A 115,343-nucleotide genomic window follows, 5' to 3' on the forward strand; every position below is an offset into this window, starting at 1 on the left:
TGCCGCTGAACACACCGCCCTGATATGCGCCTGCCAGATTGCTGGTGACCTTGTAGTCGAAAGCTTTACCGTCATTGGTCATGATCTCGGGATCAATCAGCCCTTCTTTGTACCACTTCGCCATGGTCTCCAAGAAATCACGGTAGCCCGGCTGAATCGGTCCAAACTCCACCTTGTCTCCATTCATCTGGAAGCCGCCAATTACGCCAAAGGCCGCGGCAAAATCATGGAGCTTGGTCAGGTTGCCCGGTCCCCAGTTTCCGGTGAATGGCAGCTCATCTGGCTTGCCGTTGCCGTTAGGGTCCTGTTCCTTGAATGCCTTAAGCACCGTATACCACTCATCGATGTTGGTAGGTACCTTAAGGTTCAATGCATCAAGCCAGTCCTGGCGCATAATTAAACCTGAAGTGGCATTCAGCTTCAATGCATCCAGCTTGAGCAGCGGGAACATATAGATCGTTCCATCGTCGAGTGCAATCTGTTTCTTCACATCCGGATCGGATTCAATAATCCGCTTTAAGTTCGGTGCATAACTGTCGATCAGTTCATTCAACCGGATGATGCGGCCGTCCTTGATCATTTTTTCCGGTCCGCCAACCGCATCCGCCCAGTTATAATAAATGACGTCTGGAAGCTCCTTCGTGGAGATCAACAGATTGAACTGGTCCCGCTGTTGTCCAAGCGGAGGATGAGTAAACTTCACTTGGATACCCGTCAGCTTCTCCTTTTCCTTATAAGCCGCCATATCGCCAAAATTGTTCAAGGAAGCCGTCAATTTGGCATCATTGGCGCGCCAGTAGTCAATGGTAAAAGGCTCACTTGTAATCGGTAGTGGAATCTCGGTCAACGCCTGAACCGCAGGTTCTTTTCCCTCTGCTGGCTCTGCGTTACCTGGTTCATTATCCCCCGTACAGCCCGCCAGTAAAGACATGGTAAGTAGCGATGACAACAGGATGGACCCCATTCTTTTTTTCACGTAATTCGCCTCCATAGGATACATTTTTTATTGTTTCACAGCACCAATTAGAGCGCCCTGAACAAAATAACGTTGGATGAACGGATATACCAGCATAATCGGCAGCGTGGAGATAATAATGGTCGCATATTTGATGTTCTCCCCAATGGCAAAGCCGGTATCAGCGCCAGCGCCCATGGCCTCCGTACTGCTGCTGATCAGAATATCACGCATAATAATCTGGATTGGATACAGTTCCTGACTACGCAGGTAGAGCATTGGTCCGACATAATCATTCCAATGGTCAACCGCATAATACAGCATCATGACCGCCAGGATTGGCTTTGACAAAGGCAATACAATTCGGAACAAAATCAGAAAGTCATTGGCGCCATCAAGCTTCGCCGATTCGATCAGACTGATCGGAATGCCCTCAAAGTTTGTTTTCATAATAAGGAAATAGAATGTGCTGATGGCACCCGGAATAATAAGCGAAAAACGGGTATCCACCATGCCCAGATTTTGAATCAGCAGAAACGTCGGAATCATACCCCCGCCGAAGAACATCGTGAACGTAATTAACTTCAGCAGCGTTTTTCTGCCCATCAGATCACCGCGTGACAGCCCATATGCGGCCAGCGAAGTCATGAGCAGATTGATGGCGGTACCCACCACAACATAGAACAAGGTGTTCATATATCCCGTATAGATGCGAGTATCCTGAAATACCGACTTGTACGCTCCCAGCTGAAAACCTTCAGGAATGAGCATCAGTGAACGGGAACGCAGCATCTGGTCCGGGTCGCTGATTGAAGAATTGAACACGTACAGCATCGGGTACAAGCATAAAACCATGATCAACAAGAGCAGCAATGTATTAAATACATCAAAAAGTCGTTCCCCTATAGACTGTTTCATCGCTTCACCTTCCGATTACCAGAGACTGGTTGAGTTAAGCTTTCTGCTGATCGCGTTTGCGATAATGAGCAGCGCGAAATTAATGACGCCGTTAAATAGTCCGATGGCGGTTGAATACGTATAGTTCCCCTCCAAAATACCGGATCGATAAACAAAGGTGGATATGACATCCGATGTCTCATAGGTCGGTGCCGTTTGCATCAGCAATATTTTCTGAAAATCCGCGTTCATGACCGCCCCCATACGCAGAATTAACATGATCACAATCGTGGGCATAATGCCCGGCAGTGTAATATGTAACAGCTGTCTCCAGCGGCCTGCGCCGTCAATTTTGGAAGCTTCATACAACTGAGGATCAATACCACTTAGTGCTGCCAAAAAGATAATCGAGGCCCAGCCTGCGCCCTGCCATATGTTGGACAGGATGTACATCGGACGGAACATATCTTTTTCCGCCAAAAACATGATCGGCTGCAGATCGAAAAAGTCACGAATGACGTTAAATAACCCACCGTCCAGAGATGAGAACGTTTTTAACATTCCAACCACAACGACAACCGAGATGAAATGCGGCATATAACTTATGGTCTGTACTGCACCTCTGAACCACTTCTTCCGGACTTCATTCAGTAGCAGTGCTAGTAGAATCGGAGCCGGGAAACCAAACACAATACTGTAAAAACTCAAAATCAGTGTGTTCTTAATCAGTCGCCAGAAATAATAACTTTCAAAAAACATGGTGAAGTTGTCAAATCCAACCCATTCGCCTGCCAAGATTCCTTTGATCGGGTTGTAGGATTCCTGAAATGCCATCAGTAGCCCGTACATTGGCCCATAGCTGAAAATCAGATAGTAGGCTACCACAGGAACGAGCATCAGATAAACGTATCTGTTGCGGACAAGTTCCTTTTTCACCGAACTCCATTTGCCAGCTGGCTTCAAACGCCCAGGTTCAATCCCCCGGCTTCGATTCAGCTCCATCCACTCAACCTCCACTCTCGATGTTCATTCACTAACATGACACTTCTAATGATAGAAGCGAGCGCCTTTTCTTCCCATGCTCATTTCCGATAAATGGATGTTCAAAACCGAGTTCCGTCCGACAAAAAAAGACCCTGCCGCCGATGAATGGCGTACAGGGCCCGATCACAGATTAGATGTAGATCGGATATAAAGATTAGCTATGTAGAAGCCGGTAGCAACGCTGTCTTAGGGTACTTTTCTATACTCGGAAGGGGAGAAACCCGTGTATTTCTTGAACATTTTGCTGAAATACGGCCAGTTGGCACCAAACCCTGTCTGTTCGGCGAGCGAGGATACGGTATAGTTCCCGCCCTGCTCCAGAAGCTCCAATGCTTTACGGAGGCGGTAGCTTAACACATAGTTCGTAAATTTCTCACCAGTTTCTTTTTTGAACATTTTGCCGATGTAGTCTGGATTCATGTATATTTCCCCAGCGATAGACTGGAGTGTTAATGTCTCGTCCCTGTAACGCTTCTCTACCAGCTGTTTCACACTCCCTACCATCTGCGATTGTCTGGAGCGATGTTGTTCATAGCGGCGCAGGGTGATTTCCTTGCCGACGGCAAGCAGAAACTGTTGAAAAGAATGCAGGGTGCTGGATTCAATCATACTTGGCAACTGGTCCATATACCTTTTCATCTCGGCAGAGCCGCTGAGTCGAATCATCTCCATAAACATCTGAATAAGATAGGACTTCGTTTGGGATATATCGTATCGCAAGCTGGCAAGCAGCTGAAACATCCGGTTCAGCTCTGATCCCACTTCCTGCCAGTGTCCCGCCTTGATTGCAGTAACCATCCGCTCTGGATCGTATTCGAATTCAGGAAGAATGCGTTCTCCGGGAGAGTAGACATCCCGCTCCATAATGAGACTGCCCTCACCGAGGTAAAAGCGGTAATTGAGATAAACCAGCGTCTGCATGTACAAATGGCGTGCCTGCGAAAGGTCTCCTGGCTCGCTCAGCGCAATCGTGAGATCATCATGGTAATATCGGGTAAATGTGGCGCGAATCTCATCGATATTATGGAACAACTGCGTTTCAGACAACTTGTCCTCCATAATTAGTAACACATGCCTTCCAACCGTGGCACTTAAGATGGGATTGTGAAAAATATCTTCGGCAATGTTCTTCACCGCGAACAAGTGCAAATACTCATGATCCCCCTCAATCTCTACCAGCAGCAACCGCACACGTTGGTCCTGAAACTGTACATCGAATAATTCCTCGAAATACTTCCATTCCTTGACCCCGTATGTTCTGTTCGTGACTAGCTCTTTCAGAAAATATTCCTTGGCATGTGGCAGTACACGCTCCAGATTATATTGGATCGACTGTACAAAGCGCTCTTGATCGGTTAACTCTCTCTTCTCACTGACCAATTCACTAATAGCCTCTACGAGATGTTCTTCACTGCAGGGTTTGAGCAAATAATGCTTCACCCCATACTGCATGGCAGTCTTCGCATATTCAAACTCCGTAAAACCTGTGAGCATGATAAACGAGATATGCTGATACTTCTCGGCCACTGCTTCAACCAGCTGTAACCCATCCATTCCCGGCATGCGAATGTCCGAGATGATAATATCCGGACGTTGCCGCTCAATTGAAGCGAGCGCTTCCAATCCATCTTGAGCAATGCCGATCAGTTCTGTTCCTAATCTGGACCAGTCCACCACACTGGAGATCCCGTCCGAGATCATAAATTCATCATCAACCAGCAAAACCTTGTACATCGTATGCATCCCCCTGCCTTTAACCAGATCCATTCTATTATATGAGCATTATGCACAAATAGAGGCAAGGACATTGAATGACATGGAATTGTACCCTAACAAGTCTGATTTCTGAACATTTGTATCACATGCGAAGTTATTGACAACTGAATCATGGTCTATGTTGATCCTTCGTTCAAACCAAACAACCCTCACCCTGCCACAGGGTGAAGGTTGGTCGTTGTTATGCAAATGCGGGCTATATAAGTGACCATACATGCCCGGATCGATTTATTTTTTTACCGCGTGAATAAAATGTATCGTTTCAAATGCCCTTAGATAATCGGTTCGATCCTGGAAAAACTGTTCCTGAATCGCCTCTGGAGTCAGATGCTCATAGATAAGCAACCCCGCTTTATCAAGCAAGGCCTCCATCTCCACATATGCATACCCGGATTTCATCGGCTCACCGCCAGCTGCTGCCATCTGGATCATATGGTCCACGGGATTAGATATGCCCTTCGTTTCAAAAAGATGTTCGTCAGCGTAGTCAAAAACAATTGAACTTCCGGAAGGCAGTTTCGTAAACAACATTTGCAACATCCGGGACAAATTTTCTTTGGTCAAGTAAAAAGAGACGCCAAGTAAACTCACAAAAGATTTCTCGCTGCTTAACTCTTCAGTCACGAGTGTTGAAAGGGAGTCCTTATCGGTCAAATCCATAGCCACAAAGTGCAGATTGGATGGAATAGGTAGTTTCGCGGACGACAGCCGACTGCGTTTGAATTGCTGTGTGGCCGGGATATCCACTTCAATGATGTTCAGTCTATCCTTTAATTCCGGATACCGAAACGCAAACGTATCCAGACCGGCTCCAAGTATTACATATTGCGTGCCTCCCAATGCCATTTCATGAAGCAGCACTCGTTCGCAATATGCGGCACGTGCCAAGGGGGTTGGAGCAATCTGGGTCTGTACAATCCACCTCAGTATATCATCCGGGTCGTCCTTGATCATATGAGCCATGTCCGGGTTGAAAAAATGGATACCTTGAATCATATTCTCACGGATATCCGAAAACTCTTGAGGAGTGATAAGCGCACTGGCTATATAATCATCCAAAATAAGAGGTGTATCGTATTGGCAGTGGTAAGATCGACCAAAAGCCGAAATCAAGGATGTAATGCTGGACTCATTTTGCTTCATATTTCATCCTCCCGTACAAACAAAAATAAGATTCCCCCTGGCCAGGAGAACCTTAGTATATACTGAATATTTCAATATGTAAATTATTGCATAAAAAGATTTTTTTGTCAATATAATTCTAAGGGATGAATCTGACAGGTAAAAGTAGCTTTCTTTTCTCCTCCACTCTAACCTGTCCTCTCCCTTCATCATACGACTCACCCCAAAAAGGCTAGGCGTCCATTCCATACTCCTTCACTTCACGGTTACGGTTCAACACCGCATGCAGCACAAAACCAAGTACCGCAATCGCTGCTGTGCCTGTTGCCAGCCACGCTACAGGAATAAGTCCCTGTTTGTCATACATGACCCCCATCGCATAGGGCCCGATAACCCGTCCAACCGCACCGATCCCACCCGATATCCCGATGTAAAAAGGTGCCGCCCTGCCAGCATGCTCCGAGATAAACGCAGGCGTTGCAGGGGAGATCAACATCTCCCCAAACGTGGCAAGTACCATTGCAAGCACCATGCCTGGATAGCTGTACATGGTAATCATGACAATGTAGGCCATACCATAGAATACCGCACTCGCCGTCATCTGGGCAGTGGAGGTACGGGCCATGGTCCGTTTCACCCAGCTGGTGAAGGGTTGGCCCACAAATATCAGCACCCCGTTGAGGGTCCAGAGCAGACCGTACATTCTTTTTTCCATACCCTCAGAGATGATATACGGGGACACACCTGTGTTCCAGATGGAGTTGCCGAATAACAGGAAGAGCACGCCCAAGCTCATAAACAGATATAATCGGGTATTACCCAGCAATGCCCAGACGCCCGGCCCATCGGGGACGGTTTTCCGTTTCGTCAGATGTACTTCCCCCTGATCCGGTTCAACCCGCGACAGATAATACCAGAAGAAAATTGCAAATCCGGCTGAGGTCACCCCGTTCAGTACAAAGCTGAGGTGATAGGAAAAGTCAGCCAGAAAACCGCTCAGCGCCGTACCAATCGCCACCCCGATATTGTTCGCCACATAGATAATATTGAATAATTCACCGCGTCGCTCCGCAAACCGGAAGCCAATAAAAGCCTGAATCGCTGGCAGCGACAATGAACTGAACAGGCCAATCCAGCCCATAGCACATATAAATATGACCCAATACGCGCTAATCCAGGGCAACGCAAACAAACCTAACGCATTAAGCGCCAGTGAGCCAATGATCAGCTTCTTCACGCCCACCCGGTGATACAACGAACCTCCGAGCAATTGTCCGAAGATGCCACCCAGGGACTGAATGAGGATCACAAAACCCGCGTTTGCCATCGTCCTCCCAAGCTCATCAAACACATACATGGTGGTCAGCGGCCACATCAAGGCACTGCCGGTTGCGTTAACCAGACTTGCCAGTAAAAATATTCTCACTTCTTTTGGATAGTTATCCAGCCATCTCATCATCGTTAATTCATTCTCCTTAGTACCTCTGCACAAACAAATAGCCATAAAAAATAGACCTTTGCCCTGACGGCATAACCATAACCAGCCAGAGCGAAGGTTTTATGAAGTGTTACATCTATTGCACTATAATCCTGCTCAAATTCTAGCCTTTGTTCATCTTACCTCAAAAAAATCATGCTGCAAGCACACTCATTGACGCTTCACTTCAACAGTGGCCGAGAAGAAGGTAGCCCCGTTGCCCATGTCCGACAACCGATTGGACGTCAGTGAATTCGCTCGCTGCTTCTTGCCATCACCATCCCACCATAAACCCTGGCTGATGACGGTTCCCGGCAACATGGCTTCACTCACCTTGGCAGTAAGTTCGATGCGCCCGCGTTCATTCCATACGACCACTGCATCGCCATCCTCCACGTTTCTACGGATGGCGTCCTCGGGGTGTATCTGCAATAAAGGCATCTTTTCCAAACGTTGATGTTTGGCTGAATTGCCAAAGGTGGAGTTCAGGAAATTATGGTTTGGCGGCGACAGGAACATCAATGGATACGTATCGGCAGGTCCAGCCGGATGCTCCCCATCGTATCCTTCAACCAGAGCACTATAGGTAGGGAGCGGCGGAAGCCCTCGCTGTTCCATCGTCTCGGAATACAATTCGATTTTGCCTGAAGGTGTGGGCAGCTGATCCAGATATGCAGCATGTGGCGTCATATCCAGCTTCACGAATCGATGTTCCTTCAGTCCTTCCAACGTGACTCCATTCATGTAGGGGTTGCCTGTGCCCTGAAGTGCGTCCTCAATCATCTGTTCCGGTGTTTCTCCAAAGATTGCAGGATCGTACCCCATAGCCTGCCCAAGCAGCGAGAACAGTTCCACATTGCTCTTGCTCTCTCCAATCGGTGCAATTACCGGCTCTTGCAGATGAACGTACTGATGCCAATAAGAGGTGTACAGGTCCGTCGCTTCAAATGAAGATGTGGCTGGCAATACGATATCTGCATACTTCGCCGTATCCGTCATGAACAGATCATGCACAACCGTGAACAGATCCTCCCGTGAAAAACCTCGCTCCACCCGCTCGGTATCCGGTGCCACCACCAGTGGATTGCTGCAGTAGACCATCATAGCCCGAATTGGCTGCTCTGCTTCCAGCAACGCTTCACCAATCCGGTTCATGTTCACCACTCGCGGCTCCGGATTCTGCCGCAGCTCCGGACGTTCCAGCGCGTCGCTATTTGTGCTCGCGTAGCTGTTGGTGCGAACGGCACCGCCGCCTTGCTTCAGCCATTGCCCTGTAATGGCAGGCAGACATGCAACGCTACGCACGTTCATCCCCCCATTATCATGGTGCTGGAGACCATTGCCGATGTGAATATGAGCTGCTTGTGCGTTGCCGTATAGTTCGGCCAGCTCCACAATGGTTTCCTCCGGCACGCCCGTAATACGTGCAACGCGGTCAGGGGTGTAACTGCGGACATGATCACGTAGTGCCTCATGACCTATCGTATACTTTTGCATAAACGCTTCATCCGTTAGTCCCCGTTCGAACAGCACATGCATCAATCCCAGCGCCAGTGCGCTGTCCGTGCCCGGATACAAAGGAATAAACCAGTCGCCCCATTGGGCGGTACGATTGCGATGAACGTCGATGACGACGATCTTGGCACCTTTCTTGCGGGCTTTCTCCGCCAAAACGACCTGGTGCATATTGGTACTGACGATATTGCCGCCCCACACCAGGATGAGATCCGCATGCTCCGTATCTTCCGGCACCGTTCCACGATTGGCACCCATCGTATATTTCCAGCCGGTATTTCCAGCAGAGTTACAGATCGTCTGCTCCAGTACACTCGCACCAAGCGCATTGAAGAAACGTCGATCCATGCCGTCTACGCCGAGAATGCCCATGTTACCGTAAAAGCTGTAGGGCAGGATGCTCTCCGGGCCGTAGGTTTCGGACAATGCAGTGAATTTGGTCGTAATCTCGCGAATCGCTTCATCCCAACTGATTCGTTCGAACTTGCCTTCACCTTTGGCTCCTACACGTTTCATCGGATATTGTAGACGTTCGGGGTGATACACCCGCTCAGTCATATTCCTAACTTTATTACAGATGGCACCCTTGGTTATGGGATGATCCGGATTGCCTGCCACCTTCACAATTTTGCCGTTCTCTTTATGTAATAACAGACCACAAGTGTCCGGACAGTCGAGCGGGCACACCGCCGCAAATATACCATTCTCCTGATCGATCATCGTAAGGCTCCCCTCTATAAAAGCTATCCCTATATCATATCTTCTTCGAGGTAATCGCGTAAAGAGAACAGTATGTTTTTGCTTCATATTCGCCGCTATGGCGGCTTTAAATTATTTTCAAAAAAATGTTTTTGAGTTGATTCAACTTCAGAATTCAGGGGTAAATTAAAAATAAGGCATTAGGCTAGTGTTTCCCCACTTCCTCCTCATGCCATATCATGGACCACTCCCGAAATTCGCCATGAACAGGTTTCGTTCCCCCGAACCTTGTCATGGCGAATTTATTTTGCGTTAAACTCCAACAAGGACCCCATACAAAAAAACGATCCCGCCCTGCTCCATCACAGCATATTCGCCATGAACCGAGCAAGATCAGAATCGTCTTCACTTCTGCTATAAGTGTATATATGCCCCGCTCTGTGCCCTCTATGCCTGCTTACTCAACATCACTCTAGCCTCTGTCTCCACAGGTTCGATCGACGTCGCCATCTCTGGCTTCACTTTTGGTTCAACTTGGCGCAGGTACACCACCCAATAGGCTGCAGCTACAAACAGAGCACCACCAGTCAGATTCCCGAGCCATACCGGAATGAAATTCATCACATATTGGCCCCACGAATAATGTCCTTCGAAGATTGCCGCCGGGATGAGGAACATATTGGCCACAACGTGCTGGAATCCAATCGCCACAAACGCCATCGTTGGAAACCAAATCCCTAGTACCTTGCCACTCATCGTATCCGAAGCATAAGATAGCCACACGGCCAGCGCGACCAGCCAGTTACAGCCGATGCCAGAGATGAAAGCTTGCAGGAAGCCGTCATGCAGCTTATGCCCAGCCATATCCACCACTTTTGCCAGATATACACCCTCTCCGGTCAGACCCAGCACATGTCCAAACGCGTACGCGACAAACAAAGCTCCAACAAAATTACCAATCGTCACTAAGGTTAGATTTTTCAACATGCTACCCACGGATAGTTTTCGTGCAATCGTTGCAAGTGGTACTGCCATCATGTTACCTGTCAGCAACTCGCCACCACCGATGAGCACCAAGATTAGTCCCACCGGGAACACTGCTGCACCAATCAGATTGACCAGACTCCCCCACTCTGCCGGCGCAGAAGCAATCACCCGAATATCCAGTAGAAAACCCAGCGCAATAAAAGCCCCTGCCAGAAAACTAAGCACCAGTACAGAAGACACCGGATACTGAGCCTTCTTCATTCCTGTTTGCGCCGTATATTGTGCAACCTCAAGAGGTGTTTTTGCAGCCATATCATTCATCCTCTCCTTCATTGTTCATCATTGGATAAAACATCTGAAATTCATTAGTTATGCGTTGAATACCACATCCTAATTGTATCTCGGTCCTAAACATAACTTTGTGCAAATTATCACAATGTTGTTTAAAAAGATACTTTAAAAGTGTCTTGGAATAGTTATGACAGCAAGAGTATAGTAAAGCCTTTTGAAGCTGTAAAATCACAAAAAAGACTGACGATATACTCGCCAGTCTTCTTTTTCCTTTATAAACGTCTATAATCCGTCCGCCTTGTTTCGTAATCCTGGCAGTTATTGTACACCTCTTATTTACGGACAAGCATGACTTATCTTCGTATCGCGTTTATCATGCAATCTGTTCAACCATCTATTCTCTTCCTTACACCATTGCTGGTGCTTTTACTTCTATTGGAGGCAGTGCTTGCAGACCCGCCGTGTTCAGGAAGTTCCACGGTTTGTTGTAATGTGGCTGGAAGAAGAAGTCGATGAAGGCCAGCTCATCTACGGTCATGTTGTTTTGGATGCAGACCGAGATCGTATTAATCGATTGGGTCAGATCAACCTGAGACATCACCTGTGCTCCGACGATCCGACGAGTTGCCTGCTCATATACCACTTTAAGCAACAGTTTCTCAGCCGTTGGCATAAACTCCGGACGGTAGCTGTCTTCCAGTACCACGGATTCAACAATCAGACCTTCGTCAGCAGCAGACGTTTCTGTCATCCCGGTACCTGCAATATTTTGCTCATAAATTTTGATACCCGATGTGCCTTGTGTACCCATATACGGTGTTGTAGGACGAACCAGGTTACGGGCTACAAGTGTACCCATCCGCACGGCGTTGGTTGCCAGTGGAATGTAAGCTGCTTTGCCTGTTGGGTTGTAATGAATAGCACAGCTGTCACCCGCAGCGAAGACGTCTTTTTGACTCGTTTGCATATATTTATCCACGATGATTGCGCCGTTTGGCAGCATATCCACTTGGCCTTTGAGCAGCTCGGTATTTGGACGGAAACCAATGCACAGAATAACCAGATCGGTTTCAAACTCTCCTTTGGACGTAATCACCTTAGTTACTTTGCCATTTTCACCAGTAAACTTCTGTACCGTTTGACCAAGAGCCAGCTTGATGCCGCGTCCAGTCAACGTATCTTCAATCGCATCCGTGAATTCAGGGTCCAGGTATTTGTTCAAAATACGGTCCACACTGTCGATCAGGGTAACTTCCTTGCCGTTCATCTGGAAAGCCTCAACCAGTTCTACGCCGATATATCCTGCACCTACAACAGTAACACGTTTGGCATCTTTGGCTTTTTCAATAATCGTGTTGGAATGATTGTAGTTTTTGCAAAGTAAAATGTTATCCATCTCGATGCCTTCAAGCTTTGGAACGACAGGCCATGAACCCGTTGTCACGATCAGTTTGTCAAACGTATCTTCAAATTCTTCCCCGGTTTGCAGGTTTTTAGCCCGAAGGGTATGACCCTTGGCATCAACTGCTGTAACTTCATGAAGCATCTTGGTCTCAACACCAAGCTCTGCCAATTGATTAGGCGAAGAATAGAACAAACCGTCAGGGTCTTTCACAACCCCACCTACGTAGAGCGCAATGCCACAAGATAGGAAGGAGATATTGTCATTGCGCTCATACACCGTGATGGTAGCATCCGGGTACAATTTGGCGGTATTTACGATGGCTGCGGTTCCTGCGTGTGTACATCCGATAACTGCGATTTTCATTAAAAGTTCCTCCTCGAAATATATAAATGAGTTTGAATATAAGGTTGTTATGGTTGTGAAACATTTCACTTCTTGTTCGAAACTGTGTATGTGATTTATTTCACTTTATACACTCATTATAATGTGATATTTTTCACATTGCAATAGGTTGAGCAAAAAAAGTTTGTCGAAGGAGGTCATTTCCCTGTATTTAAGCCTTTCTTCCCTTCATTGTGTTGATTTCATTGTCCCCGGATTCGAGCGGGTTTATGCTATGTAACGGCTTCCGTGATCCCTGTATGAACGCAGTGTGGACGTATAAAGTTAGAGGCGTCTCCTGCCTTCATGTTTGACTTATACAAAATTAAATACTTCAAATTTCAATACAGGGTTGATTTCATGGATCCAACTCCTACCTGTGAAGAGAAAAAGCAACGTATATAAAATAATCAAAGAAGCCTATCCTTGCATAAGCAAGGATAGGCTTCTCACACGTTCATGTATTAACCGAGCAATTTTTCGATATCTGCAATCATTGTCTCCGGAGATTCTTTTGGTTCAACACGACCTACCACTTCACCTTCACGGTTAACAAGGAACTTGGTGAAGTTCCATTGGATGTCGCTTGTTTCACCTACGCCAGGTTGTTGCTCCTTCAGGTATTGGAACAGGGGATGAGTGTCCTCACCATTCACATCTACCTTGGCAAACACCGGGAAATTCACACCATAGTTAATCTGGCAAAATGATTCCGCTTCCTCACTTGTACCTGGCTCCTGCCCTCCAAACTGGTTACAAGGGAAACCCAGTACAACCAAGCCTTGATCGCGATAACGATCATAGAGCTTTTGCAATTCACCGTATTGCGGGGTCAGCCCACACTTGCTGGCTGTATTGGCAATGACCAATACCTTACCTTGATACAGATCCAGTGAGACTTCTTGGTTAGCGGTGGTTACCGCCTGATATGAATATACGGACATGACTGATTCCTCCCATGACATATGTTGGTTTGGGCTGTTGCGAGCACGTTGGCATAACCAATGAACTCACAGCCTGTCCTATTATTATAGACCTGATCCGATACGATTACCAAATCCCGGGTCTACCCGTCCCCTTTGCTCCCATGAGTTGCAAATTCCCCATGAATGCAAAAGAGCCGCGTGCAATAGCGCACAGCGGCTTCATTCTATAATGTAAGGACCACATATGGCCCATTTCGTTAACTTCCTGTCGCTTGAACACGTGGTTCTGTCCGTCCTCCAGCATGAACCATCGCACTGTTCATGACCAGCTGCTCTGGCGTCTTCGATTGCTGGCGTTCGCCTGCAAGAGCGTAAGGCAAGCAGAGCGGTACACCGGAACGCGGATCAATCACGATATCTGCTTCAATGTTGAATACTTCACGAAGTACATCCGAATTCATAACTTCTACAGGTGAACCATGAGCAATGGCTTTACCTTTTTTGATACCAATCATGTGATGTGCGTAGCGGGAAGCATGATTCAAGTCATGCACAACCATAACAATGGTACGGTTGGCTGTGGCATTCAGTTGCTCCAGTAATTGCAATACTTCGAGCTGGTGAGCCATATCCAGGAACGTAGTCGGCTCGTCCAGGAAAAGGATATCTGTTTCTTGTGCAAGTGCCATGGCAATCCAGGCACGTTGACGCTGTCCACCGGACAGTTGATCAATCGGACGATCATGGAATTCAGTCATGGCTGTCACTTCGATAGCCCATTCAATCATACGTTTGTCTTCCGCACGCATGGAGCCAAATCCTTTTTGATAAGGAAAGCGACCATACGATACCAGTTCAGTAACGGTAAGACCTTCAGGGGCTGTTGGATTCTGTGGCAAAATCGCAAGTTGCTTGGCAACTTCACGCGTGGACTGTTTATGGATGGACTTCCCGTCGAGCAATACATTACCTGCTTTTGGAGCCATAATACGTGCCATCGTTTTCAGGATGGTTGACTTCCCTGAACCATTGGCTCCAACAAGTGCTGTAATTTTTCCTTGGGGAATCTGAATATTCAGATCCTCTACAATTAGTCTTTCCTCATAAGCGATATCCAGCTTGGTCGTCTCCAGACGAAACATGCGATCATCCCTCTCTCATTTATCCCGGTTATGTAATCCGGCTATGACAACAAAAACGAAATTGTAATTCTGTGTATTTCCGACGCAAATATCTTCTACACTAAAGATACTGATAATCATTATCATTTGTCAACATGAAAAACCAAATTTTCTTCTCTTTTCGTGCTTTATTTGGTCTTTCTGTAGCAGAAATCCCGCTCTTTTCCCAAGTACACATGAGATCTTTTCTCATTCATTCCGCGCACTTTATCACTTCTGACTGTTTTTCAAACTCTTGAATCGCAAATTTTGTGTCTGAATTGTGAATATATGATTTTTTTCATGTGATTGCTGCATCCGGGATGTGAATCAAAAAAAGATGACCTTGAAATCTAAAGTTCAAGGTCATCTCACATACGCTCGTTTAATAAGGTATGAAGTCAGCATTTCATTATTGGATCAAAAGACACTTAATGAATCTATGCAACATGTTCATATAAAATAACTTACAGCTTAGGCTGCGGCATCAATTGGATCACTGTCATATTGCCCTGCGTACTCTTCACACTGACAATGCTCTCCGCATCCATATTCGCTGGAAGATCGATCTGCAATCCATACGGATAGAGACGATCTACCTCTCCAATAGACATCTGTGCAGGAGTGTTCGCATCCGCATCCTGTTCATTGGATACAGATGTGTCAGGCGATGTGGAACCAGTAACTTGATCTGCATCCGTACCTTGATCCGTGTCTCCACTCGCAGCATTAGACGATGCATTCGTCCCTGTATCCGTTGTTGTATCGGTAGCAGGATCTGAAGTGGAATCACCAGATGTTGAAGGATCGTCCTGTTGATCGCCATCCTGCGTCTGCTCTGTGTTCCCCGCATTTCCCGCTGAAGAACCATGCGTGCTTCCTTCGGAAGTACTTCCTGAACTACTATCGGAAGGAACTTGGTTATCTGGCTCCTCATTCCGATTAAAACTCTCCCACTTACCTGTAGTGTCCAACTCCTGAGTACTGCCATCCTTCAACGTCAATTGAAGTTTGCCTTGCTCAAACTCAGTGCTTCCCGTATCGTTCCTGAAACGGATCACCAGTTGAGCAGGTGACTCCGTACCCTCCTGTTCACTCGCAGGAATCATATAAGCAATCTGCTCCGCGAGCTGCACCTCCGGTTCAGCCGGTATGACAGGCTCCTGGGTAGATGGAGGGGATGCCGCTGGCGGCTCTACAGAATCTTTCATCCATGCATATGTACCGCCAGCAATACCCAGAACCAGGATCAAGAGGATTAATCCGAACAGATTTTTCCTTTTACCCGTTAGCATCCGCACCAGTGGAGAGGACAATTCCGTCTTCGCACGGTCATAGACCGGCTTCATTGTCTTGCTGGCTCTCGCATAATACGGTTTGAAAGCCGACTTCGACTTGAAAGCTTCACGATCATGGGCCTTGAAATACGCCACGATCGCATCCGCATATCCTTTATGCGCATTGGAACCCCGGACAAACATTCGATGATCTCCTGACCATTCGAAGAATGGATACAGCCCTTCAGCACGACTTGCATTGGTGCGGATGAATTCAATCAGGCCAGGATAATCCAACCGATTGCTGCCGCTTCCCCCCCGATAAAAAGCCATCGGCAAAGCTTCATATGCTGCGATCCCCGGATGAGCCTGCAGCTCTGCGGCAAGCCAGCGACGCGTCCAGCGTTGAAGTTCATTGCGTTCTGCCAGGGAAAGTGCCTCCAATGCCTCTTCTTCATTCCCCTCGCCACTAAGCCACACTCTCGCAGCCAGCATCATGTTCGTTCGAGCAGATACATCAGAGCCCTGACGTGCCGCCCAATCCCGAACCTCATTACCATGCTGCAAAATATCAATGCTTAATAGCTGTTCACGGTTAACCCGTTCCAGATCCAGATCCTGAATCATAAACAGGTTAATGACATAAGCCAGCTTGTCTGCAAGGCGGGTTAACTCCTCCTGATATGCCGGATCTTGACTGGCAGACAGAGATCCCCCTTTGCGATTAGGGCGGGCTGTAGCTCCAGATTGACCAATTCGTGCCGTAATGCCTGTATCATAGGTGACATCAGCGGATACCCGATCCAGTATGCTAACTCGTTGTAGTGCTTCATTCGCAGATTGTACCGGATTAGGCGCAGAACATAACCGTTCACGCAACTCATTGGCTGTCCGCTCCTGCAAGAAGCTGTAGTGGATCGCAGATGGATGGGACGTAACCCATCTTCGGATCACTTCAACAACGTTCGCTGCCGATTCCGTGCGTTTCAGCTGATTGTCCAGATAAGGCTCGAACAACAGCTTAGTGAGCGATTCATTGGCCAGCACTTTATCAAAGAAAGCCCGATTCAGCTGCGGATCCCGATCCAGCACAGCATACAATTCCTGTACAGCACGCATACGCTTCTGGGCGCGGGCATTATTCACACCGTAGATAAAATAGTCCACAATCCGGGATTGCACCACGGGCGCGGCAACACTGAAATATTCTCCAATGCGAGCTGCGACGTCTTCTTCGGGTACGTTCTCACGCTTCACGCTGTCCAGTTCCCTGCTGAGCAAGGTCAGGAACAGCTCGTTCAGACGGGAACGTTGCTGCGATCCACCATCCGGCTTCAAATAGGTCAGCAAGCCACTCAGGACATGACTTTTGTTATCCAAATACAGGTCTTCCATGCCCTGTTCAAGACCATAGAACACCGCAAGTTCGCCATAGGCTTCAATGGAAAGTTCCCGCCCAGGCTCCATGCCGGACAGCATCTCATCCGCAAACGTATAGAACGCATCCGCCGCCGCAGGTTCCTGCAATAAGGCCCAAGCGAATTCCGCATAAGGTAACTTCGCCACAGATGCATCCGCATGTGTCACTCTGCCGGATACCAGATCAAAGGTGAAATCCTTCTCTGTATTCCGGTCTTTCGGACGTAACGTTCCTCGCTCTACAAACTGGACGTGAATGCCTTTCTTGGCCTGCGGCTCCTTGGCAAACGTCATGAATCCCAACTGCCGCCGGAATGCGTATGGTAAAGCCGTGTACAGCAAACGTAACAATCCTTTGGCCCCTGCGGTCACTTCCTCTGCGGGAAGGTCCAGCGCAATGTATACTTTTCTGCGTGTCGCTACAGACTGCATTACGGCGTAGAGCAAGCGCTTGAACAGCACTTCGTTCATTTTCAAGACACTCAGCACTTGGGTTGGTGATGAATCAGGACCACTTCCCGGTGAGATGGGCAATTCAGCAAGCGCCGGCAGAACTGTACCTTGTTCGATGTCATAGGACGTAGCGAACACGGCATCCAGCCAGCCGCCTTGTTTCATCTGCTCTTCCGAGCGCTCGGGAGACAAGACGTAATTATGTGCAAAAAAGGCACTGCGCAGCCCGGTGAAATCCGCAGACTGGTACACATTTTGCCCAAGGATTGTCTCCCCACTCTCCAGATGAAGCAGGTGAATGGCAGCTGGAAACTTCGTCTCGTCCTTCTCGCTACGGCCTGTTAGCTCCGCTGGAGCGTCATAGACACAGTAGGGGTGAAGCACTTTTTTGATAAAAGAAGGGTCCAGTCCCGGCGATGCCGCAACCGTATCAAACCCCTCTGTTGTGCGAAACACCCCGCGCCGCTCTCGGGTATACAACTGTTGTTCAATGGGCGGGGTTACGGAAGAACGCATCATCCCACTCTCCCCTCAATGTACTTCAGCTTGTACAATAGCCATAAGAAGGGTTCATCCACGCGAATCGGGCTAACCACACCCTGCAATTTCATATCCACCGGATTGCTGCCTAGCGCAGATACTGCGAAATAAGCTGTATCCTTGAAGTACACATCCATCGTGCCCTTGAACGGACGATCCACCTTCTCAATAAAACGCCGGATCTCCCCGTCGATATTTTCAAACTCAGTTAGGTCGAACCAATCGCGGTGCACCATGTTGCGGAACACGTTACTGTTCGATTTGATATAATCCCCCTCTTCATCCTTGAGGGAATGCAGCATGTCGCTTTTCGTGAGCACAACAGCCGTTGGAATATTGGTCTTGGCTTTGTCCTGATAGGCGATAAAATCTCCAAACATCGTCAGCACCACATCGCGCGGCTCATCGTATCGTGGTGTCCACTCTCCCGGCTCGTTGCCGAGGTTAATGCGGATTTTGTCCCGAATCGAACGAATCTGAAGCGGGTCCACCATAAACAGGATTCCTGCAGAGTTCTTAATGTGCTGCCCGTGAAGTCCGAGGTAATCCTGCTCCACCATACCTTCACCTGCAACGTCAAAGAAGACTAGAGTCAGCGGCGCTTTATCTTCGTCCTTGAACACAAACTGGAAGATAAACGGCTCCTGCAACTTCTCCTTCTGTGTAGAATCCAGAAGATCGCCTCGTTCGAACAACGGTTCTTCATAATCCGCGCGGAATCGGCGGCTGATCTCCGCATTCAGTGGCATGCAAGCCGCGTCAAAATGATCGGCCGTATAATGCTGCAATGTATGAATTAGTGAAGTCATGTAGACGGATTTTCCCACCTGGGATGCACCAATAATGGAAATGATGTTGCTCGGTGCTTTACCTGCTGTAACAGGCAGCTCGTTATGACACTGCGGGCATAACCGGCGACGTGTAACGACACCGTACCGATCGTTAAGACCCATCACGATGTTGTCGGAATAAATCCGATGTTCCTCCGGTACATCATGCGGAGCCAATACGGCCTCCATATCAAATACCGTATCAAGTCCGAACCTTTCGCGATACCGATTCAACTTTGCATCTTCCCCGAGTGCGTAGTCTTCATCATCATCGCGGTGATGGGCAGCTCGGAACACGACCTCTTCCGGTGAAAACTTGCTGAAACAATAAGGGCATACAATATCGTAAAACAGCGGACGTTCCTCCGGCTGTTGTCTCTTCAAAAACCGACTAAAAAAGCTCATAGCCACTCCCCTCCCCTGATCAGTCAGACTAAGGTGATTTACACTTGCACTACGATGACAGAGTAACCTTCCAATCGCTAGTCCAACTATCTAGTCTGATATAAGCCGATAGGCAGCTCCATACTTTGGTCCGTCCGTGAAGAATAATCGCACATAATCATCCTTAGCGACTTCAACGGGCGGCATCTCATTTCTTCCGGGAGCAAAATCACTCACAAAAGGATACACCGTACCATCTTCCTTATTCAGCGGAACCCCGCCCTGTTTGCGAACATAACAGAGGGCTTCCTTTGGAACAGGTACTTCCGCTGTGACGGTGATCAATACACTTTTTCGTTTCTGAAAAAAACCGCTCTTGTAGCGAATGGAAAAGCGGATATCCGCCTTCCCTGCGCTTGCAATCACCATGTTGTCCTCGTCTCGTTGACGGATCAGCACAGGTCCCTCTTCCTGCATCTGACACACATAAACCGTATACTTGATGGCACCAAAACCCGTGATCCGATCCGTGTATCCATTGCTCGCCTTATATTCCTCTCTCGTGTACAGCTTCAGCTTGCCCTGTGCAGGCTCTTCCCCGATATGATCATCGCTCATCATATCCAGCTCCAGCCGTTCCACATACACAGCTTCTACCCGTTCCGGCCAGAGCCAGCGAAGTGTACAACGTCCTTCGTCCACCGCAAGTGTCAGTTTTCGAATCAAGGGTGTCGAAGGGTCTGCATCCGTAAACCGCATTTCCATTGACCTCCCGACGTTAGAATCCTTTGCTGCGTGTATCTCTTGGTCTCTGACCAAACCCTTCGGCAGAAGAAGTTCCGCCGCCAGCTTCACGACGACCCCTGCTCTTCCGCGGCGTGTTCTCCTTAATCGGAACAATCCAGGAGAAGAGGGTCAGTACGCCAGACAAAATGAGCATCGCACCAAGTCGTACGAATGTATCACCCACGTTCGAACCGTCGAGGCCCCATTCCAGCAGAAGCCCTGCCAGTAGACCCGATACCGCACCACCAATACCGAAGCTGAGCGCGAGATGACGGTTATCAAACACAAGTCCGAGTGACACACCCAATGCTACTCCAATCAGTAACACGGCTGCTACACGGAAAATCGCCAGATAAACGCTATGTTCCATCATGCCTGTACGCTCCGTTACCAGCGTCCGTTCATCAATCGTATCGTAGATCTGCTGGAATGCCAGATTCAGACCACCGGAATCCGGTACATCATAGTACATGCCACCCGTTTGCTGAGCAATATTACGCAGCAGATCCGTACCTGATGGGTCCACCAGGCTTAGGCCAACTGTATTAATAGAAATCTGTTCACTGGTATATTGGGACAAAATATCTGCCGTATCCGCTTCACTGAAGCCATCAGATAACAAGATGACAACTGTACCGCGTTTCGGGTCCTGTTTGCCCTGAATCTGTTCCATGCCTTCCCGCAAAACGGCATCAAAATTGGTGCCGCCCGAAGTCGTGACAATGCCATCGATTTTGCTATAAACCTCATTCTTGGCCGCTTCACTATCCAGCGCAATAAACGGCTGTAACAACTGCGGTTGGTCATCAAATGTAATGACAGCTACCTGTTTGTCACTCTCCATTTGGCTGATCAGTGTCTTGGCGGCTTCAAAGCGTCCGTTATCCGGATCTGTATCATTCATGCTGCCCGAGTTGTCGATCATTAGTACGATATCTTTGACTTGCTTCGCACCGCCCGGATTGATCTGATACAACAATTGCAGGGCGAGTCCAACAACAAACAACAGAGCCAGTGTTGCCGGAACAAGCAATTTCCATGACAGTCCCAGATACCGGAGCTTCCATGAAGCACCATTCAGCTTGGGTGAGATCATTTCTGCGATCAAACAGAACAATCCAACGCTCAGCGCCAGTACGCCAAAGTATAATCCCATCAGCAACAGACGTGGCATCTCCCCAAGCCATTGACGCAACATGATTTCTCCTGCCGCAAAGCCGACTGCCCCGCCAATCAGGCTGAACAGGACCAGGAGAAGATTAATTTTTCGCTGCATGTGTGCATGCATCCTTTCCAAACCAGCCTTAAACAGGCTGAGTTAATACAAGATTGGTGCTGGGTGTCAGGACACCGCCGCCGGCGTCTTAACGAATGGGTGACAACTTTTCCACCAGACCAGCGGGGTGAAGTTCATAGCCATTTTCCGTATACGAGTCGTAATATACCTTACCGTTCCGATACACCATGAGATCCTCCAGATGGAAACCTCCCATCAGATTGAGCTTCTCCACACCACTGCTACGTTCTTCGTACACCACACCCAGCTTGTAGATGCGTGACGTCTCTTCGGCATGCGCCGCGTAGTCCATGAAAGCACTATGATGGTCACCAAAGAAATACTTCTCTTCATACCGATGTTCCTGCGTATAATCGAATACGCGTACCCGAACAACCGCCTGATCCTCCAGCGTGTGGTACAACCTGCGGAACAGATCATCGCGGGTTAATACATCTTTATCTCCGTAGGCAATCGTAACGTTAGCACGCTGCAACAGCTCTTCTTCAAATGGCAATCGTAGCGGCTCGGCCGTAAGCAGCAACGAGTGACATACCTCCATCAGACGTTTCAGCAGACGATCATCACCTTCTGTGGCGAGCCGGTTCATGTCTCCCATGTAACGGTCCTCAAACCATACATCCCGTCCGCGCTTGGCTTCCAGGTCGATGATTAGCTCTTCCGTCACTTTGCCGTAGTACTCCATCACGTTCTGGCCAATGTATTCATCCGCAGCGGCGATACTTTGGGTAGCTGTCTCGCGCAGTGTGCGCTCCAGCGCTTCAAGTGCTGCTGTGACGTGGCGACTAAAACGATGAAGCTCTTCCATCTCCGTATCGTAGATGCGCAGCAGATGTAATTCATTTTCCAGTCGCAGTAATTCTACCTTGGGTACATATACTCGCTCGAGCATGCAGTCAATCAGATTGCGTACATTCTGTTTATCACGGAACAACGCTCGTTTGAACGACTGATCTTCCACTCGCTCTTGCTGACGTTGCTCCAGCAGAGCACGTGCCGATTCAAGCTGCATCGATTTATCCCGAATCAATCCGAGCAGCGCTTCACGCACACTGCCAGGCTCACTGTCACTCCAGGCCGCCCACTGGAAGTAACCAACCTCTGGATGCTCCGCGCGGGAATGTTCAGCATGACGGCGCAGGGAACCGCTAGAGCTGCGCTCGCGCACACGCTCTTCGACAAGACGGACAACGTTATCGCGGAAGTACGCTTCAGCTCCTTGTCCAAACAACGCTCTCTCCGCTTCACGAAGTGAGAGCGGCTTCAGATCAGAGAAACTGACGTTATGCGTCATGATGCCGCTCATGCCACTAACCAGATCTTCATTGGGCAGAAGGCCTTCGACTTTGCGTTCCACCGAGGCCGCGTCCAGTCCAAAGAAAGCGAGTTTGTCCTTAATGCTCCAATCCGGCTCCTGCCGCATGCGTGCGAGCAGATACCGATACATGTGATATAACACCGCCAGTGCAATCGGCTTGTTTGGCCGCCTGATCTCGGCAAAACCCGCGCTGGCATAACCATGCTGATCAGAGGTGGTACGAATATTGTTTTTAAAGGATGTATTGTTGTACGTGTTCGCTCCCGTGCTTGAAACGCTACCCGAGTGATCCGTATCCTGCTTCCGGTTCTTTAGCAGGCAGATGCGGCAGATGATCTCGGCATTTTCGATCCAACCACCAGGGACACCGGTTCCACGCTCATTTTTGTCAGACAACAGATATACCAGATCAAACAACGGCGAAGCGGGATGTGTAACCGGAATGGAGATCCCATCCTCCGTCACCAGCAGATTACCGCTGAACGTGTAGTCCAGCGACTGCATATAATCCAGTTCCCGCAGAAAAGCGAGGCCTGCTGCGCTGGCATACCCAAAGGAATCCACCTGTTCCATCTCGCTGACTAATACATGCAGATCCGTCTGCACCGACTTGAAGGCTTGGGACAAAATGGTCTCCGTCAGCTTGGTGAGCTCCGGCAACAATACATTCAACGGATCATCCGCTCTGGTTACCACCGTAACGTAAATCCGATCAAATGACGAGTATAACCGTCCATATTCGGCAATTCGGTTACTGACCCGCCGAAGCGTACGATTCAGATCAAAGAGCGCCTGATCCGATTCGTGGAAACTGCGGTGTACATCCTTACGCCTTGTTTTGGATGGTCGCTCTGTCTGCCCAGCGGACAAAGGCAAGCGGTGACGAGTCACCTGACCATCATCGGACGAGCCACCATTCCTCGTTTCAACCGGACCCGCTTCCTGATCTTCTGTCCCAATTTGAACGTAGACCACACCGTCTCCGTTATCCCATTTCAGCCGATTGATCTCCTGCACGGCAGACACAGCAGGTGCAACCAGATCACCCACGAAAAGGAACAAAGCCGGGTAATGGATACTGCTGCGTCCATCACCCAGGCTGCCTTGACGCTCCTGCTCTATTGCATACTGTGCTGCATACTTCTCCAGATCACGCTTCAGGGTATTGTTCGAATTGAACTCCATCCCGGTCACCATCTTATTTCAGCCTTCTGCGAATGTCGTTCAGCTTGGACGACATCGTTCTGTAGAACTGATAGATGTCTTCTCCGTTAGCCAGTTCTACCCGCTCGTATTCGAGACGATCGCGCGATTCCATGAACAGCGCAGCCAGATCATCCAGCTTTGTCAGCAGTGGGGTGATATCCTCTGAAGCCGTGAGATCGTTATCGCGGCGGGAGGCTTTGCGTAGCAATGTACTGCGATCCTTCTCCGCCAGACCACGGAAGTTGCCAAACACTTCATACTCGGCAAAGTTACGGCTCTTCATCAGGTTCGCGAACGGCTCCCATGCGTCTTCTTCCGGATCACGGTCATAGACGTAAAGCGCACCTTTTTTGACGATGGTGTCGGTATATAACGCTTCAATGAAGCGATCATACCATTGCTCCTCGTCCTGGTACTGGGCAAGAATGCCTTCGAGTTCGGCGACTTTGGCCGAGATGGTATTCATCTTCGCCAGTTCCTCACGTACGCGCGCGATCAGCTGCGGGGAGCGTACCAGGTTTTCTTTGGCCATATCTTCATTAATACTGCCGAAAATATCCTTAACGCCTACACGCGGCAACCCTTCAGATTGCAGACGCTTCAGCTCGATCACGGCCCGCTTCACTTCACCGAGGTTCGGCGTGGTGGACGTCAGACGCATGTCGTAGGCCCCCAGTTTGGCGGACAAATCAAACGCTTCTGTTGTCACAATCGCATACCGGTTGCTTGTATTCTCATCAATCGATTTGGCTGTCACAATGTTGTATCCAAGCGCCTGCTCAAATTCGTTACGCACACGGGCGTTATACTGCTTCACGCGGGCGTTCTCGTACACATCTCCCCATGATTTCTCCGGAATCGGAGACGGCAGATAGGTCCAGTTGTTTTTCTCCGTTTGCACCAAGTGACGACCGATGCCTTCTTTGTCCAAAATGGTACGTTCATAACTTTCCTCATATACTTTGAGCGGTGTATACACAAAGAGTGGTACCCCGTTGCGGGTATTAAGCCAGAAAATCCGGTTACGCACTTCACTTTCCTTAACGGTAAAATGAGATTTGCCCACCGCATTGTTCTGATAATTGCGAATCCCTTTCAGAATGCCCGGCGCCTGTGCAGGTACCGATACAAATCCCCATGAAGGGAAATGCAGACTGCCTGTACTGTTGCTCAGATTGAACACCGGAACGGCTTCATCATCCAGCTTGCCAGCAATGAAACGTTCCACGAATTTCTCGACTGACTCATCCTGACCGTATTTGATTACCAGGAAATCTTCCATGGAACGCGTAATCAGATCACCGAATTTCTCACTCAGGAAGTCGGAGATGGAGCTGACGATATCAATCTCGTTTTCTTTCACCCACTGGCTGGAGTTTTCCAGCAATTCACGGGAGAAGTCACGGATCAGATCATCTGTATCACGCTTATCCAACAGCCCGTCCACCACACTGACGATATCCGGTACACTTACAACGTTCCAGTAATATGTTTTGTTGCCTTTGTGATCGGCTTGTTCTTCGCCGCGTGTCAGCAGGTCACCGTTCTTCGCGAATATCGAGCTAAGGGCATTCAGCGTTTCGGTAAATACGTTATAAATGCGGCTGTTCTCCTGGTTCAGCAACTCATACAGATCTTCATAGAACTCGATCATCTGATCGTTGCGTTCCACGTCGGCGTGCAGCCAGTACTCATGAATTTTTGCTTCAATATAAGCATTCTTTTTCTTCTCTTTGGAGACAAAAGCACTCTTCGCATCGCCCAGCTTCTCTTCGGACTGCTCCTGAGCTGCTTCAATATCACGCGGAATGCGGAAGGCATTCTCACGCAGCGTTTCGATGTACGATTGAATCATCTTCAGTACACAGAAACCTTTTTCCGTATAAATTAGACGAGAGACATAGAACGGACCTTGTTCGGGATGCAAAAACATACGCCGGATCTGTTCGGTGAACTGACCGGCAATCTCGCCTGGCAGTTGTTTCTTCGCCTTGATATATTCTTCACGGGCACGCGCCAGGAAGTTCTGTTCCAGTTCGGTGTCCATATTCACAACCTGTGATTTCACCACGTTGCCATAGGATAAACGCTCACTGTTCTGATAACCAGGCAGCGGCTCTGGCACGCGCGCTTCAAAGGATTTGACCACACTTTCGAGATCAATACCCAGCTTGCGGGCAAATTTCTCGGTATCCTCCTGGTTCGGTGCTTTGGAGAACATGGTGTTCATTTTGTCGAACATCCGATAAGCCAGATACGTGGTCATCTCTTCAATCGGCAGTACAGCCGAAGAGGCACCGATGATGTTGTAATCATAGTTAGCCGGGTACACCTTGTTCATCTGTGCAATGTTGGTGCGAATGTTGCTGATATAATCATGGATCGCGAACTCCTCGCCCGACTGCTTCTCCTCACTTGCCATGAAGTTGGTAATGTTCTCGGCCGTAACGTTCATGCAGTAATCGTAGGCGTTCTCCAGCAGTTTGCCTTCGGTATTCGTAGCAGAGATCAGATGACACAGGTTAAATGGTGGCAGTGGTGAGTTAACGGTTAAAATATTGCCGTACTTCTGTGTAAACCGCTCACCGCGGCTATCCACGTTCATCCAGTAATCCAGCTCTTTGAGCGCAGCATATCCGTTCTTGCGAATGTATTCGCGAGTGTGTTCGCTTAAGCTTTTGTTGGACAGGTTCACGTCTGGCGTGAACAGATATCCAAGCGTATTCACGCGGTCAATCCCGGCAGAGCCATGATCACGTTCAATAATGCCACGCACGATATAGGAAATATCGAGGAAACAGCCGCTTCCTGTACCGCCGGATAGACCTGTCAGCAGGAACACCATCAGTTTTTTGTTGGTGCCTACAGATAAGGTTTTGATCTTTTTGTCGATGGCCTGTACGACCTGATTAATCTTGGTGAACAGCAGCAGACGTCCAGCCTGACGCACACCTGCGGCACCGTTCATGCCATCCGTGATGCTCAGTTCGGGAGACAGCCAGTCCGTAATGTACGGTTCCAGCACGCTGCGGTTTTGAAGAAGTCCACCGATCTCGGCATTGGATAGCAGCACGAATTCATTGATCGGATCGAGTCCGATTCCTTTATACTTTTTGGCACGATCCTGTTCGTTTGTCTCAAAAGCCAGAAACTCCACATTGTCCGGCTTATCCATTTTTTTCTTGGATACCGGGTCCTGTGGCAACTTGAAACGACGGTTGATCTGATATTTAAGGCGCAGCAGCGCATCAATTCCCGTTCCTCCCAGACCAATAATCAGAATGGGATTATCAATCGTATCAACTCTGATCTTCTCACTGACAATACCTCCGCCAAGTGATACATCCAGTTGCTGAATATGTTCTCTAACAATCGGTTTCATTCCATGTCCTCCTTAGATTAACGCACGTATGCTTCAATCTATATAATTCAAACTAAAGAATATTTACACTTGCCACTCCGATGACAGAACAACCTTCCGATCGCTGTTATCCCCAGATTTTTTGATTCTCTTTTTCAACGGTGAAAATCTGGGGATAAAGGCGAACGCTTCCGCTTCTCCAGCTTTTTTCTGTCCTCTGCGGTCTCGTGTAAATGATTAGTTCAACTTATATAGCTTACGTTCACTTAGCTATAATCCTTCACACCAAGTACTCAATCAAAATCGTTTTGTCCGCCTGTTGCAGCGGGATGCTCAGTCGGTCACCGTTCTTCAGTTCAACGCCTGAGCTTGCATCAACTGCACGACCGGATTTCTCCAGCGTACCGCCTGCGGTGTTACGAACTATAATTCGATCCCCATTGCTGGGCGTAAATACATATTTTTCGGTTTCCTTCAGCTCAGGGTCCAGTTGCAACAACTGATGCAGATGGAATCTGCCCCGGAAGGATACCAGCTTTTTATATTGCGGATATGACTTGTCTCCCGTGTTCTCATCACGAATCTCCACGACCATCTGGCCTACAAATCCTCGATTTTTTCGTTTCAGCCAGCCCATCAGGAACCAGGCACCAACACCGACCACAATCAGGGCTATAACACCCAGAATGACAGGTAACCAAGGAAACGGCTTGTCCTGTTCACCACCTGACGTTGTCGGTTGAGTCCCACTTCCGGCTACTCCGCTCGCGTTGATCGTGATTGGCTCACTTTCACGGTAGAAGCTGTCTTCTTCCGCACGGATGACTAATTCATAGTTATGATTGTCTGGTACTTCAAACGTTCCGGCAAAACCAGAACCTGTGTTTTCCAGCGGTTGTTCCTCGCTTTTCCCTGTATCTACATCTTTCACAACCAACGTGGCCTTCATATCTGTATACAGATCATTATCCTGAAGTGGCTGACCGCCGTTCTCCAGTTTGGCTGCAAGATCAACCTTGTCCCCTTTGGTATAGGACTTGGTCTTAATTGGGTCCACAACGAGCTGAAGATCATAGTTGAACAACAGGTTGATATCGATGCTGTCTTTCGGAGCCCCTTTTACCCGAAGTTTCCAGTCTCCCTCTTGGGGTTTCAACAGCTTCACGAGTGAATAACTCTTCGAAGTCGAGAGCTTGGCTGCATCCGAATTCAGATCCACGGCTTGTCCGGAAGGGTCCGTCAATTGTACTTCCACCGGCTTAGAGGACATAATCGAAATGTTTGCTTCCAATACACTGTCGTTTGGCACGTTCACGGTAACTTCCTGATAACTGCCGTTTCCCGTTACAGAGGGCAGCTTCACGACGTTCAGTTTGGCATGATCGGCGAAGATCTCACTCAGAATCTGTGGCAGATCATCCGGTGTATCGGTAATGAATGACTTGCCTCCGGTCTGCTGGGCCAGGTCTGCGAGTGCATTCTTGTTCAGCTTGCCATCCGCGTTCAGTCCAATCGTATACACCGGAATGCCCTGATCCTGTGCTTCCTTCACGGCTTTTGCCAGATCAGCGTCGGATTGTGCCTGTGTACGGCCTTTGGTTTTGTTAAAGTCATTGTTACCATCCGCCAGCAGCACAATCATCGGCGAGTGGGATGGGTCTGCACCATGATTCAGTATGTTCACGGCTTCGGCGACACCAACAGAGACATCGGTATATGGCCCCCGGCCGAGCTGATCAATAAAATCTTTCAGGCTGCTCTTGTCCGCATCGGACTGAATCTCCAGCATAGCCTTTTCCCGCTCCACCTGATCGGTATAAGCGACAATCCCTACCTTGTCCCCCTGGACTGGCAGCATATCAATAAACATTTTCATGGCTTCATTACTGATCTTGTCACGGTCACTTGTATTCATTGAGTTACTTACATCGGCTACAAGTACCGCATCGATTCCGCTTGTCTGTGCCTGAGCCGCTGCAGCTTGTGGCAGCAACGCTTGAGGTAACAGTAGCGTTAGAATTGCCAGCAGAACCATCGTTCCGCTGAGCAAGCGTATTTTGCGTGTCCGCAGCATTAGGTGTACTCCTTCACGTTTGAGATTAAAATGGGAATAGTTTATTATAGGCGTCAAGCCTTAAGGAAATCTTAACAGTCTACTAATAAATTCTGAAAAGCACCCCTATCTTGAGTTACAGTTTTGTAATGACTGACAAAAATCGACGATTTCATGCCTGTAACTGGCACAAAAGTACCAACTATGGAAATATGATATAGTTATTGCCAGCAAACTGCAATATAACAGCGCTTGTTTACCAAGCCATAGAAGGGAACGAATTATGGTTACATACGGATGCCTCGCCATATTGTTTCTTTTTGTCATCATAAAGGTAATTGCACTCCAGCTTCATCGGCGGAAACCGGTCTCCCGCGAAGACACGGATCGTACCCTCTACACTATTCTGAATGGTGAGCGTGATTGAGCATGAGTACTAAACTAGTTGTATCCATACGACCATTTCAACGAACGACCTATGCCTATGAAAAGTTGCAAGTCTGCGCCCGTTGTGGACAGTATACCTGCCTGTGGGAAGAAGAGTGCACGGCCTGTGGCCGGGGTACCCTGAATTCCGTTCAAGCGAAGGCAACTTCCCGTGTGAAACGCCGCATTGCACGTGACCTGTTCATTACGATATTGTTCGGTGCAGCTGCCACCTATTTCGGTGAGACCATAGATCAAACCATGGCGGCAGCCAGCGTTTCCCTGCTGCTTCTGGCCTTACTGATCTTCATGCAGAAACGTTCGTTCGAGGTAGAGCAGCAGCGCGAGTTGAAGCGCACGTTGCAACAGGATGAGGAACTCATCCGCCAGGGCATCAACCGCAACTGGGCTCTGGTCGCCGAAGCTCGAAAGCAGGATGAAGCACTTGCCTATGAGATGCTCCGCGAGATCGGCTCCCTCGTCTACAATGACCGGATTCGACTGCAACAGGTTGCGCTGTTACAATCCTTTGTCCTGCGCAGTGATATGGACCTTCAGCTCAAGCCCTTACTGCTACACAGTTTCGAGCGGCTGCTCGCTGAATATATCGGTGAGATTGCACGGCTTAAGCCGGATCTGATCCGTGAAGATGCGATTCGTTATATCGCGACCTATGAAGTGAACATTTTACAGCTGCACAATGGAATTCAGATTCTTACAGCCGTAGCTGCTGCTGCCGTGCGCAAGAGCAAATATATTGAGTTATTCCCTAGTCTTATTACCCGCTACGCCCGCTTTATGCCCAAAGATCGCTTCATGAGACTTTATCACACGATTGAACGCTATCCGAGCAAGGCACGAGGGGGATTGGCAGAGTCGGTAGGTCGGGTGTATAACGAGAAATATCGGGATCAATACGCAGATGTTCAGCTGTAGGGATGATATATTGAGAAAGAAAAACGTAATTTAGTGCAAACTCATTCCCTGTATATAGACGAATGCAATTTCATCCACCCCTGCATGCAAGTCAGCACCACAAATTGAAGGTTATGATTCTAATGATATAAGAATTAATCCAAAAACACCCCATCCTTAGGTCTAGGATGAGGTGTTTTGAATTTTATGGCAGTCTGCCAAATGCTATGTGAAGTACACGAAAAGAAAAGAAAAACTAGATGGGGAATACCTAAATGGCATCTTCCACGGAACCAAGCAGACGCGCAAACAGGCACTTGCAGATGACAAAAACAATAAGCGGAAATGATCATCTGTCCTGTTGAAAAAGGGCCGCGACGTGGTTCCGTCGCGACCCTTGATCTGAGGGTTCGGTACATCTGAACCCGAACCCTCTCATATGTGCCATGCCAAACCCTGTGGCATGGCATGGTGCCTGCGCAATTGCCGCTACATTGCCGCTTGCGCCAAGGTTTTACCGTCCGCGACGAGAATCGCGACGGTCACCCTTCGCCGGTCCGCGTCCTGCGGATTCCGGACGGCGAGAGCCTTCGCTGCTGCGCCCGGAGGTGCGCTTGTCGGCACTACGGCCAGCCCAGCCGCTGCTAGCTGCACCGCGTCCGCCTTGGCCCGCTGCTCCGCGACTACTGTCGCTGCTGCGCGCGGAACCACGACCTGCGCTGCGCTCGTCGCCACTGCGACCCGCACCGCGTCCACCTTGACCCGCTGCACCACGACTGCTGTCGCTGCTGCGGCCACCGCTACGACCCCCACTGCGTCCGCCTTCACTGCGGCCACCTTCGCCACCGCGGGAACCACGCCCCCCACGTCCGCCATCTCTGCGATCGTTACGGCCTGCACCGCGACGGGCACTGCCTGTTCCGGAAGAGCGTCCGCCTGAACGTTCGTCATCCCCTTGACTGTTGATGGAACGTCTAGCTGCTCCAGTTGAAGCAATTGGACCTTCGCTTGTCCACTGGATACGGGACAGCTTCTGGTCGATCCCTTGCTCAATACGTGCAAGTTCCGGTCTGTCGTGCTCTGTTGCAAACGTTACAGCAAGACCTGTACCGCCTGCACGGCCCGTACGACCAATCCGGTGGATATAACTTTCCGCATCATGCGGCATATCGTAGTTAAATACATGCGTTACGCCTTCAACATCAAGTCCACGTGCAGCTACATCTGTAGCAACGAGCAATTGCAGTTTGGCATCGCGGAACGCTTTCATTACGTTCTCACGCTTGGATTGGGACAGATCTCCATGAAGTTCATCACTTGCATAACCTGCTTCACGCAGATCTTGGTTCAGCTTGGATGCACGACGCTTGGTCCGGCAGAAAATAATCGCCAAGTATGGGCGATACGTATCAATCATGCCGCGAAGTGCTTCTAATTTACCACGATCCGTACATTCCAGTACTTGCTGGCGAATTTGTTTGATCGGAATAACGGATTGGGAAGATACTTTTACATCTTCCGGATCTTTCATGTAGGTCTTCGCCAGGTTGCGAATGCCTTTAGGCATCGTTGCTGAGAACAGCATTGTCTGACGTTTATGTGGAAGCTCGCTAAGAATCGTCTCCACATCATCCAGGAAGCCCATGTGCAACATTTGGTCGGCTTCATCCAGCACCAGTTTTTTCACATTATCCAGCTTCAACGTGCCACGGCGCAGGTGATCCAGAAGACGCCCTGGTGTACCAATAACGATCTGGGTACCGTTCTGCAATTTACGCAGTTGTTTGTCCACATCCTGCCCGCCGTATACGGCAAGCACGTGCAGTTTATCGTCATTTGCCGTGAGCTTCTTCGCTTCTTCCGTAATTTGCAGCGCAAGCTCACGCGTAGGCGCAATAATCAGCGCTTGTGGCGAACGGTCGGATACGTTAATTTTCTGAATAATCGGCAGCAAAAATGCCAGCGTTTTCCCTGTTCCTGTCTGTGCCTCAGCGATAATATCGCGTCCACCCAGCAGTACCGGAATCGAACGCTCCTGTACCGGAGTCGGCACGGCGATGCCCTGATGTTTCAGGATCTCGCACCATTCCGGGCGAATGCCCAGTTGTTCAAAGTTTGCCAATCGTTACACCTCTGTATATTCATTTAGATAAGTCCATTTCATAATGACCTTAGTATCAGTATCTGCCATCAAGACTAGTTTTCCTTATATCAATCATGATTATGAAATGAATTTTTTAAAAAGCAATCCACTCGTTGCTCTTCTTCTCCATACCCTGTAGTTTACACGTTAGTCAAGCAAAACAAAAGGGGATACAGCGTTACACCCTTAACTTGTAGCACAAAATTCCAAGATCAGCGTAACTTGTATCGACCAAGTGAGTTTGAGGTTGGTTTTGAGAGAGAGTAACTACAGAAGCCCCTCTGAGAATGATGATGAGTGGAGTAAGCTAAAGCGCTAGCTCGAAGTATGACCCTGACTCTGTAGAATGGGGTTCAGAATAGTACTGCACGTGGCCAGGCGGAGGGTATAGCAGTGTACACTATCTAATGGTACTTTTGAGAAGGATGTAATGGATCGTTATGTTCATAATCCCAGGATAGTTGAGAGATATCGTTGAGATAGAGATAGAGATAGCTGCTATGATTCTATAAATTGTTGTGAAGGTCATCCTGAAAAATGATCAAATGGAAGCTATTTTGCAAAAGTTTCAGGAATTGAAAGGTATCTTACATAACTCTGTACATTGAGATCAGGATTCAAGATTTCTCGCGGTTCGAAAATAGCTCTCACGATGAAACTCCCACGTACCACTAATTCTAACGAATCCAGGACACCCTATTACGACAATTAGAGCCGTTTGGATTTTCTAACGAACTCCAGTCACCTTATTACTCGGAAATACCGGGGAAACGGCATCAGTATAGGTGGAATCAGCAAAATAAGATGTCTAAGATTCGTTAAAATAACGAAAACATGCAATACCCCCACATAAGACGTGCCAGGTTCGTTAGAGTTTACACACACTGAAGGACACAAGCTTGAGCACAATAACATCAGCTAGGGAAATAACAACATTTACTAGAACCAGAACACCAACTACAAAAACTAGAAACCAGGAACAACAACAACAACAACAACAACAACCAAAAACAATCAACACTACCTATACTTTTGCTTTTGCTTTTGCTTTTACTCCAACTACAACTACAACTTCTACTAGAACACCACTACCACCATTAGAACTACTACTACTACTACTTCTTCTTCTTCGTTCTTTTTCTTTTCTCTTCTTCACTGTACACACCACACACTCTAATAATAAAAAAACAACGACGCCCTCCCCCCGAACTTACATTGGGAAAAAGTGCGCCGCTGATAAAAAGTTTCTTTTTATGTTATCTACTACATAGGGCTGTCGCATGTCTGCTCAACACTACTTTAGGACAGTAGCCTTCATAACTTTATACTTGTTTAAATTCTTAATTCCAGATTTACTAAGCCGTTCATTTTTCACCTTGTCTGCGTAACTACGTTTCGACATTGCACCTTTGTACAACAACCTTCGTCCAACCAAGTTACGAACCGTGCCCTCCAGCTGTAGCAAATCCACTCCGCTCAAGAATACGGGAGCTTTCCTCGTTTAACCCGCGCAGGTGCACAGTTTTGCCCAGCTTGGCGTATTTGAACTTCACTTTTCCAATAGCCACAACCGCAGTGTTATCCCAGATATGTGACCCTCCGAAATCAATCGTGATCTCCTTCGGATCGGCCTCTGCATCGAACTCATCCACGAATCGGGACGAAGAACCAAAGAAGAATGGTCCGTGAACCCGGTATACCTTCTGCCCTTGCTCTTGGCTCGCCTGTACACGAATCTTGGTCTGTTTCCACCCAAAATGCAGCACACTGAGCACAACGCCGACCATAACCCCGATCGACAGATCGTGGGTATAGACCACAATTGCCACCGTCACGATCATGACAAATGCCTCCGCCCGCGGCACGCGAGTTATATTTTTGATGGAACTCCAGTCGAATGTCCCGATACACACCATAAACATTACACCGACGAGTGCACCCATCGGTACCTGTTTCACCACACCACTAAACAGCAGCAACAGGATCGCGAGAAACGCACCCGCAGTAAACGTAGATAATCTTCCACGTCCGCCAGACTTCACATTAATGACCGACTGCCCAATCATCGCACAGCCGCCCATGCCGCCAAACAAACCGTTCACAAAATTCGCGATACCCTGACCACGCACTTCACGGTTCTTGCTGCTCTTGGTCTCGGTCATCTCATCCACGATGGTTGCGGTCAGCAGGGATTCCAGCAAACCAACCAGTGCCATGGTGAATGAATAAGGCAGCAGAATCATCAGCGTGTCCCAAGTCCATGCAATATTCGGCAAGTGGAACATCGGCAGAGTGCTCGTTATATTTCCCATGTCACCAACTGTTCTTACGTCCAGATGGAACACCACGGTAATAATCGTCATCACGACGATTGCAATCAGTGGAGCTGGAACGCCTTTGAAAAACCGTGGCAAAATATAAACGATCGCCAGCGTGCCCGCTACCATTGCATACATGATCCAGTTCGCTCCAGTGAAGTGGGTTAACTGCGCCATAAAGATCAGTATAGCCAGTGCATTCACGAATCCGGTCAGTACCGAATGAGGCACAAACGAAATAAACCGTCCAACCTTAAATATGCCCAGTAGAAACTGGATAATGCCCGTCAATATCGTCGCTGCAAAAAGATATTCCACGCCATAATCCTTGACGAGTCCAACCATCAGTACCGCCATGGCACCGGTTGCCGCCGAGATCATGCCTGGTCTTCCACCAGCAATCGAGATCACAATCGCAATCGTAATCGAAGCGTACAATCCGACCATCGGATCAACACCGGCAATGATGGAGAAAGCAATGGCTTCCGGAATTAACGCCAGCGCTACCGTAATGCCTGCCAGCACGTCTCCGCGAATGTTGCCAAACCATTGTTGTTTTAAAGTATTCATATGTTCTTTGCCGTTCCTCCTACGTGTATTCCTTATAATGGACAATCCTACTGAAGAGTAACGGAAGCCGTTCACACTAACCAACTACCCAGGACAGCACAAAACAACGGATTCCTCTCCGCATCATTCGCCTATGCTGTGTTGCCTGAATTGCATCATTCTTCACCATCCGTATAACCTTGACGGGTTAATGAGCGCTCACGTCGTTTCCGTTCCAGTGTGTACCGCTGGTGTTCCATTACTGCATCAGTTAACTTACTCGTGCGACATCAGGAGCTGATCCTGATGCCAATAGGTTTTCCCCTCTCAGAAAAACCGGGTCCGTTAATGTACTGACCTATTATTATAGTCACAGGACTGGATATGTACTAATACAGTTATGGCGAAAAAACAGAACCTTTTCTTCTATTATCTTAATCTTTCTATAATTTACTCACCAATTCTCTATTCACAAAAAATAACCCGCAAAGATCCTTTGAAGAAAGTCTCTTTACGGGTATTCTTGTGATGTAATGCTGTTGCTAGAATCTTCCTGATTTGAATATCGAATAGAGCAGGAAAGCCACCATCAGAATCGCCACCAGGAAACCAATCTCAATGACCGGAATATCCCACAGCATCGTGGATTGATGACTGATCGAAGATCCGATAATCAAGCCCACCATGATGATACAAAAAGCGAGTAACACGATACTGAAAGACAGCCGATTACTAATCTGGTCCATTCTGCGCATGAGTGCGTCCAGTTCAGGGACACTAATCTCCAGCCTCAGCTTGCCTTTGCTAATGATGGATGATAACTGCCTTAACTGCCCTGGCAACCCAATGACACTCTCGGCCATATCGGCCGCACTGCGGAACAACCGATTCTTGATTCTTCCGGCGCTAAAACGTTCCTTGATCAGCTTACGGCCAAAGGGCTCGGCCATATCTACAATGCTCAGGGAAGGATCGAGATGCTCGATCACACCTTCCATCGTTAGCAACGACTTACCGAGCAACAGAATATCCGCAGGCATGACAACCCTGTGCCTCTGAGCTACGCCGAACAAGTCATTTAACGCCTGACCCACACTAATCTTGGAAAAGGGAATATCGTAATATTTGGTACGCAACTTTTCCAAATCCACATGAAGCCCACGCAGATCCATGTCATCAGGCATCATACCAAGTTTCTCAATTGCCCGGATCATACTGTCCGTATCTTTGCGCATTAACCCAATAATAAGCGAAGCGAGTTGCTGTTTCATCTCATCACTCAGACTGCCCACCATACCGAAGTCTATAAAAGCAAGGCGTCCATCCTTCAATACCATTAGATTGCCCGGATGTGGGTCAGCGTGAAAGAAACCCTGAATAAAGATCTGATTCAATAATGAATCCACCAACCGCTCTGCAATATTGTTCAGATCATGGCCGCGTTTGACCAGTTCTTCACGATCATTGAGCTTGATACCTTCGATATACTCCATAGTGAGCACACGTGAAGAAGTCTGATCCCAGTAAATTGTCGGGATTTTCACCTTTTTGTCCTGTTGGTATTGCTGTGCAATCTTTTCCGTATTCCGGCCTTCGACCGTATAATCCAGCTCGGCCATCAATGCCTGAGCGTATTCTTCTACCATTTGCGGAATCTGATATTGCTTCACCCAATCCCAGCGCTTCTCAGCCATGGCTGTCAGCTCACGCAAAATATCGAGGTCACGCTGCACAATACGCGATATACCCGGCCGCTGAATCTTGATGGCTACCGATTCACCGCTTCGAAGTTTGCCCAGATGCACCTGTCCAATGCTGGCAGCAGCTACAGGGGTATCCTCGAACCGGGAAAAGATCTCCTCCAGCGGTGTATCCAATTCCTGTTCCAAAATACCCCGTGCCGTCTCGGAAGAGAACGGCGGGACCTGATCCTGCAACTTCACCAGCTCGCGAATGACAGACTCAGGCAATAGATCTGCCCTTGTGCTTGCGAGTTGCCCCAGCTTGACGAAAGCTGGCCCCAGCTCCTGCAGCACAAGCCTGATGCGTTCACTCAGCGTTTTGGTGGTGTGTGCTTCACGCGACATCCACCGTCTGGGCAGAGCAAGCAGCTGGAACAAGCCCAGCTCCTCGACCATATAACCGAAGCCATGACGCACTAGCGCCATGGCAATTTCACGGTATCTGCCGACATGTTTGATTCGCACTGCCATCTACTCGATCTCGTTTCCTTTGAGAGGAGGAGGAACTTCAAGTGGAGCTGGGGATTCATCAGGTTGAAGCTGTGGTGAGTGGCCCAGTTCGGCAAGTTTTTTCTCCAGAACGGCAACGCGCTGTTCCAGACTGGTTACATCACTTTCGGATGCCACACCAGCTTCCTGAAGCACACGCTTGACCTGTTCCTGAATCACTCTCTTGAACTGGCCTTGCTCTTCATCGCCCCGTTCCAGCAGACGTTCAACCAAAGCTTTGGATTCACCGGGTGCAAGTTCCCCGCGCTTGACCAAATCATCCACGGTTTTCTCAATTTTTTCTTTGCTTACGACAGTAAGACCAAGCCCTAACGAGATCGCCTTTTTGAACAAATCGCTCATTTTTGTCATCCTCCTCTTCGTTGATCTCTATATTATACCCCTTACACTCCGCATGCAAAAATGTCAGTCCGATCAGACGTAACGTGCAGCCCATTTGCCTGCTTGCAGCAGTAACTTGCGGTACGTTTCGTGTGCAAAAGACGGTACATGGTGACCCGGCATCAGATAAACAATACGCCCAACACCATATCGATGAGCCCAAACCGCAGGCTTTGGTCCATCTTCGGATTGATATTCCAGCAAGATCTTCGTTTCGGCAAAAGAACCAAATTCGAACTGATACGGCTCTTCTTCCATTGTGAAATTCGAAATGCCCTCCGTTACTGGATGGCTTTCCGCCGTTACAGTGAATTCAAGCGGTGCATACGCGGGATGATGCAGGAACTTGGCACCGATCATCTGTTTGAGCTCATAACGATTTTGGAGCGAAATGCCGTTATGTATAATGACCAGTCCACCCCCATTACTTACATAGGACAACAAACCTGCTGTCTGCTGTGGAGAGACTTTCCCCTTCCAATCGTCCATGTATGAGATACATACATCAAACCCGGTTATATTTTCTTGCAGCAACATATTCCGATTCTCACTGCACTGCACAGTCATAGTATCATGGAAAATTCGGCTAATCTCCGCATCCACCCCTTGAAGCGGGTGCCAATCCGGATGTGTATAATCGCCAAGTAGTAATGCTTTTTTACGATGATCCATTCAATTAATCTCCTTTCTTGTTCACCTCACTGTATAAAACCAACTACCAGGGGAGCTTCTCTCCCTTGTAGTCCACATATGCGGGCTGATCTCCTTTAAACTGTTCATGGCGGTCGATAAGTACAGCAATATGCTGTGCAGATTGCTCGGGCGTGAGATCCGCAGCAACATCCAATTCGCCCCTCATATAACTCTGTACCCAACCGGGATGCACAAGCATCACTTGTCCGCCTTCATCCTTCAGACCATTGTGCACAAGACGGGCCTGCATGTTCAAAGCAGCTTTGGACATACAATAGGCATACCACCCATCCCGACTGCATTGTTCTATACTTCCAGCCTCGGAAGAGATATCAACAATCAGCTTGACCTGTCCTTGAAGAAGGAGGGGTAACAGGGAATGAGTCACACGCAGTGTACCTAAGGTGTTCACATTAAATACTTCAGCCATCTCCGCCATATTCAACGGCCCGCGGATATGATCCGTAATACTTCCTAGTATAGCCGCATTATTGATCAGCATATCCAAATGATTCGTATCCAGCTTCAATGTCTCCGTGAACAGAGCTACCGACAGGTCGTCCGCGATATCCAGTTCGATGGCGCGCAGATGGTCAGGATATCCTTCTGCAAGCATACGAATTCCCTCGGAATCTTCCACGTCCAGACCGGCCGCATACACAAGGTACCCTCTCTTCAGCATCTGTGCCGTCAAAGCCAATCCCAATCCCCGCGCAGCTCCCGTTACACATACGGTTCTCATCATGATGTCCCTCCCTCGCATAATGATTCTGTCTTTTATTCATTCCACATATTCATCTGAAAACCTTTAATTCAGAATGGGATCGCCAACTTCACGACCAAAGACTCAGGAGGTAAAAGTGAGATTAGAGCCATTTTGCTTATTGAATTCAGCTATCTATTCAAGCTATAAATAGCTGTTATTATCTCTGTATATATCGCTCCTGCCGATAGGCTGAACAATGTTCCACCCATCTTCGAGCGGCTGCCGGATAAGAGCCCAGATGAACGTGCGTATACCCCGCCACGATGTTGCCTGCGGCATACCCTTCTTGCTTCAAGCCACGTAACCCCTTGGTCTCATACGCATAAGGGATCGTTTCTTCATCACGATAGGTCATTGTCGAATAATGAAATTCATGACCCCTAAGTACTTCACCCTTTTTCAGCAAAAAGGAATCCTGAACGCTACTCGCTTCACGATAGCCAAGCGCAGCGCGCTTCTTCTGCATCTGCACCTGTGCGGGGATAATACCCGCCATGTCGAAAGTGACTCCCTCTCGGTCGGTCAACGTTTCTCCAAGCACCATGTAACCACCACACTCGGCAAATAAAGGCATGTTGGATTGTGCTGCCCGTCGAAGTCCTTCCAAGAACTTTTGGTTACCGGCAATCTCTGCTGCAAACTCCTCTGGAAACCCGCCGCCCAAATAGACGCTATCTACATCTGTTGGAATACCCTCACCAGCGAGCGGACTGAAGTATTGTAATCGAGCCCCGGCTGCTTCGAGCAATTCCAGATTATCAGGATAATAGAAATTAAATGCCGCATCGCGCGCAACGGCAATGACAGGCTGCATCGCATATGATACATGTCGATTATTAACGTGGATCACTGAATCGAATTGTGAATCGTAATTGGAGCCGGATTCAGCATTAGCCGAATCCGTGTGGGCAGTCGTGGCAGGACTCACTTCTTCTGCATTTAACGGCGTGGCGCTTGCCGCCAGTTCCAGTAGAAGATCCAGATCGGTACCTTCCATTAACACATCGGCAGCCCGCTGAAATAATGGCTCCAGTTCACCGCGCTCAATGGCAGGCACCAGTCCCAGATGTCTCTCAGGGATGGACATGCCCTCGTCCCGCTTCAGCCAGCCAACCACCGGAATGCCGCACATCTGCTCAATGGCTTTTTTCACAATGGAATAATGACCCGCACTTCCACACCGGTTGACGATCACTCCGGCAATATGTAATTCAGGCTCCAACTGTTGAAAACCCAGGACAATCGCGGCCGCACTGCGAGCCATGCTGCGTACGTCCACAACCAGGATCACAGGAGTCTGGGTCACTAGAGCAATCTCTGCAGTTGAGCCTGTATTGCTGAGCGGATCTTTGCCATCGTAGAGGCCCATAACGCCTTCTATAATAGAAATATCATGCCCGGCCGATGCCTTATCGAACGTATCTCTCACATACTCAGGCGATGTCATCCATGCATCCAGATTGCGTGACGGTCTGCCCGTAACAGCGGTATGGTAGGTCGGATCAATATAGTCTGGGCCGCATTTGAACCCTTGTACACTCAAACCACGCTGAGCGAGTGCTCTCATCAGCCCCAAGGTTACTGTCGTTTTCCCTGCACCACTTCCGGTGCCTGCAATGATCAGTCGGGGTCTGGCGTTACGATCTGCAATGGTCATCGTCATATCCACCTTTTCTTCGAAATAAGAAAAGCTTCTGATCGAAGCACTATCAAGGATGTACATTCGTGTTTTAGTTGTAACGTATAAATTCTATAATCTAAACAAAACCGCATCATATAGCGATGCGGTTAAGATTAATGCACACTCTTTATTCATGAAGCGACGCCAAAAGCTTTTTGTCGAACTGATCTAAAAGCAGGCCACTAATCTCTAATCTTGGCCGCACGCCCTGCTGCAAAGTAACGTCCAAGCTCAACGATGAGTGCTCCCATCTTCTCTTCCTCCGGAATGACCAGTGCCTCAATGCCTTCTTCACGCATGGAGTTTGCTGTAACTTTACCTACAGACGCAGGAATTACACCTTGTCTGAAGGCTGCAAGCATCGGCTCAAGCTTGTCCTGGGAGGCCGCATATTGCGTCAGAAATCTGACCTGTGGTCCACTTGTGAACGCAACAGCATCTACTTCGAAATTTAGAATCTCATTCAATAACTGTTCCAACTCTGCCTCTTCTGGCGGTACATGGCGATAAGGAAGCACTTGTCTGACGATGGCACCTTGTTCTTCCAACCATGCAACGAGTTTGGGAGCTGTCTCCCCATGAAGCTGCAACATAACCTTTTTCCCTGCGAGATCATGTGGGGCGAATTCTCGGATGAGACCGTCCGTGCTACCGTCATCATCTCGTACCAGCGGTGTTAACTTGCGCTTTTTGAGCGCATTCACCGTCTTGTATCCCCTTGCCGCAATTGAGGATTCCGATAACACATCCAACAATTGGCCTGCCACTTCCATATCCTCAGCCATTTCAAACAATGCATCCAATCCCATACCCGTAGTTAACACCGCCCAGTCTGGCGGGTCTGAGATCCAGGATACCAGCCCATCTCTGATACTCCGATCATCCAGGAATACGGTCCCCTGTGCCGGTCGCACAAGCGGGATTCCACCCATTTTTTCAACCAGTATAGACATTTCTTTCGATTTTCGTGGTCCTGTCAATGCTACACGCACACCTGCCAAATGTTGAGCCATTCATGTTCCCCCCGTTAGTTCAGCCGAATGTTCATCAGTCTGACTACAGTATACAGGGTACTTCTGTGAAGGGAAACTGCGCTTTCCCTCTTTTTGCCCGTTCATCTATAAGGATTTTTGATGGAATGCATCAGGAAGGCTGGAGTTCCCCACCATGAGAATCCTGCCTTCTTTTCTCTCCGTTCTTCTCCGAATCAGAGGATTCTTGTCCCTGTTCATGCTTCTCTTTCTTTGACTGGTCTCCCGATCTCTGTTGGGTAGATTCTTTTTTATCCTTTTTGCGAGGGCGAAGGAAAAGAAACAGCACAATGGGGAACAACACTTCAAAAATAATGGCAATCCATGTCCATTCCCGAGTAAATCGATTGAGCTGAATAGCATTTCGGAAGAACCAGAACGCACAGACAAATCCGACCAGTGCAACCGGGCCTGTCAATACCTTTCCCGATACGTTCGGAATCATTCGCTTCATTCCCCAGCAGACAAAGTACAGGTCAAATGCAATCTTCGTGATCATGGTAGGCAAGGTTGCCGCAGCCAGCGCAAGGTCAAACCGATCCAAGAAATCACTGATTTGCAGCTGCCTTGCCAGCTCATAGGATGGGTATACCAGTCTGGAAGCAATAGGAACTCCGATCGCAGTTATCGTCTCCACAAGGATTAGCATCATCAGGATTGCGGAGAGGATAATACCTGACACAACCGATTTAAATCGAAAATCACTGCCCTTGATAACAAAAGGCAATGCAATCATCTCTCCGTAAAACGAAAATATGTACCAACTCCCCTTGCCCACTCCCGTAACATCAACGTGAAAATACGGCATCAAATTATCCATATTGATCTGTTGAATGAGCATGAAAGGCACAATCACGGAGTTTAAGAGAAACAATGTCACATACAACTCCGACATACCGATTAAGGAGCCGAGCCCACCTCTGACGATAAAAACTCCCATAACGATCAGTGATAACACAATGATGGAGATGGGCGTGGTCTCTAACAAAGTTATGCTGATATAATCCCCCGTTAACCGGATATCCCTCGCAAACACAAAGAAAAAAAACAAAATGTACATCAATCCTGCGAGCCTTCCCAAAAAGGGGAATCGCCCAGCAAGGGCTTGAAATAGATCCTGATCCGGAAATCTCCGCTGGACCCGACTTAACATCCACATGGATGCAAGCATCACTACGACTACAGGTATATACGAGAGATAAGCGTGTTGTTCCGCATAGTAGATAGCTTGCGCGTGAGGCTGAATTAACGTTCCTGAAATACTGAGCAGCAGCACGAGCAGGATCATCTGACGGTGTGTCACTCTCTGATTCATGATATACCTCCTTTCCCTCTCGCGATCTCGCAAACTTAATGCATCCTGTCCACAACCTAGGGCAGTGGCAGTAAGCGCTGGATAACGTGGCTTATCCATACCGACACAAATAAGGTTTTGCTTAGATTAGTCACATAGAACCAAATGCCTGTAGCCACTGCTATCAAACTATAGGATAGCCAGCGATTAATGGCAGCTGCCTGTTTCAAATGTCTGAAATCCATCAAAATGACCACGATTACCATGGCCAGGAAGGTAAATAAGAGTGGTTTAATCATGTACAACTTCATCCTCTCCGACGCCAATTGGTTTATTGCTCACCCCAACGTTTTCAATAAGGACATGGGGGGTAACCGTCACCTCAACTTCAGGGTATATGTCATCCCAACGATCCTTCATCGTGTCCCACTTGGCCGGCAGATGTTGATGAATGGATCGACCGATTCCAAGGATGTCCGCATGGTATTTTCCCTGAACCAACCGGACACCTTCCTCGATATCCAATTTTATTTTCTCGTGAATGGCTTCATGTAACTTCAGAATCTCATTCTCACGCCGGTCGCCATAATTGGATTCGTTATCTACGAGAACTCCCTTGGCATATAATTCAATATTCACGGTGACCTTGTCAGCCTTGATACTGGGATGTAGTGAAGCGTTGTTCTCGTTCAACTTGATGAACATATTTCCATCTCCGCCAGGAGCTTTAACCATAATCTCCGGTGCATTGGCCTCGCCCATAGCAAGAATGAGCGCATCGGCTGGAGCTTTGTCAATCATGCCAACCAGCTTATCTTTCTTGAAAATGGCCAACCCATCCAGCTTGATGTTTGTTTTGGCGTCCTTCCACCCTTTTGGAACATTGGTCACTTTCGAAGCGACCGGCAGGAATGGATCCACACCTTCACTAAGAATGGCATCGATAAACGTTTTAAGTGAACGTGGATTACGCATATTGAGGAAGCACAGTTCCCGCACCATCTCGGATGGAAACTTCTCTATAGGTGCATCCGTATCCATGACCTCATATGCTGCACCTTTTGTGACCACTGGCAATGCAGAGAGTCGGTTCAGCGGATACCGTGTAAACAGATCGAGCATGGGGGCCACGCCATCCCGGGCAAGCTCCTCACCAATAAGCATCGTACGGCGATGCGCGTAATAGATTGTTCGTGAGAGTTCCTTTTGACCTTCAATAGACGTACCATGCACAGATTTGGCTGTATTGGATAACATGAACCAGGATTTATCCCCACTCGTGCCGCCTCCGCCTCCTTCACTACCGGAAGAACCGGATTGTCCCGGCAGAGCAATCTGAAGACTGGATCTGTAATTGTCCCCCTCCTTATCGACAGCAATACCAATCACAAAGGCAACATCGTTAATCTCCTTACGATCCCAGCAACCTGAAATAAAAGTGGTACATAACAACAACGCTATTACTGCCCGGTACTTATATATGAACTGCATGGGTTCACCACCCTTCCTCAGCTTCAGGGGAACCGTTGATCTTTTCGGTCATCCGTTTCTGATCCCGATGTACCGTAGAAGGACGATTGATCATTTTCCACCACGGCACACGAATGAGAATGTCTTTGGTATCTGTTTTACTGTACGGGCTAAGACCAGAGAGATATGGGACACCGAACGAAGTCATCTGTGTCAGATGCACCGAGATCAGGACCAAGCCGATGACGATGCCGTATAGTCCAAGCATACCTGCCAGTAACATGATCGGAAATCGGAGCAGACGCACCGTAATCGCAAAGTTAAATCGCGGGATCGTGAAGGAAGCTATGCCTGTCATGGATACGATAATAACCATCGGGGCGGACACAATCCCGGCCTGAACCGCAGCCTGCCCAATCACAAGTGCACCAAGGATACTGACAGCCTGACCCACGGTCTTGGGTAACCTGACCCCCGCTTCCCGGAGAGCTTCGAACGACAGCTCCATGATGAGGGCTTCGACCAGTGCCGGAAAAGGTATAGCCTCCCGTGCACCCGCAATACTCAGAATCAGCGTAGTTGGCAGCATGTCCTGATGAAATGTTGTAATAGAGATATACAGGGCTGGCAGGAACAGAGCGATGGCTACGAACAGGAAGCGAATCCACCGCACCAGATTACTGATGAAGAATCGCTCGTAATAATCCTCGCTGGCTTGCAGCATCTGCCACATCGTGACTGGAGCAATCAGCGCAAAGGGGGTGCCATCTACCATAATGGCAAAGCGTCCCTCCAACAGATTGCCTGCAACCGTATCCGGCCGCTCTGAGTAGTGCATCTGAGGGAAAGGGGAATACGGATGATCTTCAATTAATTCCTCGATATAACCTGTCTCCAGGATGCCATCAATATTGATTTTTTCCAGACGTTTCTTGACATCTTGAATCGTTTTTGGATCAGCAACACCTTCCAGGTAGGTCAGCACAATATCTGTCTTGGTGTCTGTGCCAAGGGTCATACTCACCATCTTGAGAGAAGGTGTTTTCAGCTTGAACCGCAATAAGGCCGTATTCACACGGAGCGTTTCGGTAAACCCCTCCCGCGGTCCCCGAATCACGGATTCTGTCTGCGGTTCCTCCACACCACGTCTGACGCCGCCTTTGACATTGAACATCCAGGCTTTGTTACTTCCATCGACCACCAGAAGGGCAGAGGATGCCAGCACCCCTTCTGTCGCAGCAGCCCAGGTATCCACTCGCTTCACCTGTGTTAGCTCAACGGTTGTATCATCCAGTGGAACATCAGGTTCATCTGTACGCTGCTGTACCAGCCCTCGAATAATCGGACGCAGCATGTGTTCCTGGATATCAGCCGAATTAACAATGCCTTCGATATAGACCAGAAGTCCTTTCACTTCAGGCGTAATCATGACGTTGCGAAAAACCACATCAGAACAATCGGAGAAGATTTCCTTTACCGCCTTAATCTGAGTTTCATGTACTGCACTAATCGGCTGCCGAAGAAAAGGCGGGGACGGCAGTCCCAAAGGAATATGTTTTTTTTCTTCTGAAGCTCGTCCCGGTTGCCGGGACTTGTCTTTCCCAGATGTTTTGTCCGCCATATGCCGCCCCTCCGTTCTTGTTTTTATACAAGGTAGCTTGTGCCAGACAGCAGGGAATTATGTGGTCTTTTTTGCAAAATTACGATTAAATCCTCTGCGTTTTCAGACAGCAAAAAGGCCTCTGTATTTAACAGAGACCTCTGGGATGTTCCAAGTTCTATAGGTACTTATAAGTTAATCCGCAAAATAATCTTCAGGCACATAACGAATCTCCGACTTCGCATAGATGCTTAGCGTGTGACTCTCCCTGTCGTACACTACCCGTTCACCATCTACGTAGTACCAGTGTTTCAAAAGGGGCTGATCCTTGCGTTGGACGAAGCGAAATACGTTCAGTTCCTGTCTAAGCTCCATAATCTGTTCCACAATCTGCTCGTCCAGACCCGTAACGGTAAATATGAAACCTGTACCCTCCTGTTGGAACCGATAGGACAGCGAATCTGTTTTGCTATTAGCTAATCCTCGCCCGGTCACCGCATGTTTAACCATAAACCATTCCTGTTGCGCCATACGTGTATATCCTCCTTCATCTTGGAGTTCATTTCATCAGCCATCTACGGCAAATCAATAATCATATAGAACGTATCTTCGTTTGCTTGCAGTTCGATTGAATCCCGCTGTTCCACACGAGCCGTGTCGCCTTCGTTCAACAGGTACTCTCCGTCCAATCCCAGCTTGCCTTCGATGGAGAAAATATACATTCGACGGCCTGCATCCTGATTAAAGGTTAACGTTTCGTCTTTGGCTAATCGGCCAAGGTAGATCGTCATATCCTGATGAATGGTCGCAACTCTTGGTCCCCCATCTGGGGATACAATCGGCACGAGTGCTCCTGCCAATGCCGCTGGATCAAATGATGTCGTCTCATAGGAGGGCTCCAACCCTTTTGTCTGTGGCATGAACCAGAGCTGAAGCAAACGTACTTCTTCGGTATCGGATGCATTATGTTCGGTATGAATCATGCCACTGCCTGCTGACATCCGCTGGATACCACCAAAGCCTGTAACGGCTACATTCCCCAGGTTATCTTCATGTCGCAACTTGCCGTTCAGTACGATGGATACAATCTCCATGTCACTATGCGGGTGAGCCCCAAAACCGCGACCAGGCGCGATCACATCGTCGTTCGCTACCCGCATCGGTCCAAACGCCGTATTCTCCGGGTCTTGGTATTCTCCGAAAGAAAAGCTGTGACTGCCACGGAGCCAGCCTCGATCGAAGCTGGAGCGGGCATCGGATGGAATGACGTTAATCATAAAATGCATCCTCCTTATTTTTTCTTAGTAGCATACTTATTCTCATTGTAACAAACCTTAGGCATGTCGTCCAAACGAAAAAAGTTCTCTACTGATCAGCCCGGTTCGCAAATCAATTCCCGAACCGGCCTGGCCAATAAAGAACCTCATTACAGGAATAATCCTGCACTTCATTATTTTTTAGCAATCGTTAGTCAATTCAAGCACTCACATTCTGGCGAGCGTTCCCCTGTCTGGAGAACAGATAATCCACGGCCAGGAAGCGGCTTCCTGTGAAGAGCAGTGTCAGGGAACCCGCCAGCAGCAGGTAATCTAACTCGGTACCACTCAGGAACGGCTCACCCATTTTGGCTGTAAACAGAACGCCAACCATCACGATGGCAAACAGGGCAGCAAACACACGAGTTCCCAGACCCAGAATCATCGCTGCACCACCCACCAACTCAATAATGGCTACAACGGATGCAAGAAATCCGGGAATACCGATACTTTCGAAAAAACCTACTGTACCGCTGATTCCACCTTCGAATTTACTCCAGCCGTGCAATACAAAGATCAATCCGATCATAATCCTTGAGAAAAATAATCCAATCTCTACACTTTTATTATTCATGTTCATCATCCTTCCTAGTGTTATACTCGACTTCACATTTAGCCAATTAATTTATCCGATGGACCAAACAAACAAGATAGACAGCAACAGGAAAACAGTAGCCGACATCAGAACGGCGTAGCGTGGTAGCCTCAGCGTGACGTCCTGTTCCGGGTCCAGCAGACGTGAAATTCGGACATTCACCGACGTATCCGCAAATGAGGATTGAACGGTCAGTTCTTTAGCACCCCAAGGTTCAGGACAAGCACGGAGCAGCTTAAGCAAAGCACTGCCAATGCCCGCCACATTGCCTGTACGCTCAATGGCCTCATTGTCTGCCAGAATTTCTCTAACAATATTGTAATGTTTCGAAGTATGCTTCAATACGGGAATATACGGCATCATGATTGCAAATACCGATAACAGTGTTGTCTTCAGTGGGTCACGGTGCCACAGATGATGGACTTCGTGATACACAACTGCAGTCTCCTCTTCTGCATCCAGCATCGTCAGAAGCCCCGTGGAGAGTACGATGCAAGGCCTCCATAAACCAATTGTGAATGCAACCGGAGAATGCTTGTCCACCACAATGAATCCTGGCTGTCCGAGATGGTGATACTTGGACTCCAGTTCGCGAGACAAGGCACGCACCTCCATGGAGCGAAGCTTACGTACGGCTGCTCTGGTTTTCATCATACGCACCATTAACAACCAGCCTGTTCCCGCAAATGTCAGCAATACCAGTGCCAGCAGGAAATGTCCCACGGATAACCATCCCAGTCGACTCATCCAATGATTGCAGAGCCAGAGCAGGTTAAACGGGATATCCCAGCCAAAAATTTTGTACATCGCGTACATGAACATCTGCATGAACACGAGTAACGGAATGCCAAACCCGACGGTAAACAAAAGTTTCGAGCGGGTCTTCCACATCTTAATCGCTATCCTTTTTCCATTGTTTGATCTTCTGTTCCAAGCGTTCAATCAGACCCGCATCTGCTTCGTCCAGCGCATCCAGCATATGATTCAATGCCAAAGCTCCGAATTCATCCACCAACTCATGTGACAGTTCCTTGGATTGGTCGTTCATAAACTCCTCCTTGCTCTGTACCGGTTGGTACAAAGATGTTCTGCCTTTTTGTGACTTTCCGAGAAGTCCCTTGTCTACGAGCCGGTTCATCACGGTCATAACTGTATTAAAATTGACGTCTTTGTCTTGTTCAAGTGCGGTCTGCACTTCACGGATGCTGCTGCCAGGATGAGCCCATAAAATGTCCATAATCTTGGCTTCCAGCGGACCGAAAAATCGGTTGAGCCCACGCTCACCCACTTTGAAATTGTGTATTCTCATTTTCTGACACCCCTCACACTACCCATTGTAGTGCCATCAAATGAGAAGTCAACCTCTATGTCAGCTATTTTATGTAAATGATTTGTAAATTTGTTTTCCATTTCAGTAAAAAAGGCCAAAGACCGGGAGTTCCGCACGTTCGCGGTTTTCCCGGTCTTCAACGAATATCAGTCCGTATGATGTTGTAGAACATGGTCAAACTGTACTTTATTTTCCATCCTGTGACGGCATATGTGCAGAAATATCCACGCCGAGTCCATGAGCCAAACGTCCGCCAAGCTGTCCATCCGCCCGGAAGAAGTGGCACAAGGCACGCATTTGAATATCAACAGATACGCCCTTGAGGTCATTAATCAGATTATCAAGCAAATGCTGCTGCTCTACAGGAGTAAATGAACGGAAAAGCTCACCTGACTGCGTATAATCATCCGTCTTCTCGATTTTCTCTCTTGTAACATGCCCTTGCAACGGAACCTGACTGTCCCGGTATGCCGGATCTTCTTGCGGGCTGTTTCCTGAACTGTTGGGCTCATAGTTCACCGGAGATGGGTCCTGATTCACATTCATGAGTCCATCACGCTGATGATTACGAACGGGTGCGTACGGGCAATTCACCGGGATTTGCAAATAGTTCGGTCCAAGCCGGTGACGCTGTGTATCTGGATAGGAGAATAGGCGTCCTTGCAACAATTTGTCTTCAGAAGGCTCAATTCCGGGTACAAGCGCACTAGGAGAAAAGGCCGCCTGCTCCACTTCAGCAAAGAAGTTTTGCGGATTCCGATTCAGGGTCATGGTCCCTACCGTATGGAACGGTAATACATCTTCAGGCCATGTTTTGGTTGGATCGAGCGGATCAAAAGCAAAATCATCCATTTGCTCCGGCTTCAAGAGCTGTACCTGAAGCTTCCACTGCGGGTATTGCCCGTTCTTGATATGTTCATGCAGGTCCCGGGTAGCATGATTAAAGTCTTGCCCCTGTACTTCGGCAGCTTCCTGACGAGAGAAGCCTCGCACGCCTTGTGCAGACTCCCATTTGTATTTCACATAGTGTACCTGTCCCTGTGCATTAATCCATTTGAAAGCATGTACGCTGAAACCATCCATCTCCCGATAACTTGCTGGTGTGCCCAGATCAGAGAACAACCAGGTCATCATATGTGTTGATTCCGGTGAGAGGGTCATAAAGTCCCAATATCGAGCAGGTTCCTGAATATTTGTATCCGGAGCCGGCTTCAAAGAATGCACCATATCAGGGAACTTCATCGCATCACGAATGAAGAAAACAGGCAGATGATTACCGACAATATCATAGTTGCCTTCCCGTGTGTAAAATTTGACGGAAAATCCACGTGGATCTCGTGCAGTCTCTGGTGATCCCGTACCATGGATAACGGTTGAAAAACGAACCAGCACATCCGTCTCCGTACCTGGATCTTGCAGGAAGTCAGCTGTTGTATAAGCCTTCATACTCTGCTCCAGCGTGAATACACCATGAGCTCCGGCACCTCTCGCATGTACGACTCTTTCGGGAATACGTTCACGGTCAAAGTGGGCTATTTTCTCAATGAGATGGTAGTCTTCAAGCAGTGTCGGCCCTCTTTTGCCTGCTGTGCGGGAATTCTGGTTATCACCTACAGGTGCGCCCTGATTTGTAGTCATACGTTCTGTCATCATGTCGTCCTCCTCTAATGGGTCTCACGGCTGTTATATATCTACTATTAAAATCATATTCGGCTTCGGTTTAAATATACATTTAGACTTGATCTAACTGTTAAATTGATTCTAACATGTCCCACTCTGCTCTTGCATGAGGTTCACATGAGATTAAGATGAGGTTCTTCAACACTTCATGAATGAACTATGAACATGTTTTAGGGAATGATTCTGATCTGCCTATCTATTAGGTAGTACCCGAAAAAGCATGAAGTGAAAGATAAAATTTGGGCAAAAAAAAAGCGGACTAATCCGCCAGGCGGTAGCCCACTCCTCTTACTGTTACAATATATTGCGGCGAAGACGCATTATCGCCCAATTTTTTGCGCAAGCTTTTGATATGAACATCGACCACATTACTTCCACCTGTAAAGTCCGTCTCCCAGATATCGCTGAGCATTTCCTCACGGGAAATGACTGCACCTTTGGCATCAATCAGCTTGAGTAACAGATCATATTCGGTCTTGGTTAGATGAATCCGTTTATTATCGCGCTGTACACTCATCCGTTCACGATCAAGCCACAGATCTTTAAATCCGATACGGTGCCCTTCCTCAGGCAAAAAACCACGGTTGGGCAAAGCAGGACTGTTTCCAATCATGCGCTGCACCCGGTAAAGTGCTTCCTGCGGGCGTGCAGGCCACACCAGCAACTCCTCCTGAAGCATCGGTCCACTTGCGCTGCCAATCATCTTCTCACCGACCAGATACAGACAAGGGGTTGTATGCTCAGCCTCACGATTCAATCGGCTGCTAATGCCGGCAAATGCATCGATAGTTCCGGCCACAGACAGATCATAGATCAACAGATCAAAGACAAGACGCTCATGCAGATCCGGTTCCCAGCGATGGAAGACCAGTACATCAAAGCAGCTATCCGTTAAGGCCTTTACCAGTTCATGAACCTGTCCCGGCATCGGGCTGATCAGAATAACACGCCGTGTAACAGGACAATTGTCCACAAGGGGTGTTGAGTCAGACAAGGCTGGTTTAACCCTTAGGGGTAAACGGCGGCCAGGCAGTTTTATTTTTACTTGATCCGTTTGTTTCTGCATTCCCCGCAGACACCTCCAAAGACCACATGAGCATGATCGATTGCATATCCGGTTTCTTCAGCTACCTGTTTCATCCATTGTGGAGGAACCTCTGTCATCACCTCGTCCACTTTGCCGCACACTTCACACATAATGTGCTGATGATCATCCATACGGGCATCGTACCGGCTTGCTGTCTCTCCGAGTTTAAGTTCCCGTATCAATTCTTTGTCCGTCAGATAGCGAAGAGAATTATACACTGTACCATAAGCAAGATTATATCCTTGTTCCACGAGTCGATTCATGACATCAGCAGCTGTCGGGTGATCCTCTGAATGGCGCACCACATCATATACTGCTTGCCGTTGTATCGTCAGATTTAAAGTTCTCACAACCATTTCTCCTTTATTATTGATCCATTTTATATGAAATCAGACACTGATCTTCTACTTATGATGGTCTTCCCAAAAAGAAGGAATACATTTTGATTTAGATTAAGTATAAATCTCATTGTATATTGAAGTCAATATCACTCTAACATCCTGTATATGCAAATAAAACATCTTTCCCAGCAATCCCCTCATAAATTTGGGATAATATGGTTCGCTACAGCACCGCTTTTCAGATAAAATGTAGGGATGTGCGTAAAAAGGGGGAATGTCGGTTGTTTAGCACTTTTTTCATTAATATCTGTGTCATGATTACGTTTATGTATGTGTCCGGGATCATCGCAAAGTTCTATAGTATCCGATTGCCATTTCCCTCGTTACGTGTTCAGTTGATCGGCGGCTTATTGTTCGGTATATATGGCACAGTACTCATGAACTATTCTTTCCCTCTGAACGAAACTACAATTGTAGATCTACGTCATCTGGCCATCGTTACCGCAGCGGTATATATGGGAGGATTGGCTTCGGTCGTTACGGGACTTATGATCTCGGTCCTTCGTATTCTGATGTTCGGCTTATCATCCTCTGCCATAGATGCAGGATTTGTCATGACTCTGATCGGACTGTCCGGTGTATACTTCGCCTATGCTCCCTGGTCCAGACTGACCAAAATAATTACAATGAATCTGCTTGGCATGACATTAATCTTTATCATCCTTATGTTGAATACAGACAGCATGAATTCATTAATGAAGATATATCCGTTACAAATGACCATTTCCTTTGCCGGTGGAATATTTATCTATTTCATCGCAGAATTCATTAATAAATCCAATGAAATGTTATTTCTATTGGAAAAAAGAGCTTCTACCGATCATCTTACCAACCTGAGCAATCGACGACAGTTCGAAAAATCACTTCAACTGGAACTCCAGCGTGCGAGGGATTACCAACAGAAACTTTCCTTGCTTGCCATTGATATTGACCGATTCAAAAAGGTAAACGACACCTATGGTCATTCCGCTGGCGATGCGGTCCTGAAGCAACTAGGACAACTGCTCGTTGAGCATGCACGTTCTGCTGATATCGTGTCACGAAACGGTGGGGAAGAATTTGCCATTCTCTTGCTAGACTGTGGACACCATCAGGCCGTGGCTACCGCCGAATCTATACGACAGGCTGTAGAGAAATACCATTTTGCTCTGCCCGACGGGCACACGACACGTCTAACCATCTCCATTGGTGTAGCCGTGTATCCCGATCATTGTGATGATCATGACGATGACGACTTCTTCGAACAGGCCGATCGTGCTTTATATGAAGCCAAGAATACAGGGCGTAACCGTGTGTGTGCCTTATCTTTTCGTTCCTTGCCTCTTACACTTTAAAGTAAGATCTAACCTTTCAATAAACTAACATTTCAACGTTCTCCAAAAAAAGGGATGTCTCGTTCGCCCATTCAGGCGCACAGGACATCCCTTTTTTTATAGATCATTGCATATCATCTCAGCTTGTGTACTGACAGGAGATCAAGCAAGGATGCTCTCAATCTCCTCCACAATGGCAGCATCCAGCTTCACGCCAGATGCAGCCGCGTTCTCTTTTACCTGCTCGGGACGACTCGCCCCTACAAGTGCACTGGATACATTGTTTTGGCGCAGAATCCAGGCCAGGGCCAGTTGCCCAACCTTCAGATCCAGCTTGTCCGCCACTTCAATCAGTTGACGAACTTTCCCGATACGATCCGCATTGATCTTACCTTCGTCCCATCCTAGCTTGGCAGCACGGCTATTCTCTGGGATATCGGAAACGGACGTATATTTCCCAGTCAATAGACCTTGAGCAAGCGGGGAATATACGACTTGTCCGATGCCTTTACGCTCGCCGAGCGGGATAATTTCATTTTCGATATAACGGTCAAACATGTTGTACACCGGCTGATTGACCACGATACGATCCAGAAGCAGACGATCTGCTGTACCCAACGCAGCTTCCATCTGAGCCGCTGTCCACTGGCTGACACCTACATATAACACCTTGCCTTGGCGTACCAGATCATCGAGCGCGCGGAGTGTTTCTTCAATTGGTGTTTCGGTATGATAACGATGGCAGTAATAGATATCCACATATTCAACGCCCAGGCGCTTCAAGCTGGCTTCACATTGCTCCTTGATATGTTTGCGAGACAACCCCTGATCATTCGGACCATCACCCATTTTGCCAAATACTTTGGTTGCAAGTACATAAGAGTCACGGGAATATGCTTTGAGCGTCTGCCCCAGCAATTCTTCTGCTGCACCCCGTTCGTATACATTGGCAGTATCAAAAAAGTTAATGCCTTCATCAAATGCAGTTTCAATTGATTTCACCGCATTCTCACGTTCCACATACCCTCCGTACGTCAGCCAGCTTCCCAGGCTGATCTCGCTCACTTTCAGTCCGCTTCCACCTAATCTGCGATAATCCATTGATTGCATATCCTCCTCTGTTGGTTATAAAGATGAAGTTCACTTACTATTGTAACGTAACCAGCTCGGAATAAAAGGGCTTTGGCTCAGAAAATGGAAAATGAAAAGAAGCGCACCTATAACCGGTGCGCCGAATAAAGATTTATCTATGATCATGATTTAAGGCAAAGTAATACTCAATGCATTCAACAGATCAGCCTGTCTGACCGGCTTGGTCAGAACAGCATCAAATGCTTCTGCTTCATGCAATTCAATGTGCATCCCATAAGGAACAAGAACAATGACGGGCAGATTCTCCAGGCGCTGTTTCAGTTCATGTACAAAATCAACTGCGCCGCCTTCCAGTAATCCCATATCCACAACGGCTACATCCGGCATAAATCCTTCCTTGATCCAATCATGCGCTAATGTCAAACCCGAGGTCATGTGTACATCCATCTCCCACCTACGCATCAGGGAAGAGACACCTTGCAAAATGTCAGGGTCCTTGGCAAGCAACACCTTTTTCCCTTTTAACCGCTGCTGAACACTTGCGAGTTGAGGTAACTCCCAGTATCTGCGCAACGGAAGGGAGATGTTGAATTCCGTCTCATTTTCCTTCACACTGCTCACCTGAATACGGCCATGCATGAGAATGGCAAGATTCTGGCTTACAGCTAAACCCAGATTGCTTCCAATCAGTTTTTGGATATTCAAATTTTCATCTTGGCTGTTAAAGGTTTGTGTCTTCTTGTCCGATAACATCTGACCCGTGTACTTCACCTTGAGCTGAAGTGTACCGGTCTCCTCCAATTCTTCTCCGTTCACCACTGCTGTGATCAGAACGGAACCTTCACGCGTTGAATCGAGAGCATATTGAATGACGTGTGCAAGCAACTGTCCAATCTTGACTTCATCCCCAACAAACACTTGAGATACATTCAGTTCAAGATTTAATCCCAGCTCAATGTTCTTGCCCGTCGCAATCCCGGCATAGAGATACACGGTATTCTCAATGGTGCCTACCAGATCAAACGGATCATCATGTATAACCGTTTTACCTGCTTCATTAATGTTGAAATTCATCATATTATTCAGCAAGGAAAGTAGAATATTGCCGCTTGTCTCAATCATGTTCACATATTCGGACTGCTCCTTGGGCATATCTGGTGTGCGTATCAGATCTGTCAGTCCCAAAATACCGTTCAAGGGATTGCGAATCTCGTGACTCATTAGCTTCAACATCTGTGTTTTGGTCATGGCCTCAGATTCGGCACGTTCTTTCTCTGCCTGGAGTTGTTCTTGCATTTGTTCCGAATCACTCAATTTCAGCTCCTGAACATGCAATGTGCTTTCCAGATCGACAACATAGCCCAGAAATACAGCCATCGCCTTCAGTGTCTTCATATCGGTTTCGCTGATCACATAACCAGGATCATCCATCAGACAGATGGTGCCAAATGTTTCGCCCGATCTTCTCATAATAGGCACGCCCACGAAGAAGCGATTGCCAAGTCCGCTCGTAACGCCCATGGATCGTGTCATCGGATGTTCACATGTATCCGGGATCGTAAGCACGTTACCGTTGTCTCTTAATACCAGGCTGCAATATGAATCCGTAAATGGAAGTGCACTGCCTTTAACAACTAACTCTTCCGTACGATTAAAGGCCTCCAAAATGACATTGGTCACCCCGTCATTCGTGGCAACAAAGATGGTATTGACCTTCAATATACCGCTTAATACGTCTACGATATGGGCCGCAGCTTCCTTTATATCTTCATAGAAGCCTCTTGTAATGCCTTCTGCCGTCCCCATGATTCACCCCTCTTATCTTAGCTGCACTTTCAAATCTGTATTTCAGAATGTTTAATCACGTACAGGGGTCATCAAAAATCCGAATAGCTGTCACAATCTATACTTATATGATTAACACCGTAGAAGTATAAGAGAATCATACTCCCTGCCTATTGCCCATTTGCGGACAAAAGCAGGTCTTAAACGGATGGTTTAACGATCGCGAATTCATTGCAACTCGCCTTTTCAGCTTGATTAAAGTCCATCTTGTCCGACTTCGGATATTATACTTGCAGAATAACTAGAAATTATACGCTTCCGCTCAGACTTTGGGAACCTTTATCCGCAGCAATTAAAGGAAAGTCCATTTTGTTCAGTAAGCTGTGTGATCATTATCACACCCAAAAAACCACATATAGTTTATAAATGGATAAGACGAATCTACATATAGTATCTAACGTGAATTGAATGATAACCAAAATCAATTTAGGAGGAACCTTACATGAACATGCTTGAGTATGCCACCCCACCGGGATCCGATCTATTATCCGACCTGGGAAGACGAATTATTGGCGCAGAAGACGCCGATACGCTGAGGGAAAATGCGAATCTGAACGGGGATTCCTTCAGTGGTAAGATGAGCAGGCTCGGTTCGGAGACCGCCAAGTGGCATGCTCTGCGTCATGTGTTGCCGGAAGAGCTTGCCCAAGCTGTGGAGAATGGGGATCTGTATGTACACGATCTGGATCAGTATGCACTTGGAACGACCAACTGTATCTTTATCCCGTTTGACCGTCTCCTTGCTGCGGGTTTCAATACGGGCAACGGATCAGTTCGCACACCTCAGACGATCATGTCTGCCATGGCTCTGGTTGCGATCATCTTCCAATCCCAGCAGAACAGTCAATATGGCGGTGTATCGGCCAATAAGATTGACTGGGATTTGGCCCCTTATGTACAGAGATCGTTCCGCAAACATTACCGCAAAGGGCAACGCCTCTTTGGTGAGCATGCCCTGCTCGAGGATGAACAACTTCATTTGGACAGCATTGAAGCGAAGAATCAGTGCCCGCGCGCATATGCTTTCGCCTATGAAGAGACTGAATTGGAGACAGGACAAGCTGCTGAATCACTGATTCATAACCTGAATACAATGAGCAGCCGGGCAGGTGGTCAGATTCCATTCACTTCACTGAACTATGGATTATGTACTTCTGCGGAAGGACGGTTGGTATCACGCTCGTTGCTGGAAGCAACCATTCGTGGTCTGGGAAACGGTGAGACTCCCGTGTTCCCTCAACATATTTTCCAGTGCAAACAAGGGGTCAATCAGGCTCAAGAAGAGCCGAACTATGATTTGTTCCGGCTTGCAGTCACCTGTTCATCCCGGCGGATGTATCCTAACTTTGTCAATGTGGATGCCTCTTTCAATCTGCCTTACTATCATCCGGAAGATCCGGATACGATCATTGCAACTATGGGATGCCGCACACGTACACTGGCTGACCGGTTTGGTCGCAATCGTCAAAGTGGTAAAGGTAATCTATCCTTCAACACCATTAACCTCGTGAAGCTCGGCATCCGGTTTGGCATCTGCCAAGGTGCCAGAGCTGTCGCTGACCGGGCCGGATTCTATACTGCTTTGGAGTCGGTTATGCATAATGCCGCTTCCGGCCTGCTGCACCGCTACCGAATTCAGACAGCACAGCCTGCCAAGGCATCGGATTTCATGATGCGGGAGGGTGTATGGGAAGGTGGAGAACAGCTTGGCCCGAACGAGCCGGTTGCCGATCTATTAAAGCATGGAACCTTATCTCTTGGTTTTATCGGTCTCGCGGAATGTATGACAGCTCTCTATGGGCGCCATCATGGGCAGGACCCTCATGTACACCGGGAAGCGCTCAACATTATTCGGACCATGAGAGAGTTCTGTGATCGGATGAGCGAGCAGCATAACTTGAATATCACCCTGTTTGCCACACCTGCTGAAGGGTTGTCCGGCAAATTCACGAAGATCGACAGAGAGCGATACGGCATCATTGCCGGGGTTAATGATCGTGAGTATTATACGAACTCATTCCACATCCCGGTATACCACACTCTTCCAGCTTATCAGAAGATTGAACTGGAGGCCCCGTTCCATACGTTATGTAATGCAGGTGCAATCTCCTATGTGGAGCTTGACGGGAACGTTCGAGCCAACACCACAGCTTTCCTGCGAATCGTGCAATATGCACTAGCACAGGATATCGGTTATTTCTCCATTAATCATCCGATTGATCGCTGCCCTGCATGTGGTTATGAGGGGGTCATTGGGGATGTATGTCCAGGCTGTGAAGCCCACGAGAACCATGTACACTTCCAGCGGTTACGCCGCGTAACCGGTTATCTGACTGGAGATTACAAAGTACGCTTCAATGCTGCGAAGCAGGCCGAAGTGCGGGATCGGGTGAAACACCGGTGAATCTATATGGTTACATTCCGGAATCGGTAAATGAAGGGACAGGCCTGCGGGCCGTGTTGTTCATCAGCGGATGTCGACACGCCTGTCCGGGCTGCTTCAGTCCGGATTCATGGAGCTTTCGAGCGGGTGAGCCTTTTACAGAGGAGCGGCAGCAGCAGATTCTGCATGAAGTGACGACTCATCCGTTGCTGGATGGCGTTACGTTATGTGGTGGTGATCCCTTTTTCTCGGCAGCAGGATGTACGTCCTGGGTTCAGCAGCTCCGCGCTGCACGTCCTGATCTGACGGTATGGGCATACACGGGATTCGAATATGAGGAACTGGTCACCGACCCTGCAAGAGCGGAGCTTGCCCGGTTGTGTGATGTGATTATTGACGGTCGATACGTTGAAGCGGAGCGTGATGTTTCCCTTCCCTTCCGCGGCAGCCGGAATCAGCGTTTGATTGATGTGCCTGTCACGATGGCAAGTCACACCATTGTGACGCACAAACTCATATGAGGCAGTATATTACCCAAACATTATCCAAACCATGGCGAAGCGAGTACAATCGCTGTAATGAACAACAATTGAAGCACCAGACGTGGGAAAACAGGCCACACAGCTTTGCCACCTATTGTTAACTTCTCACGGGCCGCATGGACATTAGCCGGGAACATGACAATCAGCATGAGCAGCAACCCTGCTGCGGCAATCCATGCAACACCAGGAATAAGCAAACCAACTGCGCCTGCGATCTCCAGGATTCCAGTCCACGTGACGATTTTCTCCTTGTGAACTAATCCACGAGGAACCATCTGAACCAAATCAGCTCTGCGTTTGCCCCAGTGTGCGGATGCGGTCAACAAAAACATGACAACAACCGCACCTTGCAAAGCAGGATGCCAATGATTAAACATTGGAACCCCAAGCCAGCCAATCCCCCGAAGTATCATAAAAGTTGTGCATAATGCAATAAGTGGTGCCATTTCTTATCCTCCTTCATCATCTTTACTATAAAAAGATCCATATCAGTCTTGTTGCTTAAGCATGGTAGACATGAGATTAGCTATATCTGTAGAGTTCAAGTGTGACCGTCCGCTTGTATGCATTGAGGTGCGTACCCGCAGTCCCATGGAGAGCAGTACAAAAAGTTCCCCCATCTGCTCAGCATTAATCGAGCTATCTATCACACCATGTTTTATTCCCAACTCAATCCACTGCATCGAATAGCTGACCGACCTATCGTGAAATTGCTGAAGTGCTTCGGACACCTGAGGTTCGTCCTCTTTGCCCAGCAAATAAAGCAAGACCTTATTGGTTATTGACCCCTGCTCCTCCAGACCGACTAAATTCGCAGCGATAATCTGCATTGGACCTTCAAACGTCTTGATATCTGCTTCGGCAATGGTAGCCAGAACGGCAGAGTGCACCGTCTCTAGATGCTCCATCAGAACCCAGATAAATATTTCGTCCTTGCTTCTTACGTAATGAAAAATCGCCCCTTTGGACAAGCCCGAGCGTTCCATAATCTCTTTTAAGGTAATCGCATGGCAAGCTTTCTCCTGTAACAGTTCCTTGGTAGCTCCCAATAACTGAGCTGTTGTATGTTTCCGTCTGTCTTCATTCTTCAAGTACGTTTCCTCCCTTGTTTATTCCGCTACTCTTAATAGAGATTATACAAACCGACTATCGGTTTGTAAATAAGAATAGTTAGTAAACAATCTTTAACTGGTTCTCGGACCATTTCCCGCATAATTGAAGCATTCGTAGAGACCTGCCTTAAAGAAATAGGTTTTATCCATTCTCTCTATTTTCTTCTCTATTGCATGACGATATATAATATAGGTAGTTATTAAGTTAGCATTTAAAATTTAACCGTTTACATAAGGTAACCAGGGAGGAATCATCTTTTATATGGATATTGTTCAAGCATTAATTACATGTATGCCTTTCTTTCGAGATACGATTCGTCAGGATGTAACCCTCTCCGTTATTGATCATGAAAAATTCTTATATTTCTCAGCAGGGGAATCGTTAAAGCAACTGAATTATCAACCCGGCGACCCTCTATTGGATGGAAATCGAAATTTTGCTGATCTCAACGGCGGTACAGTCAAACGATTCGATCACTATCCTAAAGATTTATTCGGTGTTCCGTTTGACGTGGCTTTCATCCCCATTAAAAATGAGAAAGGTGAAGTCATCGCCCTGTTTAATCTACTCTACAGTATGGATGACCAAGACCAGTTGCAACAGCTCATGGATGCTACCGAAAATCTGACCAACCAGTTAATTGACAGTGTACAGCATGTAGCTGCACACTCCGAGGAACTCAGTGCCACAACCGAAGAAATTCGGAATAACTCCAAACAAGCCGTACAGAAATCAGGAAATGTCACTCAGGTCGCCAGCTTCATTCGTGAAATCTCCGAACAGACGAATCTGCTCGGCTTGAATGCAGCCATTGAAGCTGCTCGTGTAGGTGAAGCTGGTGCAGGTTTTGGCGTTGTTGCCAAAGAAATTCGCAAACTGTCTGTGGATACCAAAGAAGCAACGGCCCGTATTGAAGATTCTCTTCTCTCGGTTCGGCAATCCATTCAAGGCATGGAGAATGAACTTGGTGAGATCACTGCAAGCTCCCAAGAGCAGGCTGAACTCGTAAACAATTTCATGAGCACAATTGAGCAACTGAATGAAACCAACAAACAGTTGAAGCAATTTGTGCAAAAAATGATTACGTTTGACGGTAAATAAAAATACGTTTAATGAAACAAACGCGGTCCATATCATAGAAATTTGCATAATTCGATTCCTACCGCTCAGGGGATTTATGCAAAATGGTCATTAAACAACAAACTAAGCCTCCGAATGTATTCGGAGGCTTTTTCATTAGCTATTTGACTTAACGAATCTCGAAGTGACTGATGCGCACACCTGCAGACAACACAATGTATACATCCTGCGCACCTGATGCACCTGTGAGTTCCGCCTTCACGGTAGACCACTGCTGGGCTTCACCTTGCGCCAGTTCCACACGTCCTGCGAGCGTACCGTCCGGTGAACCGAGTCGAACTTCTAACACAGCGCCTGCTTGTTCTGCGGATACACGCGCTTCAATTGCCGTTGCCCCACTACCCAGATCAGCATCTTTGAAGACAATCCATCCTTGCTCCCCAATTACGCGGACAGCACTTCCGCCCTCTTTGCTCTCATCCAGGTCAACGCCCAGGTAAGCATCATAATTCTCGGCACGAGTAGCCACAGCCAGATTACGAGCAGGGATTGTCTCTCCTTCTACCGTCAGGTCTGCAACCAGCTGAACATCAGAGGATGACTTGGCAACCATAATGGAGTAAGTTCCACTTTCCACGACATAGCGATCACGTGTTACATCCCAGATTGCCAGTTCCTGAACAGGCAAGGTGAAGCTGACTTTCGCTGTAGATCCCGCTTCGATATGAAGACGACGGAATCCTTTTAACGTTTTGAGTGGACGTTTTACCCGGGATTTGCCTGCACGAACGTACAACTGTACAACCTCGTCGCTGGGAATTGAACCCGTATTGGTTACATCTACAGTTACCGTAACGTTGCCCTCTGTACCCACTTGAGCTGGGCTAAGTTCCAAATTGCTGTATTTAAACGTTGCATACGTCAGACCATGTCCAAACGGATACAATACATTACCTTCAAAATATTGATACGTACGACCAGATTGAATAATATCGTAATCTTTGATGTCGGTCAGTTGATATGCCGATTGTACCCATGTCATATTCAGACGGCCTGCTGGCGCATAGTCTCCATACAATACGTCAGCCACTGCGTTACCCAGTTCCTGTCCTGCGTGCGAAGTATACAATACCGCCGGGATGTTCTCCTGGACCCAATTCGATGTAAATGGATAACTACCCACGATAACAACTACCGTGTTCGGGTTCGCGGCATAGACCGCCTCAACCAGACGTTGCTGAGATTCGGCCAGATCCAGACTTGGACGGTCAATTTCCTCTTTACCATTTACAAGCGGATTATTACCAACAAAGACAATCGCCGTTTCCGCAGCCTTGGCAGCTGCTACCGCTTCCTCAAGTCCATTCACAATCACATCCTGCTTGAATGTCTCTGTAGCACCGAAAGACTTCAGTTCTTCGGACACCACAAATGCATCGTTTCCACCATTAGGGGCAGTCACCGTTTTGCCATTCCAAGTGGTCAGACCTACACTTCCGTCCTGTTGTGGCAACAGGTGGAATACTTCCTTCACAAACCAGCCGTACACTTCATCTGCGGAAGCCGTTACGGTCTCTTCATCTGTGGTCAGATATTTGCCGTTGCTTTCGGCCTGCAAGGTATAACTTCCGAAGCCCCAGTCGGACACCATAAATGTCTCCGCTTCTCCTGAAGCAATGACAGGTGATTTCTCACCATCCGCCAGTCCAATCTTCTTCCCATTGGCTACGGAAGTTAACGTAATGCGATCATTTCCATCCTTGAACGCCACTTGGTCGCTGCCTACTTTGCCACGGATCGCCTCAAGCGGGGATACGTTATACGGCATGGTGCCTGCATACCAGTCACGGTAGACGGTTCCGCCCAATTGACCAATTACAGCCACTTTACCAGCCTTAGTTTTGTCCAGCGGCAGTGTGCCTTTGTCGTTCTTGAGCAATACCACTTGTTCTCTCGCGGCTCTGAGCGACAGTTCTTTTGCTTTCTCCGTCATCATGGACTCTTCACCGATCGCAGCGTACGGGTTGCCTTCTTCCGGATCGAACTCACCCAGACGGAAACGCACACGGAACGTATTAAACAACGCCTTGTCGATGTCATCCATCGTGAGTGTACCTTGTTCCAATCCTTCACGCAGTGCCTGTTTGGACAGCTCAGCATCATCAGTGATGCTATCAATGCCTGCCTTCACGGACTCTACCGTACCTGGTGTGTGTGAATCATAGTATTTATGATCATTCTTGATGCCCATTACATCACCTGCATCACTGACAACGAAACCATCCATGCCCCATTCGCCTTTGACAATCTCGTTCACAAAAGGATGCAACAACGCTGGCGTACCATTAATGGAGTTGTACGCCGTCATCATCGACTGTGCGCCGCCTTCTTTGAACGGCTTCTCGAACGCTTTCAGATAATATTCACGCATATTGCGCGGATCAATGCTGGACGAACCACTTCCGCGATCCACTTCGTTATTATTCGCAAGAAAATGCTTCAAGGTAGCGACCGCTTTGTAATACTTTGGATGGTCGCCCTGAATTCCTTTGACCAATGCTGTTGTCAGCTCGGCTGTCAGTTCCGGATCTTCACCATATGCCTCTTCATTCCGTCCCCAGCGCGGGTCACGTTCCATATCCACTGTAGGTGCCCACAGCGTAAGACCGTTCACTGCCGGATTTCGTTTATAAAATACACGCGCCTCGTCTCCGAGCACGGAGCCAATCTCTTTCATCAAATCCGCATCCCACGTGCATGCCAGCCCCACCGGTTGTGGGAAGGATGTTGCTTCTCCAAGCCAGGCCAGACCGTGTGCCGCTTCTGTTCCATGTTTGTATGCAGGCACACCCAAGCGGTCTACTGCTGGCTGATATTGCAGCATGGATTCAATTTTTTCATCTTCCGTTAAGCGGGATACAAGGTCCTTCACACGAGTGTCTAACTCTAGTGCTGTATCTTGAAACGGATATTTCGTTTGGTTGGTCGTCATATAGAATCTCCTTTGGTTATCGGTAGTTAATTAAAATGATAGCGAATACATATATCAAGAAAAAACGGGGGTTAATTCGGATAAAATCTTTCTTCCGGTGGATCAATTAACCCTTTTATAATCAACGTTTAAAGGTGTGAAGTTTTATCTCCTTTTCAAAACCTAAAACGATTTCGGTAATCTTATCATAAAGCATGTTTAACAAAAAAAACAGAGGTTCTGCGCAGGAAATTGTGAACATCCCTTCTGCAAAATCTGAACAACACCGTTTTTTCCTGGCATAGTCTGGCAATCATGAATAAGAGTACAACGATGTGCGCTGAACGACAATCGCATCAACCGAATGAAGATGATTAAGGAGGAAGACAAATGAGCGACAATCAGCAGACCAAGACGGGTCTGCCCCCGGTCCCCGAATCACTGTGGCGTGCTACGCATGAATTCGATAGCTATCCGAAACTGACAGAAGATATTACCGCTGATGTAGCGATTATTGGTGCCGGTATTGCCGGGATCACTACAGCCTATCTGCTCGCGCAGACGGGTATGCGTGTAGTCGTGCTGGAAGCTGGAAAAGTATTGGATGGCACGACCGGTCATACCACTGCCAAGGTATCTGCACAGCACGGCGTCATATTTGATGAAATTATGCATCACTTCGGACAGGAACAGGCTCGGATGTACTATGAAGGCAATGCCGATGCCGCCAAGTGGATGCGCAATCTGGTGAAGGAAAAACAGATTGATTGCCAGTGGGCAGAGGAAGATGCCTACGTCTACATCCAATCAGAGGAAAACATTAAAAAACTGGAGATCGAGCTAACCGCTTATGGCAAACTCAATATCCCTGGCGAGTGGGTAGATCCACTCCCTATTCGAGTTCCCGCAAGGGCAGGTATTCGCATGCCGGGTCAGGCACGTTTTGATCCGCTGGCCTATCTTCACTACTTGCTCGATTCAGCCGTAAAACAAGGGGTACAGATCTACGAGCATACGACAGTTATCGATGTAGAGGAAGACGCTTCACTGCATGTACGAACCTATGGAGATGGCCCATCCGTAACAGCGGAACATATTGTCGTGGCCTCTCATTTTCCCGTCTATGATCCCGGATTTTATTTCACACGATTACACGCCGAACGATCCTACGCTGTATTAGTCGAACCGGAGAAACCCTATGCGGGCGGCATGTACATCTCGGACGATACACCGTACCGCTCCTTGCGTACCGTCTTACATGACGGCAAGGAACTTATCCTCTTTGGCGGCGAAAATCACAAAACCGGACAAGGCATCTGCACCTTCGGTCATTATGAACGCCTGGAGCAGTTCGCAGCGGAGACATTTGGCATCCGCAACATCCCTTTTCGTTGGTCAGCCCAGGATCTGATCTCCATTGACAAGGTGCCTTACATTGGACCGATTACCGGAAGACATGAACGTGTATATGTGGCGACCGGATTTGCCAAATGGGGAATGACAACGGGTACCATGGCCGGTCATATTCTCGCAGATCGCATCACCGGACGTGACAACCCTCATGCTGCCATATTCGATCCAGCAAGATTCAAAGCCGATCCTGGCATGAAGCATTTTATTGTGGAAAATGTGAATGTAGCCAAGGAATTAATCTCCGGTAAAGTAGGCATTGTGCACAAAAACGTTAGTGATATTGGCGAAGATGAAGGTGCTGTCGTTCGTCATAACGGCAAACGGGCTGGCGCCTACAAGGACACCAGTGGCAAGCTGTTTCTGGTGGATACCACCTGCACCCATCTGGGGTGCGAAGTGGAGTGGAATGAGGGGGAGCGTTCGTGGGATTGCCCATGCCATGGTTCCCGCTTCGATTATGCAGGCCATGTCATTGAGGGCCCTGCTGTGGAAGACCTTAAAGTTCTGGATGCACAAGAATAACCGACATTTAACGATTAACCTGTAAACCAAAGAAACAAAAGTTCATCTCACAGACCGGATCGGAATCCGCCTCCAGACGGAAGTAACCGATCCGGTTTTTGCGTATGCTGAATTATAGCTAAACAGACAGCTTCAGCTAAGCATCAGTATTAAACGAACTTATTATCGATCAATCGTGATACGGAACTATTTTAAAGTCACTACCTTGCATTAAACAGTACTGGATGCTATGATAAATTCACCACTACTGAACAATATACACTAGCGATAAATGAAGCTACTAAGGAGGAACCTGTGTGAATGTGAACATCCAGTTCAAAAAAGGAGTATTGGAGCTGTGCGTCCTGGTATTAATTAACCGCCAGGATCGGTATGGCTACGAACTGGCTCAGGCGGTCTCCAAACATATCGAAGTTGCTGAAGGTGCACTGTATCCCTTGCTTCGCCGGCTTGTGAATGACGGTTACTGCACCACCTATCTGCAAGAATCAACTGAAGGCCCGCCGCGCAAGTATTACCGACTATCCGATACAGGTCGCGACTACATGACGGCACTGACGACAGAATGGAATGAATTTGTGCGCAATGTCGCAAATCTGATTGAGGAAGGAACTCATAATGAATAGACAACAATTTATGCAGGCCATGGAAATTCATCTACGGCCGATGGAACCGCAGGAACGGGCCGAATTGCTCGCAGACTATGATCAACATTTCGAGCTTGGACTACGAGAAGGCAGGCTGGAAGAAGAGATCGCTCGGGAACTGGGGCACCCGGAAGAGATCGCCAAGGAAGCACTTGGTGATCGTTATGACATTCATACACCGGGTTCAGATGCGTTCTATGCACCGACGTATCGCGAAATGCGGTCACCTAGAAACAGCACCAGAGCCACTCGCAACTTTTTCACAGCCATCGGCCTGTTATTCCTGAATCTGATTCTTGGCATTCCTCTTGGTCTCATGATGTGGTCGGTATGGCTTGTTATTGCCAGCCTTTCCTTGCTGGTATTGGCTCCTGTGGCAGCGGTTGTGGATTTCGTATTCCTAAGCCAACTCGATAAAGCAGAGACCTTCGTTGCGATTGGCGCTTTCGGTGTCGGCATTTTGTTTGCCATCACATCGAAGTATGTCTTTAGAGCCTTCAAACTCGTCACTCTTCAATATATTAGATGGAATAAAAACACGATGAAAGGAGATGTTTCCGCATGAGCACCAAAAAATGGCTTGCGCTTGCCGTGATATGTATCGGAATAGGTTTACTTGGGACATCCATCTATGGCGTTCAGTTCGGGGATGAACGGGAGCATTATTCTAAACGATGGGATTTCAAAGAAGATGAATTACAGAACATTATCATGAATGCTAATTTCAGTGCAGATATTGAATTTGTTGTAAGCCCGGATTCGAATGGTTATATCGAAGTGGATGGAAAATGGGACCCTGCCGTAGTCAAAAGCTTCGAACAAGCCACTTTATCTAACGGCACATTCCAACTGGCGCAGACAGAACGTGAACGATTGCAATTTTTCACCTTGTACTGGAATGATCAAGACTCCACAATAACAGTTGCCCTGCCTGAAGGACACCAATTAAATGAGGTTAAGCTGGACTCCTCTTCAAGTGAATGGGATCTAACGGATCTGAGTGCCAATCAGCTTGAGCTGAATAACACCTCAGGTTCCATACGTCTGGCAAACATCAAGGTACCCAATATTGAGTTGGCTCTGACTTCGGGGGACATTACCGCTTCCATGATTAATGGAGACATGACCGTGAAACAGACATCCGGAAGCTTCACTGCTGATCAGGTAGTTGGTCAAGTAAACAGTAAGATTAAATCAGGAGATATTGAGATCACTGAATTAAACGGCGCAGCCGATGTTCAATTCACTTCGGGTAGCATTCATATTGAACAGTCCCATTCCGCCCCGATTAATGCGTCTGGAACATCAGGAGATATTTTCATTCAAGCTGCACCTGATTTTGACGGAATCTACGACGCTAAGGCTACTTCCGGAAGTGTAGATGTACCTGAATCGCCAATGGTGAGCCGGGAAGTGATCAAGGCCCGTACTTCTTCTGGCAGCATCGAGATTACCAAATAGTGATGAAGCCAATTTCCGAACTGTGGGTAATAATAGTATAATTGAATGCTAGTCCATTTCTAAGGAGGAATTACCCACATGGAACTTAAAAATAAAACAGCTATCATTACAGGTGCCGGAAAAGGTATCGGCCGTGCCATCGCTGAAGCACTTGCCAAAGAAGGTGTGCACATTGGACTTATTGCACGTACCGCTTCGGATCTTCAGGCTCTTCAACAATCACTCAGTCAAGAATACGGTGTGAAAGTAACCAGTGCTGTAGCAGACATCTCGGATCGCACACAGGCGGAAGCCGCTGTAGCCGCCATTGAGATGGAACTCGGCGCAGTGGATATCCTGATCAACAATGCAGGTATCGCAAGCTTCGGAACATTGCTGGATATGGACCCAGAAGAGTGGGAACGCATCCTGCATGTCAACGTTATGGGTACATATTACGTGACACGTGCTGTCCTTCCAAGCATGATCAAGGAAAGTAGCGGCAGCATTATCAATATTGCTTCCACTGCAGGTGAGCGCGGATTTGCTACAGGTTCGGCATACTGTGCATCCAAGTTTGCGCTACTCGGTATGACCGAATCTCTGATGCAGGAAGTGCGCAAATCCAACATTCGTGTGACCGCACTGACACCAAGCACCGTTAATACGGAGCTTGCGACTAATGCCGGACTGAAAATTGGCGACGAAGATCGCATGATGCAAGCGGAAGATGTAGCAGAACTTGCACTCGCAACACTCAAGCTGTCCGACCGTGTCTTTGTCAAAGCAGCAGGCATCTGGACGACTAATCCGCAATAGGCAGAGTCTCCCTCTGTCTTTTCTAACGAACTCCTCGCACCCTATCGTTGTCATATGCAGGAAATGAGAAACGTAACGAATCTCAGCAACGTTATTTCGCTAAAAGTCTGTGAACTGTAGCCAAAATACACACACAGCAGTGAAATAAAGCGTATGAGGTTCGTTACATCTCTGCACCTGCTTAAAATCACCTAATAGAGCTCGCTCAGTTCGTTAGAAATATAAAAGGACGTTTCCCATTTTACATGTATGCAGGTTCGCATGTTCATGACTTGGGAGCCGTCCTTTTTTTATTCTACAAATGATCCAGACCCAATTCTTTGGACACTGCAATGAGCACCACCGCAGGCTCCTCACCGATATTGGTCACTTCATGGGGCACGATTGCATTCCAAGTAAACGAATCACCCGCTTCCAGAATTTCCACATCTTCACCTTGTTGCGCACGAATCATGCCCTGCAATAAAAGATGACTCTCTTCTCCCGCATGTTTGCTTACCCCGGTCGATGCACCTGGCGGCAACTCCACAATGGACATACGCATCGCACCTTTGGCTGTAAGATGCTGCACTTTGATCTGTCCGCTTCCGGCCGTTGTTTCCTTGCGCTCGTTCTTACGTACCACATTCATCCGTTGCTCCGGTGTCAGCAGCAAATAGGGAAGTGGCACTTCCAGATAATCCGCAATACTTTCCAGCGTAGCAATGGAAGGTGACGTTTTGTTATTTTCTACGTTGCTGATAAAACCTTTGGACAACCCCGTTCCCTCACACATCTGCATGATCGTAATCTGTTTCTGTTTGCGGATCGTACGAATAGTCAAGCCAATATCCATATCGCGTCCCTCCCTTCTATTGATTTTTAAACACTAGACGTCCGCTTCGCTTCTTCAGGTTATCTATTCGGCGCTTGCCTCAACAAATATAATCCGATTACCAAACGGATCTGTCACGGTCATTTCTCTTGATTGCCAAGGGGTCTCCTCTATACCGGGTCTCACATTTTTGTACTCTTTCTGACGAAGTGCACCATGGAATGTATCCAAGTTATCTGTTTCCACGCGCAAGGCAGCTCCAGGTGTACAATCTCCATGATGTTCGGACAGATGAATCACGATGGAATCGAGTGAAATCTGCATATATAAGGGCATATCTTGCTCAAATCGATGTTCCCAATCCAATTGGAAACCGAGGTATTCAAGGTAGAACTCTCTAGCTTTATTTTCATCAAATATTCTCAAAATAGGCACGATACTCTTTAACATCCTGATCACGTCCTCGGAATAAGATATAAACCATGCGCAGCGGCATATATGTAGATACATTCAAGATTTTTTATAAACAACATATATTCATCATACAAAAAAAGTATTGACCCTACAATGAAACCATGATAAATTTTGTTCATAAATAAGAATATTTATTTCATATTGGTGAACTTTATTGTCAGAACGATATATTTAATTCATTCCTCTTCAGGTGGTGTTTTCAATGAATTCTCCTTATATACATGAAGTCCGATTACCGTCTCATTACAATCCAGATCAACGTTATCCTGTCATTTTCGCCTTACATGGCATGGGATCAGATGAGCAAGATATGCTTCGTTTAATGGAGCCTATGCAGTCTGATTTTATTATTGTTGCCATCCGTGGGCCTATCGTTCAGGGTAGTGGTTATGCTTATTTTCAGATCAAAAGCATCGGCAACCCCATCCGTGAATTGTATGATGCCTCCGTGTTGGGGCTGCAACAGTTGATTGTTGATCTGTCCGCCAAATATGCTATTGATCCCAAGCGGCGTTATATCACCGGATTCAGCCAGGGCGCAATTATGGCCATGACCCTATCGCTGATTATGGGAGATGCAATTAAAGGCATTGTAGCGATGAGTGGGTACATCCCGCAATTTGTGAAAGACGAGTACAAGCTGCAACCCGATTCGGAGCTGTCTGTGTTCATCTCGCATGGGGATCAGGATCATCTATTCCCGCTGCAACTGGGCGAAGATAACGCCAATTTCTTCCGTCAACATACCGATCACGTCACATATTTACCTTACAACGGTGGGCATCAGGTGACCCCCGATCTATATCAACAATTCCAACACTGGCTTCGGACGGATGCAAATCTGACTACCGAAGACCCGAAAGGACTGAATTCATAATGATGCCATCTCTGTTTATTGCTCACGGTGCCCCATCACTGGCACTGGAGGAGAATGTGTACACTGAATTTTTGCAGAAACTTGGACAGGAACTGCCGAAACCTAAAGCAATCGTATTGTTCTCTGCTCACTGGGAATCCACAACTCAGCTTGTATCCTCGGTAGCCAACTATGAGACCATTTATGATTTCGGAGGTTTCCAGCCCGAGCTGTATCAGATCAAGTACCCGGCTCAAGGACAGGCAGAAACCACTGCGGAAGTGGAGCGCCTATTCGCAGAAGCAGGGATTCCAGTACAGACCGATGACGTCCGTGGCCTGGATCACGGCGCTTGGGTTGTTCTGCGCCTGCTCTACCCGGATGCGGATATTCCCGTAGTTGCCTTGTCCGTGAATCGATATCTGACAGGTGAGCAGCAATATCAGGTCGGACAGGCGCTCGCTTCCTTGCGTGAGCAAGACATACTCGTCATTGGCAGCGGCGGGACCGTTCACAATCTGCGTCGATTGAACTGGGAAAGTAACGGCGTTGACCCGTGGGCATCAGAGTTCGACAACTGGCTGCATGACAAGCTGGTGAGTTGGGATACGGAGTCTCTCTTCTCCTATGATAAACTGGCACCTTCAGCTCAAGCCGCCGTGCCTACACCGGAGCATTTTGTACCGCTGTTGCTCGCCATGGGTGCGGGAGATCAGAACAAACAGGCATCGCTCCTGTTCAAAGCCTATCAATATGGTAACCTGAGCTTGTCCTGCTGGAAGTTTGAATAAAGAGGATTATGTAAAAGGTTGGTTTTATTTATAAAGTAGATAAAAAATGTAGCGTGGGTTACAGGGATCATTCCTGTTGCCCACGCTTTATTTGTTGTTACCTCCCTTGAATAATGAGACCATTGTAGTATGTAAGCAAGGACTCCGGTTTCTTGTGTGCTTTTCTGGATTATAACTATAATATGAGGTGAAATCAGGCACAGTTTGCTCGCATACAATCACCATATTATCTGAATAGCTCATACGGAGGGAATTGGATGCCAGAACAGCGTATATATGAATTGATGGATGAACTGGATATGTTGCTGGAGGAGAAGGTACAGGATGAGGAAAACCGGGAACTCTTGGAGGCTTATCGCAAGTTTGAAGGCGTGACGGATGAGCAGCTTGACGCATTCGAGCAGGAACACGGTATTCGATTACCTGCTGATTTCCGGGCCTTTTATAAACGTAAAAATGGGAGCGGTTATGCCTTTCACGTCTTGTATCCAAGCCTTGAGGATGGACAGGAATCCGAACCATTTTATCTGTTATCCCTGGAAAAGATTCAAAAGGAGCAGTCCACGCTGGTGGAGAACCGCATGGATGATTATTTTACCGAAGAAGAGATCCGTGAGCTTGATCCCCGAATCAAACCCTACCTTTTTCAAAAGAAATGGATCACGTTTGGCATGCTCGGAGGTGGATCACTGTATCTGATGTTCGACTTTGATCCGACAGAGCAAGGAACCTTTGGGCAGATTATTATGTACGTGCATGATCCGGATTTTGTATATTATGTCGCTGGGACGTTTACGGAACTGTTGGAACAGTCCAACCGGAATTTACGTGCTATTGAGGCCATCGAGTACTGAGAAAGTATAACGTATCCAAACTGGCATCAGCCTACTCCCTATGGATCACATGATCAGCATGATGATATGACCTATTTTGCATAATGCTGGGATATGTCAAAGCGGTTATAATAACATTTAGTGGAAATGCACATGCTGTATAGATATGACTGCCTTTTCTACACCTAATACATTGATCTGGGAGGAACATACGAAGTGGCTGAACAACCGAAGTCTGAGAGCTTTATGTCTCTCGTCAAAAAAGGAAACACATCCTCCGCCGTAGCGATGGCAGGTAATGCTGTTCTTGCTGTATGCAAAGGGGGAGCCTTCCTATTCAGTGGCAGTGGTGCCATGTTCGCTTCGGCGATGCATTCGTTGGCCGATGCCATTAACCAAGGGTTTGTCTTTGTCGGAAGTGTGTTGTCCGAGAAAAAACCTACACGCCGCTTCCCGACCGGATTCGGACGGGTCATTAACATTTTCTGCATGATCGCCGTTATTGTTGTTACCATTATGGCCTATGAGACGATCCATGAAGGCATCCATCTGTTGCAGCATCCTGTTGGTCATACCGGCGGTCTCTGGATTAACATCGGAGTGCTTGTTCTAAACATTGTCATTGACGGGGCCATTCTGATCAAAGCCATGAAGGAAATTCTAAAAGAAGCACGCGCACCCAAAGCCGCCGGATTTGCCTTGGTCCCTGCTGCCATCAAAAATGTAGGCCGTGCTGCGCCACCAACCCGTCTCGTATTCTACGAAGATGTTGTAGCAGTACTCGGTGCAACACTCGCCTTGATCTCCGTTGTAGTCATTGCATTGACCAATTTTGCATTGCTCGATGGCATTGTGACAACAATTATTGGATGTCTGATGATCGCTGTAGCCTTCCGGGTTGGTTATGATAATATGATCGGATTGATCGGTGTAGCGGCTCCCCAAGATATTGAGGACAAAGTGTCCCAAACCATTCTGGCAGACACACACGTTGCCGATATCCAGATGATGCGTATCATTCAGGAAGGCCGTTATTATCATGTGGAAGGTCTGATTGAACTGACCAAAGGACTCAGCCTGGCTGATGCGGATGACATCAAGTTCCGTATTCAGGAGAAACTGATGACAAACCCCGACATCGCCGACGCTGCCATCTCCATTATTGAGGATGACGGTGTGAACAGCTGGGGCAAGAAACATTCGGATGTGGTGAAATAACGAGCTTCTATTTTGATAAAAAGAATGACAGAACCCACTCTCAACAGAGTGGGTTTTTAGTATGTTCAACTACACACTCATCTACAAAGAGGTAGTTGCCCAAATGCTTACCTAGACTTTGGTCTAGGTTCACTTTAACTCCAAAGACGGAGGATAGACTTTTCCAGTTCATGGTATGCTGTGAGTAACGAAAGTATTGCTCTACATACAACCGTTCGGAAATTGATCTTGTATTAAGAAGGAGAGATATTATGGCTAAACGTACGATCCTTGCGCCTGTTCTCATTTTGCTGGGCGTGTACCTGATTCTGAACCAGGGAGGTTCACTCGGTCCGGGTACGATCTTTGCGACTTTCTGGCCCACGTTGTTCGTGATTCCACTAGGACTGTTCTTCCACTGGCTCTACTTCTCCATGATTGGCAGAGGGGTTGGACTGCTGGTTCCCGGTGGGTTGTTGCTCACGGTTGGTATCGTCTGTCAGATCGCTATGCTGTTTAACAACTGGGGTACGATGTGGCCGGGCTTCATTCTGGCTGTAGCTGTTGGTTTGTTCGAATTGTACTGGTTTGGTGGTCGGAACAAATGGTTGCTGATCCCCATCAACATTCTAACAGTTATATCGTTGCTATTCTTCGCTGTGATGTCGATTGGCACGATGCTGAGCAGTTTGAGCTTTATCCAACCGTTTGTGGCGATTGTGTTGATTATGGGCGGGGCATGGATCATGGTGGGTCGCAAAAAGCGCATGTAGTGGCAATTATATAAGATGAACAGGGTGCGATTAACTGAGTCACTGCGGTGACAGAACAACTTCTGATCGCTGTTATCCCCGGATTTTTTTGAATCCCCTCTGGAATGGGAAAATCCGGGGATAAAGGCGAGCGCTTCGCTTCTTCAGTTTTTTCTGTCCCCTCCGTTAACGTGTGTACGAAAATAATATGACCTGAGCTTTTGCTCTGATGTAGGTAATAGAAAAGGGTTGCTGTTCGTCATTCAAATGAAATGACGAGCAGCAACCCTTTTTGTCTTTTTTTTCAGAATCTAACGAACTGTGCACACGTTATTGAAGGTTATTTACTGTGCATTTTAAACTCCAGGAACAGGTCGTTATAATGCGAGAGCATTTTTTTGCCCAGATTATCGTAGACCTCCAGCTTGCCTGTCAGTGTCTCGTCTGGATAGAAGCGTTCATCCTCCGAGATGTCCTCTGGCAGCAGCTTAAGGGCCTCAGCGTTTGGTGTGGAATATCCTACATACTCCGCATTGCGAGCGGCATGGTCTGGGTCCAGCATGAAGTTGATGAACTGGTGTGCCCCTTCAATATTACTCGCCGTCTTCGGAATAACCATGTTGTCGAACCAGAGGTTCGAGCCTTCTTCAGGCACCATGTAATCCAACTTGTCGTTCTCATCCATAATCTCGGATGCATCCCCGGACCATACAAGTCCAACCGCAGCTTCCTCGTTCGCAAGCAGCATCTTGATCTCGTCACCGACAATCGCTCTCACGTTAGGTGTCAATGTAGACAGCTTCTTCAGCGCTTCTTGCAGGTGGTCTTCGTTGGTATCATTCAGAGAATACCCAAGACTGTTCAATCCCATCCCAATGACTTCGCGTGCACCGTCAAGGAGCAGGATTTGATTTTTCAAACGCGGGTCCCACAGGTCATTCCAGCTATCAAACGTCAATCCATCCACCAGCTCAGGATTGTACACAACCCCTACCGTTCCCCAGAAATAAGGGATGGAGTACTTGTTGCCTTCATCAAAGGACAAGTCCATGAACCGCGGATCAATGTTGTCCAGATGGGTTAATTTGCTATGATCGAGTGGAACGAGCAGGTCTTCCTCTTTCATTTTGCTAATCGCATATTCAGAAGGAATTGCAACATCAAACGTGGTCCCCCCCTGCTCAATCTTGGTCAGCATCGCTTCATTGGAATCAAACGTCTGATAGATGACCTTAATGCCGGTCTCGTCCTCAAATTCCTTGAGCAGATCGGGGTCGATATAATCGCCCCAGTTATAGATGGTCAGCGTGTTGCCGCCAGAATACCCCTGACTCTTGTTCAGATACGAAGCCAGGATCATCAGGGCAAACGCGGCCACAAAAACAAGCGCAAATGTCCGTACCAGTTGCTTCATGGTCGCAGCCCCTTTCCTCCGGGAGGTATCCGTGTTGCACGGCGGTTAATGAAGTAATATCCGACCACCAGCAGCACCGTGAGCAGGAACAATAGGGTGGACAGGGCATTGATGGACAACGAAACGCCCTGCCTTGCTCTGGAGTATATCTCTACTGAGAGTGTGGAGTATCCATTACCCGTGACAAAGAATGTTACTGCAAAATCATCGAGCGAGTACGTCAACGCCATGAAGAATCCGGCAAAAATACCCGGTTTCACGTATGGCAGCACCACACGCGTCAGAATCTGCCATGAACCAGCGCCCAGATCGCGCGCCGCATCCATCAGTGTTGGGCTCATTTCCTGCAGCTTTGGCAGTACCATAATAACGACAATTGGCACACTGAACGCAATATGAGACAGCAGAACCGAAGTGAAACCCAGTTTGATGCCAATCATGGTGAACAGAATCAGGAATGACGCACCAATGATGACATCCGGACTAACGATCAACACGTTATTGAGTGACAGCAGTGTGTTCTTGGTCCGTTTGCGACGCACGTGGTAGATCGCCAGTGCTCCTGCTACACCAAGGATTGTCGAGATCGCCGATGACAGGAGCGCAATGATAAATGTATTCAGAACAATGATGAGCAGCCGTGTATCGGCGAACACCTCTCTGTACCATTCGAGCGTGAATCCTTCGAAGCTGCGCATATGGCCGCCACTATTGAAGGAATAGAAGATCAGATACGCAATCGGTGCGTACAATATGGCGAATACAACGGCTAGATAGACGTTAGACAGCTTTCCGTTTCTTCCCATTACGCACCTCCTTCTTGCCTGATCCAGTCAGGAACATAATAATCGCCATCGCAATAATCAAAAAGACGGCAATCGTTGAACCCATCCCCCAGTCCTGGGTGACGAGAAAATGCTGTTCAATCGCTGTTCCCAGCGTAATTACACGGTTCCCCGCAATGAGGCGGGTAATCATGAACAGGGACAGCGCAGGAATAAACACAGCCTGACAGCCTGATTTCACCCCGCTAATCGTCAGTGGAAAGATAACCCGGCGGAAGGTCAGCCACGATGAGGCCCCCAGATCCCGCGCCGCGTAGATCAACGATGGATTCATCTCTTCCAGCGCATTGAAGATCGGCAAAATCATGAATGGAATGAAGATGTACACCGAGACAAAGATAAAGCTGAAATCGGTGAACAAAATCTGCTGTGTACCAATACCCACGACTTCAAGCAGGGAGTTGGTCAGACCGTACGTTCCAAACAGGCCGATGAAGGCGTACGCTTTTAACAAGAGATTGATCCAGCTTGGAAGAATGATCAGCAGCAACCACAGCTGCTTGTGCTTCGTCCGGGTCAGCATATACGCCGTTGGGTAGGAGATCAGCAATGAGAACGCCGTAATCAGAAATGCATACCAGAACGAACTTAGAGTCATCTGCAAGTACACCGGTGTGAAGAACCGGGCGTAGTTGCCAAACGTGAAGTTACCCTCCACATCAAAGAATGAATAATAGATGACCAGCAGAACCGGCGCCACAACAAACAACACCATCCATAATACATATGGAATCAGATACGCATTGCGTGTGCTGGCCTTAGTCTGCATGAGCGGCCTCTTGGTAGGCTTCGAGTCGTTTGTCGAACTCTTCTTCGGTCTCGTTAAAGCGCATGACGTGTACAGCTTCCGGGTCAAAATACAGTCCAATCCGTGCGCCTACAACGGCTTTCTTCGTTGAATGAACAAGCCACTCATTGCCCGCATCGTCGTAGGTGGATATCTCGTAATGCACTCCGCGGAATAACTGGGAGTCCACATTAACCTTCAGCTTGCCTTGGCCTTCGGTTGTAATCTCCAGATCCTCTGGGCGAATGACAATCTCAACCGGCTCGTCCCGCTGGAGACCCTGATCGACACACTCGTGCTGTGCGCCAGCGAATTCCACCACAAAGTCCTGCTTCATTTTGCCCGATACAATGTTCGATTCCCCGATAAAGTCTGCCACAAAGCGGTTAATCGGCTCATCATAGATATCATTCGGTGTACCGCTCTGTTGGATCACGCCGCCATTCAGGACAAAGATCTCGTCGGACATCGCCAAGGCCTCTTCCTGATCATGCGTAACAAAGATAAACGTGATGCCCAACCGCTGTTGCAGCTCCCGCAGTTCATACTGCATTTCGGTCCGCAGCTTCAGATCGAGTGCTGACAAGGGCTCGTCCAGCAGCAGAATTTCAGGTTCGTTCACAATGGCACGTGCAATCGCAACACGTTGTCGTTGACCACCGGACATTTCGCCGATTTCACGGTTTTCATAACCGGACAGATTGACAAATTTGAGGGCTTCCAACACTTTGCTGCGAATTTCAGCCGTTTTCATCTTTTTGATCCGCAAACCAAAAGCTACGTTCTCAAATACATTCAAATGTGGAAATAACGCATAATCCTGAAATACGGTATTCACCTGCCGCTGGTGGGCAGGCACCCGGTTGATGAGCGCACCATTAAAATAAATACTGCCCTGTGTCGGCTCCGCAAAGCCGGCAATCAGCCGCAATATCGTTGTTTTCCCGCAGCCCGATGGGCCGAGAAGCGTATAAAATTTACCCCGCTCAATCTCAAAGCTGACCGCCTTCAATACGGCTTCATCCTGATCGTATTGCTGAGTCACCGCTTCGAAGCGGATAATCGGTTGTTGTTCTGACATGCTTCACATCGCCCCCTTATACTTGAGGTACCTCTTAAGTCTGTACACTTTTCGTTCATGCATCCTTATAGATAACCCATCTATTATATATGATTCAGGTATATCCGCAATGGTTTTGATGTAAACGCCGCGTGTCATTTCTTCTTATTTTCAAAAATCCTGCATACATTACGGGTAATGTCGATAATACGTACCCATATGGAGTAAATGAAGGACTTTTAGGATTCCATTTTATGTGTGAGAGGAGTCTTGGCTCTTGGATATTCGTCGTAACCTGCCTTTGCTGATGACCATTTGTTTCTTAAGTCAGATGGGCGGATTCATGATCCTGCCCCTGTTTCCTTTGTTTATTGAGGAATTCGGCCTGTCCGGCTGGATGATGGGGGTTATTTTTGCGCTTTTTTATGTGGGGAAAGTAATTGGTGGCGTTCCTGCTGCGGCAATTTATAGAAGGCTTGGAGGGAAAAAGGCGCTCATCCTGATGCTAATCCTGCTGGCTGTCTGCATGGGCGGCTTCGCGGTGTCTACTGCTGCGGTGTTATTCGGCCTGCTCCGACTTCTACAGGGGCTCGCTTCCACGGGCCTTACCGTGGTCGTGCGTTCCATCATTGGGGATGGGGGCAGTGTAGACAACCGCGGCCTGTACAATGGATATATCAGCAGCAGTGAGGGCGGCGGTATGGTGCTTGGCCCAGTCATTAGTGGCTGGCTTGCGCTGCACTGGCCATTGTCGGTGCCTTTTCTGCTCGTTACCGTCTGTTGTCTGATGGCCGTGGTTGCTGCGATGGGGATGAAGACGACGGCACAAGCTAGAGCTACACATGAATCTGGGGGGACGTTAAGTGATTATCAACTAGAAGAACCTTCGGCTACTGTGAACCAAGAACCTCTGGACAACTTAACACATTCACTACTCCACACGAATGATGTTTCAGATGATGACACTATTATTGACTCCCCTCCTCATACTACTATAACTGCTGCTCCTTTATCTTCATCACCGTCTGATGCAAAGTATACTCAAGTTGAGTATACCTCCCTATCCGATCAAGCTCCCGGATCAACAACGATTGGCCCACCTACAGAGCTTACCCAGCGTCAACAGCTTCTCGGCTACGGCACAGTACATTTTCTGGAGATGAGCGCGTATGCGGTATTCCTCACCTATTTTGCACTGTATGCAGCTCACATCATGCATTGGGACCCGTTTGCAACCAGTCTCGCCTTCACCGTCTCCGGGATTTCTACGCTTGCCGCTGCTCCCTTTGTTGGTTATCTTTCTGACCGAATGGGCGATCGTCTGTTACTCTGTATGCTCGGCATGTTCCTAATTGGAATCGAAGTTGCTGTATTTCTAAGCACGTCCTCCCATCTATGGGTCTACGTTGGCATGCTCATTGGCGGGGTTGGTGGTGCATGTTACATGGATTCGTTCTTTGCTCATATTGGCGATCATATCCCAGACGAGAGTCGAAGCTCTGTCATAGGCAAAATTGTCTCTGCGGCCGAGATCGGCTCCATCGTGTCTCCACTGATTGCAGCGCTACTTATGGAGGTTGGCTCGCTGTACTCCGTGTTTGTGTTCAATTTGGTGCTGATTGCTGCTGCCATTGTAGTTCAGGCTGCGATGCGGAGTCGGTACAAGACAAAACGGGTGTAAATGCAAAAGGGGGATGCCCCACAAGTCATAAACACGACGGAGGACATCCCTTCATTGGTATAATTTACTCTAACGAACTGCACAAGTGTTATTTGCTTCAATTTTCACAGGGCTGTATTTTAACGAATCACAGAGACGCTATTTCCTTGATCTGTTGCTCCTGCATCGGTTTCAGGCAGGTTGATATCGGAATAACGCCTCTGAAGGTCGTTAGATTTATCATTCCACAATAATTCGTCCTATAAGGCGCGCTCGGTTCGTTAGCTCTACAACTCGTGAGAGAAACCATTTCGGTGGCAACCCTCTCGATTATGCTTTTCCTGATAATGTTGCTATATGCTCTGCATTTTCTTGGATTTTGCTTTTTAAGTAAGGGTCGGTCGTGTCAGGTAATTCTGTTGGTTTATAAAACCTTGCTTCAAGAACTTCTACCCCATCTGGCTTCAGTTCTCCCTCATACTCCGTGCAAATATAACCAATGACCACATTGTAGTATTCATGCCCATTTCTTAATTTCGTGTATAACTCTTTTCCTGAGAAGACGCCATACAGATGAAGTTTCTTGATCTCTATCCCAATCTCTTCTCTGACCTCTCGCATTGCAGACTCTTCCACCGATTCGCCGAGCTCCATAAATCCACCCGGTACTCCCCACGTATCATCCAGATGTCGAACTAATAGAATCTCACCTGTCTTGTTCAAGATCAATATACTCGGTCTCACCAAAATAACAGGAGCATTGCCAACCATTCCTCGCAACGTTTCAATATAACCCATGGATTGTTCCCTCCCCTATGTGAAGTCAAAGTCATGGCTTCATTATAGGCATGTTATATATTTCCATATAGAGAAAGAATCTTTTCATTTCTTTCCTATTTTAAAGCCCTTCGTTTGATAAAAAAGGATCACAAAAAATAACCCGTCTGCACAATTTAATGTGCAAACGGGCATTTCATTGGTGCATCTCCGGCCTGCGGCTGGGGATGCTCTACCTGTGCATTCTGCTGCTCACTGCTTCGCGGCTCTGCGGCAGATGCCACGCCATCTTTCAGGGTATACGCCTGATCCTGATGGAAAAAGTTCGGCTTCACAATCTCATTACGATAGGAGCTGTGGAAAATATGCGTTGTCGCCGGAGATACCGGCGGAATCAGCCACACCCAATCCCCGGTCAGCTCACGCCCAGCCTTCTCTTCCCGCTGTTCAAACATAGCAAATTGCGCTGCCGCCGTGTGGTGATCCACAATGCTCACGCCTGCTTTTTTGAACGAATGCAGCACAGCCACATTCAGCTCAACTAACGCACGATCCTTCCACAATGTCGTTTCACTCGACGTATTCAATCCAGTTGCTGCCGCCACCGCAGGCAGCTTGTTATACCGGAACGTGTCCGCCAGATTACGGGCGCCGATCTCGGTACCCATATACCAACCATTAAACGGCGCTGCCGGATAAGATATGCCGCCAATCTCCAGTCGCATATCAGCAATCATCGGCACACCATACCAGCGCATGCCAAGCTCCGCAATCTCTTCCCGCTCCGGGTGTTCGATAAGAACTTCCACAATCTCTTCTTCAGGCACAACGTACCACTCTGGGGCTTGTCCTTGCGCCTGAATAATAAGCGGTAACACATCATAGGAGCTACCTGCCCCCTGCCAGCCAAGTGACATCGCCGCCTTGGTCAGTTCCACCGAAGCAGGATCTCCAATAATGCCTTGCTCTGTCTCATATCCCGCATAACGAATGAGCTGATGATTCCAGAGTCGTACCGGAGCTCCATTCGGCCCATCCGGTGGAAGGATGGTAATCATCGGGATTACTTTGCCACCGTTGGATGCCACATGAATATGATTCAACACAGCTTCCGCTGCCGTTCCTGCCGTATCAGCCTGACGGGCGTCCACGATCCGCAATTTATCCCAAAACAGACGCCCGATGCAGCGATTGCTGTTCCGCCATGCCATTTTGCAACCCTGCTCCAATTCCTCTGTGGTATGCACATAAGTACCGGTTACTTCGATCTCTCCAATAACGGTAACAAGCCGGGCCTCTGCGTCTTTACGCGAATGGCCCAGCTCTTCATAACATGTATATATAAACCGTTCAGCTTCTTCCTGCAATTGTTCCAGGTCTGACCGCATTGTTCATTCCACCATTCTGTACATCTTGAATGCCATCATTATACGGCAAGCGCACCGGATTTGTAAGCGAACGGACACTTTGTTCACGGACTCTACATATCGTTGTCAGGATGTAGGGTGACTTTGCTTATTTGCCCAGAAATGCGTTTAACATCCAGACCTCTTTATCCAGGACAGCGGTGAATCCAATCAGCATATCTTCCGTTGCGTTATCCTCTGCTTCTCCCGCTTCGTGAATGCCTTGATGAATCACTTCCACCATCGTACGCAGATCAGCAACCACCGACTCTACCATACGCTCAGCAGACAACTGGCCTTGTGCCTCTTCAATTGGAGACAGCCGCAACTGTTCACCCATCGTAGCTACCGGACGACCACCAATAGCAAGCAAACGTTCTGCAACTTCGTCCATATTTGCCGTAGCCAAGTTATATAGTTCTTCGAATTTGGCATGTAGTGTGAAGAAATGAGGCCCTTGGACATACCAGTGAAAGTTATGCAGTTTCGTGTATAGTACGGACCAACCTGCGATCTGACGGTTCAGAACCTCTTGAAGTGCTGTGGCACTATTGGCAAAAGTGTTGTTTCTAGTTTGGATTGTGCTCATGGAATTTATCCCCTCTCGAATATAAAAATAGAATTTGAAATTTATAATGGATTGCTTTGATTCGCTTCTTTTAATTTAGACTTAATCTAAATCTTGTTTTAATTATAACACCGCATATCCTGTTTGGGAAGGCTCCGAACTACTCTTTCAAATGAAGATTTCATGAAGCACTGCTTCATAGAAACATTGGCATAGGCTAAGTAAAAAAGATGATTTTAAGCAAACTCTCCCCAACCTATTGGAGTTATGATAGACTCATCTGATCGGATTATCCATAAATCAGTGAAATAGGATGATACCCATCATAAAGATAGTTACCATTATAGGAAGTTAACTTAGTCACTATTGCGGAGGTAAACATGAGGATATTTCAATTTAAACAAGAGTCAGGGAAAAAGATTACTAAATTCGATTCTAATTTTGTAATGTCACGTATTACGCAGACTAACAAAGCAGCTCATATCGGATGCATGCACTTGGCTGAGGGTGGAGTAGTAGGTTATCACCAAACAGTGGTTCCTCAACTCCTTTTGATCGTAAGTGGAGAGGGCTGGGTAAGAGGTGAAGCAAATGAATACATCAAAGTGCATTGTGGCGAAGCCGTACTCTGGGATAAACATGAATGGCACGAAACCAAAACAGAAGCTGGACTCATGGCAATTGTAATTGAAAGCGAGGAGTTAGACGCCTCATTATTGGTGCCTTTATAGAAAGTACAATTAAAAAAAGCAGACCTGCACCTAAAAACGGTAACAGGACTGCTCCTTTAAACATAAATCTCCTTAAACTCGAACATATTCAAAAGTCAGAATACGACTGATTTCTTCATAACTCCGTGCTACAAAATGGGGCTGATGAGCGGACTCCGGCAATGCCTCCCGATGATTGAACCAGATAATTTTCCACCCCGCATCGACTGCACCTACCACATCATTACGCCACGAGTCTCCAATGTAATAGCTGGAACGGGCATCTGTCCCGGACTGCTTACTCACATATTCGAACAACCTGCGATCCGGCTTCGCATAACCAGTCGTTCCGGAGATGAAGACCAGATGCTCGTCCACGAGACTGAGCACATCCAGTGCTTCAAGCTTGCGCCGCTGGTGCTCTCCTTCTCCATTGGTGATTAGACCAACGGTATGTCCTTCTGCCTGAAGCCTTCTGATTAACTCATACGCTCCTTCAAAAGGCATAATCTCGAACTGTCTACTCAGATACTGTGCTTGTAGTTCTTCTGCCTGTCCCGATTGTATGGGAAGTCCAAACTCCTCCATCGTCAGCTCAAACCTCCGACGGCGCATTCGCTCCACTGCATCCGGCTCCGGTACAGCGGACAGATCTTCTTGTGCAGACAGCCAGTCACTATAATAACGAAAACGGTGATAGGCCTCAGCATAAGGGAACTCATCCGGCAGGCCGAGAACGTCCTGCAACGCGCCACGAAGTGGTTGCAAGTGATCATATAAGGTATCATCCACGTCAAAAAATATGGTTTTAGCATTATTTATTTCTTTCATAATCGTTGTCTATCCTCCTGCTTTGAGTCCAAACATTCTCTTCTTACTATATATGTATTCAATTGTCCCGTCCAAAATAGGATTTCTGGCTGTGTATCTTCAAAGTGAGGATTATGGTTCCAATCAGATTAAGACATCGGGAAGACACGTTCTAATTATGTTAAAATTAGGAAGAATAACATCAGAGGTGATGCTTATGTTTAATCCAAAAGTCTTCTTCTATTAGTTGTGCTAAGGCCATGGCTCTCGAAGCCAAAATCTAACCCGGCACAACGGGGATGAAGATGTTTACACACGAAGAGATTCAATCTTGGGAAAATGAAACAGCTTTTGTACAAAAACACAACAAGAAGTTCATTGATCCAAGAAAAGCAAAGCTGAAAGATCACCGTAAAGGAATCAAGAGCACGCATTACAACAAAGAATGTAAACCTGCTCGTAAACAGGATTATCGTCTATATAAAACCAGAATGAAACGCCTGATGTACCGTGAGGAATACGATCTCCTGCACAATTATAAACGTACGAGTGGTTGGCTTACCTGGTAAGCAAGAGTTAGAAAAGGTAGTCCTACATAACTCTTCCTATTGTTATTTGGTATAAACGGTAGAGCCAGTCTTGAAGGGCTGCCTTCTTTTCATTGAACAATAAGACGATATTTCATACGAATCATATAATTAAATTACATAATGCCGGGAGGACTCCTTCATGTGGAAAGATTATTTCAAGGGAATTTCAGAAGAGTATGCATTCAGTTCTCCTGCATCTGGAGATGAAATCGCAAAGGTTGAGAGCTCATTTCAGGTCACTCTGCCTCATGAACTAAAGGAAATATTGTTGGAAACCAATGGGGTAAGAGCCATTTATGATTTAGGACTAATCTGGTCAGTGGATCGAATCAAAAATGAAAACAAACACTATCGTGACGACCACTTCCAAGAATATTATATGCCATTTGATAACCTTATTTTCTTCGGCGAAAGTGGTATTGGTGATTTATTTGCGTTTCCAGTGACCGGAGAAGGAATCTGCAGAGACGACGTATTTGTGTGGAATCATGAGAATGATAGCCGAAAGTGGGTTGCACCGTCAGTGTCCAAATATGTGGAGTGGTCATTACAAGGGAAGATCCTAATCTAGCTCAGGTTTATCATGCAAGATTAAGCATACAGAAACATAATTTAAATCTTTTACTTGAACAAGAATACCCCGTCACACCACTTACCATGGCGAAACGGGGTATAAGACTTTTTATACTACATTTACTCCACTATCACACAATCTAATTAGAGGTACAACACAGTATGTGTGTATTCTAGTTAGATTACTAACGATACAACCTTACCTGCATTCACATCAATCAGGCCATGGTCCGTGATCTTCAGCGCTGGACTTACCGCAAGAGAGTGAGTACTGATCGACATGATCGGGTTGTAATGCACATATCCAAGAGACAACATCGCTGCTCTCAGTTCCTTCACTTGATGGGACACCACTGCCAGTGGTTCTTCCGTCAAAATGCCACCTACGGGAAGTTCCAGATGGGACAGCACCTTACCATCTTCCACCACACAGAAACCACCTTGGCTCGAAATTACCGTGTTAGCTGCCAATATCATATCTTCACGATTACGTCCTACAACCAGCAGGTTGTGATTGTCATGTGAATATGTCGTTGCAATAGCACCGCGTTTGATGGTGTCTCCACCGATCAGACCGTGTGCACGATTGCCGTTCACGCCATAACGTTCAAAGGTAGCAATCTGCGCATATCCGCTTTCTTCCCATAACAATTCGCCATCCGCAGACTGAATCGGTGCAATATGTTCTTCCACAAAAGTAGAACCATCCTTCACCATCATGACACGGCATTGGTACTCACCTTCATCAGCGAGATCAACACCTACTCCACTGACTTTTGGGTCTGACAACTGAATTGCAAAATCTGCTACGCCAAGCTCCTCCAACTGCACACTCTTATAGAAGTGAGGTGGGAATTGCCCGGTTACTCGTTCTTGCTTATACGGTTCGGAATTGTCATAAGCTTTGCGGCCGTTTTTGTACACCTGATCAATCGAAAGCTCCTCCAGGTTGGATAGCAACACATAATCGGCCACCTTGCCTGGGGCCACGCTGCCACGATCGGTCATTTTCATCCGCGAAGCAGGGGTAGATGTTGCGGCATAGATTGCATCTTCAGGACGCATCCCCATTTGAATCGCTTTGCGTACGATGTGATCCAGATGACCATGCTCCACCAGTGAATCCGGCATCACATCATCCGTTACAAAGCAGAAATGCTGCGCCACATCATGTTGAATCAGGTACTCCATAACTTCCGGGGTCATTGATTTCTCCTGAATTTCAATAAACATACCTGCGGCAATCCGCGCCTGTAATCCCTCAATGCTCTGATGGGTATGGTCGGAATCAATACCTGCGTAGATCAGTCGATGCAGATCGAGTCCAAGCAGTTTCGGTGTATGTCCTTCGATCACAAGATCCGGATAGTTTTTGCGAATATGCTGTAAAATCTGGTTTGTCTTGCATTCCGGATCACGGATGACATCGACATAATTCATGATCTCGCCCAGACAGATGATCTCGCCAGTGGCGAGCAACACGTCCATATCTTCAATCTCGATCGAACCACCTGTTGTCTCCATCGGGGTTGCCGGAACGGAACTCGGGATCGCATAGAACATATCCACGGTGGTCTCCCGACTCACAGCCATCATCTCCTGCACACCCTCTAGCCCGAATACATTCGCCATCTCATGCGGTTCTGCGACAATGGACGTTACCCCGCAGCCAATCAGACCATGAGAAAAGGTTTCCGGTGTCACCATCGTGCTTTCGATATGCAGATGGATATCAATCAAGCCAGGAATCATGTATCTTCCCCGCGCATCGATGACTTCGTCTGCCTGAATCATCTCAGGCCCACCGGGTCCAACATACAGGAATCTGCCGTCCAACACAGCGACGTTGTTCATTTCAAACCGTTTATAATAACTGTTATACACATGTACATTCACAATTAGTTGATCTGCACGCATGGGGCATAATCTCCTTCACAAACATTTCACCACGATCCGGACTGGACAATGAACCTGTACTTTAATCTGATGCAATGCAATGATTGCGTACCACTGCCTCGTCCGGAATCATCGTATGAAATGCCTTCTTTGCTGCTCTTATTTCTTAAAGCTACTCCCTACATTCACGGCTATTCCACCAGTACAAGCTTGTCCTGTGGGAAGATCAGGCTAACACGCTGCCCACTAAGGTACGGTGTTTCCATCTCCTGATTTGCTGTAAAATCACCCAGTTCCGTCTCAATTACATACTGATAGCTGCGTCCCAAATACGTGCTGACTTTGATAATACCCGGCAAGGCGTTCACCACATCCGCAGAGGTATCTCCACTAACGATCAGATCATCCGGGCGAATCGCGCCTTTACGAGCACCGGGACGTGCTGTTCCAGGATGTGCGGTTGCTGTAAATGTGCGTCCACCTGCGCTCAGTGTGATTAATTCACCTGCATCACTACGCTCAGCGAATTCAATGAAATTATGGAACCCGATGAACCGTGCGACAAACTCCGTTGCCGGATATTTGAAAATCGTTTCCGGGCGGTCGAGCTGCTCAACCACACCTTTGTTCATAATCGCTACCTGATCCGAGATCGAGAAGCACTCTTCCTGGTCATGAGAGACATACAGCGTTGTAATGCCCAGCTCTTGCTGAATCCGGCGAATTTCCACCCGCATGTTGAGGCGCAGGTTGGCATCCAGGTTACTAAGTGGTTCGTCGAACAAGAGCAGGTCAGGCTCAATCACCAATGCACGAGCAATAGCTACACGCTGACGCTGTCCACCGGACAGTTCTTGTGGAAAACGTTTCTCAAATCCATTCAGGTTAACCACTTCCAGGATTCGCATCACACGAGAAGAGATATCCTTGTCTTTTACCTTACGCATCCGCAGGCCAAAAGCCACGTTGTCATAGACAGACAGATGCGGGAATAACGCATAACTCTGAAATACAAATCCGAAGTTCCGCTTGTTCGCCGGAACCTTCGTATAATCCTTGCCGCCGAACATAAACTTGCCCTGTGATGCTTCCAGAAATCCGGCGATGAGGCGCAGCGTAGTTGTTTTGCCGCAACCGCTCGGTCCGAGCAGGGAGAGTAGTTTACCTTTTTCCAGCTCCAACTGAAAATCCTTCAGGATTGTCTGCTTATCGTATGCCACGGATACGTGGTCTAATGTCAGCAATGCCATAGCGTTCTGCGCCTCCAATTAACGTTTAGTAAAGTATGAAAATCCGCCCATGATCCGTTCGATCACGAACATTAAGAGTCCAGTCAGTACCATCAACAGCACGGAAATTGCTGCAATCGTTGGGTCAAAATAATTCTCCACATACGTCAGCATCTGGATCGGTAATGTGCTTACCCCTGGTCCGGTCATGAACACCGAGATGTCCACGTTGTTGAAGGACTCCAAGAAGGCAATCAGCACGGCAGCGATAATTCCTGAGCGGATGTTAGGAAGCACGATCGTGAAGAACGTTCTTACCCGTCCCGCACCAAGACTCAGCGCAGCTTCTTCCACTGCAAAGTCAAAGCTCGACAGACTCGATGCGATAACTCGAATGATAAATGGAAGCATGATAATCGTATGACCGATCAACAGTCCAAGGTACATCGGCAGATGGTAGATTACGATCAGGTATTTCATCAATGTAAAACCAAGCACGATTCCCGGGATTAGCACCGGGGACAGGAACAGTGCGTTCAGCACAGACTTGCCTTTGAAATCGTAACGACTGAGTGCATACGCAGCCGGAACTCCGAGTACCAGTGCCAACAGGTTCCCCAGCAGGGAAATGATGATGGACGTCTGGAATGTGCGGAGGAAACCGCCTGTGTTGAAAATATTCTCATACCAGCGGAAGGAGAATCCTTCCGGCGGAAATTTGAGTACCGTTCCCGGTTCAAACGAAGTGACCGATATGATCAGAAGCGGGCCCAGCAGAAAGATAAAGACCAGCAGACTGAACAGGCCCAGCCCGATATGTTTCTCCCGCATATGTCTACCCCTTCGGATTTAAAGTTTTGGCCATTTTGTTCATGACACCGACCACGACAAATGTAATCACAATCATAATCGCGGCAACAACCGAGGCCAGATACCAGTCGTTGAGGGTCATGGCGTTCTGATACAGGAACGTAGCAATCACGCGTTGCTTACCTCCTAGGAGGGCAGGTGTTGTATACGCCGTCAGGCTTCCGACAAAGACAAGCACGGCTCCGATCACAAGTCCTGGCACAGCCAGTGGGAACACGACCCGGCGGAATGCCGTAATACGCGATGCCCCCAGACTTTGCGCTGCTTTGAGCAGGTCACCGTCTATGTTCTCAAGTACACCGACAAGAGAGATAATCATCAGTGGCAGGAACAGATGCGTCAGACCGATCATCATCGCTGCCGGCGTGTACAGAATGTCCAGCGGCTTGTCCACGATACCTAGACCAACAAGGGTGTTATTGATCAGCCCTTTGCGTCCAAGAATGATCATCCAGCTAAACGAGCGCACGACCGGGCTTGTCAGCAGTGGGAAGATCGCCAGTGCCAGCAAAATGCCTTTGCGGCGCGGCGCTTTCTGCGAAATATAATAAGCTGTCGGGAATCCGAGCACCACACAGACAATCGTGGTGACCACGCTGACTTGCAGCGTCGTAAGCAATATTTTCAAAAAGTATGGGTCTCTGAAAAAATGCATGTACCCTTCAAACGTGAAGGAGTTTTCTTGAAAAAACGTCGACCCGATCGTCAGGACAATCGGAATGATCATAAATGCCGCCAAAAACACGAATCCCGGCAGCAATAGCCAGTAGATTACTGATTTCTTCATCGCGATACTCCTGACTCTTAAAATGGTTTTATTCACACGTTTCACTGGCGCACATTTCAAAATAAACTCCATGTTCATCGCACCAGCCGTTCCGGTTACGAATCGTTCTTACGATCGCTGTTATCCTTGGATTTTCTTGATCTTTTCTTATATAGAAGGAAAAATCCAAGGATAAAGGCGAACGCTTCGCTTCTTCAGAATCGATTTCGTCCCCTACACTAGCAGCGAAATACGTAAGGATTGATTTTGAAATTTAACTCCATTGCCGTGAAGATCATAACTACGCGTTTAACGCGTTGATAAACAGTTCAAGGAACGCTTCTGCGTCCACGGTTTCGCAGACGAGGGTGTTGGGCTGCTCGCCCAAACGGTTTTGGAAGTCACATACCATTTGGCCATCGCACAGGCGGCTGGCGGTTTCGACATCGACATAATACGATTTACGTCCAACCAGTTCAGGGGCAAGGGCTACGCCAACGGCCAGCGGGTCATGCAACGCGCAAGCGCGGACGCCGTTCATTTGTTCGTAACGGTTGATGTAAATCTCCGTGCTCTGAGCCACGTACGCGCGCAGTGCAGGATCAGTGAGACGCTCAATTGTTGCTTCATTTAGCAGCGTTTGACGCGTTACATCCAATCCGACTTGGGTAAGCTTCTCGATGCCTGCATGCAGTACAATGCGTGCAGCCTCTGGATCAGCGTATGTGTTGTACTCGGCGGTTGGTGTAATATTGCCATGTCCGCGAACAACACCACCCATGAAGATGACTTCCTTCAATAAAGAAGGCAATTCAGGACACTTCATCAGCGCGAGTGCCAGATTGGTTAAGGGTGCGGTCATGATTAATGTCAGTTCGCCCGGATACAACTTGGCTTGCTCCACGATAAAGTCTGGCGCAAAACCTTCCTCGGCTTTCTTAGACAAGGCCGGATCAGGTAGCGCACCGCCCAATCCGTCCTGTCCATGTACCCGGTGTTCATAATGCGACTTGCGAGTAAGGGGTCCTGCCGCTCCAGCAATCACCGGAATTTCAGGTGCACCCGCAAGTTCAAGGATTTTGCATGTATTCTCTGTTGCCTGCTGGAGTGATACGTTCCCACAGACTGTGGTGATACCGAGAATGTCCAGCTTTCGGCTTTTGACCGCCAGCAAAATTGCCAGTGCATCGTCAATCCCCGTGTCCACGTCCAGAATGATGCGATTTTGCGCTTCACTCATCCGTTCTCAACTCCTATGCGGTGATATGGTTGCTTGCTGCAAATGATTAAGTTAAACATGTTGACCAAAGATAACTTTTAAGAAATTCGGTTGTTTATTGCGCAATCTCACGGTTCCAGCGATCTGTCCAGCCTTTAACCTGTTGATTCACGAATTCCATATCCAGCTTGTTCAGCTTCTCAACAACTTCAGCGCCATATGTTACGCCTTCTGCTTCTTCAGCAGTCAGTTCAACCTTTGTGTTAACCGGGGAATCGACTTTCGCTTTAGCAGATTTCGCTTGTACATCCTGGCTCAGCTGCCAGTTGATGAACTCTTCAGCAAGCTCTTTGTTTTTGCTACCCTTCACGACATTGATCGTGTTCATCACGGCATATGCACCTTCGCTAGGTGTAACAAATTTCGCATTAGGAATAGCTGCTTTCAGATCTTTGAAGTACATTTCCATGATCGGTCCGCCAGCAATTTCTTCTTGGGAGAACATGTTCACGAACTCGGACGTTTGGCTATAGAATTTCACCACATTGCCGCTCAGTTTTTTCAGTTCAGCAAATGCCGCATCTTCATTAAACGTATCGTTTCCGGCTACACGGGAAGCCGCATCCACAACCATTGGGCCTGCTGTTGCCGTAATATTCGGGATGGTCAGGTTACCTTCGAACGCCGGGTCCCACAGGTCACTCCATGAAGTCACTTCTTTGGATACGAGATCCGGGTTATAAGCGATACCGAGCTGTCCTACCGTGTAGGCTGGGCCATAATCTTCACCAAGTGGTGCTTTGGCAATATCATAAATGTCATTTACATTTGGAATTTTGGAACGATCGATTTTCTCAAACAAACCTTCATCGATACCTTGTTGTGCATAATAATCAGACAGGTAGATAACATCGACATTTGATGTACCTTGACGAATTTTATTCAGACGTTCAGCGTTATTGCCGACTTCGAGCACGATGTCTACATTATGTTCTTTTTCGAATGGACCAAATACTTCTTCATTAAAGAAATCTTCGGAGAAGCCCCAAGTGGAGATAACCAATTTGTTAGCTGCTGTTCCCCCACTGCCTGATCCGCCTGTTGCATCATCCGTGCTGCTGCCACAACCTGCAAGTAATACTGATGTCATTGCCACTGCTGCCAAACCGCTAATCCACTTTTTCATCATGATCCTGATTCCCCCTGATATATGTGATATGTATGAAAAAACAAAAAGAAAAGTGCTCTTGTATAAACAAGAACACTTTTCTTCGTAAACAAAGGAAAGCGACACCCGCTGCCGGTACATCATCGGTTTCTGCTTCAGAATCAATCCGAAGACAGACGCCATCATATGAAATTGTACGGAACCTGATCATGAATCCGGGCCATAACCTCCGTATGGTTCAACAAGAATTAATCCTGCCGCTCCATCCTTAGGCCTGTTCCAGAATCACATTTGTGATTGCCCACTGAGTGGACGCATCATAATCCCGCAATATAGCTTCAATTGGCAAACCCATGTGTTGCTCGAGCTTCTCCCGGAATTTCTTCTTATATAAGACAGACATGCGGAAGTCCACTTCCAGCTTTAAGCCGGGGGCCTCCCCTTCCAGGGCGTCAGAGCGCGGTGAACGTCGGTGCTTCGCGTAGAAGGTCACAATATTCTGGTCAATGGTCACTCTCAGGAGAGTGGTGCCAAATCCGAACAGTTCCTTCGAAATTTCGTTATAATACTGGCACATCTTCTTCTTGCTCTCATTGCTGTCCAGTAGTTCCATGAACTCACCCACATCTCTTACTACCGTACATTCGACGTGTTAACACGATTGATTATACATAAATATACGATCATAGGCAACCCAAAAGATATAGTTAACATGAGAATAACACATAAAAGCGAACGATGAGACATTAACAGCTAAAAACAATTCGTCTTAAACCACAGTGAATTTACATTAATATGCCTGCATGTCATTCCTATACTATTGTTGCTTCTACACTCCGTTTTCATACACAGGATTCGAGGCTTCGTTTCAACTTTCCCTATAAGGGTATTAATTCCTGCGAAACATAGACAAACTTCGTCAACAACCGTTAAAATGAGACACAATGTTGACATGTTTTTATTTTCTAGAAATTGGAGGCTTATACCATGCAATGTCCAGTATGTAATCATGAAAATGGAGATGCCCATTTTTGCGAGAGGTGCGGAACTAATCTAACGCAAACTACCTCTTCACCCTCACTTGTAAAGAACCCGGAATCTGCTGCTGCTTCAGAACCCGAATATACTCGCTGGTCCAGTACGCAGAACACATCTTCCGAGGCACCCGTTCGACACAACACACCATCCGTATCTATTCACAAGGAACAGACAAGAGAATCAACAGGCACCAATGACCATGCTTCTGCAGGAGACAATAGCTCCAATCAGTGGAATAATATCGTGCAGAATGAGAAAGTTCAGCAAGCCAAAGAAGTAAGCAAACAGTATCTATCCTATTTCCTCAGTGTATTAGCCCGTCCTTATCAAACGATGAAAACCGTTGGTGACCAGCATTCACTAAACGGATGGCTAACGATGGCGCTAATTGCAGTTCTATCTTCTACATACTTCTTAATTACCTTTAGTCGCATAGGCATGGACGGCTTGTTCATTGGTGGATTTTTAAGACCACTGTTGTTCACCGTCATTATCCTGATTGCCTCTATTGCACTGATGTACGCTATTCTGAAGATTGAAAAAATAACCTTCCGTCCCAAAACACTGGTTGCCCAGTTTGGTACATTGCTTGTTCCTGCTGTCGTATCCCTTGTTCTGGCGAATCTGTTTATTATTATCTCGTATTCCATCGCGATTTCATTGCTTGCTGTCTCGTATATCATTATCTTTGTTGCTCTGAACTCGGTGCTGTTCCAGTATCCACTGAATCGTACCAAAGCAGCCATCGACAGCATGTACAGCGTGCTGATCGCCAATGTGGTCGTGTTCTTTATTCTGTATCGATTGTTGGGTGAGATTATCATTGGACTGATTGGCATGATGCTTTCACCGTTTGGACGTCTGTAAACTATATCAGTTGGAATAAAGCTGTTTACACTCGTTACTTCGATGACAGAACAACCTTCCGATCGCTGTTATCTCCAGATTTTTTTATTCACTTTTACAAAGGTGAAAGTCTGGAGATAAAGGCGAAGCATATGCTTCCGAAGCAGCTTTCTTGCAGAAAGCTTTTAGCTTCCGCTTCTTCAGGTTCTTTCTGTCCTCTACGTTTCGTGTAAATGGTTATTTCAATAAATATAAATCTTACTGACTCTTTGGATTTATATTAAGGCCTTCCTTGCTCATGCCGGGAAGGCCTTTTTTAGGTTTTCTATAGCAGCGTTGCGCCGAGCATGTATCATACACTATAATGTGTAGTGCAACAGGTATGTTCTTATTTACGTAACAACCACGAACCCAGCAACTCTCGTTACGTAATGAGGTTTCATCGTTGCTACCAACACTACAATGTGTAGTGTATTAATCACTCATTTTACAAAGAAAGCAGAGGAACTCTCTATGGACATGACTCATATGAATCATATGCAAATGGAGCACGAGGCAGGTACATCCTACCTGTGGCTCATCGTAGGTGTAATAGTGTTGCTGTTCTCCATCGCCGCCTATATCTGGGCATCACGCACACAGGGCAAAATTCTGGGCCACATGAAAAAGAAAGAACGGGCGGACATCCAGAAAAAAAGTCGCTCCCTTCGGCTGGCTGCACATGTAATGATGGCAGTGTCGATTATTACGTTTGGCCTGTTCTTCATACAAGGAGCAGGTAAAACATATAATGTAGCCGATCTGGAGTCCAACGCGACAATCGACGTGACTGACGATAAATATTATGGGCCTGCCCATACGGAGGACCCCATTCAGTATGAGATGACAATTCCAACATCGGGGCCGCATAATCCGCATGATATCAAGTTTGGATTTTACACCGACTTCCCGGGTTATAATTACCTGGTACACAATCTGGAGCACGGGGATATCATCATCTATTATCGTGAGAACGCAAGCGATGACTTGAAGGAACATCTGAAATACCTCGCTAAATTCCGCGAAGCCGGAGCAGGTATTCTGGCTGTACCCAACAAGGATATTCCCGAAGGCAGTGAAGTCGTGGTGACCGCATGGACCAAAACGATGAAGCTCGACCAATTCGACGATGCCAAAGTAGGTACTTTTATCAATAAATATATTAATCAGGGACCTGAAAAGATTCCTGCCTCTGTTCGCCAGGGCGGCGGAACGATGTAATGACGTAATCCCTCAGTCATGTGAAGCCCCTCTACGGAGTAACAATGAAGTATGTTCCAATGATGGGCATGGTCAATATAGGATTGAAACGAAACTAGCTCCCGGATCAAATTGACTCGGGGGCTAATTCTTTATCGACCAGATGCCGATATTTCAAGTAGAAAACTGTATATTTGATATACAATACATACGAACCATAGAAGAACGACAATCACCAAGTAAAGAGACACAGAGACGATTGATTCAACAGATCAAGGGGGAACACTTTTACCAATGAACAGTTTGTTTATGAGGATCTTTTTATTTTTTTCCTGTCTGATGCTGGCCGCGGGTGCAGTTCTTGGCATTACCATGTACCGTTCATCGGCTCAACTGGTCGAACAATCCATGGGGATGCAGGCACAGGCTGTGGCTGAACGGGCAGTAGCATTAATTGACACCTCTCTGTATGCACCACTCAGTACCGGAAAGGACGAGACAGCGTATTACGGCACATTGCGTGAGCAGCTTAGTCAACTACGTGAGGCCAATGGACTCAAGTATCTGTACACCCTTGGTACACGCGAAGAAAATGGAACAAATACATATTTCTACGTTGTGGATGGGGCTGCTGCCGATGTGGCAGAGGATGACTTCTCCCCTTACGGTTCGGCAGAAGAGACCCATTATGAAGGAATGCTGCAAGCTTTTGAACAGAATGAGCCTATTCGGGGCGAACTCACACAGGACGAATATGGCGCCACCATTACTGCGTATGTGCCGATCCATGGGGCTGACGGGAAAGTACTAGGATTGGTCGGTGCAGATCTGGACTCTACTGCAGTCTATGAACTGATGTCCCGCAACCGTATGACCATGATCTGGACAGCCTTGGCTATTGTTCTGCTGAGTGTCTTGTTGGTGTATGGATTCGCCCATTACTTGACCCGACCATTGGTGAAGTTGAAGAAGTTAATTACCCAGGTAGGAAAAGGCGACCTGACCGTCAACGTCGAACTTAGTCGTAAGGACGAGGTGGGACAGCTCGCTTCCGAGTTCAAACATCTGGTTACAGGTACTCGTGATGTCATGACGGGCATTCGTCAAAGCTCCGATTCTCTGCTACAGGCTGCAGAAGGTGTATCCAGACATTCGCAGGCAACTGCCGAAGCTAGCCAGCGTATTGCCGAACATACCAATCATACGGCCAGTGGAGCTGCCGAACAGGTGGCTCGTGCTGGCGAAGTTACAGTAGCCATGGAAGAGATTACGCGTAGCATGCAGCACATTGCGAATTCTTCTTCTATGGTCGCGGATGTCTCGCAGGAAACGACCAATAACGCGGTGCAAGGTCAAGCCAACATCAACACCGCGATGGACAGCATGGACAAAATTCATCAAGCAAATGTGCAGATGGTGGCCTCCACCTCTCAGCTGGAGCAGTACTCAGGTAAAATTGAGTCGGTAGCACATCTGATGAAAGGCATCGCTTCACAGACCAATCTGCTCGCACTTAATGCAAGTATTGAAGCGGCTCGTGCAGGAGAGTATGGCAGCGGGTTTGCGGTAGTTGCCTCCGAGGTTCGCAAGCTTGCGGGGGAATCAGAGCAATCGTCCCAGCATGTAACCGAACTGATCGCCGAGATGACACGCCAGACTGCCCTGTTGTCAGAACATATGTCTGCCAGCACATCAGCAGTCCAATCCGGTCTCGCTGTTGTTCAGGAGGCAGGCCGTTCATTCACATCCATTCATACCGGGATTGAGACGATGAATGAACGTCTGCACGAAGTATCCGCAGCATCCGAGCAGCTGTCTGCCAGTGCAGAAGAAGTGTCCGCTTCTGTGGAGGATATGGAACATATCTCACGCGAATCCTCTTCAAGTATCCAGAAGGTATCGCACGCTACCGGTAGCCAACTGCAATCCATGGATGAGATGAGTGCATCCGCCGAATCTCTGCGGGTATTGTCCAGTGAGTTAAACGGATTGATTAGTCGATTTAAAATATAGCGGGTAGCTAGATTACTATATAGTTGGACTAAAGAATATTCACACTTGCCACTTCGATGACAGAACAACCTTCCGATCGCTGTTATCAATCTATATAGATCAGCCCAAAACAAAAAGCCGCACGGCAGGGAAGGGATCATGGGGTTCAACCCCATACCCAGACCACTGCCTGCGGCTTTATTTTTGTTGTACCTTTAAGGATGGCAAGCCCTAAGGCTGCCTGAATTAGTAGCGCTGCGGAGCAGCTTTTTTACCCAAATCCGTCATGTACGTAAAGAACGCTTCCGGATCGGTATCATACACCAGTTGTACTGGACGTCCGTCTGCTTGCTCCACCGTGCGGCCCTGGCTAGGACCATCCGGGATGACAATACAGTTTACAGTTTTCTTCTTCACGATGTCCTCGCGTCCAACGGAAGCCGTTGTCAGCACATCCCACAGATAGTAAGTGGAATTCGTCTCACTGTACACCAGTGGCGGACAACCTGCGTAACAGTTACCCAAGAAATCAACGCCTTCAAAGCGACGCTCTGCTGCCCAGCGGTTACGAACGGCTGGAGTCAGAGGTACTTTGTTCGTGCTTTCCAGTGCAACCAGATCGATTTGGATACCGCTCTGCCACACACGGTAAGCGGCTTCCGGATCCCAGAATACGTTCCATTCAGCTGTGCCATCATGCTCAGGCTCTTCTACGTTACCACGCTCGAATGTACCACCCATCCATACCAGCTTGTCGATTTTCTCTTCAATGTCTGGTGCTTCGTCCAGTGCACGCGCAAGGTCCGTCAGTGGGCCTGTGAACAGAAGCAACGTTTTGCCTTCGGTATTGCGCACTTTCTCAATCAGATGCTGGTGTGCCGGAACAGCAGAAAGTGGCGCTTCCATTTTGCCGGATTCGTTCAGTACAGGAAGTGCATCTACATAGAAGGAGTGCAGTCTCCACGCCGCAGGAAATGGATTTTTCCCTCTGGAGTTGGATTTGGATACCTCTACGGAATATGTACCGAAACGATCGATAATTTTACGACTGGCATCTGTGGCTGGCTCCAGATATCCGTCTGCCGGAATAACCGATACGCCGGTTACATGTACATTGTCCATTTGCAAAAGCATGAACAGCGATACGAGGTCATCTACGCCGCCGTCATGGTTGAAATACACATTAAGTTGGTTCGTCATGCTTGCTTTCATCCTTCCCCTGGTTGTCCCATTGTTGTTAATTCTTCCGTCTGCCCTAAGCCGACGCTTCCTCTATTATGTCCCAAAACACTTGGCTACGTAAACCTTCCCCATGCAAAGAAAACAAGGATAGCGCCTCATCCTGCGGATATTTTACAGTTCCACCATTCCATCTCAGGAGGAGAACTGGTAGAGGTCAACATCGTTCGGAAAATAAAGAAATGGACAGCAGGCTTGAAGCCCCGCCGTCCATCCCCCCAATCCATGCATTACATGGACTGGTTCTGTTTCTCCTCATTCTTCTCTGCAATCGACACATACTTACCTGGCCAGAAGGCCCATTTACCCAGCAATGCAGTGATAGCTGGTACCATGAACGGACGAACCAGGAAGGTATCCAACATCACACCAACGGCTGTGATAATACCAAACTGCACCAACACCTGAATTGGCAATGTAGCAAGTACCGCAAACGTTCCTGCCAAGATCAGACCTGCAGATGTAATAACAGAGCTTGTCTCGCCAACACCTTCTCTAATCGCTTGACGAAGCGGCATCGTTTTACGTTTCTGCCAGATGCTAGAGATCATGAAGATGTTGTAGTCTTCACCCAGTGCCACGAGGAATACGAAGGAATACAATGGAATCGCTCCCTGGATGGCATCTGCGCCAAGGCCATAGTGAATGATGATCCAACCCAGACCCAGTGCAGAGAAATACGACAGAACGACCGTTGCAATCAGATACGCCGTGGCCACAACGGAACGCAAGTATAATAGTAACAACAAAGTAATCATGCCGATGACTACCGGAATAATGATCTTGGCATCCCGTTCTCCAGCCACTTCAATGTCATACTGTTCAGCCGTCTGACCATCGAGCCAGACATTACTGTCCGCATTGGTTACTCCGGCATCTTGAAGCGCCTGTTCCGCAGTAGCTCGCAGATCCGGGATATGCTGCATTGCCTCCATGGAATATGGATTCAGATTGAACTCCACATCAAAGGCGGTAATGTTGGCATTCTCGGCACCCTGTTGAGCATCGCCTACTTTGCTAATGTAATCCAGCGATTCGAGACGTTGCTTCAGATCAGTTTCTTTGCCTTCGGCATCAACAATCACTTTGACTGGAGCCAGCTCACCTTGGGAGAATTGTTCGCCGATGACGGTGAAACCTTCGCGGGAAGGCACATCCTCCGGGAATGAAGACAACAGATCATACGTGAATTTAACCTGAGTAGAAAATGCCGCCAGTCCTCCCAGCAATACCAACGTAATTGCAAGAACGGTCCATGGCTTCGTTACTACAACACGGCCAATCCAGCTTTCCTTCACTTTGCGTGGAGCCGGGACCGGTTTGCCTTTTTTCTTCGCACGTTCCACTTCCATCTCATGTGTACGCGGTACGAACGGGTAGAATGAACCCCGGCCGAAGATTGCGAGAAGTGCCGGAACCAGCGTCAGACTTGCAATAAACATAATAAAGATGGACAAACTGAATGGTACGGCAAAGCGATGATATGCACCGTATTCAGCCAGCAACAGCACCAGTAGTGCTGCAACAACCGTGAATCCACTCATGGCAATGGCGCCAGAAGATCCGGTAATTGCCTGGAAAATGGCTTTCTTTCTGTCCGGCTCATGATAGAGAATTTGGCGGTATCTGGAGATCATAAACAGGCAGTAATCCGTTCCTGCTCCAAATAACAATACGGTCATGATCGAGATCGACTGTGCGTCCACCGTGATCCAGCCCTGATCTGCCATGAATCCCAGAATGGGGCTGGTCACCATATACGCGAAACCAACGGCAATGATCGGAATAATTGCCAGTACAGGCGAACGATAGATCAACAACAGCAGTACTAATACCAGTACAACCGTAGCAATCAGCAAGGATACATCGGCGGAGGAGAATAGCCCGCTCGCATCAATGGATATCCCTACTGGTCCTGTCACACGGGCAATCAGTGTATTGGTATCATCTATAGCTACATCGAACGGGGTTGCCCCGAAGATGTCTTGTGTTTTTTGCTCAAGTGCTTCAATACCTTCCTTCAATTGTTCCGAATCGGCACCTTCATTGAAGAAAAGTGGCATAACCAAGGTACTTCCATCTTCCGAAAGCTGGCCTTTCAATGCCTGTGGTGGTAATTGATAGAGTGGCACAACGGACTGTTGTTGTTCTACCGGATCTTGATCCAGTCGCTCCGTTAATGCCTGAATGTTCTCAATCTGCTCATCCGTCAGACCGCCGGCTTGACGCCATACGATCAGCGCGGGCAATCCTTCACCGCCAGGGAATTCCTTCTCGGCAAGTGCAGCTGCCTGAACCGATGGTTTGGACTCACTTAGATCCTGCGCGTTATTAGTTTCACGATCACCTACAGCAGGCCATACCATGCCAAGCACAACGGCGATAATGATCCAAACCAACAGTGTAATCCATTTGCTTCGTTTGCCAGCAACCCAGCGGCCGTAACCCGAACCTTCCTGCATTGTCTCTTCATCTCCCTATTCTGTTTCTATGAAGCCCTAATATATATGATGGTGTAGTAATGAACCACGGGTCATAGTATAATCGAGTTAATTATATATACCGGAAGGTTAATTTTGCAATGCCTAATTTTGTGAACACTTCTAACAAGCAATTAAATACGTAAAGAGGTATGTACTTATGAGCAAAAAAACAAACATTCCCCGGTCACCGGGCAGACCCAAAACGGGTGTGGATCAAGCATCTGTGCAATCCAACATATTGATGACAGCGTCACGTCTATTTATGGAATACGGGTATGAACCCGTCTCTCTCCAGCAGATCGCTTCGTTATGTAATGTGACCAAAGCATCAATCTATTATCACTTCTCCAGCAAAGCCGATCTGTTCACCGTTGCCATAACCCGCATGATGGCGATGGGCATGCAGCAGACTTCGCTACGCCTGGATGAACCTGGTACGTTGCAAGAGCGGCTGATCAAGGTTGCGGAAGCGAAGATGCAGCACTCCCATATTGAAACGGAGACCATGATGCGAGAAGCGGAGAAACATCTGGATACAGAGCAACTCGCCCAGATTCGGGAAGCCGAGGTGCGCATTTTCGAAGTGCTTGCAACCCAATTCCAGCAGGAGATGGACAATGGTTATTTGCGTGTCGGGAACCCCATGCTGCTTGCCCATGCTTTTACGTCACTGCTCATGCTCGCGAACCGCGAAGATGTGCGTAACATGAATGGCGGCAGCATTGAGGAACTTGCGCAGGAACTGGTAGCCCTGTTTCTGGATGGAGCGGTTAAGCGTAACTAATAATCGCCCCAGACTCTAGCCAATGCGGCAATACCCGGGTCAATGCGTTCCGGTTCTATTCCGGCAAAACCGATAATGAACTCTCTTTTGCTGTCTGCCGGTTCGCTCCCGTTCGCCCACAAATATTCCGTTGAACTGATCTGTATCCCTGCCTCTATCGCTATGGTTACCAATCCTTTGGCTGACTGTTTGGTCGCCATTCGCAATACCAGATGGAATCCAGAATGTTGGCCCCTTATTTCAACCCGATCTCCAAAATGCATCTGAATGGCCTGAACGATCAGGTCATGCTTTCGTTTGTAGACATTACGCATTTTACGAATATGCTTGCCCAGTTCACCTTCACGCATGAACATCTCCAATGTCCGTTGATGGAGCCGGGGAGCTGATTGCTCGAATAGAATAGTCTTATACATTTCGCGAAAATCATCCATTAATTCTCTCGGAAGTACCATGTAATGGATACAAAGAGCAGGTGCGAGCACCTGCGAGAAACCACCCATATAGATCACGCGACTTCCCTCACGTAGACCTTGCATGGAAGGGATTGGCCGTCCATAATACCGGAACTCCCCATCGTAATCATCCTCGATAACGTATGCCTCTGTTCGTTCCGCCCAATCCAGCAATGCCAATCTGCGGGTAATCGGCATGGTCATACCTAAAGGAAATTGGTGAGAGGGTGACACACCTGCCAATTTTACTCCGGCCTGTTCCAGCTCCGTCAAGTTTATGCCATCAGAATCCAGAGAGATTGGGACAACCTGATAACCATAATTTCGGAATGTGCCGGGTAGTAGTCGGTATCCAGGATTCTCTACACCAATGGATTGCTGCGATCCTCCCTTTTGAAGCAGGGTCTGTGCTAAAAGGGACATCAGCAGATGCTGTTCAGCGCCCACAACAACCTGCTCGGGAGAACAGCTGACTCCCCTGAACTGCGCAAGATAGACAGCAATCTCACATCGTAGCCCCCATTCTCCCTGAGGGTCTCCATAGAACAATAGCTCCTTCGCTTCTTCCCGCCAGATTCGATTAACATATTGGTGCCACTTGGCAATTGGAAACAGGCTGAAATCATTGCGTGACATATGAAAATCATATTGGCGTATGGTCTGATGATCTGACCCAGTCGTCCAATTCTTGGGGGGCTGCTCGACTGTCTGTGTATCTATTTTCTCGATTTGCATGCCATGATAGCTGTCTACCATGGCACGAACACGATAGCCACGACGTGGCTGGCTGTATATGTATCCTTCAGCAATCAATTGTTGATAGGCCCATTCCACCGGAGTGGTGCTTATCCCAAGCATCTCGGCAAGCTTTCGCACCGAAGGCAATCGGCTATGCTCAGCCCATTCCCCGTGAATGATCTCCCTTTTGATATGATCCGAGAGCTGTACATATATTGGCGCACTATCGTTCTCATCCAGCTTCGGCAATTGAATCATGCTACTGCACCTCATCTGTCCTGTGAAATTTATTTAAACTGTATATTTGGAAGTATACAGTATTGGGATATACTCGTGTCATCATCAATATGTAACGCCAACTTTAAGAGGCAGGACACTCTCAGTCTGTCACACGCTTGAACCCATAGGAGGAAACAACTTATGTCACATTCAAAACCATCCCCACGTATCCCCCGTCTACTGGAAACAAAGCGCATATATCTGCGTCCTTTCGAGATTACAGATGTGGATGCTTATTTCCCTGGCCTGTTTGATGCCGAGATGCGCAGGATGACGGGTACACAGAACAGTTTTACACGAACTCAGGTTGAACGTTACGTTGAGAATGCAGCACAGGATGACTCCAGACTGATGCTACTGATTGCTTTGCAGGAAAATGACCAGATCATCGGAGATGTCGTCCTGATGGACATGCATGCCAAAAATCGCAGTGCACACATCCGGGTTGCCATCGATCAGGCGGAGCAGCAAGGAAAAGGCTATGGTAGCGAGGCATTACTGCTTATGCTGGACTACGGCTTCGGCATCTGTAACTTGCATCGAATCGAGCTTGAGGTGTACGCCTTCAACGAGCGAGCCATTCGCACGTATGAAAAACTCGGATTCCAGCGCGAGGGTGTGAAGCGGGATGTCTTGTTCTACAATCATCAATACCATGATGCCATTCAGATGAGCATGCTGGAGGATGAGTTCAGGCAACGTCATATGAGAGATCAGCCAGAGAATGTTTAAGTTTTCGATCAGCTAAAATCAAACTAAAAAACCGGGGGATTTAATAACCCTCCCCGGTTAGAAACTTCAGATGACCCGTCAGCACCGAAAGCTCGGCGGGTGTCTTCATATACAATTCGCCGTCCGTGTCAGCTGGCATCGGCGCATCAGTCTTCACTTTTAACGTAGATGCCTTAAAGTATGAAATGCTCTCACTCTGAGGTTGCCATTCTTCCTCTGGCTTGTGCGACAGAATCTCTCGCAGCAGCGGTATGCCTGTCTCATGAATAATGAGCACGTCCAGTTCGCCATCCTGCAACGCATCCGGTGCAAAGGGCAGGGCATTTGTTCCCAGAAAACGGCCATTGGCTGCATAGATCATCACCGCTTCGCCTTCCATCTCTTTCCCATCCGCCTCCAGTTGGTAACGAAACGGCTCTGTATGACTAATTGTCTGTAAGGTGCTGATAAAATAACTGAGCTTACCCAGCGCGCCTTTCAGATTCTCGTTAATATTCTGCGATGCATCACTGATTAAGCCAATACCGAAAAAGTTCGTGAACACCCGATCATTGGCTCGTCCAACATCAATGGATACCACCCGACCTGCAAGCATTTCTTGTGCGGCAGTCTCTGCATCCGGTGAAATGCCGAGCGAACGTGCAAAATCATTACAGGTACCTCCAGGCAATACACCAATCAACGGAGGATGTTGCAGATCAGCCAGTCCATTCACGCATTCATGTACCGTGCCATCCCCACCCAGGATAAACACCACATCGAATTTTTCCCCGCGCTCACGACACAGCTTCTCTCCTTCACCCGGTTCATCCGTACGCACAATGACGAGTTCATGGACAGCGGGAGCCAGCACACCAGCCACAAATCCCACTGTATTCTCACGATTGGCCTTGCCCGAATGATGATGATGAATTAACAACGCTTTGTTAAACTCCATCCCTCTTCCTCCATTCCAATGCTTGTTACCCTTTACCCACAAAGGTCGAAGCTGTAAACAAGCCCTTCGCTAAGTACTCATCATGATTCCGAATAGGTTTCCCAATCAGGTATGCATCCTAATCCTCATTCATTCGTAATAGCTATATAAGTTCAACATAAGAATATTCACACTTGCCACTCCGATGCCAGAATAACCTTCCGATCGCTGTTATCCCCAGATTTTTCTGAATTACTTTTACAAAGGTGAAAATCTGGTGATAAAGGCGAACGCTTCGCTTCTTCAGGTTATTTCTGTCCTCTACGTTCTCGTGTAAATGTATAGTTAAACTTAAATAGATAACCCTTTTATCTAACTAGCCAATTCCTTGTTTAACCAGATGTATGCATGGAAAAAAGGGTTTCTCCGCACCTTAATGTCATAAGGCTGCAAATTTTGCTGGTGAGAACCCATTCAAATCGAGTCAAAACGGTTATATCTATACCATATACGAATGGAGGGATTCCCTATGATTCCAGCAACGTTGGAACAATTGGAGCAAGTTCGCAAGGAATGCCGTACTATGGTTCGTAAAAGAGCTACCGCATCTGCCGGTACAACACTCGTTCCGCTGCCCGGTACAGACATACTGGCTGATGTGGGGATGCTGATGCAGCTGTTGCCTGCCATTAACAATAAATTCGGATTATCACAAAAACAGCTGGACGGTATGGACCCCGAGACCAAATCCATGATCTATGGATTCGTGATGTCCATCGGAAGCAAAGTCATTGGTCGTATGATCACCAAGGAATTGGTGGTACAGGTTCTGAAAAGAGTCGGAGTACGCGTAGCTACCAAATCGGTCGCCAAATTTGTCCCATTTGCAGGACAGGGATTGGCTGCCGCACTCAGCTTCACAGCCATGCGCTATGTGGGTAACAAACATGTGGATGACTGTTATGAGGTTGTGAAACGTATGATTGAGCAGCGCGAATTAATCCCGGGTGAACCCGCTCCGTTTGCACTGGAGGAAGCTAACAGCGACGACGTGAAGGAAGAAGTAAAGTCGGTCTCTAGCAATGACACTGATGAACCTGCGAACGATTCTAAGGATAAATAAAATGCGGGTCATGCCCTGTTCGAACAGAGGCTTACAAAGTATCTCATGACCAATCTGGATGTCCCAATCAGCGAGCTTATGCCCGTGTGGTTGTATCTAGATTGGTGTACGATGAATTCAAAATATAAACAAACGGGACAAAGCAGTGTAGTTACACCGCTTCGTCCCGTTTTTATTTTTGCAGCATGGCATATGTAAGACAATTATGACTAAGGTTTACTAGAATGTTTTAACGAACTCAGCACACTCTAATAGGCACAATTCCACAATACCGGCGTCCTAACGAATCATAGACACTTTATTTCCTCATTCTGCAGTTTATTTTACCGCTTTGTGCTGCTTATCCGAGAAATAACATGTCTCAAGTTCGTTATTAGTTGGGAGTGCTTGATAAACCTCCATATAAGGTGTCTACGATTCGTTAGTATGGACGAAGGATGAAGACTCCCCTGTCTGCACCTCACGCAAACAACTGAAAGGCTGACGAGAACCTCAACCCAGTTACTATGCAACGTTCCTTCACATCTTATAGATCCATCGTATCCAAACGAATCCAATCAGCTCCACATTAGAATCCACTCTTCTGGATACACAACAAATAGCCGGGAGCATCTCTAAGAGTGCTCCCGGCTATTCTAGTTAGTTACAGTGTAATCAGATCGCCTGCGGTTGTTGCTCCGCAAACTGACTATTGTACAGATCTGCGTAGAAGCCCTGACTGGCCATCAATTCCTCATGATTGCCCTGTTCAATCACGTTACCGTGATCCATAACCAGGATCAGATCGGCGCCGCGAATGGTGGACAAACGGTGTGCAATGACAAAGCTTGTGCGATCCTTCATCAGATCATTCATTGCTTTCTGGATAAATACTTCGGTCCGTGTATCCACGCTACTCGTCGCTTCATCCAGAATGAGGATGGCGGGGTTCGCCAGAATCGCTCTTGCAATCGTCAGCAACTGTTTCTGCCCTTGAGAGATGTTCGACGCCTCTTCATTCAGTACCGTATCATAACCATCAGGCAGTGTACGGATAAAGTGATCCGCATGTGCCGCAACGGCTGCCTTGATTACATCCTCTTCCGTAGAACCTTCTCGACCATAAGCGATGTTGTCCCGAATCGTTCCGTTGAACAACCAGGTATCCTGAAGCACCATGCCGAACAGACTGCGCAGCTTGCCACGCTCCATGTCCTTAATGTCGACACCGTCAATCGTAATCCGACCATCCTGAATTTCGTAGAAACGCATTAACAGGTTGATCAGAGTTGTTTTACCGGCTCCCGTTGGTCCAACAATGGCTACCGTCTGTCCCGGTTTTACATCAATATTCATGTTATGAATGAGCAGTTCATTTTCTTTATATCCAAAATTAACACCTTGGAATGCAACCGCACCTTTAGGCTGCTGTAATTGCACGGGTTGTTTGGACTCCGGAACTTCTTCCTCTTCATCCAGCAACTCGAATACCCGTTCTGCCGAAGCAATCGTTGATTGAATGATATTGGAGATATTTGCAATCTGGTTAATCGGTTGAGTGAATTGACGGGAGTACTGTGTGAAGGCCAGAATATCCCCAATAGAGATAGATCCGCGTGTAACGAAAATCCCACCAACCACACAGATCAGCACATAACCCAGGTTACCAACAAAACTCATGAGCGGCATAATAATACCGGAGATAAACTGGGCTTTCCAGCCAGATTCATACAGCTCTTCATTGACCTTCTCAAATTGCTGTACGGATTGTTCTTCACGTCCAAATGCTTTGACGACCTTGTGTCCCGTGTACATCTCTTCGACATGACCATTCAGTTCCCCAAGGGATTTCTGTTGACCCGCAAAGTGTTTTTGCGAACGGGATGCGACCAGCATGACAACAACTACACTGAGTGGCAGCGTCAAAATCGTGATCAAGGTCATCCATGGACTAATCGTCAGCATCATGATAATTACGCCGACAATCGTGACGATAGACGTAATGAACTGTGCCAAACTTTGCTGAAGTGTATTACTGATATTGTCCACGTCATTCGTGGCACGGCTAAGTGTCTCCCCAGTTGTGCGGGAGTCAAAATATTTCAAAGGAAGACGTCCAACCTTCGCACTGATCTGCTCACGCATGTCATACACAACACGTTGGGCCACACCGGCCATCAGGTATTGCTGAACATACATAAATGCAGCACTGAACAGATAGAGTCCGCCAAGCAGGTATAATACTTTCATCAATGCAGGAAAATCAATCCCGGCTCCCTGTACACCCTGAAGGATGGCAATGGCGCCTTTACTGAGAATATCCGTTCCTTCGGCCATAACTTTTGGACTGATGATGCTGAATACGGTACTCAAAATGGCTGCAACCAGCACACCTAACAGACGAGAACTATGGGGCTGAAGATAACGAATCAAGCGCCGCAGTGTGCCTTTAAAATCTTTTGCTTTCTCAGCGGGAGGTCGCATGCCCATTCCGGGACCTGGACCAGGCCCACCAGGGGGACGATGCGACTTGCGTTCTGTACGTTCACTCATGCGATCTCCTCCTCTGTCAGCTGGGAGGATACAATCTCGCGATACACTTCATTGTGCTCCAGCAGCTCTTTATGTGTTCCTGAACCGACAATTCGGCCCTCATCCATAACCAGAATGCGATCGGCATCCATTACTGTACTTACGCGTTGCGCAACAATCAGCACAGCCGCTTCTGTCGTTTCCGACTTCAGTGCAGCACGAAGTTTAGCATCTGTTTTGAAATCGAGAGCAGAGAAACTGTCATCAAAGATATAAACTTCCGGACGACGAACAAGTGCGCGAGCGATGGACAGACGTTGCTTTTGTCCACCAGATACGTTGTTACCACCTTGTGCGATAAGGCTGTCATATCCCTCTTTCATCTCGGTAATGAAGTTCTCCGCCTGAGCTGTACGGGCCGCATGAACAACTTCATCCATTGTGGCATCGTCTTTCCCGTGACGGATATTCTCCGTAATCGTACCCGTAAAGAGGACTGCCTTTTGTGGTACAAAGCCAATTTTGGCACGCAGATCTTCCTGCCGAATTTCACGCACATCCGTACCATTGACCCGAACACTGCCTTCGGTCACATCATAAAATCGTGGAATAAGGCTGAGCAATGTCGATTTCCCAGAACCCGTACCACCGATAATGGCTGTTGTCTCACCTGAGCGAGCTGTGAAGGAGATATTGGACAAAGCTGGATTCTCTGCACCCGGATAACGGAAAGTTACATTGTCAAACTCAATCATACCCTGCATGGATTTCATACCACGAGGCTGCTCGGGATTGCTAAGATCCGGCTGCATATCAAGCACTTCGTTGATCCGTTCTGCCGATGCTGAAGCTCTTGGAATCATGACAAAGATCATGGAAACCATAATCAGTGAGAACATGATTTGCATTGCATACTGGATGAAGGCAATCAATGCACCGATGTTCATATTGCCGCTGTCGATCCGCATTCCACCAAAATAAAGGATGGCAATCATCGAAAAGTTCATAACCAGCATCATCACAGGCATGATGGTCGCCATGAGCACATTAACTTTGATCGATGAATCTCTCAGTTCTGTATTGGCACCGTTAAAGCGCACTTTCTCATGCTCCCCACGGTTAAAGGAACGAACAACCCGAATCCCTGTTAACTGCTCACGCAGCACCAGGTTGAGTCGGTCCAGCTTTTTCTGAATGGTTTTGAACAAAGGTAAACCCTTGGCACCAATTAGCGCAATGGCTCCGCCCAGTACCGGAAGCACGACCAGGAAAATCGTAGATAATTTGGCGTCCTGAGATACCGCCATGAAGATACCCCCGATACACATGAGCGGAGCCATAATCATCATGCGCAGCATCATCGTGAGTACATTCTGTACCTGCGTGATGTCATTGGTCGTACGCGTAATCAGTGAAGCAGTCCCCATCTTATCAAACTCCTGAAGCGAGAAATTCTCCACATGGCGGAAAACTCTGCTACGCAGTTGTTTGGCAAATCCACCCGCTGTTCGAGATGAGAGGTAACTCGCGATCACCGAACACGCTGTTCCGCCAATCGCGATGACCAACATCCATCCACCAATCTGCCAGATATACGGGATATCCCCTTTAATGATGCCGTCATTCACAATATCTGCCATTAACGTAGGCAAGTACAATTCAGCAAGCGACTGAAACAGTACCAAAACCAGAATGAAAATAATCGGAATTTGGTATGGCTTCAGCATGCGAAACAGTTTCATCATGGCGTATCATCTCCTCTTGTCGAATCATCCTTTTGCAAGGAAGTTAATGTATCAAAAAAGGTGTATACCTTTGTCAACAACTCAGCCAGCTGAGTACTGTCTTGCTCACCCAAATGCTCAACTAACTTATTGAATATTTCCATGCGCTCTTGGTGAGCAGCCCGAATAATTTCACGACCTGCTTCAGTAATCGTGATGCGGACCGCACGGCGATCCTCCGGGTCCATCGTCCGTTTGACCAGCCCCTCATCTTCAAGGCCACGAATAACAGGTGTAATGGTAGGTGACTTCACTCGTAGCAATGCGCTGATTTCCGAGACTTTCATCCCGGGATGATTGGATTCGATCGTGTCATTGAAATCAGGCGGATTGTCCTGCCAGTTCAATTGTTCTCCCGGATGCATCCCGTGGAGCAAACAACCCAGCACCATAATTTCATTGTGATTGCGCCCATGAGGTTTATGTTGCCTCCATTTGCCTTTATTAAACTGCATAATGGAGTACAAAAGCTTCTGAGCGACCGGATCTATACCAGTCATAATGGGTCCCTCCTTCTTTCTTTATCATTCCATAGACATCCAATATCATAGGACATCTATTAAATAGCAGTACAATTAGATAGATGCACAATTAATTAGGTGTACTAAGTATATTATCGCAAGAAACGAATGTCAAACATCTAAAAATAACCAATATAAACCCATAACCAAGAGCCCATACGCGCTTGATTAGGGTTTTGTCATTTGGCCGTTATTGGAGCATTCTATACTTATTATGTGCAATTCCATGAATTCAACTTACAAAGAAGCTCCCATTCCTTACTCCGGTGGATAATGACCCGGGGGTAAGAAATGGGAGCATTTTATTACGATTGAAAAGTAGACACAAAAGAATCTTCTTACTACATAAATTGCATGATTAGGTGCGTTTGTTACTCATTAAGACTGTGAAGCAGAGACTGTTTTAGGCACTGAAGCAAACGGGAAATACTCTTTTGCATTGTTGTAGGCGATGCCCTGTACGATCTGACCAAGCAGCTCCAGATCCTGCGGTGCCTCCCCTTGTTCGGCCCATTCACCGATGAGGTTGCAGACCAGACGACGGAAATACTCATGCCGGGTGTAGGACAGGAAGCTGCGTGAATCGGTTAGCATGCCGACAAATCGGCTGAGCAGACCAACATTCGCCAGGGCCTTCATCTGGGCTAGCATGCCGTCCTTCGTATCATTGAACCACCAGGCTGCACCAAGCTGGATTTTGCCCGGAATGCCCCCGCCCTGGAAGCTGCCGATGATCGCCGCGAGCACTTCGTTGTCCCTTGGATTCAGAGAATACAGAATCGTTTTGGGCAGCGCTTGTTGCTGTTCCAACGCGTCGAGCAATCCAATCATCGCTGCGGAAAGCGGCGTATCATTCACGGCATCGTAACCGGTATCCGGCCCAAGCTTGGCAAACATCCGTGTATTGTTGTTACGGGCTGCATTAATGTGGAACTGCATCACCCAGCCCCGCTCTGCATACAGTTTGCCAAGGAATGTCAGCGTCACTGTCTTGTACTTGTCCTCTTCCTCACGAGTTACCTTCTGACCCGCAAGTGCCTTGGCAAAAATGGCACCCGCTTCTTCGCGTGTAGCCACGCCGTAAGGGACATAATCGAGTGCATGGTCAGAGACTCTGCCGCCGACAGAATGGAAGAATTCCACACGTGACTCCAGCGCAGCAAGGAAGGATTCATAATCTGAAATGGCGGTGCCAGATGCCTGCGACAGCTTGCCCACCCATTCCGCGAAGGTATCCCGATTCAATTCCAAGCCTTTATCTGGGCGGAAAGAAGGTAATACCGCCGTATCAAAGCCTTCGATTTCCTGAATTTTCAGATGATACTCCAGAGAATCCGTTGGATCATCGGTTGTGCACACAACAGTGACATTGGATTTGGTAATCAGATCACGTGCACCGAATCCGTCACTGTTCAGTTTGGCATTTACTTTTTCCCAGATGGCCGGTGCGCTTGTCTCATTCACTACTTCGTAGACGCCGAAATATCGCTGTAATTCTAGATGAGACCAGGCGTACAGCGGATTACCAATCATCATCGGTACCGTTTTGGCATAAGCCAGAAAACGATCGTAATCGGTTACTCCTTCGCCGCCGGTCACATATTGCTCTTCAATTCCGTTTGCGCGCATGAGCCGCCACTTATAGTGATCACCGTATAACCAAGCCTCTGTAAGATTGCCAAAGGTTTTGTTCTCGTAGATCTCCTGAGGACTGAGGTGGCAATGATAATCAATAATCGGCATGTCTTTGGCATAATCCTCATATAACTTGATCGCCGTTTCATTGTGCAGCAAAAATTGTTCATCCAGAAAAGATTTCATTCGCCTCGCACGCTCCCTTTAGGTGAGTTTACGTTCATATGGGTTCACTTCCCATCTTTACGCTACACTGTTTATCATCAAAGTTCAATATAAAATGATAGCGTTATCAA

95 protein-coding genes (1 of these 95 running past the window's edge) are annotated in these 115,343 nt (G+C 47.7%); 26 read left to right on the forward strand and 69 right to left on the reverse strand.

Annotated features, from left to right (window positions below; translation table 11 throughout):
• From MKY44_RS26555 to MKY44_RS26640, 18 genes are all read right to left on the reverse strand, one after another.
• Nucleotides 1–976, reverse strand: the 5' portion of a protein-coding gene (locus MKY44_RS26555) for an ABC transporter substrate-binding protein (protein WP_341009288.1). It extends 674 nt beyond the left edge of the window; 976 of the gene's 1,650 nt are visible here — the first part of the coding sequence; it begins with the start codon at nucleotides 974–976; the stop codon falls past the left edge of the window.
• 27 nt (nucleotides 977–1,003) lie between these two features.
• A complete protein-coding gene (locus MKY44_RS26560; protein WP_341009289.1) occupies nucleotides 1,004–1,873 on the reverse strand; it encodes a carbohydrate ABC transporter permease in 870 nt (289 codons plus the stop codon).
• 15 nt (nucleotides 1,874–1,888) lie between these two features.
• Nucleotides 1,889–2,749, reverse strand: coding sequence for an ABC transporter permease (locus tag MKY44_RS26565; RefSeq protein WP_235193717.1), 861 nt, complete (start codon nucleotides 2,747–2,749; stop codon nucleotides 1,889–1,891).
• A gap of 333 nt (nucleotides 2,750–3,082) precedes the next feature.
• A complete protein-coding gene (locus MKY44_RS26570; protein ID WP_341009290.1) occupies nucleotides 3,083–4,630 on the reverse strand; it encodes a response regulator in 1,548 nt (515 codons plus the stop codon).
• A 270-nt stretch (nucleotides 4,631–4,900) separates the two neighbouring features.
• Nucleotides 4,901–5,815 carry a class I SAM-dependent methyltransferase gene (locus MKY44_RS26575; RefSeq protein WP_341009291.1) on the reverse strand — a complete coding sequence of 305 codons (915 nt, stop codon included), beginning with the start codon at nucleotides 5,813–5,815 and terminating at the stop codon, nucleotides 4,901–4,903.
• Between the two features lie 211 nt (nucleotides 5,816–6,026).
• Nucleotides 6,027–7,250: an MFS transporter gene (locus MKY44_RS26580; protein ID WP_145325000.1), complete on the reverse strand. Its 1,224-nt coding sequence runs from the start codon at nucleotides 7,248–7,250 to the stop codon at nucleotides 6,027–6,029.
• 192 nt (nucleotides 7,251–7,442) lie between these two features.
• Nucleotides 7,443–9,506: a molybdopterin-containing oxidoreductase family protein gene (locus MKY44_RS26585; protein WP_341009293.1), complete on the reverse strand. Its 2,064-nt coding sequence runs from the start codon at nucleotides 9,504–9,506 to the stop codon at nucleotides 7,443–7,445.
• Nucleotides 9,507–9,932: 426 nt separating this feature from the next.
• Nucleotides 9,933–10,784 carry a formate/nitrite transporter family protein gene (locus MKY44_RS26590; protein WP_341009294.1) on the reverse strand — a complete coding sequence of 284 codons (852 nt, stop codon included), beginning with the start codon at nucleotides 10,782–10,784 and terminating at the stop codon, nucleotides 9,933–9,935.
• A 385-nt stretch (nucleotides 10,785–11,169) separates the two neighbouring features.
• Complete coding sequence (locus MKY44_RS26595; RefSeq protein WP_341009296.1) at nucleotides 11,170–12,531, reverse strand: FAD-dependent oxidoreductase; 1,362 nt, start codon at nucleotides 12,529–12,531, stop codon at nucleotides 11,170–11,172.
• A gap of 482 nt (nucleotides 12,532–13,013) precedes the next feature.
• Nucleotides 13,014–13,493 (reverse strand): glutathione peroxidase, encoded by a 480-nt coding sequence (locus MKY44_RS26600; protein ID WP_047840764.1) that lies wholly within the window; start codon nucleotides 13,491–13,493, stop codon nucleotides 13,014–13,016.
• A 239-nt stretch (nucleotides 13,494–13,732) separates the two neighbouring features.
• Complete coding sequence (locus MKY44_RS26605; protein ID WP_036667819.1) at nucleotides 13,733–14,617, reverse strand: ABC transporter ATP-binding protein; 885 nt, start codon at nucleotides 14,615–14,617, stop codon at nucleotides 13,733–13,735.
• Nucleotides 14,618–15,102: 485 nt separating this feature from the next.
• Entirely contained in the window at nucleotides 15,103–18,303 is a 3,201-nt protein-coding gene (locus tag MKY44_RS26610; RefSeq protein ID WP_341009297.1) for a GAP1-N2 domain-containing protein, read from the reverse strand.
• Nucleotides 18,300–19,559, reverse strand: coding sequence for a TRAFAC clade GTPase domain-containing protein (locus MKY44_RS26615; RefSeq protein ID WP_024632789.1), 1,260 nt, complete (start codon nucleotides 19,557–19,559; stop codon nucleotides 18,300–18,302). The genes MKY44_RS26610 and MKY44_RS26615 overlap by 4 nt, the downstream gene beginning before the upstream one ends.
• 90 nt (nucleotides 19,560–19,649) lie before the next feature.
• Nucleotides 19,650–20,297, reverse strand: coding sequence for a beta-mannanase (locus tag MKY44_RS26620; RefSeq protein ID WP_341009298.1), 648 nt, complete (start codon nucleotides 20,295–20,297; stop codon nucleotides 19,650–19,652).
• Between the two features lie 19 nt (nucleotides 20,298–20,316).
• Complete coding sequence (locus MKY44_RS26625) at nucleotides 20,317–21,600, reverse strand: vWA domain-containing protein (protein ID WP_341009300.1); 1,284 nt, start codon at nucleotides 21,598–21,600, stop codon at nucleotides 20,317–20,319.
• A gap of 88 nt (nucleotides 21,601–21,688) precedes the next feature.
• Nucleotides 21,689–24,136 carry a transcription initiation factor TFIID gene (locus MKY44_RS26630; protein ID WP_341009302.1) on the reverse strand — a complete coding sequence of 816 codons (2,448 nt, stop codon included), beginning with the start codon at nucleotides 24,134–24,136 and terminating at the stop codon, nucleotides 21,689–21,691.
• Between the two features lies 1 nt (nucleotide 24,137).
• Nucleotides 24,138–27,527 carry a tubulin-like doman-containing protein gene (locus MKY44_RS26635; protein WP_341009304.1) on the reverse strand — a complete coding sequence of 1,130 codons (3,390 nt, stop codon included), beginning with the start codon at nucleotides 27,525–27,527 and terminating at the stop codon, nucleotides 24,138–24,140.
• Nucleotides 27,528–27,786: 259 nt separating this feature from the next.
• Complete coding sequence (locus tag MKY44_RS26640) at nucleotides 27,787–29,580, reverse strand: vWA domain-containing protein (protein WP_341009305.1); 1,794 nt, start codon at nucleotides 29,578–29,580, stop codon at nucleotides 27,787–27,789.
• Between the two features lie 262 nt (nucleotides 29,581–29,842).
• On the opposite strand from MKY44_RS26640, the gene MKY44_RS26645 reads away from it, so the two are divergent.
• Together MKY44_RS26645 and MKY44_RS26650 are read left to right on the forward strand one after the other, a co-directional pair.
• Complete coding sequence (locus MKY44_RS26645) at nucleotides 29,843–29,986, forward strand: hypothetical protein (RefSeq protein WP_165980303.1); 144 nt, start codon at nucleotides 29,843–29,845, stop codon at nucleotides 29,984–29,986.
• Nucleotides 29,987–29,988: 2 nt separating this feature from the next.
• Complete coding sequence (locus MKY44_RS26650) at nucleotides 29,989–30,921, forward strand: hypothetical protein (RefSeq protein WP_341009307.1); 933 nt, start codon at nucleotides 29,989–29,991, stop codon at nucleotides 30,919–30,921.
• A gap of 493 nt (nucleotides 30,922–31,414) precedes the next feature.
• Here the strand turns inward: MKY44_RS26650 and MKY44_RS26655 are convergent, their stop codons facing one another.
• The 21 genes from MKY44_RS26655 to MKY44_RS26755 form a co-directional block, all read right to left on the reverse strand.
• Nucleotides 31,415–33,022: a DEAD/DEAH box helicase gene (locus tag MKY44_RS26655; RefSeq protein ID WP_341009309.1), complete on the reverse strand. Its 1,608-nt coding sequence runs from the start codon at nucleotides 33,020–33,022 to the stop codon at nucleotides 31,415–31,417.
• 1,045 nt (nucleotides 33,023–34,067) lie between these two features.
• Nucleotides 34,068–34,199, reverse strand: a complete 132-nt coding sequence (locus MKY44_RS26660) for a hypothetical protein (protein WP_341009311.1) — start codon at nucleotides 34,197–34,199, stop codon at nucleotides 34,068–34,070.
• Nucleotides 34,200–34,479: 280 nt separating this feature from the next.
• The gene (locus MKY44_RS26665) at nucleotides 34,480–35,931 is read right to left on the reverse strand and encodes a SulP family inorganic anion transporter (RefSeq protein WP_341009312.1); all 1,452 of its coding nucleotides are present in this window, start codon (nucleotides 35,929–35,931) and stop codon (nucleotides 34,480–34,482) included.
• Nucleotides 35,932–36,452: 521 nt separating this feature from the next.
• Nucleotides 36,453–38,123 (reverse strand): ABC1 kinase family protein, encoded by a 1,671-nt coding sequence (locus MKY44_RS26670; protein ID WP_341009314.1) that lies wholly within the window; start codon nucleotides 38,121–38,123, stop codon nucleotides 36,453–36,455.
• The gene (locus MKY44_RS26675; RefSeq protein ID WP_036612779.1) at nucleotides 38,124–38,504 is read right to left on the reverse strand and encodes a phasin family protein; all 381 of its coding nucleotides are present in this window, start codon (nucleotides 38,502–38,504) and stop codon (nucleotides 38,124–38,126) included.
• A gap of 72 nt (nucleotides 38,505–38,576) precedes the next feature.
• Nucleotides 38,577–39,215, reverse strand: coding sequence for a ThuA domain-containing protein (locus MKY44_RS26680; protein ID WP_074092596.1), 639 nt, complete (start codon nucleotides 39,213–39,215; stop codon nucleotides 38,577–38,579).
• 43 nt (nucleotides 39,216–39,258) lie between these two features.
• Entirely contained in the window at nucleotides 39,259–39,981 is a 723-nt protein-coding gene (locus tag MKY44_RS26685) for an SDR family oxidoreductase (RefSeq protein WP_235193706.1), read from the reverse strand.
• Nucleotides 39,982–40,159: 178 nt separating this feature from the next.
• The gene (locus tag MKY44_RS26690) at nucleotides 40,160–41,659 is read right to left on the reverse strand and encodes a cobyrinate a,c-diamide synthase (RefSeq protein WP_341009318.1); all 1,500 of its coding nucleotides are present in this window, start codon (nucleotides 41,657–41,659) and stop codon (nucleotides 40,160–40,162) included.
• A 206-nt stretch (nucleotides 41,660–41,865) separates the two neighbouring features.
• Nucleotides 41,866–42,696, reverse strand: coding sequence for a uroporphyrinogen-III synthase (locus MKY44_RS26695; RefSeq protein ID WP_341009320.1), 831 nt, complete (start codon nucleotides 42,694–42,696; stop codon nucleotides 41,866–41,868).
• A gap of 130 nt (nucleotides 42,697–42,826) precedes the next feature.
• Nucleotides 42,827–44,029, reverse strand: coding sequence for a GerAB/ArcD/ProY family transporter (locus MKY44_RS26700; RefSeq protein ID WP_341009321.1), 1,203 nt, complete (start codon nucleotides 44,027–44,029; stop codon nucleotides 42,827–42,829).
• A 56-nt stretch (nucleotides 44,030–44,085) separates the two neighbouring features.
• Nucleotides 44,086–44,307: a hypothetical protein gene (locus MKY44_RS26705; protein ID WP_036612790.1), complete on the reverse strand. Its 222-nt coding sequence runs from the start codon at nucleotides 44,305–44,307 to the stop codon at nucleotides 44,086–44,088.
• Nucleotides 44,300–45,499 (reverse strand): Ger(x)C family spore germination protein, encoded by a 1,200-nt coding sequence (locus tag MKY44_RS26710; protein WP_341009323.1) that lies wholly within the window; start codon nucleotides 45,497–45,499, stop codon nucleotides 44,300–44,302. Before MKY44_RS26710 ends, MKY44_RS26705 begins: the two co-directional genes overlap by 8 nt.
• Nucleotides 45,500–45,503: 4 nt before the next feature.
• Nucleotides 45,504–47,099 (reverse strand): spore germination protein, encoded by a 1,596-nt coding sequence (locus tag MKY44_RS26715; RefSeq protein ID WP_341009324.1) that lies wholly within the window; start codon nucleotides 47,097–47,099, stop codon nucleotides 45,504–45,506.
• Nucleotides 47,100–47,273: 174 nt separating this feature from the next.
• A complete protein-coding gene (locus MKY44_RS26720) occupies nucleotides 47,274–47,609 on the reverse strand; it encodes a hypothetical protein (protein ID WP_036667838.1) in 336 nt (111 codons plus the stop codon).
• A 44-nt stretch (nucleotides 47,610–47,653) separates the two neighbouring features.
• Nucleotides 47,654–48,355 (reverse strand): pirin family protein, encoded by a 702-nt coding sequence (locus MKY44_RS26725; RefSeq protein WP_341009327.1) that lies wholly within the window; start codon nucleotides 48,353–48,355, stop codon nucleotides 47,654–47,656.
• A gap of 199 nt (nucleotides 48,356–48,554) precedes the next feature.
• On the reverse strand, nucleotides 48,555–48,968 hold the full coding sequence (locus MKY44_RS26730) for a DoxX family protein (RefSeq protein ID WP_339788260.1): 414 nt from the start codon (nucleotides 48,966–48,968) through the stop codon (nucleotides 48,555–48,557).
• 51 nt (nucleotides 48,969–49,019) lie between these two features.
• A complete protein-coding gene (locus tag MKY44_RS26735; protein WP_036667841.1) occupies nucleotides 49,020–49,880 on the reverse strand; it encodes a M56 family metallopeptidase in 861 nt (286 codons plus the stop codon).
• A gap of 1 nt (nucleotide 49,881) precedes the next feature.
• Nucleotides 49,882–50,298: a BlaI/MecI/CopY family transcriptional regulator gene (locus tag MKY44_RS26740; RefSeq protein ID WP_036612800.1), complete on the reverse strand. Its 417-nt coding sequence runs from the start codon at nucleotides 50,296–50,298 to the stop codon at nucleotides 49,882–49,884.
• A gap of 207 nt (nucleotides 50,299–50,505) precedes the next feature.
• Nucleotides 50,506–51,969: a catalase gene (locus MKY44_RS26745; protein WP_341009953.1), complete on the reverse strand. Its 1,464-nt coding sequence runs from the start codon at nucleotides 51,967–51,969 to the stop codon at nucleotides 50,506–50,508.
• 289 nt (nucleotides 51,970–52,258) lie between these two features.
• A complete protein-coding gene (locus MKY44_RS26750) occupies nucleotides 52,259–53,065 on the reverse strand; it encodes a winged-helix domain-containing protein (protein WP_341009329.1) in 807 nt (268 codons plus the stop codon).
• Nucleotides 53,041–53,436 (reverse strand): Fur family transcriptional regulator, encoded by a 396-nt coding sequence (locus MKY44_RS26755; protein WP_036612807.1) that lies wholly within the window; start codon nucleotides 53,434–53,436, stop codon nucleotides 53,041–53,043. The genes MKY44_RS26750 and MKY44_RS26755 overlap by 25 nt, the downstream gene beginning before the upstream one ends.
• A gap of 272 nt (nucleotides 53,437–53,708) precedes the next feature.
• Here MKY44_RS26755 and MKY44_RS26760 point away from each other — a divergent pair, with 272 nt between their 5' ends.
• Nucleotides 53,709–54,821 carry a GGDEF domain-containing protein gene (locus MKY44_RS26760; RefSeq protein ID WP_341009330.1) on the forward strand — a complete coding sequence of 371 codons (1,113 nt, stop codon included), beginning with the start codon at nucleotides 53,709–53,711 and terminating at the stop codon, nucleotides 54,819–54,821.
• A gap of 141 nt (nucleotides 54,822–54,962) precedes the next feature.
• Here MKY44_RS26760 and MKY44_RS26765 read toward each other — a convergent pair whose 3' ends face one another.
• Nucleotides 54,963–55,901 carry an aldo/keto reductase family protein gene (locus MKY44_RS26765; protein WP_047840782.1) on the reverse strand — a complete coding sequence of 313 codons (939 nt, stop codon included), beginning with the start codon at nucleotides 55,899–55,901 and terminating at the stop codon, nucleotides 54,963–54,965.
• A 159-nt stretch (nucleotides 55,902–56,060) separates the two neighbouring features.
• On the reverse strand, nucleotides 56,061–57,698 hold the full coding sequence (locus MKY44_RS26770) for an ATP-binding response regulator (protein WP_341009332.1): 1,638 nt from the start codon (nucleotides 57,696–57,698) through the stop codon (nucleotides 56,061–56,063).
• 481 nt (nucleotides 57,699–58,179) lie between these two features.
• On the opposite strand from MKY44_RS26770, the gene MKY44_RS26775 reads away from it, so the two are divergent.
• Both MKY44_RS26775 and nrdG read left to right on the forward strand, forming a co-directional pair.
• The gene (locus MKY44_RS26775; RefSeq protein ID WP_341009334.1) at nucleotides 58,180–60,141 is read left to right on the forward strand and encodes an anaerobic ribonucleoside triphosphate reductase; all 1,962 of its coding nucleotides are present in this window, start codon (nucleotides 58,180–58,182) and stop codon (nucleotides 60,139–60,141) included.
• Nucleotides 60,138–60,641 (forward strand): anaerobic ribonucleoside-triphosphate reductase activating protein, encoded by a 504-nt coding sequence (gene nrdG / locus MKY44_RS26780; RefSeq protein ID WP_341009335.1) that lies wholly within the window; start codon nucleotides 60,138–60,140, stop codon nucleotides 60,639–60,641. The genes MKY44_RS26775 and nrdG overlap by 4 nt, the downstream gene beginning before the upstream one ends.
• Nucleotides 60,642–60,661: 20 nt before the next feature.
• Here nrdG and MKY44_RS26785 read toward each other — a convergent pair whose 3' ends face one another.
• On the reverse strand, nucleotides 60,662–61,108 hold the full coding sequence (locus tag MKY44_RS26785) for a DoxX family protein (protein ID WP_341009337.1): 447 nt from the start codon (nucleotides 61,106–61,108) through the stop codon (nucleotides 60,662–60,664).
• A 42-nt stretch (nucleotides 61,109–61,150) separates the two neighbouring features.
• A complete protein-coding gene (locus MKY44_RS26790) occupies nucleotides 61,151–61,753 on the reverse strand; it encodes a TetR/AcrR family transcriptional regulator (RefSeq protein ID WP_341009339.1) in 603 nt (200 codons plus the stop codon).
• Nucleotides 61,754–62,036: 283 nt separating this feature from the next.
• Here MKY44_RS26790 and MKY44_RS26795 point away from each other — a divergent pair, with 283 nt between their 5' ends.
• On the forward strand, nucleotides 62,037–62,876 hold the full coding sequence (locus MKY44_RS26795; protein ID WP_036612816.1) for a methyl-accepting chemotaxis protein: 840 nt from the start codon (nucleotides 62,037–62,039) through the stop codon (nucleotides 62,874–62,876).
• A gap of 148 nt (nucleotides 62,877–63,024) precedes the next feature.
• On the opposite strand, the gene MKY44_RS26800 is transcribed toward MKY44_RS26795, so the two are convergent.
• Entirely contained in the window at nucleotides 63,025–65,847 is a 2,823-nt protein-coding gene (locus tag MKY44_RS26800; RefSeq protein WP_341009341.1) for a glycoside hydrolase family 3 C-terminal domain-containing protein, read from the reverse strand.
• Between the two features lie 369 nt (nucleotides 65,848–66,216).
• On the opposite strand from MKY44_RS26800, the gene MKY44_RS26805 reads away from it, so the two are divergent.
• From MKY44_RS26805 to MKY44_RS26825, 5 genes are all read left to right on the forward strand, one after another.
• On the forward strand, nucleotides 66,217–67,761 hold the full coding sequence (locus MKY44_RS26805) for an FAD-dependent oxidoreductase (RefSeq protein ID WP_341009343.1): 1,545 nt from the start codon (nucleotides 66,217–66,219) through the stop codon (nucleotides 67,759–67,761).
• A gap of 296 nt (nucleotides 67,762–68,057) precedes the next feature.
• A complete protein-coding gene (locus tag MKY44_RS26810) occupies nucleotides 68,058–68,387 on the forward strand; it encodes a PadR family transcriptional regulator (protein WP_341009344.1) in 330 nt (109 codons plus the stop codon).
• Nucleotides 68,380–68,973 (forward strand): DUF1700 domain-containing protein, encoded by a 594-nt coding sequence (locus MKY44_RS26815; RefSeq protein WP_341009345.1) that lies wholly within the window; start codon nucleotides 68,380–68,382, stop codon nucleotides 68,971–68,973. Before MKY44_RS26810 ends, MKY44_RS26815 begins: the two co-directional genes overlap by 8 nt.
• A complete protein-coding gene (locus MKY44_RS26820) occupies nucleotides 68,970–69,869 on the forward strand; it encodes a DUF4097 family beta strand repeat-containing protein (RefSeq protein WP_341009346.1) in 900 nt (299 codons plus the stop codon). The genes MKY44_RS26815 and MKY44_RS26820 overlap by 4 nt, the downstream gene beginning before the upstream one ends.
• A gap of 78 nt (nucleotides 69,870–69,947) precedes the next feature.
• Nucleotides 69,948–70,667 (forward strand): 3-ketoacyl-ACP reductase, encoded by a 720-nt coding sequence (locus tag MKY44_RS26825; RefSeq protein WP_076332439.1) that lies wholly within the window; start codon nucleotides 69,948–69,950, stop codon nucleotides 70,665–70,667.
• A 295-nt stretch (nucleotides 70,668–70,962) separates the two neighbouring features.
• Here the strand turns inward: MKY44_RS26825 and MKY44_RS26830 are convergent, their stop codons facing one another.
• Together MKY44_RS26830 and MKY44_RS26835 are read right to left on the reverse strand one after the other, a co-directional pair.
• Nucleotides 70,963–71,502: a helix-turn-helix domain-containing protein gene (locus MKY44_RS26830; protein WP_341009347.1), complete on the reverse strand. Its 540-nt coding sequence runs from the start codon at nucleotides 71,500–71,502 to the stop codon at nucleotides 70,963–70,965.
• 63 nt (nucleotides 71,503–71,565) lie between these two features.
• On the reverse strand, nucleotides 71,566–71,931 hold the full coding sequence (locus MKY44_RS26835) for a glyoxalase superfamily protein (RefSeq protein ID WP_341009349.1): 366 nt from the start codon (nucleotides 71,929–71,931) through the stop codon (nucleotides 71,566–71,568).
• A 226-nt stretch (nucleotides 71,932–72,157) separates the two neighbouring features.
• Here MKY44_RS26835 and MKY44_RS26840 point away from each other — a divergent pair, with 226 nt between their 5' ends.
• The 5 genes from MKY44_RS26840 (at nucleotide 72,158) to MKY44_RS26860 (ending at nucleotide 76,405) form a co-directional block, all read left to right on the forward strand.
• Entirely contained in the window at nucleotides 72,158–72,832 is a 675-nt protein-coding gene (locus MKY44_RS26840; RefSeq protein WP_341009350.1) for an alpha/beta hydrolase, read from the forward strand.
• Nucleotides 72,832–73,602, forward strand: coding sequence for a DODA-type extradiol aromatic ring-opening family dioxygenase (locus MKY44_RS26845; RefSeq protein WP_341009352.1), 771 nt, complete (start codon nucleotides 72,832–72,834; stop codon nucleotides 73,600–73,602). Before MKY44_RS26840 ends, MKY44_RS26845 begins: the two co-directional genes overlap by 1 nt.
• A gap of 257 nt (nucleotides 73,603–73,859) precedes the next feature.
• Nucleotides 73,860–74,456, forward strand: coding sequence for an SMI1/KNR4 family protein (locus tag MKY44_RS26850; RefSeq protein ID WP_341009353.1), 597 nt, complete (start codon nucleotides 73,860–73,862; stop codon nucleotides 74,454–74,456).
• Nucleotides 74,457–74,651: 195 nt separating this feature from the next.
• Nucleotides 74,652–75,653: a cation diffusion facilitator family transporter gene (locus tag MKY44_RS26855; RefSeq protein WP_091036009.1), complete on the forward strand. Its 1,002-nt coding sequence runs from the start codon at nucleotides 74,652–74,654 to the stop codon at nucleotides 75,651–75,653.
• A 251-nt stretch (nucleotides 75,654–75,904) separates the two neighbouring features.
• Complete coding sequence (locus MKY44_RS26860) at nucleotides 75,905–76,405, forward strand: hypothetical protein (RefSeq protein ID WP_017691802.1); 501 nt, start codon at nucleotides 75,905–75,907, stop codon at nucleotides 76,403–76,405.
• Between the two features lie 319 nt (nucleotides 76,406–76,724).
• Here the strand turns inward: MKY44_RS26860 and MKY44_RS26865 are convergent, their stop codons facing one another.
• Genes MKY44_RS26865 through MKY44_RS26880 form a run of 4 tightly spaced genes read right to left on the reverse strand, consistent with a single transcriptional unit; the run spans nucleotide 76,725 to nucleotide 80,511 of the window.
• On the reverse strand, nucleotides 76,725–77,798 hold the full coding sequence (locus tag MKY44_RS26865; RefSeq protein ID WP_074092622.1) for an ABC transporter substrate-binding protein: 1,074 nt from the start codon (nucleotides 77,796–77,798) through the stop codon (nucleotides 76,725–76,727).
• A complete protein-coding gene (locus MKY44_RS26870; RefSeq protein WP_062836831.1) occupies nucleotides 77,795–78,604 on the reverse strand; it encodes an ABC transporter permease in 810 nt (269 codons plus the stop codon). Before MKY44_RS26870 ends, MKY44_RS26865 begins: the two co-directional genes overlap by 4 nt.
• Nucleotides 78,579–79,412 carry an ABC transporter permease gene (locus MKY44_RS26875; protein ID WP_017691799.1) on the reverse strand — a complete coding sequence of 278 codons (834 nt, stop codon included), beginning with the start codon at nucleotides 79,410–79,412 and terminating at the stop codon, nucleotides 78,579–78,581. Before MKY44_RS26875 ends, MKY44_RS26870 begins: the two co-directional genes overlap by 26 nt.
• Entirely contained in the window at nucleotides 79,402–80,511 is a 1,110-nt protein-coding gene (locus MKY44_RS26880) for an ABC transporter ATP-binding protein (RefSeq protein ID WP_341009354.1), read from the reverse strand. Before MKY44_RS26880 ends, MKY44_RS26875 begins: the two co-directional genes overlap by 11 nt.
• Before the next feature lie 256 nt (nucleotides 80,512–80,767).
• Between MKY44_RS26880 and MKY44_RS26885 the strand changes: the two genes are divergently transcribed.
• On the forward strand, nucleotides 80,768–82,171 hold the full coding sequence (locus tag MKY44_RS26885) for an MFS transporter (protein ID WP_341009356.1): 1,404 nt from the start codon (nucleotides 80,768–80,770) through the stop codon (nucleotides 82,169–82,171).
• A gap of 309 nt (nucleotides 82,172–82,480) precedes the next feature.
• Here the strand turns inward: MKY44_RS26885 and MKY44_RS26890 are convergent, their stop codons facing one another.
• The 3 genes from MKY44_RS26890 to MKY44_RS26900 all read right to left on the reverse strand — a co-directional run bounded on the left by MKY44_RS26890 (nucleotide 82,481) and on the right by MKY44_RS26900 (nucleotide 84,922).
• Nucleotides 82,481–82,948, reverse strand: coding sequence for an NUDIX hydrolase (locus MKY44_RS26890; RefSeq protein ID WP_341009357.1), 468 nt, complete (start codon nucleotides 82,946–82,948; stop codon nucleotides 82,481–82,483).
• 155 nt (nucleotides 82,949–83,103) lie between these two features.
• Entirely contained in the window at nucleotides 83,104–84,315 is a 1,212-nt protein-coding gene (locus MKY44_RS26895; protein WP_341009358.1) for a nitric oxide synthase oxygenase, read from the reverse strand.
• Between the two features lie 127 nt (nucleotides 84,316–84,442).
• A complete protein-coding gene (locus tag MKY44_RS26900; protein WP_341009359.1) occupies nucleotides 84,443–84,922 on the reverse strand; it encodes a Dps family protein in 480 nt (159 codons plus the stop codon).
• Nucleotides 84,923–85,281: 359 nt separating this feature from the next.
• On the opposite strand from MKY44_RS26900, the gene MKY44_RS26905 reads away from it, so the two are divergent.
• The gene (locus MKY44_RS26905) at nucleotides 85,282–85,632 is read left to right on the forward strand and encodes a cupin (RefSeq protein ID WP_341009360.1); all 351 of its coding nucleotides are present in this window, start codon (nucleotides 85,282–85,284) and stop codon (nucleotides 85,630–85,632) included.
• Between the two features lie 72 nt (nucleotides 85,633–85,704).
• Here the strand turns inward: MKY44_RS26905 and MKY44_RS26910 are convergent, their stop codons facing one another.
• Nucleotides 85,705–86,442 carry an HAD family hydrolase gene (locus tag MKY44_RS26910; protein ID WP_341009362.1) on the reverse strand — a complete coding sequence of 246 codons (738 nt, stop codon included), beginning with the start codon at nucleotides 86,440–86,442 and terminating at the stop codon, nucleotides 85,705–85,707.
• Between the two features lie 284 nt (nucleotides 86,443–86,726).
• On the opposite strand from MKY44_RS26910, the gene MKY44_RS26915 reads away from it, so the two are divergent.
• The gene (locus MKY44_RS26915; RefSeq protein ID WP_341009363.1) at nucleotides 86,727–86,990 is read left to right on the forward strand and encodes a hypothetical protein; all 264 of its coding nucleotides are present in this window, start codon (nucleotides 86,727–86,729) and stop codon (nucleotides 86,988–86,990) included.
• A 160-nt stretch (nucleotides 86,991–87,150) separates the two neighbouring features.
• Nucleotides 87,151–87,582: an SMI1/KNR4 family protein gene (locus MKY44_RS26920; protein WP_341009365.1), complete on the forward strand. Its 432-nt coding sequence runs from the start codon at nucleotides 87,151–87,153 to the stop codon at nucleotides 87,580–87,582.
• A 179-nt stretch (nucleotides 87,583–87,761) separates the two neighbouring features.
• On the opposite strand, the gene MKY44_RS26925 is transcribed toward MKY44_RS26920, so the two are convergent.
• From MKY44_RS26925 to MKY44_RS26955, 7 genes are all read right to left on the reverse strand, one after another.
• Nucleotides 87,762–89,501: an adenine deaminase C-terminal domain-containing protein gene (locus MKY44_RS26925; protein WP_341009366.1), complete on the reverse strand. Its 1,740-nt coding sequence runs from the start codon at nucleotides 89,499–89,501 to the stop codon at nucleotides 87,762–87,764.
• Between the two features lie 170 nt (nucleotides 89,502–89,671).
• Nucleotides 89,672–90,730 carry an ABC transporter ATP-binding protein gene (locus tag MKY44_RS26930; protein ID WP_036612866.1) on the reverse strand — a complete coding sequence of 353 codons (1,059 nt, stop codon included), beginning with the start codon at nucleotides 90,728–90,730 and terminating at the stop codon, nucleotides 89,672–89,674.
• A gap of 18 nt (nucleotides 90,731–90,748) precedes the next feature.
• Nucleotides 90,749–91,540, reverse strand: coding sequence for an ABC transporter permease (locus tag MKY44_RS26935; RefSeq protein ID WP_017691790.1), 792 nt, complete (start codon nucleotides 91,538–91,540; stop codon nucleotides 90,749–90,751).
• Nucleotides 91,541–91,544: 4 nt separating this feature from the next.
• Nucleotides 91,545–92,366, reverse strand: a complete 822-nt coding sequence (locus MKY44_RS26940; protein ID WP_036612869.1) for an ABC transporter permease — start codon at nucleotides 92,364–92,366, stop codon at nucleotides 91,545–91,547.
• A 280-nt stretch (nucleotides 92,367–92,646) separates the two neighbouring features.
• A complete protein-coding gene (locus MKY44_RS26945; RefSeq protein WP_341009368.1) occupies nucleotides 92,647–93,585 on the reverse strand; it encodes a nucleoside hydrolase in 939 nt (312 codons plus the stop codon).
• A 94-nt stretch (nucleotides 93,586–93,679) separates the two neighbouring features.
• Nucleotides 93,680–94,750, reverse strand: coding sequence for an ABC transporter substrate-binding protein (locus MKY44_RS26950; RefSeq protein ID WP_341009955.1), 1,071 nt, complete (start codon nucleotides 94,748–94,750; stop codon nucleotides 93,680–93,682).
• A gap of 250 nt (nucleotides 94,751–95,000) precedes the next feature.
• Complete coding sequence (locus tag MKY44_RS26955; protein WP_017691786.1) at nucleotides 95,001–95,345, reverse strand: Na-translocating system protein MpsC family protein; 345 nt, start codon at nucleotides 95,343–95,345, stop codon at nucleotides 95,001–95,003.
• Nucleotides 95,346–95,719: 374 nt separating this feature from the next.
• On the opposite strand from MKY44_RS26955, the gene MKY44_RS26960 reads away from it, so the two are divergent.
• The 3 genes from MKY44_RS26960 (at nucleotide 95,720) to MKY44_RS26970 (ending at nucleotide 99,868) form a co-directional block, all read left to right on the forward strand.
• Nucleotides 95,720–96,637: a hypothetical protein gene (locus MKY44_RS26960; protein WP_341009370.1), complete on the forward strand. Its 918-nt coding sequence runs from the start codon at nucleotides 95,720–95,722 to the stop codon at nucleotides 96,635–96,637.
• Between the two features lie 492 nt (nucleotides 96,638–97,129).
• A complete protein-coding gene (locus MKY44_RS26965; protein WP_341009371.1) occupies nucleotides 97,130–97,876 on the forward strand; it encodes a DUF3105 domain-containing protein in 747 nt (248 codons plus the stop codon).
• Between the two features lie 273 nt (nucleotides 97,877–98,149).
• The gene (locus MKY44_RS26970) at nucleotides 98,150–99,868 is read left to right on the forward strand and encodes a methyl-accepting chemotaxis protein (RefSeq protein ID WP_341009374.1); all 1,719 of its coding nucleotides are present in this window, start codon (nucleotides 98,150–98,152) and stop codon (nucleotides 99,866–99,868) included.
• A gap of 225 nt (nucleotides 99,869–100,093) precedes the next feature.
• Here the strand turns inward: MKY44_RS26970 and MKY44_RS26975 are convergent, their stop codons facing one another.
• Both MKY44_RS26975 and MKY44_RS26980 read right to left on the reverse strand, forming a co-directional pair.
• Entirely contained in the window at nucleotides 100,094–101,047 is a 954-nt protein-coding gene (locus MKY44_RS26975; protein ID WP_017691781.1) for a nucleoside hydrolase, read from the reverse strand.
• 269 nt (nucleotides 101,048–101,316) lie between these two features.
• Nucleotides 101,317–103,548 (reverse strand): MMPL family transporter, encoded by a 2,232-nt coding sequence (locus tag MKY44_RS26980; protein ID WP_341009375.1) that lies wholly within the window; start codon nucleotides 103,546–103,548, stop codon nucleotides 101,317–101,319.
• Nucleotides 103,549–103,726: 178 nt separating this feature from the next.
• Here MKY44_RS26980 and MKY44_RS26985 point away from each other — a divergent pair, with 178 nt between their 5' ends.
• Complete coding sequence (locus MKY44_RS26985; RefSeq protein ID WP_341009376.1) at nucleotides 103,727–104,353, forward strand: TetR/AcrR family transcriptional regulator; 627 nt, start codon at nucleotides 103,727–103,729, stop codon at nucleotides 104,351–104,353.
• Here MKY44_RS26985 and pdxR read toward each other — a convergent pair.
• Nucleotides 104,350–105,804 (reverse strand): MocR-like pyridoxine biosynthesis transcription factor PdxR, encoded by a 1,455-nt coding sequence (gene pdxR / locus MKY44_RS26990; protein WP_341009377.1) that lies wholly within the window; start codon nucleotides 105,802–105,804, stop codon nucleotides 104,350–104,352. The two genes, MKY44_RS26985 and pdxR, sit on opposite strands and share 4 nt — an antisense overlap.
• 162 nt (nucleotides 105,805–105,966) lie before the next feature.
• Between pdxR and MKY44_RS26995 the strand changes: the two genes are divergently transcribed.
• Entirely contained in the window at nucleotides 105,967–106,557 is a 591-nt protein-coding gene (locus tag MKY44_RS26995; protein ID WP_341009379.1) for a GNAT family N-acetyltransferase, read from the forward strand.
• A 40-nt stretch (nucleotides 106,558–106,597) separates the two neighbouring features.
• Here MKY44_RS26995 and MKY44_RS27000 read toward each other — a convergent pair whose 3' ends face one another.
• On the reverse strand, nucleotides 106,598–107,494 hold the full coding sequence (locus MKY44_RS27000) for a diacylglycerol/lipid kinase family protein (RefSeq protein WP_341009380.1): 897 nt from the start codon (nucleotides 107,492–107,494) through the stop codon (nucleotides 106,598–106,600).
• Between the two features lie 508 nt (nucleotides 107,495–108,002).
• On the opposite strand from MKY44_RS27000, the gene MKY44_RS27005 reads away from it, so the two are divergent.
• Nucleotides 108,003–108,596 (forward strand): hypothetical protein, encoded by a 594-nt coding sequence (locus tag MKY44_RS27005; RefSeq protein ID WP_341009382.1) that lies wholly within the window; start codon nucleotides 108,003–108,005, stop codon nucleotides 108,594–108,596.
• A gap of 654 nt (nucleotides 108,597–109,250) precedes the next feature.
• Here the strand turns inward: MKY44_RS27005 and MKY44_RS27010 are convergent.
• From MKY44_RS27010 to uxaC, 4 genes are all read right to left on the reverse strand, one after another.
• Entirely contained in the window at nucleotides 109,251–111,128 is a 1,878-nt protein-coding gene (locus tag MKY44_RS27010; RefSeq protein WP_341009383.1) for an ABC transporter ATP-binding protein, read from the reverse strand.
• Nucleotides 111,125–112,852, reverse strand: coding sequence for an ABC transporter ATP-binding protein (locus MKY44_RS27015; RefSeq protein ID WP_211085268.1), 1,728 nt, complete (start codon nucleotides 112,850–112,852; stop codon nucleotides 111,125–111,127). Before MKY44_RS27015 ends, MKY44_RS27010 begins: the two co-directional genes overlap by 4 nt.
• Complete coding sequence (locus MKY44_RS27020) at nucleotides 112,849–113,391, reverse strand: MarR family winged helix-turn-helix transcriptional regulator (RefSeq protein WP_074092645.1); 543 nt, start codon at nucleotides 113,389–113,391, stop codon at nucleotides 112,849–112,851. Before MKY44_RS27020 ends, MKY44_RS27015 begins: the two co-directional genes overlap by 4 nt.
• Nucleotides 113,392–113,790: 399 nt before the next feature.
• On the reverse strand, nucleotides 113,791–115,233 hold the full coding sequence (gene uxaC / locus MKY44_RS27025; protein ID WP_341009385.1) for a glucuronate isomerase: 1,443 nt from the start codon (nucleotides 115,231–115,233) through the stop codon (nucleotides 113,791–113,793).
• Between the last annotated feature and the right edge of the window lie 110 nt (nucleotides 115,234–115,343).

Source organism: Paenibacillus sp. FSL R7-0026 (genome assembly GCF_038004485.1).
GTDB lineage: Bacteria > Bacillota > Bacilli > Paenibacillales > Paenibacillaceae > Paenibacillus > Paenibacillus xylanexedens_A.

Excerpts from the sequence above, each read along its gene's own strand:
- MKY44_RS26560 (WP_341009289.1), bottom strand. The coding sequence starts at position 1,873 with ATGAAACAGTCTATAGGGGAACGACTTTTTGATGTATTTAATACATTG.
- MKY44_RS26565 (WP_235193717.1), bottom strand. The coding sequence starts at position 2,749 with ATGCTCGTTCCTGTGGTAGCCTACTATCTGATTTTCAGCTATGGGCCA.
- MKY44_RS26570 (WP_341009290.1), bottom strand. The coding sequence starts at position 4,630 with ATGTACAAGGTTTTGCTGGTTGATGATGAATTTATGATCTCGGACGGG.
- MKY44_RS26575 (WP_341009291.1), bottom strand. The coding sequence starts at position 5,815 with ATGAAGCAAAATGAGTCCAGCATTACATCCTTGATTTCGGCTTTTGGT.
- MKY44_RS26580 (WP_145325000.1), bottom strand. The coding sequence starts at position 7,250 with ATGAGATGGCTGGATAACTATCCAAAAGAAGTGAGAATATTTTTACTG.
- MKY44_RS26585 (WP_341009293.1), bottom strand. The coding sequence starts at position 9,506 with ATGATCGATCAGGAGAATGGTATATTTGCGGCGGTGTGCCCGCTCGAC.
- MKY44_RS26590 (WP_341009294.1), bottom strand. The coding sequence starts at position 10,784 with ATGGCTGCAAAAACACCTCTTGAGGTTGCACAATATACGGCGCAAACA.
- MKY44_RS26595 (WP_341009296.1), bottom strand. The coding sequence starts at position 12,531 with ATGAAAATCGCAGTTATCGGATGTACACACGCAGGAACCGCAGCCATC.
- MKY44_RS26600 (WP_047840764.1), bottom strand. The coding sequence starts at position 13,493 with ATGTCCGTATATTCATATCAGGCGGTAACCACCGCTAACCAAGAAGTC.
- MKY44_RS26605 (WP_036667819.1), bottom strand. The coding sequence starts at position 14,617 with ATGTTTCGTCTGGAGACGACCAAGCTGGATATCGCTTATGAGGAAAGA.
- MKY44_RS26610 (WP_341009297.1), bottom strand. The coding sequence starts at position 18,303 with ATGATGCGTTCTTCCGTAACCCCGCCCATTGAACAACAGTTGTATACC.
- MKY44_RS26615 (WP_024632789.1), bottom strand. The coding sequence starts at position 19,559 with ATGAGCTTTTTTAGTCGGTTTTTGAAGAGACAACAGCCGGAGGAACGT.
- MKY44_RS26620 (WP_341009298.1), bottom strand. The coding sequence starts at position 20,297 with ATGCGGTTTACGGATGCAGACCCTTCGACACCCTTGATTCGAAAACTG.
- MKY44_RS26625 (WP_341009300.1), bottom strand. The coding sequence starts at position 21,600 with ATGCAGCGAAAAATTAATCTTCTCCTGGTCCTGTTCAGCCTGATTGGC.
- MKY44_RS26630 (WP_341009302.1), bottom strand. The coding sequence starts at position 24,136 with ATGGTGACCGGGATGGAGTTCAATTCGAACAATACCCTGAAGCGTGAT.
- MKY44_RS26635 (WP_341009304.1), bottom strand. The coding sequence starts at position 27,527 with ATGAAACCGATTGTTAGAGAACATATTCAGCAACTGGATGTATCACTT.
- MKY44_RS26640 (WP_341009305.1), bottom strand. The coding sequence starts at position 29,580 with ATGCTGCGGACACGCAAAATACGCTTGCTCAGCGGAACGATGGTTCTG.
- MKY44_RS26645 (WP_165980303.1), top strand. The coding sequence starts at position 29,843 with ATGGTTACATACGGATGCCTCGCCATATTGTTTCTTTTTGTCATCATA.
- MKY44_RS26650 (WP_341009307.1), top strand. The coding sequence starts at position 29,989 with ATGAGTACTAAACTAGTTGTATCCATACGACCATTTCAACGAACGACC.
- MKY44_RS26665 (WP_341009312.1), bottom strand. The coding sequence starts at position 35,931 with ATGAATACTTTAAAACAACAATGGTTTGGCAACATTCGCGGAGACGTG.
- MKY44_RS26670 (WP_341009314.1), bottom strand. The coding sequence starts at position 38,123 with ATGGCAGTGCGAATCAAACATGTCGGCAGATACCGTGAAATTGCCATG.
- MKY44_RS26675 (WP_036612779.1), bottom strand. The coding sequence starts at position 38,504 with ATGAGCGATTTGTTCAAAAAGGCGATCTCGTTAGGGCTTGGTCTTACT.
- MKY44_RS26680 (WP_074092596.1), bottom strand. The coding sequence starts at position 39,215 with ATGGATCATCGTAAAAAAGCATTACTACTTGGCGATTATACACATCCG.
- MKY44_RS26685 (WP_235193706.1), bottom strand. The coding sequence starts at position 39,981 with ATGATGAGAACCGTATGTGTAACGGGAGCTGCGCGGGGATTGGGATTG.
- MKY44_RS26690 (WP_341009318.1), bottom strand. The coding sequence starts at position 41,659 with ATGACCATTGCAGATCGTAACGCCAGACCCCGACTGATCATTGCAGGC.
- MKY44_RS26695 (WP_341009320.1), bottom strand. The coding sequence starts at position 42,696 with ATGGCTCAACATTTGGCAGGTGTGCGTGTAGCATTGACAGGACCACGA.
- MKY44_RS26700 (WP_341009321.1), bottom strand. The coding sequence starts at position 44,029 with ATGAATCAGAGAGTGACACACCGTCAGATGATCCTGCTCGTGCTGCTG.
- MKY44_RS26705 (WP_036612790.1), bottom strand. The coding sequence starts at position 44,307 with ATGATTAAACCACTCTTATTTACCTTCCTGGCCATGGTAATCGTGGTC.
- MKY44_RS26710 (WP_341009323.1), bottom strand. The coding sequence starts at position 45,499 with ATGCAGTTCATATATAAGTACCGGGCAGTAATAGCGTTGTTGTTATGT.
- MKY44_RS26715 (WP_341009324.1), bottom strand. The coding sequence starts at position 47,099 with ATGGCGGACAAAACATCTGGGAAAGACAAGTCCCGGCAACCGGGACGA.
- MKY44_RS26720 (WP_036667838.1), bottom strand. The coding sequence starts at position 47,609 with ATGGCGCAACAGGAATGGTTTATGGTTAAACATGCGGTGACCGGGCGA.
- MKY44_RS26725 (WP_341009327.1), bottom strand. The coding sequence starts at position 48,355 with ATGATTAACGTCATTCCATCCGATGCCCGCTCCAGCTTCGATCGAGGC.
- MKY44_RS26730 (WP_339788260.1), bottom strand. The coding sequence starts at position 48,968 with ATGAATAATAAAAGTGTAGAGATTGGATTATTTTTCTCAAGGATTATG.
- MKY44_RS26735 (WP_036667841.1), bottom strand. The coding sequence starts at position 49,880 with ATGTGGAAGACCCGCTCGAAACTTTTGTTTACCGTCGGGTTTGGCATT.
- MKY44_RS26740 (WP_036612800.1), bottom strand. The coding sequence starts at position 50,298 with ATGAGAATACACAATTTCAAAGTGGGTGAGCGTGGGCTCAACCGATTT.
- MKY44_RS26745 (WP_341009953.1), bottom strand. The coding sequence starts at position 51,969 with ATGACAGAACGTATGACTACAAATCAGGGCGCACCTGTAGGTGATAAC.
- MKY44_RS26750 (WP_341009329.1), bottom strand. The coding sequence starts at position 53,065 with ATGCAGAAACAAACGGATCAAGTAAAAATAAAACTGCCTGGCCGCCGT.
- MKY44_RS26765 (WP_047840782.1), bottom strand. The coding sequence starts at position 55,901 with ATGGATTATCGCAGATTAGGTGGAAGCGGACTGAAAGTGAGCGAGATC.
- MKY44_RS26770 (WP_341009332.1), bottom strand. The coding sequence starts at position 57,698 with ATGGGGACGGCAGAAGGCATTACAAGAGGCTTCTATGAAGATATAAAG.
- MKY44_RS26775 (WP_341009334.1), top strand. The coding sequence starts at position 58,180 with ATGAACATGCTTGAGTATGCCACCCCACCGGGATCCGATCTATTATCC.
- MKY44_RS26785 (WP_341009337.1), bottom strand. The coding sequence starts at position 61,108 with ATGGCACCACTTATTGCATTATGCACAACTTTTATGATACTTCGGGGG.
- MKY44_RS26795 (WP_036612816.1), top strand. The coding sequence starts at position 62,037 with ATGGATATTGTTCAAGCATTAATTACATGTATGCCTTTCTTTCGAGAT.
- MKY44_RS26800 (WP_341009341.1), bottom strand. The coding sequence starts at position 65,847 with ATGACGACCAACCAAACGAAATATCCGTTTCAAGATACAGCACTAGAG.
- MKY44_RS26805 (WP_341009343.1), top strand. The coding sequence starts at position 66,217 with ATGAGCGACAATCAGCAGACCAAGACGGGTCTGCCCCCGGTCCCCGAA.
- MKY44_RS26815 (WP_341009345.1), top strand. The coding sequence starts at position 68,380 with ATGAATAGACAACAATTTATGCAGGCCATGGAAATTCATCTACGGCCG.
- MKY44_RS26820 (WP_341009346.1), top strand. The coding sequence starts at position 68,970 with ATGAGCACCAAAAAATGGCTTGCGCTTGCCGTGATATGTATCGGAATA.
- MKY44_RS26825 (WP_076332439.1), top strand. The coding sequence starts at position 69,948 with ATGGAACTTAAAAATAAAACAGCTATCATTACAGGTGCCGGAAAAGGT.
- MKY44_RS26830 (WP_341009347.1), bottom strand. The coding sequence starts at position 71,502 with ATGGATATTGGCTTGACTATTCGTACGATCCGCAAACAGAAACAGATT.
- MKY44_RS26835 (WP_341009349.1), bottom strand. The coding sequence starts at position 71,931 with ATGTTAAAGAGTATCGTGCCTATTTTGAGAATATTTGATGAAAATAAA.
- MKY44_RS26840 (WP_341009350.1), top strand. The coding sequence starts at position 72,158 with ATGAATTCTCCTTATATACATGAAGTCCGATTACCGTCTCATTACAAT.
- MKY44_RS26845 (WP_341009352.1), top strand. The coding sequence starts at position 72,832 with ATGATGCCATCTCTGTTTATTGCTCACGGTGCCCCATCACTGGCACTG.
- MKY44_RS26850 (WP_341009353.1), top strand. The coding sequence starts at position 73,860 with ATGCCAGAACAGCGTATATATGAATTGATGGATGAACTGGATATGTTG.
- MKY44_RS26860 (WP_017691802.1), top strand. The coding sequence starts at position 75,905 with ATGGCTAAACGTACGATCCTTGCGCCTGTTCTCATTTTGCTGGGCGTG.
- MKY44_RS26865 (WP_074092622.1), bottom strand. The coding sequence starts at position 77,798 with ATGAAGCAACTGGTACGGACATTTGCGCTTGTTTTTGTGGCCGCGTTT.
- MKY44_RS26870 (WP_062836831.1), bottom strand. The coding sequence starts at position 78,604 with ATGGGAAGAAACGGAAAGCTGTCTAACGTCTATCTAGCCGTTGTATTC.
- MKY44_RS26875 (WP_017691799.1), bottom strand. The coding sequence starts at position 79,412 with ATGCAGACTAAGGCCAGCACACGCAATGCGTATCTGATTCCATATGTA.
- MKY44_RS26880 (WP_341009354.1), bottom strand. The coding sequence starts at position 80,511 with ATGTCAGAACAACAACCGATTATCCGCTTCGAAGCGGTGACTCAGCAA.
- MKY44_RS26890 (WP_341009357.1), bottom strand. The coding sequence starts at position 82,948 with ATGGGTTATATTGAAACGTTGCGAGGAATGGTTGGCAATGCTCCTGTT.
- MKY44_RS26895 (WP_341009358.1), bottom strand. The coding sequence starts at position 84,315 with ATGCGGTCAGACCTGGAACAATTGCAGGAAGAAGCTGAACGGTTTATA.
- MKY44_RS26900 (WP_341009359.1), bottom strand. The coding sequence starts at position 84,922 with ATGAGCACAATCCAAACTAGAAACAACACTTTTGCCAATAGTGCCACA.
- MKY44_RS26905 (WP_341009360.1), top strand. The coding sequence starts at position 85,282 with ATGAGGATATTTCAATTTAAACAAGAGTCAGGGAAAAAGATTACTAAA.
- MKY44_RS26910 (WP_341009362.1), bottom strand. The coding sequence starts at position 86,442 with ATGAAAGAAATAAATAATGCTAAAACCATATTTTTTGACGTGGATGAT.
- MKY44_RS26915 (WP_341009363.1), top strand. The coding sequence starts at position 86,727 with ATGTTTACACACGAAGAGATTCAATCTTGGGAAAATGAAACAGCTTTT.
- MKY44_RS26920 (WP_341009365.1), top strand. The coding sequence starts at position 87,151 with ATGTGGAAAGATTATTTCAAGGGAATTTCAGAAGAGTATGCATTCAGT.
- MKY44_RS26925 (WP_341009366.1), bottom strand. The coding sequence starts at position 89,501 with ATGCGTGCAGATCAACTAATTGTGAATGTACATGTGTATAACAGTTAT.
- MKY44_RS26930 (WP_036612866.1), bottom strand. The coding sequence starts at position 90,730 with ATGGCATTGCTGACATTAGACCACGTATCCGTGGCATACGATAAGCAG.
- MKY44_RS26935 (WP_017691790.1), bottom strand. The coding sequence starts at position 91,540 with ATGCGGGAGAAACATATCGGGCTGGGCCTGTTCAGTCTGCTGGTCTTT.
- MKY44_RS26940 (WP_036612869.1), bottom strand. The coding sequence starts at position 92,366 with ATGAAGAAATCAGTAATCTACTGGCTATTGCTGCCGGGATTCGTGTTT.
- MKY44_RS26945 (WP_341009368.1), bottom strand. The coding sequence starts at position 93,585 with ATGAGTGAAGCGCAAAATCGCATCATTCTGGACGTGGACACGGGGATT.
- MKY44_RS26950 (WP_341009955.1), bottom strand. The coding sequence starts at position 94,750 with ATGAAAAAGTGGATTAGCGGTTTGGCAGCAGTGGCAATGACATCAGTA.
- MKY44_RS26955 (WP_017691786.1), bottom strand. The coding sequence starts at position 95,345 with ATGGAACTACTGGACAGCAATGAGAGCAAGAAGAAGATGTGCCAGTAT.
- MKY44_RS26960 (WP_341009370.1), top strand. The coding sequence starts at position 95,720 with ATGCAATGTCCAGTATGTAATCATGAAAATGGAGATGCCCATTTTTGC.
- MKY44_RS26965 (WP_341009371.1), top strand. The coding sequence starts at position 97,130 with ATGGACATGACTCATATGAATCATATGCAAATGGAGCACGAGGCAGGT.
- MKY44_RS26970 (WP_341009374.1), top strand. The coding sequence starts at position 98,150 with ATGAACAGTTTGTTTATGAGGATCTTTTTATTTTTTTCCTGTCTGATG.
- MKY44_RS26975 (WP_017691781.1), bottom strand. The coding sequence starts at position 101,047 with ATGACGAACCAACTTAATGTGTATTTCAACCATGACGGCGGCGTAGAT.
- MKY44_RS26980 (WP_341009375.1), bottom strand. The coding sequence starts at position 103,548 with ATGCAGGAAGGTTCGGGTTACGGCCGCTGGGTTGCTGGCAAACGAAGC.
- MKY44_RS26985 (WP_341009376.1), top strand. The coding sequence starts at position 103,727 with ATGAGCAAAAAAACAAACATTCCCCGGTCACCGGGCAGACCCAAAACG.
- pdxR (WP_341009377.1), bottom strand. The coding sequence starts at position 105,804 with ATGATTCAATTGCCGAAGCTGGATGAGAACGATAGTGCGCCAATATAT.
- MKY44_RS26995 (WP_341009379.1), top strand. The coding sequence starts at position 105,967 with ATGTCACATTCAAAACCATCCCCACGTATCCCCCGTCTACTGGAAACA.
- MKY44_RS27000 (WP_341009380.1), bottom strand. The coding sequence starts at position 107,494 with ATGGAGTTTAACAAAGCGTTGTTAATTCATCATCATCATTCGGGCAAG.
- MKY44_RS27005 (WP_341009382.1), top strand. The coding sequence starts at position 108,003 with ATGATTCCAGCAACGTTGGAACAATTGGAGCAAGTTCGCAAGGAATGC.
- MKY44_RS27010 (WP_341009383.1), bottom strand. The coding sequence starts at position 111,128 with ATGAGTGAACGTACAGAACGCAAGTCGCATCGTCCCCCTGGTGGGCCT.
- MKY44_RS27015 (WP_211085268.1), bottom strand. The coding sequence starts at position 112,852 with ATGATGAAACTGTTTCGCATGCTGAAGCCATACCAAATTCCGATTATT.
- MKY44_RS27020 (WP_074092645.1), bottom strand. The coding sequence starts at position 113,391 with ATGACTGGTATAGATCCGGTCGCTCAGAAGCTTTTGTACTCCATTATG.
- uxaC (WP_341009385.1), bottom strand. The coding sequence starts at position 115,233 with ATGAAATCTTTTCTGGATGAACAATTTTTGCTGCACAATGAAACGGCG.